This is a genomic window from Kitasatospora sp. SolWspMP-SS2h, from assembly GCF_003259315.1.
GTDB classification, from domain to species: domain Bacteria; phylum Actinomycetota; class Actinomycetes; order Streptomycetales; family Streptomycetaceae; genus Kitasatospora; species Kitasatospora fiedleri.
Map to the genome: position 1 here is coordinate 113037 of NZ_QLLT01000014.1, position 93347 is coordinate 206383.

Here is a 93347-nt window from a genome sequence, read left to right on the forward strand (position 1 = left end):
CAGCTCGCGCGCCGGCCCGATGGCGTGCTCGACGTACAGCTCCCGGTACCGCGCCACCACCGCGTCCAGCCGCTCCGGCGGGTACCAGTTGGCCAACTCCCGCACCAGCGGCGGACCGAGCCGGCTCACCACCAGGTCGGAGTCGATGACCGTCCCGGTCTCGGCCGCCAGCACGTCGTAGGTGGCCTTGATGCCGGGCCTGGTGTCGAGGAGCGTCATGTCGAGGTCGAAACCGACGGTGAGAGCCATGCGGCCAGCCTAACCAGCACCCCGCGGGCCTCGTCGTGGGGCTGCGCGGCGGGGCCCCGCGGTGGGGCCCCCGTGGCGGGGCCGGGGCCACCCGGGCGGGGTAGTGGCGGGGTTTCCGGCCGCAAAAGCCGGGGGGAGGGCCGCATCGCGGACATACTGGCTGGCATCCGACCGTGCCGCCGGAGGAGGTCCCAGGTGCCACCCCCGCTGTCCCGCCGGGCCGCCCTCACCGGGCTCGGTGCCGCCCTGCTCGCCGGTTGCGGCCCGCACGTCCTCCCTACCGCCCCGCCGCTGCCCACCGCCGACGACGACGGGGCCCGCACGGGTTCGCCGACGCCGACACCGGTGCCGCCCAGCCCCGTCCCGCGCCCCGACGTCACCGTGGACGCCGCGGACGGGCCGGTCACCGTGCCCGGCGGGGCGCGCCGGGTGGTCGCCCTGGACACCGCCGAGCTGGACTCCGCGATGACGCTCGGCATCACCCCGGTCGGCACCGCCAAGGCCCCGCTGGACACCGGGCCGCCCGGCTACTGGCCCGCCTCCCGGCTCGCCGGGGTCGCCGTGGTCGGCGGCATCGGGGCCGCCCCCGACACCGCCGCGATCACCGCCCTGCGACCGCAGCTGATCCTCACCAACCTGGCCCGCGACACCGACCACCTCCCGGCGCTGCGGGCGATCGCCCCGACCGTCGCCACCCGGACCACCGGCGCCCCCTGGAAGGAGAACTTCCAGCTGCACGCCACCGCCCTGGACCGCCGCGAGCAGGCCGCCGCCGTGGTCGCCGCGTACGACCGGCACGTCGACCAGGCGAAGGCCGCGCTCGCCGCGGCCGGGGCCGCCGGACAGCGGATCAGCCTGGTCCGGTTCGTCGAGGGCTCCCCCGCCGTCCGGCTGTACGCCCGGCAGAACTTCCCCGGCAGCGTCCTGGCCGACCTCGGCCTGCCCCGCCCCGCCCCGCAGGACGCCGACCGCTTCGACACCGAGGCCGCCCCCGACCAGCTCGCCCCGGCCGACGGCGACCTGCTGCTGTACGCGGGCTACGGCGACCCCGCCCGCAACGGCCTGGCCACCGCCCTCGCCTCCCCCGCCTGGCGGGCCCTGGGCGCCGTCCGCGCCCACCGCGCCTTCCGGGTCGACGACCAGCTGTGGTTCCAGGGCATCGGCTACACCGGCGCACACTTCCTGATCGCCGAGCTGCTGCACGTCCTCGGCGCGAACTGACCCGGCACGGCGGGCGGGGCCGGGAGGCGGGGAGCGGCCCGGGGCGCACCCGACCCGCCGTCACCGACCCGGCCCCGTGCTGCTATCCGCCCCGGCGCTCCCGTCCGCCCCGGCGCCACTCCTTGCGGCGGCGCTACCCCTTGCGGCGGCGCAGCGTCACCGCCAGCACGAACAGCGCCGACAGCACCGCCGCGGCCCGCAGGACGGTCGGCGCGGCGGCCCAGGTGGTGGCGCCCGCGTCGCTGCCCGGGGCCAGCGCGCTGCCCCAACGCCCCTTCTCCCGGCCCCAGTTCCACACCGTCAGGCCGGTCACCGTGATCAGCGGGATGCCGAGCACGGCGAACTTCTTCATCAGGTCGGTCCAGCCCTTCGACAGGTACGCCGCCGCCCAGCCGAGCAGCATCACCAGCAGTTGGCCGGTCACCGCCCCGGCCAGCAGCAGCCCCGCGCCGAGCAGCAGCAGCGGCGCGGGCTTGCGGGCGCCCGCCGCACCCGCCGCGACCGCCGCGACCGCCGGGGCGGGCGGGGCCTCGGGCGGGGCCGGGGGCCGGCCGAACAGCGCGCCCAGCAGGAGGCGTCCCAGGCCGGGGCGGGGGCGTCCGGGCTCCGGCGCGGACGGCTCGGCTTCGGGGTCCGCCTCGGGTTCGGGCTCGGGCTCGGGGTCCGGTCCGGGCTCGGGTTCCGCCAGGTCGAAGTACTGCGCGGTCCAGCCGGGCTGCCCGATCCCGAAGTCCGGGGCGTCCGGGTCCTCCGAGTACGCGAAGGCCCGCTCGGCCTCGGACGGCGACGAGGTCCCGGCCCGGAACGCCCCGCCGGACCCGCCGGACCCGCCGGACCCGCCCGCCCCGGTCGGCGGCTTCGGCTTGTCCGGTCCGACGGGCGCGGCGGGCGCCGGGGCGGGTGCGGGCGCCGGTGCGTGGGCGGGTGCGGGCACCGGTGCCCGCGTCGGTTTCGGCGGCGCCTGGGCCGGCACCGCCGGAGGAACGGCCGGAGCCGGAGGGACGGGCGGCGTGGGCGCCGCCGGCCGGGGCAGGTACACGCTCCCCCCGCCCTCCGAGCCGTCCGCCGATCCGCCCTCGCGCCACCACGAGCCGTCCGCCATCGCCCCGCCACCCGCCCTCACGTCCACGTGCCCGCCGCCCACCGAGACGGTACCCACCCCGGACCGCCGGAAGCGAGCCCCGCCCGGTCCCGTCCGCCCCTGCCGCCCGGCCCGCCGGACCCCGGACGTCCGGGCCCGGTGCGGCCCGCACCGCCGGGCGGGGACCGGTTCAGCCCGAGTTCCACCACCGTTCTGGGCCGCGACGGGGGGCGTTGACTAGTCTGGACCGGATGACCGCACCGCAGAGCGCGCCGCGTGGCACCCGCGCCGCCGCACCCCGCACCCTGGCCGAGGAACTCCGCGGCCGGGAGGACGGGGCCGTCGCCGCGCTGCTCCGGGCCCGCCCCGACCTGCTGAACCCGGTGCCGACCGACCTCACCCAGCTGTCCGCGCGGCTCTCCAGCCGGGCGTCCGTGCTGCGCGCCCTGGAGCGGCTCGACCGGTTCACCCTGCAGGTCGCCGAGGCGCTGGCCGCCGCCCCCGAGGGCGCGTCCGAGGCCACCGTGCGGAACCTGCTGACCGGGCCCGCCCGGGTCAAGCCGCACCCCGGCGCCGCACCCGTCGACCGGGCCGCCGTCACCGCCGCGCTGCCCGCCGCGCTCGCCCGGCTGCGCGAACAGGCCCTGCTGTGGGGCCCGGACTCCGCGCTGCGCCTGGTCCTCGCCGTCCGCGAGGCGCTCGCCCCCAGCGCCCTCAACCCGGGCCGCACCGGCCTCGGCCCGACCTTCGCCGACGCCACCGCCGGCATGTCGCCCGCCCGCCTCCAGCAGCTGCTGGCCGGCACCGGCCTGCCGCCCACCCCCGACCCGGTCACCGCCGTCGCCGCGCTCACCGCCCTGCTCGGCGACCGCAAGCGGCTGGGCGCGCTGCTCGACCAGGCCCCGCCCGCCGCCCCCGGCCTGCTCGAACGGCTGGTCTGGGGCCCGCCCACCGGCACCGTCCCGGACGCCGCCCGGCAGGTCACCGCCGAGGACGCCCGCGGCCCCGTCGAGTGGCTGCTCGCCCGCGGCCTGCTGCTGCCCTCCAGCCCCGGCTCCGTCGTGCTGCCCCGCGAGCTCGCCCTGCACCTGCGCGGCGGACGCACCCACCGCGGCGTCGACCCGGCCCCGCCCGCCGTCGCCCCCGTCGTCGAGCGCGACCCGGCCACCGCCGACCGCACCGCCGCCGGGCAGGCCGGCACCGCCGTCCGCCTGGTCGAGGAACTCCTCGAAGCCTGGAGCCTCACCCCGCCGCCCACCCTGCGGGCCGGCGGCCTGGGCGTGCGCGACCTCAAGCGGGCCGCCGCCCTGCTGGAGAGCTCCGAGCCGGACGCCGCGTTCTGGATCGAACTCGCCCACACCGCAGGCCTGGTGGCCCCCGACGGCGAGGCGGACGAGGTCTGGGCTCCGACCCCCGGGTACGACGCCTGGCTCCAGCAGGACACCGCCGAACGCTGGACCGTGCTCGCCCGCGCCTGGCTCGCCGCCACCCGGGTCGGACGCCTCACCGGCACCCCCGACGGCAAGGGCCGCCCGCGCGCCGCCCTCGGCCCCGAACTCGACCGCACCCTCGCCCCGTCGGTGCGCCGCGCCGTCCTGACCCGGCTCGCCGAACTCCCGCCCGGCACCGCCGCCGGCGCCGACGCCCTGCTGCCCGCCCTGCGCTGGCACCGCCCGCTGCGCGGCGGCCCGGTCGGCGCGGACGGCCGCGACCTGCGCGACCAGCTCGCCGAGTGGACCCTGCACGAGGCTGAACTGCTCGGCGCCACCGGCCGCGGCGCCCTCGCCGCCCACACCCGCGCCCTGCTCGCCGGCACCGACCCGGCACCCGTCCTCGCCCCGCTGCTGCCCGAACCGCTCGACCACGTCATCCTGCAGCCCGACCTCACCGCGATCGCCCCCGGCCCGCTGCTCACCCCGCTCGCCCAGGCCCTCGCGCTGGCCGCCGACATCGAGTCCAAGGGCGGCGCGACCGTCTACCGCTTCACCCCCGACTCGGTCCGCCGCGCCCTCGACGCCGGACGCACCGCCGCCGACCTGCGGGCGTTCCTGGCCCAGCACTCCCGCACGCCCGTCCCGCAGCCGCTCGCCTACCTGATCGACGACGTGGCCCGCCGGCACGGCATCCTCCGGGTCGGCGCCGCCTCCTCCTACCTGCGGTGCGACGACCCCCGGCTGCTCGACGAGGTCCTCGCCGACCGGCGCGCCGCCGAACTGCGCCTGCGGCTGCTCGCCCCCACCGTGCTCGCCGCCCAGGCCGGGCCGGAGACCCTGCTCTCCGTCCTGCGCACCATGGGCTACGCGCCCGCCGCGGAGTCCGCCGAGGGCGACGTCGTGATCACCCGCCCCGACAGCCGCCGCACCCCGCCGCGCACCCCGCCCCTGCCCGTCCCGGACGGCCCCGCCCGCCCCGACGACGCCCTGCTCACCGCCGCCGTCCGCGCCATCCGGGCCGGCGACCGGGCCGCGACCGCCGTCCGCAAGGACGCCGTGGCCGGCCCCGCGGCGAGCGCGGCCGTCCCGCGCACCGCCGCCGCCGACACCCTCGCCGCCCTGCAGACCGCCGTCCTGCTCGGCGAACGCATGTGGATCGGCTACATCAACGCCGAGGGACTCTCCTCCCAGCGCGTCATCGACCCCGTCAAGGTCGAGGGCGGCTTCGTCACCGCCTACGACCACCTCTCCGACGAGGTCCGCACCTTCGCCCTGCACCGGATCACCGGCGTCGCCGAGGTCGAGGAGTAGCCCGCGCCGCGCCCGCCTACTTGCCGGCGGCCTGCTTCGCGTCCTCCTCCGCCTTCTGCTTCTTCGCCTCGTCCACGATCGCGTGCGGGTCCGGCATCTTCGGCTCGACGCCCGTCAGCAGGCCGGTGCCGGTGAAGGCGACGGTGCCGATCAGACCACCGGGCTGACCGATGTCGGCGACCTGGTCGAGGGCCATGGCCTCGGTGTCCGCGGCGTGGGCGGGCGCCGCCCCGAGGGCGGTGGCGAGGGCCGCGCCGGAGAGCGCCAGGCCGGCCAGGAATCGGTTGGGCTTGATCATGCCCTGCCCAACGAGCGAACCCCCCGCAGGTCACTCCCCCGCCCGGCCCGTCCGCCCGGCTCCCGGAGTCCGTGCGGTCAGACGATGTTCAGGGTGTGGACCGCGCCCAGGCTGCTGACGCTGCCGGCCCCCAGGGTGCAGGCGGTGATCTGGGTGGAGGGGGAGGTCATGGTCTCCACGACGGCGTGGCCGGCGAGCAGGCCGCTGGTGACGGTGCCGGTGAAGGTGTTGGTGAACACCGCCCCGGCGAGGTTGGAGACGCGCTGGGTGGTGACGGTGCTCTGCTGCCCGTCGCTCCAGTGGATCGTCCAGGACACCTGGGCGGTCGCGAGCAGTTGCAGGCAGGAGCGCTGGGTGACGTTGCTGTCGTCGTGGGTGCCGCCGGTGACGGCCGCGGCGGTGCCGGTGCCCACGCACGGCCCGTACACCTGGTGGATGGTGCGCGTGGTGGTGGTCGGGCTCAGGGTGATCGGGGGGTCGTAGGTGGTGGTGGAGGACGAGGCGCAGGTCAGGGTGGAGAGCGGGGCCGCGTGCGCGGGGCCGAGCTGTCCGACCGGCAGCAGGACCGCGGCGCCGGCCAGCGCGGTGAGCGTTCGCCTCAGGTGCGTGCGCATGGTGGAGCGCTCCTTCCCGGTGGGGGCGGAGGCGCCCCGTTGGCGTTTCCGCCCCTCTCCGGGCATCGTTCCCGCCGGTCACCGGTCGGGACAGCCGTCCGGCTGCCGGTGGGGCGGGTGACGTCCCCTGGGAGCGGAGGGGCGAAGCAGGCGCACACCGGGAGCGCGTGCCGAACCGTCCACGCCCTCCCCGTCCGCCCGCCCGGGCGAAGGACCGTCCGCGACGCGTGTGTGGGGCCCACCCGACGGCCGGGTGGGCCCCACACACGCGTCGCGGACGGCCGCGGTCAGTCCTTGAACGCGTCCTTGACGTGCTCGCCGGCCTGCTTGAGGTCGCCCTTGGCCTTGTCGGCCTTGCCCTCGGCCTCCAGCCGCTCGTTGCCGACGGCCTTGCCGGTGGTCTCCTTGACGGCGCCCTTGGCCTTGTCCGCCATGTTCTCGATCTTGTCACCCGTGCTCATCGCGTCCTCCTCGTCGCTGCTCGCCTACCCCGGTGCCCCCACCGTGGTGTCGGACCCAGCGCATGCCCGCCCGGACGGTTCTGATTCATGTGAATATTCGGCCGACTCAGGGGCATCCGGCGCTCCGACAACGACTGCGTGGAGGTCACCATGGTTCCCCTTCTTCTCGTCCTGCTGCTGGCCCTGATCCTGTTCGGCGCCGGCTTCGCGCTCAAGGCCCTGTGGTGGGTCGCGATCATCGTGCTGGTGGTCTGGGTGGTCGGCTTCGTCGCCCGCGGCACCAACGCCGGCGGCAGCCGCGGCCGCTGGTACCGCTGGTAACCGAACACCACACCGGCACCAGGACGACCAGGCATCCGGCGGGGCCCGCGCACCAGCGCGGGCCCCGCTCCCGTACGCCCACCCGCCCCGCCGCGACCGACCACCGGACCGCGACCCCGCGCCGACCGGCCGAACGGGGCCCGCAGGCATGCGACGGCGATCCACGGGTTAGGCGTCCTCGCGGCGGGGCGGGGCCGTCTCCGCGTCCTGAACCAGCGCGACCTCCGGGCCCCGCCCCGCCGACTCCGCACCGACGACCGCCACCGACCGGTTCCACCGCCGGGCCCCTGCGCGCCCACGACCGGACGGCGGCCCCTGAGTGCCCCGCCGATGCGGCACACTGGAGGTTTGGCCCGCGCGGAAGGGGATGCACAGCGTGGACGGACCGCTGATCGTGCAGAGCGACAAGACGCTGCTGTTGGAGGTCGATCACTCGCAGGCGGCGGAGTGCCGGCGGGCGATCGCGCCGTTCGCCGAGCTGGAGCGGGCGCCGGAGCACGTGCACACGTACCGGGTGACGCCGCTGGGGCTGTGGAACGCGCGGGCGGCGGGGCACGACGCGGAGCAGGTGGTGGACGCGCTGGTGAAGTACTCGCGCTACCCGGTGCCGCACGCCCTGCTGGTGGACGTCGCGGACACCATGGCGCGCTATGGGCGGCTGCAGTTGCAGAAGCACCCGGTGCACGGGCTGGTGCTGACCACCACCGACCGGCCGGTGCTGGAGGAGGTGCTGCGCTCGAAGAAGATCGTGCCGCTGGTGGGGGCCCGGGTCGATCCGGACACCGTGCTGGTGCACCCCTCGGAGCGCGGGCAGGTCAAGCAGGTGCTGCTGAAGCTGGGCTGGCCGGCCGAGGACCACGCCGGGTACGTGGACGGCGAGGCGCACCCGATCGAGCTGCGGGAGGACGGCTGGCAGCTGCGCCCGTACCAGCGGCACGCGGTGGACGGGTTCTGGCACGGCGGCTCCGGCGTGGTCGTGCTGCCGTGCGGCGCGGGCAAGACGCTGGTGGGCGCGGCGGCGATGGCGGAGGCCAAGTCGACCACGCTGATCCTGGTGACCAACACCGTCTCGGCCCGGCAGTGGAAGCACGAGCTGGTGAAGCGGACCTCGCTGACCGAGGACGAGATCGGCGAGTACAGCGGCACCCGCAAGGAGATCCGCCCGGTCACCATCGCCACCTACCAGGTGATGACGACCAAGCGGAAGGGCGTGTACGCGCACCTGGAGCTGTTCGACGCCCGCAACTGGGGCCTGGTGGTGTACGACGAGGTGCACCTGCTGCCCGCGCCGGTGTTCAAGTTCACCGCCGACCTGCAGGCCCGCCGCCGGCTCGGCCTGACCGCGACGCTGGTGCGCGAGGACGGCCGGGAGGGCGACGTGTTCTCGCTGATCGGCCCGAAGCGGTTCGACGCCCCGTGGAAGGAGATCGAGGCGCAGGGCTACATCGCGCCCGCCGACTGCTGCGAGGTGCGGGTGACGCTGACCGACTCCGAGCGCCTGGCGTACGCGACGGCCGAGCCGGAGGAGAAGTACCGGTTCTGCTCGACCACGGCGACCAAGCGCCGGGTGGTGGAGCGGCTGGTGAAGAAGCACGCGGGCGACCAGACCCTGGTGATCGGCCAGTACATCGACCAGCTGGACGAGCTGGGCGAGGCGCTGGACGCCCCGGTGATCAAGGGCGAGACCTCGAACGCCCAGCGGGAGAAGCTGTTCGAGGCGTTCCGGTCGAAGGAGATCGGCGTGCTGGTGGTCTCGAAGGTCGCGAACTTCTCGATCGACCTGCCGGAGGCCACCGTCGCGATCCAGGTGTCGGGGACGTTCGGCTCCCGCCAGGAGGAGGCCCAGCGGCTGGGCCGGGTGCTGCGCCCGAAGGCGGACGGGCACGCGGCGCACTTCTACTCGGTGGTCGCCCGGGACACCGTCGACCAGGACTTCGCGGCGCACCGCCAGCGCTTCCTGGCCGAGCAGGGCTACGCGTACCGGATCGTCGACGCGGACGACCTGTAGCCTCCGGCCGGCTCGTCGGCCCGCAGCTGGTCGGCTGGTCGGCCGGCCGGCTCGACGGATCGTCGGCCTTCGGTCAGAGCCTGACGCCGTCGCGCCCGAGGAAGAGCACGCGCGCGGCGGTGTCGAGCACGATGCCGACGTTGCGGACGGCGTTGGCCACCGGGTGGCGGCGGCGCTCCGCGGCGGGATGGGCGCCGTGGACGCCGTTGAGCTGGGGGTTCACTCGTTCGGTCCTCATGTCTCCACGGTAGGTTCACGAACGGGGCCGGCGCATCGGCCCAAAGGCCCGAGCCCGCGGTGGCGCGTCTCGTCCCCGGGGTGTACGTCCCCCTACCCCGGTACCGGGGGGCTCCCCCAGGGGACGGGCCCGGAAAAGGATTCGCACCCGGTGGGCTCCGGGTCTAAGATCGTCCGTCTGCCCCTCCCGAACCGTGGTGCCAGCGTCTCCGGCAGCCGTGGGAGTGCCGGCCGCTCGGGAACCGGCCGGTGTCCTTTCACCGTGAGCCCAGACGAGTCCGCCGCCCCCCTTCTGCCGGGCGGCCGGGAAGGTCCGCCGTGCACTCCCCCACCCCCACCGACACGCTCGCCGCCGACACCGATCCGCTCGGCCGCGAACGCTCCCACCTGGCCGCCTCCCGGGCCGCGCTGAAGGCGATGCGCGAGGACGTCGAGGCGCTCGACCTGCGCGACGTGGCGGGCACCTGGGTCTCCGCCCAGGTGCTGCAGCGGCAGGTCGACGAGCGGATCAAGGCGCTGGCCGACCTCGCGCACACCCCGCTGTTCTTCGGCCGCCTCGACTACCTGCACGCGATCAGCACGTCCGAGTCCGAGGGCGGCGGCGGCGAGCGCTTCTACATCGGCCGCCGGCACGTGCACGACGCCGGCGGCGACCCGATGGTGATCGACTGGCGCGCCCCGGTCTCCCAGCCGTTCTACCGGGCCAGCCGCACCGAGCCGATGGACGTCGCCAAGCGCCGCCGGTTCGGCTACACCGGCGGCGAGCTGACCGCCTACGAGGACGAGAACCTCTCCGACCCAGACGAGGCCGACACCCGCTCCGCCCTGCTCGCCGCCGAGATCGAGAAGCCCCGCGTCGGCCCGATGCGCGACATCGTCGCCACCATCCAGCCCGAGCAGGACGAGATCGTCCGCGCCGACGTCACCGGCACCATCTGCGTCCAGGGCGCCCCCGGCACCGGGAAGACCGCCGTCGGCCTGCACCGCGTCGCCTACCTGCTGTACGCGCACCGCGAGCGCCTGGCCCGCACCGGCACCCTGGTGGTCGGCCCGAACCGCTCCTTCCTCCAGTACATCGAGCAGGTGCTGCCCGCCCTCGGCGAGCTGGACGTCGCCCAGGCCACCGTGCAGGAGCTGGTCGGCCACGTCGAGGTCCGCGGCACCGACGGCGCCGGCACCGCCCGGATCAAGGGCGACGCCCGGATGGCCCGCGTCCTGCGCAACGCGGTACGGGCCGGCATCACGCTGCCCACCGAGCCCTGCGTGGTCGTCCGCGGCTCCCGCCGCTGGCGGGTGCCCGCGTACGAACTGGAGGAGATCGTAAGGGAGTTGATGGACCGGGAGATCCGCTACGGAGCCGCCCTGGAGGCGCTGCCGCAGCGGATCGCGCACGCCGTGCTGGTGAAGATGGAGCAGGGCGGCGAGGCCCCGGACGACCGGGTGCAGGACGCCGTCGCCCGCAACGCGGCGGTCAAGGCCACCGTCAAAGCGTGCTGGCCCGCCGTCGACCCGGTCAAGCTGGTGCACCGGCTGCTCAGCGACGCCGACTTCCTGGCCGGAGCGGCGGACGGCGTGCTGGACGCCGACGAGCAGGCCGCCCTGCTCTGGGCCAAGCCCCCGCGCTCCGCCCGCACCGCGCCCTGGTCCGCCGCCGACGCCGTGCTGATCGACGAGGCCGCCGACCTGGTGCACCGCACCCCCTCGCTCGGCCACGTGGTCGTCGACGAGGCCCAGGACCTCTCCCCCATGCAGTACCGGGCGGTCGGCCGCCGCTGCACCACCGGCTCGGCGACCGTCCTCGGCGACCTCGCCCAGGGCACCACCCCGTGGGCCACCGGCAGCTGGCCGGAGGCCCTGCACCACCTCGGCAAGGACGGCGCGCACGTCGAGGAGCTGACCCAGGGCTTCCGCGTCCCCGGCGAGGTGATCGCCTACGCCTCCCGGCTGCTCCCCGCGATCGCCCCCGGCCTGGCCCCCGCCACCTCGGTCCGCGACCTGCCCGGCTCGCTCGTCCTCCGGCACGTCCCGGAGGGGCCGGAGGGGCCGGACGGGCTGGACGCGGCCGTCCTGGCCGCCTGCCGCGCGGCGCTCGGCCACGAGGGCTCGGTCGGCCTGATCGCCGCGGACGGCCGCGTCCCGGCGCTCACCGCGGCGCTCACCGCCGCGGGGCTGCCCTTCCTCGACCCCGGCACCGAGACCACCGCCGAGGCCCGCCTCACCCTCGTCCCGGCCTCGCTCGCCAAGGGCCTCGAGTACGACCACGTGGTCCTCGACGAACCCGCCGCGATCGTCGCGGGCGAGCCCGACCACCGCACCGGCCTGCGCCGCCTCTACGTCTCGCTGACCCGCGCGGTCTCCGGCCTGACGGTGCTGCACGCGCAGCCGCTGCCGGCCGAACTGGCCTAGCGTTCAGGGGCGCGGGGAGAACCGCCGCACCCGCCGCAGCGCGTTCAGGGGCGCGGGCTCCCCCGCGCCCCTACCGGCTCAGGTGCCGATGAGCTCGCGCCACTGCGCGACCTTCGCCGGGTCGACCGCGCCCGCCCAGCCGCCCTCGCGGACCGCGCCGCCGATGTGGAAGGCGTCGAAGCCCGCGGCGCGCAGCTCGGGGACGTGCTCGGCGCGCAGGCCGCCGCCGACCAGGATCCGCGGACGGTAGCCGGGCTCGCCGGACTTGGCGAGTTCGCCGAGCAGGACCTCGCGGCCCGCGTCGACGCCGCCGGCCGCGCCGGAGGTGAGGAAGGTGTCGAGGCCGGGGAGGTCGGCGACGGCGGCGCGGACCTCGGAGCGGTCGGCGCTGTGGTCGATCGCCCGGTGGAAGGTCCAGCGGCAGCCGGAGACGGCCTCGGCGACGGCCCGGGTCGCGGCGAGGTCGACCGCGCCCTCGGGGGTGAGGAAGCCGAGCACGAACTCCTCGGCGCCCTCGGCCCGCAGCGCGGCGGTGCGGGCGAGCAGGTCGTCGAGGTCGCCGGGGGTGAAGCCGTCGCGGATGCGGAGCATGACCCGCAGCGGGAGGTCGACGGCGGCGCGGATCGCGGCGAAGTCCCTGGTGGTGGGGGTGAGCCCGTCGGCGGCCATGTCGGTGACCAGTTCGAGGCGGTCGGCGCCGCCCGACTCGGCGGCCCGGGCGTCCTGGGGGGTCAGCGCGATGACTTCGAACATTGGTCTAGACATATCGGATAGCCTGCCACATCGGCAGGCGGCGGGCGAGCCCCCGCCGCCGTTCGGCCCCGCTTCTCCCGCCGATCGCGTACCGGCCGCGCCCCGTTGGCGCACCGTTCGTCCGGCGCACCGTTCGTCCCACTAGGAGAGTTCCGCCAGCCCCTCGGAACCGTCCAGACCGTCCAGACCGTCCGGGCCGTCCGGGCCGTTCCGTTCCTCCCGGGCCTCCTGGCCGGCCGACAGCGCCTGTCCGGTGAGCAGCAGCCCGAGCGCGCCGGCCGCCGCCAGCGGCGCCAGCCGCCACATCCCGCCGACCTGCTCCCAGAGGCTGAACAGGCCGAACCAGGCGGTCAGCGGCAGGACAGCCAGGCCGATCGCCGCGGGCAGCAGCCGCTCGCGGGCGGCGCACAGGAGCAGCAGCAGCGGGGCGAGCAGGAGCAGCAGCGGCATCCACCCCTCCATCAGGTTCCAGGTGTCGTAGCCGCCCTGAGCCCTCGTCCGGGGGAGCACAATGGCCGCCATGACCGCACCGCTGTCCGCGCGCTGGCACGACCTGCTCACCCGCTGCGGAGCCACCGCCGATCCCGAGCCCTACGCCCGCGACCTGCTCGCCCGCTGGGCCGAGCCGCAGCGCCGCTACCACACCACCACCCACCTGGAGGCCGTCCTCGACCGCGTCGACGAACTCGCCGCCCGCGCCGACGACCCCGACGCCGTCCGCCTCGCCGCCTGGTTCCACGACGCCGTCTACCGCCCCGACCGCTCCGAGAACGAGGAACGCAGCGCCGCCCTCGCCCGCCGCGCCCTGCGCGAGGCCGGCCTGCCCGAACCCCTGGTCCACGAGGTCGACCGCCTGGTCCGGCTCACCGCCGACCACCACCCCGCCCCCGGCGACCGCAACGGCGAAGTCCTCTGCGACGCCGACCTCGCCGTCCTCGGCGGCCCGCCCGAGGCGTACGCCGCCTACGCCGCCGCCGTCCGCGACGAGTACTCCTTCGTTCCCCCGGACGCCTTCCGCGCGGGCCGCGCCGCGATCCTGCGCGGGCTCCTCGCCCTCCCCGCCCTCTACCGCACCCCCGAGGCCCGCGCCCGCTACGACGCCCCGGCCCGCCGCAACCTGCACGCGGAACTCGCCGGCCTCGAACGCTGACCCGCCCCGCACCGCTGCGGTCCCGGACGCCGGCCGCACGCCTGCCGCACCGGCGGCCCCGCCGCCGTCAGCCGGGCCGCTCCGGCGGGTCGACCAGGATCACACCAGCCCCCCGACCGGAGCCACCACCACGCCGCGCTTGCCGCACACCCAGTGCGGGTCCGGCCCCAGCTCGGGCTCGACCCCGAGCGCGTGCGGGTCGTCCTCCTCCACCGCGCACGCGGTGCACAGCGGCCATCGCCCGTACGACTCCAACAGCGCGTCCTGCACGTCCTGCGCGATCAGCCCGAGCACGAACTCCCGTCCGTCCGGCCACTGTTCGAGCCACCAGCGGCGGTGCGTCACGGCGTCCTCCACCAGCGAGACGATCGGCGCGTCGGCGACGTCCCGGGCGGTGAGGTCGGCGAGGATCAGCGCCCGCGCGTTGTGCAGGGCGGTTTCGAGGTCGGGGCTACTGGCCATCCGCCCATTGTCCCGCACCCGGCTACGGCACCGGGAAGCCCGACGTGTCCAGCTCGATCCCGAACGGCTCGGGCAGCTCGACCGGCTTGCCGAACGGCACCCGCACGCTCTGCCCGTACGCGCCGTCGGAGGGTTCGGAGTAGAGCGTCACCGTCGGCCCCGGCTGGTCGAAGCGGTCGATCAGCAGGTAGAGCGGGACGGGCGCGTGCGCGTAGCCCCAGAGCTTCTTCGTCCGGTCCTGCCGGGCCGTGCTACGCGAGGTGATCTCGACGGCCAGCAGGATGTCCGACGCGTCGATCGGCGCGTTGTCCTCCCCGGCGAGGAGCGTCTCGTCCACCACGACCAGGTCGGGGATGTACAGCTTCTCCAGCCTGGCGATCTGTGTTCCGAGGGTCTGGTAGACGCCGACCTCGTCGGACAGGTGCCGCACGAGGGCCCGGTGGATCTTCTCGGCGATGCGGTTGTGCTGATTGTCCGGCGGTGGCACCAACTGGATCCGGCCTCCCTCGATCTCGGTGCGCCAGCCCTCGGGGGCGTCCAGCTCCCGCCAGGTGTCCAGCAGGTAGGACCACTGCTGGTCCGACTCGACCGCCATGACCGCCATCGTCGGCCTCCCCTCTTCCTCATGACGCTGTTCGCCCTCAAGGTAGTCGGGCCCGAGGCCGCCGAAACCGTCCATGGCCCCAGCGTCCCACGAAGGGGTGACCCCGGCGAGAACGCCGTGAGGGCGGCCTCCCGAAGGAGGCCGCCCTCACGGCGTGAGACTGACCGATCCGGGCCGGTGGGAACCGGCGGGCGGATCAGAAGTCCATGTCACCGCCCGGCATGCCGCCGCCGGCGGCCGCGGCGGCCTTCTCCGGCTTGTCGGCGATGACGGCCTCGGTGGTGAGGAAGAGCGCCGCGATGGAGGCGGCGTTCTGCAGGGCGGAGCGGGTGACCTTGGCGGGGTCGATGATGCCGGAGGCGACCAGGTCGACGTACTCGTTGGTCGCGGCGTTCAGGCCGTGGCCGGCGGGCAGGTTGCGGACCTTCTCGACCACGACGCCGCCCTCGAGGCCGGCGTTGGTGGCGATCTGCTTGATCGGGGCCTCCAGGGCCACGCGGACGATGTTGGCACCGGTGGCCTCGTCGCCCTCCAGCTCCAGCTTCTCGAACGCGACACCGGCCTGGAGCAGGGCGACGCCGCCACCGGCGACGATGCCCTCCTCGACGGCGGCCTTGGCGTTGCGCACCGCGTCCTCGATGCGGTGCTTGCGCTCCTTGAGCTCGACCTCGGTCGCGGCGCCGGCCTTGATGACGGCCACGCCGCCCGCGAGCTTCGCCAGGCGCTCCTGGAGCTTCTCGCGGTCGTAGTCCGAGTCGGAGTTCTCGATCTCGGCGCGGATCTGGTTGACCCGGCCGGCGACCTGGTCGCTGTCGCCGCCGCCGTCGACGATGGTGGTCTCGTCCTTGGTGATGACGACCTTGCGGGCGGTGCCCAGCAGGTCCAGGCCGGCGTTCTCCAGCTTGAGGCCGACCTCCTCGGAGATCACGGTGCCGCCGGTCAGGATGGCGATGTCGCCGAGCATGGCCTTGCGGCGGTCGCCGAAGCCCGGGGCCTTGACGGCGACGGACTTGAAGGTGCCGCGGATCTTGTTCACGACCAGGGTGGAGAGGGCCTCGCCCTCGACGTCCTCGGCGATGATGACGAGCGGCTTGCCGCTCTGCATGACCTTCTCCAGCAGCGGGAGGAGGTCCTTGACCGAGGAGATCTTGGAGTTGGCGATGAGGATGTACGGGTCCTCGAAGCTCGCCTCCATGCGCTCCAGGTCGGTGGCGAAGTAGGCGGAGATGTAGCCCTTGTCGAAGCGCATGCCCTCGGTGAGCTCGAGCTCCAGGCCGAAGGTGTTGCTCTCCTCGACGGTGATGACGCCTTCCTTGCCGACCTTGTCCATGGCCTCGGCGATGAGCTCGCCGATCTGGGTGTCGGCGGCCGAGATGGAGGCGGTGGAGGCGATCTGCTCCTTGGTCTCCACGTCCTTGGCCTGGGCCAGCAGCTGGTCGGAGACGGCGGCGACGGCCTTCTCGATGCCGCGCTTGAGGGCCATCGGGTTGGCGCCGGCGGCGACGTTGCGCAGACCCTCGCGGACGAGCGCCTGGGCCAGCACGGTGGCGGTGGTGGTGCCGTCACCCGCGACGTCGTCGGTCTTCTTGGCGACCTCCTTGACCAGCTCGGCGCCGATCTTCTCGTACGGGTCCTCGAGCTCGATCTCCTTGGCGATGGAGACACCGTCGTTGGTGATCGTGGGGGCGCCCCACTTCTTCTCCAGGACGACGTTGCGACCCTTGGGGCCGAGCGTGACCTTCACGGCGTCGGCAAGCTGGTTCATGCCACGCTCAAGGCCGCGGCGGGCTTCCTCGTCAAAGGCGATGATCTTGGCCATCAGAAGTGGTCCTCCGGGACACGGTCGACTGCTCGGACCAAGGGGTGCCCGCGACGGACGGCCCAGGAGAGCGGGGGTCCCTTCCCCTACCGCTTCCGGGGCCTCACCGGCCCGGTCCGTTTGTCACTCTCACGCTGTGAGTGCTAACGCCAATGATTAGCACTCTGGGGTGGCGAGTGCAAGCCCATTCGGCCCCGCCGACCGCCCCGCCGGGAAACCCGCGGGCGGTCCGGGCGGCCCCGGAAAGCCCGCGGGCCCGCCCCGGACGCGTCGCGTCGGGGGCGGGCCCGCGGTTTCGGTGCGTGCGGGTCTGCCGGGGCCGTCAGGCGCCGGCGGCGCGGACCATGTCGGCCTGCGGACCCTTCTGACCCTGCGAGATCTCGAACTCGACCCGCTGGCCCTCTTCCAGGGTGCGGTAGCCGTCCATCTGGATCGCGCTGTAGTGGACGAACACGTCCGCTCCACCGTCGACCGCGATGAAGCCGTAGCCCTTCTCGGCGTTGAACCACTTGACGGTGCCCTGAGCCATTCCGAACTCCCCTTGTGCTGTGCTGGGCCCTTCAGAGATCCGCAGGACGCGGACCCGGAGGTCTGGAAGACCGGCCTGGGGACTCCCCCCCGTACGGCGCAGCCTCTGTCGCGGCTGAATGTATCCGGATATGCGCCCTCTGCAACAGGCCCAATTTCCGGGGAAACCCGCCGCCCGGCGGGGGATGTCCCGGGCGAAAGGCGCATCCGCCGACAATTGCGGCGGGACATAACGGACGCGGCACCGCAAAACGCCGGAACAATTCTGACGGCGGCCTGACAGAAGGCGGGGAAAGCCGCCCGGCGCACGTCCCGGGGCGCAGGACGGGAGGCGGCCCGGCCGAGCGGGGCGCGGTGCGGTGCGGTGCGGTGCGGTGCGGTAATCGAGGATTGAACCGGGCCGGGGAGGGGAACGGCCCTGCCCGGCACTCTACTCCCCGGGCCCCGGCGGAATTCCGGCGGCCCGCCGGACGGGAGAACCGCAGGTGCGCGGCCCATTGGCCGCAGTGCGCACGGAGCCGCCGCCCGGTTTACGCACGAAACCGCCGTCCGGTCCGGTAATTGAATTCCGGACCGGGCGGCGGCTGCGGGAATGCGGGCCGGGTCAGCAGCCGCCGGCCACCGCCGGAATGATCGACACCGAGGCGCCGTCCTTGATCTCGGTCTCCAGGCCCTCGGCGAAGCGCACGTCGTCGTCGTTCACGTACACGTTGACGAAGCGGCGCAGCTTGCCGCCGTCGTCCAGCAGCCGGGCGGCGATGCCGGCGTGGTTCGCCTCCAGGTCCGCGATGACGGCGGCCAGGGTGGCGCCCTCGGCGGTCACCTCGGCGGCGCCGCCGGTGTAGGTGCGCAGGATGGTCGGGATGCGGACGGTGGCGCTCATGCGGTGCTCCTCGGGGCGTGGGGTGTCCTGCGGCTGGGGTGTCCTGCGGCTGGGGGTCAGGCGGTGGCGAGGCCGGCGGCGCGGAAGGACTCCAGCGTCGGGCGGATCACGGCGGTCATGCCGGCGTCGGCGACCGCGTCGAGGGTCTTGAGGCCGTCGCCGGTGTTGATCGCGACGGTCTCCTTGGACGGGTCGAGCAGGCCGTTCTCGACCAGCTTCTTCAGCACGCCGACGGTGACGCCGCCCGCGGTCTCGGCGAAGATCCCCTCGGTGCGGGCGAGCAGCTTGATCGCCTCGACCACCTCGGCGTCGGTGACGTCCTCGACCGCGCCGCCGGTGCGGCGGGCGATGTCCAGCACGTACGGGCCGTCGGCCGGGTTGCCGATCGCCAGCGACTTGGCGATGGTGTTCGGCTTGACCGGCTTGATCACGTCGCGGCCGGCCTTGAAGGCGGCGGAGACCGGGGAGCACCCCTCGGCCTGGGCGCCGAAGATCCTGTAGGGCTTGTCCTCGACCAGGCCGAGCTTGATCAGCTCCTGCAGGCCCTTGTCGATCTTGGTGAGCTGGGAGCCGGAGGCGATCGGGATGACGATCTGGTCGGGCAGCCGCCAGCCGAGCTGCTCGCAGATCTCGAACGCCAGGGTCTTGGAGCCCTCGCCGTAGTACGGGCGCAGGTTGACGTTCACGAAGCCCCAGCCCTCGCCGGCCGGATCGCCGATCAGCTCGGAGCAGAAGCGGTTCACGTCGTCGTAGTTGCCGTCGATGCCGACCAGCTCGCCGCCGTACACCCCGGCCATCACGACCTTGCCCTGCTCCAGGTCGTGCGGGATGAACACGCAGGACTTGAAGCCGGCCCGGGCGGCCGCGGCGCCCACCGCGCCGGCCAGGTTGCCGGTGGAGGAGCAGGAGAGCGTGGTGAACTCGAAGGCCCGGGCGGCCTCGATCGCGCAGGCCACCACCCGGTCCTTGAAGGAGTGGGTCGGGTTGCCCGAGTCGTCCTTGACGTGCAGCTGCGCGGTGAAGCCCAGCTCGCGGCCCAGGTTGTCGGCCTTGACCAGCGGGGTCCAGCCCGGGTTCAGGTTCGGCTTGCCGGCCACGTCGGCCGGGACGGGCAGCAGCGGGGCGTAGCGCCAGATCGACGCCGGGCCGGCCTCGATCCGCTTGCGCAGCTCCTCGGCGTCGTAGCCCGTGTAGTCGTAGGCGATCTCCAGCGGGCCGAAACACTCCGGACAGGCGAAGTCCGGGCCGAGCGGGGAGCGCGCGCCGCACTCGCGGCAGGACAGCGCGGTCGCCGGACCGAGGTCGACGGTGCCGGGTGCGGCGGCGGTGGGTGCGGCGGTGTCAACAGCCATGGTGGCGAGGCCCTTTCTCCTCATCTTCCCCGGATCGCGGTCGCGTCCGGGACGGAATTGGCACCTGTCCCGCCGGGCCTGCGGGCCGCGCGGGAGGGTTGCCGGGACTTCAACGGGCCGTTCCCTCAGTCCCTCTGGATGAGCTCTGTGAAGTTGTGGTCGTACGCTGCGAGCGACCCCCGGGTGCGAAGGCGCGATCGCGATACCAAGACTGTATCCGAAGGCCCGCCCGGACCGACCCCCGCGTCCGACACCCGAGACGGGCCGAGACGAACCGAGACAGGGAGCGAGACGTGCCGGAGCAGCCCGAGCCCGGGGTACTGCCGGAGGTGGCCGACTGGCTGCGCCGCCGTTCGTGGACGGCCGCCGACCGGCCGCTCGACCTGCTGCTGGCCGCCAAGCGCGCCGCCGGGGCGGCCGGCACGGTGAGCGTGGTGCTGCCCGCGCTGGACGAGGAGTCCACCGTCGGCGGGATCGTCGCCGCGATCCGGGCCGAGCTGGTCGAGCGCGTCCCCCTGGTGGACGAGCTGGTGGTGGTCGACTCCGGCTCGCGGGACGGCACCGCCGCCGTGGCGGCCGCGGCCGGCGCCCGGGTGGTGCACCGCGACGCGCTGCTGCCCCGGCTGCCCGCCGAGCCCGGCAAGGGCGAGGTGCTGTGGCGCTCGCTGCTCGCCACCAGCGGCGCGATCGTCTGCTTCGTCGACGCCGACCTGCGCGAGTTCGACCCGGCGTTCGTCTCCGGCATCATCGGCCCGCTGCTCACCGATCCCGACCTGCACCTGGTCAAGGCCATGTACGACCGGCCGTTCGAGGCCGACGGCGCCGTCGTACCGGCCGGCGGCGGCCGGGTCACCGAACTGGTCGCCCGCCCGCTGCTCAGCCTGCACTGGCCGCAGCTCGCGGGCTTCGTCCAGCCGCTCGGCGGCGAGTACGCGGCCCGCCGCGGCCTGCTGGAGCGGCTGCCCTTCCCGACCGGCTACGGCGTCGAGCTCGGCCTGCTGGTGGACGCCCTGGAGCTGGCCGGGCTGGACGCGCTGGCCCAGGTCGACGTGGGCGTGCGGCACCACCGGCACCAGGACGGCCAGGCCCTCGGCCGGATGGCCGCCACCATCTACCGCACCGCCCTGGAGCGGCTGGACCGCGCCCACCGCCTCAAGGCCGACCCCGACCTGGTCCGCCCGCTGCTCACCCAGTACACCCGCACCCCGGCCGGTTTCGCCCCCCGCACCCACCCCGTCCCGGCCACCGAACGCCCCCCGATGGCGACCGTCCCCGAGTACCGCGACCGCTGACCGCCCGGCCCGGTCGGCGCGGTCCGCAGGCCCCGTCCCCCACTGTTCACCTGCCACGGGCCGCGCCGAGTGGTTTGGTCCGGTGATCGCACGGCAAGGTTGGCTGTATGGCCGATCACGTGTCCGAACGCTCCCAGCAGTCCGGAGCCGCCCCGATCCTGGTGGCCTCCAACCGCGGCCCGGTGTCCTTCCGCACGGAGGACGACGGCGCGCTGACCCTCCGCAGAGGCGGCGGCGGCCTGGTCTCCGGGCTCTCCGCCATCGACGACCCGAACGCGGTCTGGGTCTGCGCCGCGCTCTCCGACGCCGACCGCACCGCCGCCCGGCAGGCCCCCGACGGGCGCCTCGACCGGGCCGGCCACGACGTCGGCGGACAGGCCGTCCGGATGCTGGACATCGATCCGGAGACCTTCGCCCGCGCCTACAACGGCGTCGCGAACTCCACCCTCTGGTTCGTCCACCACCTGCTCTACCAGACGCCCGTGCAGCCCGCCTTCGACGCCGACTTCCGCACCGAGTGGGACGCCTACCGGGCGTACAACACCGCCTTCGCCGAGGCCCTCGCCGCCGAGGCCGCCCCCGGCGCGGCCGTCCTGGTGCAGGACTACCACCTCTCGCTGGCCCCCGCGCTGCTCCGGGAACTCCGCCCCGACCTGCGGATCGGCCACTTCTCGCACACCCCCTGGGCCCCGCCGGACTACTACCGGCTGCTGCCCGACGACGTCGCCGCCGCCGTCCTCGAAGGCATCCTCGGCGCCGACCGGGCCGCCTTCCTCACCCGCCGCTGGGCGCTCGCCTTCGCCGACTGCTGCGAGGCCCTGCTCGGCGCGCGCGTCGACCGCGAGGCGCTGACCGTCACGCACGCCGGCCGCACCACCCGGCTGGGCGTGCACGGCCTCGGCGCCGACGGCGAGTTCCTGCGCGAACGCGCCCACCGGCCCGACGTCGACGAGCGCCTCGCCGCCCTGCGCGCGGCCGTCGGCGACCGGCGCACCATCGTCCGGGTCGACCGCACCGAACTCAGCAAGAACATCGTCCGCGGCCTGCTCGCCTACCGGCACCTGCTGCGCACCCGCCCCGAGTGGCTCGGCAACGTCGTCCACATCGCCTTCGCCTACCCCTCGCGCACCGACCTCGCCGAGTACCGCGACTACACCGCCGCCGTGCGGCGCGTCGCCGAGGAGGTCAACGCCGAGTTCGGCACCGACGACTGGCAGCCGGTCCTGCTGCACGTCGACGACGACTTCCCGCGCTCGCTGGCCGCCTACCGGCTCGCCGACGTCGCCCTGGTCAACCCGATCCGCGACGGCATGAACCTGGTCGCCAAGGAGGTCCCGGTCGTCTCCGACCGGGGCTGCGCCCTCGTGCTGTCCCGCGAGGCCGGTGCCCACGCGGAGCTCGCCGAGGACGCGATCACCGTCAACCCCTTCGACGTGGTCGCCACCGCCGACGCCCTCGCCGAGGCGCTCGCGATGCCCGCCGCCGAACGCGCCGACCGCAGCAAGCGCCTCGCCGCCGCGGCCACCACCCTGCCGCCCCAGCAGTGGTTCCTGGACCAGCTCAAGGCCCTCTGAACGCACGACCCGGACGCACGGCGTACGCGAAAACGCACGTGAACGCACGGCGTACGCGAAACCGGGGGCGCGGGCGGGAGAGCCCGCCGCGCCCCCGCCGGTGCGCGCCCCCTGCTACCGCAGCAGCTCGGTGAGCCCGTTCAGCAGGTCGACGATCCCGGCCGGCCCCGCCACCACCAGGTCGGCGCGCTCGGCGAGTTCGGCGACCGGCGGCTCGCCGGTGACGGGCCCGCTGCACACCAGCAGGCCGGGACGGCCGGCCGCCCGGCGGGCGGCGACCTCCGCGTAGGCGGCGAGGTCGCCGAGGTCGTCGCCGGCGAAGAGGACCGGGCCCGCGTCCCGCTCGGCCAGGAAGTCGCGCAGGGCGACCCCCTTGTCGATCCCCGGCGGGCGCAGTTCGACGACCATCCGGCCGGGCTCGACGACCAGCCCGTGCCGCCGCGCCAGCTCGCCGAGCGGGCCGCGCAGCCGCTCCAGCAGCGCGTCCGGCTCGGGGGCGCGCCGGGTGTGGACGGCCAGCGCGCGCTCCTTGTCCTCCACGAAGGTGCCCTCGGGCGCGCCCAGCTCCCGCAGCAGCGCGGGGAGTTCGTGCCGGACGGCGGCCACCCCGGGCGGGGGCGGGGCGGCGGTGACGGCGTCGGTGCGGGCGTCCCAGCGTTCGGCGCCGTAGTGGCCGAGGACGGTGAGGTGCTCCAGGCCGGGGGCGCCGGCGAAGCCGCCGTAGGCGGCGGCGGTCGCGGCCGGGCGCCCGGTGACCACGACGACCGCGCCGATCAGCGGGGCGAGCGCGGAGAGGGCGGGTACGACGCCCGGATGGGCGCGGGCCCGCTCGGGGTCGGCGACGATCGGGGCGAGCGTGCCGTCGAAGTCGAGCCCCACCACGGCGGACTTCGGGTCGGCGAGCAGGCCCGCCAGTCCGGTCCGCCCTGCCTCGGTCGTGATCTGTTCGGCGATTCCCATGCCCCGACGCTACCCGCCGACGGGGGTGGGCAGCCCTCCCGAGGGCTCACGGCCGGGCGTCGCGCCGGGGCTCACTGCCGGGCGTCGCGCCGCGCCTGCCGGACCCGGCGCAGCCGGTTGACCAGGACCGGGTCGTGGGCGAGCGCCTCGGTCCGGTCGAGCAGGGCGTTGAGCAGCTGGTAGTAGCGGGTGGCGGAGATGCCGAGCTCCTGCCGGATCGCCTGCTCCTTGGCGCCCGCGGTCCGCCACGCGCGGGCTTCCAGGGCGAGCACCGCCCGGTCGCGTTCGGTCAGTTCGGCCATGTGTCCAGGCTATGCCCCGGAACCGTCAGCCCCGCCCCCGCGCCGCCGGCCCCGTCCGTCAGCCCTGGCGGGCCTTGGCGGCCTCCGCGACGGCGGCGGTCTGGAGGTCGCCGAGCACCTGCTCGCCGCCGGACTTCACGGCCTTGCCCATCTGCTGCTTGATCATGCTGCTGACCTTGTCCCAGGACGGGTCGCCGTAGGGGTAGAAGCTGGCGGTGGGCAGGTTCTGCAGGAACTGCGCGAGGTCCTGGTGGGCGGGGTTGGCGGACATGTCGTCGAGGGTGTCCTGGGTGACCGGGAGCAGGTTGTACTCCTCGTCGAAGGCCAGGGTGTTCTGCTTGGAGAGGGTGAAGTTCAGGAACTTCTTGATCTCCGCCCGGTGCCCGTTGGCCTTAAAGGCCATCAGCCAGTCGGCCACGCCGAAGGCGACCTCCTTGACCTCCTTGCTCCGGCGCGGGACCGCGGCGGTGCCGTACTGGACGCCGGCGTCGGTCGCGGCCTTGATCAGCCCGGGGTGGCCGTTGAGCATGGCGACCTGGCCCTTGGCGAAGGCGGCGAAGGCGTCCTTCCGGTTGACCTGGCCGGGGTCGTCGTAGGTCAGGCCCCGGTCGACCAGGTTGGTGCGCAGCCACTTGAAGGTGTCGCGGTTCTGCTGGCTGTCGATGGTGTAGTTGCCGACGCTGTCGGAGAGTTCGCCGCCGCCGCTCATCGTCCAGATCATCGACTCGGCCTGGGCCTCCTCGGGTCCGAGCGGCAGCGCGTAGGGGGTGACGCCCGGGACCTTGCTCTTGATCAGGTCGGCGTCCTTGCGCAGGTCGTCCCAGGTGACGGGCGGGGCGGTGATGCCGGCCTTCTCGAAGATGGTCTTGTTGTAGACGAACACCCGGCTGGAGGAGATGAACGGGATGCCGTACTGGCTGCCGAGCACCTGGCCGGCCTTGCTGAACGAGCTCAGCAGGTTGGCCTGCGCCTCCATGGAGAGCACGTCGCCGACGGGGTAGAGCCGGTCGGCGGCGACCTGGTCGGCGAAGCCGCCGGTCTGCACGATGTCGGGGGTCCTGCCCTTGGCGATCAGGTCGCCGACGTGCTTGTCGATGTCGTCCCAGGAGACCACGTCGACGCGCACCTTGACGCCGGAGTTGGCCGCCTCGAAGTCCCGGGCCACCTTGTTCCAGTAGACGCTGCCGCTGTTGGAGGCGTCGGTGCCGTAGTCGGCCGCGACCAGGTCGAGCGTCACGTCGCCCCCGCCGGACAGGACGCCGCAGCCGGCCAGCAGCAGGCATCCGACGAGGGGCAGGGGGAGCAGCGCTGATCGCTTCACGGGGGTACCGCCTTCAGGAGGGTGACAGCGGCGACCCTGGCAGCTACCGCGCGCAGTGGTCCAGACCTGTAGGGACGGAAGTTATCGAAGTGTCAGATCCCGTTGCGCCCCGCGCAACGCCGGTGCCTCCCGCGTCCGGTATCCGGACGGCGGGGTCGCCGACGTGCGTGGGCCGCCCGGGCGTTCAGGCCGTCAGGACGGCGATCCCGGCGTCGGCGAAGGCGTCCGCCAGCTCCTGCGGCACCTGGCTGTCGGTGACCAGGGTGTCGACCGCCTCCAGGCCGCAGATCCGGGCGAAGGCGCGGTGGCCCAGCTTGGAGGAGTCGGCGGCCACCACCACCCGCCGGGCCCGCTCGGCGAGCAGCCGGTTGACCGCCGCCTCGCCCTCGTGGTGGGCGGTCGCGCCGTGCTCGGTGTCGAGCCCGTCCACGCCCAGCACCGCGGTGTCCAGGGCGAGTTCGCCGAGCACCTGGGCCGCCAGCGGGCCGATCAGCTCGTACGACTGGGGGCGGGCGACGCCGCCGGTGACCACGATCTTCACCTGCGGACGGACCGTCAGCTCGTTGGCGATGTTGAGCGCGTTGGTGACCACGGTGAGGCTCTGGCCGCCCTCGGGGTGCTCGGCCAGGTCGGACCGGACGGCCAGCGCCCGGGCCACCTCGGTGGTGGTGGTGCCGCCATTGAGGCCGACCACCTCGCCGGGGGCGATCAGGCCGGCCACCAGGGAGCCGATCCGCTGCTTGGCGTCGGCGTTGCGGGCGGTCTTGTAGCGCAGCGGCAGGTCGTAGGAGACGCTGTGGGCCACCGCGCCGCCGCGGGTGCGGGTGAGCATCTGCTGGCGGGCCAGCTGGTCGAGGTCGCGGCGGATGGTCGCGGCCGAGACGTCCAGCGCGTCGGCCGCCTCCTCGACGTCCAGCTTGCCGTGCTCGGCCAGCAACTCCAGTAGCGCGTTCCACCGTTCGTACCTCGACACCGTCCGCTCCTCCCGCACTCGCCCGTACGCTCCGCGCCCGGTCGGGAAAGCTTTGCACACCTCTCCCCCCTCCCACTCATTGCGCAATGATGCTTGAAACGGCTATAAATCAATCAGCTTTGCGCACTCAATGCGCAGTCCAGCCGGCCGCCGAAGGAGTCCGCACCCATGTCGCAGCACCTGTCCCTGACCGACGAGGAGATCGCCACCCAGCCCGGGAACTGGCGCGCCGCCGCGGCGCTGGCGGCGAGCGGCCCGGCCGGCCTGCCGCGGCGCGGCGAGCGGGTGGCCGTGGTGGGCTGCGGCACCTCCTGGTTCATGGCCCAGGCGTACGCCGCCCTGCGCGAGGCCGGCGGCCACGGCGAGACCGACGCCTTCGCCGCCTCCGAGTTCCCGCACCGGCGCCGCTACGACCGGGTGCTGGCGATCACCCGCTCCGGCACCACCACCGAGGTGCTGCGGCTGCTGGCCGCCACCGGCCTGCCGAGCACCGCGATCACCGCCTGCGTGGACCAGCCGGTGGCGGCGACCGCCGACCACCTGGTCGACCTGGGCTTCGCCGACGAGCGCTCGGTGGTGCAGACCCGCTTCGCCACCACCGCGCTGGCCCTGCTCCGGGCCCACCTGGAGTGCGAGGACGCCCTCCCGGCCGGGGTCGCCCCCGTCGACCGGGCCGCCGCGGACGCCGAGCGGGCGGTGGCCTGGCAGGTGCCGCGGGAGCTGGTGGAGCTGGAGCAGATCTCCTTCCTCGGCGCGGGCTGGACCAACGGCCTGGCCCAGGAGGCCGGGCTGAAGATGCGCGAGGCCGCGCTCGCCTGGACCGAGGCGTACCCGGCGATGGAGTACCGGCACGGGCCGATCTCGATCACCGCCCCGGGCCGGGCCGCCTGGATGTTCGGCGCGCTGCCCGCGGGCCTGGCGGACGAGGTCGGCGCGGTCGGCGGCCGGCTGGTGGCCGACTCCGGAGCGGACGGCCTGGACCCGCTGGCCGACCTGGTCCGGGTGCACCGGCTGGCGGTCGCGCTGGCCGGGCACCGCGGCCTGAACCCGGACGAGCCGCGCAACCTGACCCGCTCGATCGTGCTCGGCTGACCCCGGCACACCCCCGTCCGGGGCCCCACCGGCCGCACCGCGGGTCACGGCCCCGCCACGCAAACCCCCCAGGAGACGGCAAAGAGCGATAAACCTCACCTCTCAGGACCAGAGCAATCGAGCAACTGGACTAGACCTCTTAGACCCGGCCAAGGGAAACTGTCCCCCGTGAAGCACGTCATCGCACTCGATGTAGGCGGCACCGGCATGAAGGCCGCGCTGGTCGCCCAGGACGGCTCCGTGCTGTTCGAAGCACGCCGACCGACCGGGCGGGAGCACGGCCCCGACGCCGTCGTCGCCACCATCCTCGACTTCGCCGCCGACCTGGCGCGGGAGGGCCGCACCCGGTTCGGTGCCGCCCCCCTCGCGGCGGGCGTCGCCGTGCCGGGGACGATCGACGAGGGGAACGGGATCGCGGTCTTCTCCGCCAACCTCGGCTGGCGGGACCTGCCGATGCGCAAGCTGCTCGGCGAGCGCCTCGGCGGCATCCCGGTCGCCCTCGGCCACGACGTCCGCTCCGGCGGGCTCGCCGAGGGCCGGATCGGCGCCGGGCGGGGGGTCGACCGCTTCCTGTTCATCGCGCTGGGCACCGGCATCGCCGGGGCGATCGGCATCCACGGCTCCATCGAGGCCGGCGCCCACGGCTACGGCGGCGAGATCGGCCACGTGGTGGTCCGCCCCGGCGGCCCGCTGTGCGGCTGCGGCGCCCGCGGCTGCCTGGAGACCCTGGCCTCGGCCTCTGCGGTCTCCCGGGCCTGGGCCGCCGCCAGCGGCGACCCGGAGGCCGACGCCGCCGCCTGCGCGAGCGCCGTCGACGCCGGCGACCCGCGGGCGGCCGAGGTCTGGCAGGAGGCGGTGGACGCGCTCGCCGACGGCATCGCGCTGGCCCAGAGCCTGCTCGACCCGTCCACGGTGATCGTCGGCGGCGGGCTGGCCGAGGCGGGCGACACGCTCTTCACGCCGCTGCGCGCCGCGGTGACCGGGCGCCTGACCTTCCAGATGCCCCCGGAGGTCGTTCCGGCCATGCTCAAAGACACCGCCGCGTCCCTGGGCGCCGGCTTGCTCGCCTGGGATCTGCTCTCCATGGAGGTGACCGCGTGACCGCGGACCGTACTGCACTGGCCGGAGCCCGACTGGTCCTGCCCGGCGGCGTGATCGACGCCGGCCGGCTCTCCGTCGAGGGCACCCGCATCGCGGGCCTCGGCGGCGAGGCGGAACCGGACGACCTCGACCTCACCGGGTACACCGTCGTCCCCGGCTTCGTCGACCTGCACGTGCACGGCGGCGGCGGCGCGTCGTACACCTCCGGGATCGCCGAGGAGGCGCTCACCGCCGCCCGCGCGCACCTGGAGCACGGCACCACCACGACGATGGCCTCCACCGTCACCGGCGAGATCGACGAGGTCTGCCGCCAGGCGGCGGTGCTCTCCGAACTCGTCGAGGACGGCGTCCTGGCCGGCATCCACTTCGAGGGCCCGTTCATCTCGCACAACCGGTGCGGCGCCCACCGCCCCGACCTGCTGCGCAACCCGGACCCGGCGCTGGTACGCAAGCTCGCCGACGCGGGCCGCGGCCACACGAAGATGTTCACCCTGGCCCCGGAGCTGCCCGGCGGCCTGGAGTCGGTGCGGATGCTGTCCGACCTCGGCATCATCGCCGCCGTCGGCCACACCGACTCCGACTACGAGGTCACCCTGCGGGCGATCGACGCCGGCGCCACCGTCGCCACCCACCTGTTCAACGCGATGCCGGGCATCCAGCACCGCGCCCCCGGCCCGATCGTCGCCCTGCTGGAGGACGAGCGGGTCACCGTCGAGCTGGTCAACGACGGCATCCACCTGCACCCCTCGGTGGTCGAGCTGGCCTACGGCACGGCCGGCGCCGACCGCGTCGCGCTGATCACCGACGCGATGGCCGCGGCCGGCATGGGCGACGGCCTGTACCCGCTCGGGCCGCTCCAGGTCCGGGTCGAGGACGGCGTGGCCCGGCTGGTCGAGGGCGGCTCCATCGCGGGCTCCACCCTCACCCTGGACGTCGCCTTCCGGCGCGCCGTCACCGTCCTCGGCCTGTCCCTGAACCAGGCCGTCACCTCGCTGTCCACCGTCCCCGCCCGGCTGCTCGGCCTGGGCGACACCATCGGCACCCTGGAGGCCGGAAAGCACGCCGACCTGGTCGTCCTCGACTCCGACAGCCACGAACTCGTCGCGGTGATGCGCCGCGGCGAGTGGATCGTCGGCGCGGACCGCTTCGCCCGGGCCGGCAACCCGGCCTGACCCGGCGCCGCCCCTCCGGCGGCCCCGGCCCTCCCGGCCACGGGGGTGAGCAGCGGAACCTGCGCCTCGCTACTCACCCCACCGGGAGCACCCCTTGCCGCTCGCCCGCACCTCCGACCTGCTCGCCGCCGCCGTCGCCGACCGGCGCGGCCTGCCCGCCTTCAACGTGATCACCCTGGAGCACGCCGAGGCCATCGCCGCCGGCGCCGAGGCCGCGGCCACGCCCGTGGTCCTCCAGCTCAGCCAGAACGCCGTCGCCCACCGCGGCGGCCGGCTGCTGCCGATCGCCCGCGCCTGCGCCGAGGTGGCCGCCGCCGCCCGCGTCCCCGTCTCGCTCCACCTCGACCACGTCGAGGACGCCGACCTGCTGCGCGCGGCCCCCGCCGCCGGGTTCTCCTCCGCGATGTTCGACGCCTCCGCGCTGCCGCACGACGAGAACGTCAAGGCCACCGCCGAGGCCACCGCCTGGGCGCACCGCCACGGGCTGCACGTGGAGGCCGAACTCGGCCGGGTCGGCGGCAAGGACGGCGAGCCCCCGCTCGGCGCGCACGCCCCCGGTGCCCGCACCGACCCGGACGAGGCCGCCCGCTACGTGGCCGAGACCGGCGTCGACGCGCTGGCCGTCGCGGTCGGCTCCTCGCACGCGATGACCTCCCGGACCGCCGCCCTGGACCACGCGCTGATCCGCGCCCTGGCCGCCGCCGTCCCCGTCCCGCTGGTGCTGCACGGCAGTTCCGGGGTGCCCGACGACGCCCTGGCCGAGGCGGTCGCCGCCGGCATGGTGAAGATCAACATCGGGACGGCGCTCAACCTCGCCTACACCCCGGCCGTCCGCGCCCACCTGGCCGCCCACCCCCGGGCCACCGACCCCCGGCCCGGCCTGGCCGCCGCCCGCGACGCGATGGCCCGGACCGTCGAGCAGCTGGCCCGGGTGGTCACCGGCCGCTGACCGCGCACCGTCCCGGCCGGACGCCCCGCGCCCGGCCGGGACGGGCTACCAGCCCTGGACCTTCGAGGTGCCGTTCGGGGTGACCGCGATCTGGTCGAGCAGGAAGCCGCACTGGTTGTCGGCCTGGCAGGTCACCGAGATGGTGTGCGGGCCGGGCTGGGCCACGGTGCCGCTGACCCAGGAGGAGTACCAGGAGCTCTCCGGCGGCAGGCCGGGGCTGTAGTTGTTGAGCTTTATCGGGGTGTAGGTCGGCTTGCCGTCCACCGCGACGGTGGCGGTGGCGTTCGGGCCGCTGTTGTTGAAGCGCAGCCAGATCTGGAAGGTGCCGGCGGCGGGCACGTTCACGTCCCAGGAGACCGAGGCGCCCACCGTGCCGAGGCCGTCGACGTACTTGCCGCCGGCCGCCTTCGCGCCCGCGACCTGCCCGGCGACCGTGCTGCCGCCGCCGAGCTTCATGCCGGCGGCGTCGGCGACGTCCGTCCCGCCGGAGAGCGCGGTGGTGCTGGGCGAGGAGTCGGCCGAGGGGCCGGCGCTGCCGGTGGCGCTGCCCGCGGCGCCCGTGACGCCGCCGGACGGGGCGGCGGGCGCGGACTGGGCGGCGGCACCGGTCTTGGGCTTGCCGTCCGGGTCGCCGGTGGAGAGCGCGACGCCCGCGCCGACGGCGACCGCGGCGACCACCGCGACGGCGCCGATGATCGCGGCCCTGCCGCGGCCCGCGGGCTTCTCCTCGCCGGGCCGGGGCCGGGAGCGCTCGGCGTAGCGGGACTGCGGGGGCAGCGCGGAGGTGGGCTCCGACCCGGGGAACCGGTCGGCGGGCTGCCCGGGGGCCTGGCCGTACCCGGCGGGGCCGGCCTGCGGGTGGACGGGGCGCTCGCCGTAGCTGGCGCGGCCGACCTCCATCGGGCGGCTGTAGCCGCTGCGGGGCCGCTCCGCGACGGGCTGCTCGCCCTCCGCCGGGCGGTAGAGGTACGCGAAGGGGTCGTCCTGGACCGCGTCTTCGGGCGGTGCGCCGTTGTCACCGGGCGTGGTCACGGTCGACTCCCCTGGAGCTGGATGGTCTCTGTACCCAGGGCACCCTACCTGGCCCGGTTGAGCGGGGGCCAAGCGGTTCAGCCCGCCCGGCGGTGCGAGCGCTCGCCGCGCGAGCCGCGGGCGGCGCCGCCGCGGGTGCGCTTCTCGTCGTACATCCGCTCGTCCGCGGAGTGCAGCACCTCGTCGATGCTCATGCCGCAGCCGGCCCAGCCGATGCCCAGGCTGACGCCGACCCGCACCGCCCGGTTGTCGATCCGCATCGGCGGCAGGATCGCCCCGCGCAGCCGCCCGGCCAGCTCCTTGGCCTCCTCGCGGCCGATGTTGTCGGCCAGGACGACGAACTCGTCGCCGCTCATCCGGGCCACCGTGTCGCCCTCCCGGACGACCTGCTGGAGGCGGCGGGCGATCTCGATCAGGACGGCGTCGCCGGTGTTGTGCCCGTGCCGGTCGTTGACCAGCTTGAACCCGTCGAGGTCGCAGTAGAGGACGGCCAGGCCGCGCTCGCCGGCGGGGGCGCCGCGGCGGTGGCCGTGCCACAGGTCGCCGGCGGGCGGCTCGGCGGGGACCACCGCGTGCACGTGGTGGGCGGGGGCGCCGGGGTAGGGCGGCCGGTCGTCGGGGAAGGCGGCCGGGTCGCGCTCCAGGGGCCCGTCGGGGGCCGCGTAGCCGTGCGCGAGGGCGTCGGCCGCCCCGGGGGCCGGGCGGCCGTCCGCGGCGGCGTGGGAGGGCGGGTGGGGGGCGTCGGGGGGCGGTGCCTGGCCGGGTATCGCCGGGGCCGGGGCGGCCGGACAGAGCCGGCGGGCCAGCCGGGCCCGCAGCTCGGCGCCGTTCGGCAGGCCGGTGAGCGCGTCGTGGCTGGCCCGGTGGGCGAGCTGGAGCTCGTGGCGCTTGCGGTCCTCGATGTCCTCGACGTGGGTCAGCAGGAAGCTGGGGCCCTCGGCGGCGTCGGCGACCACCGAGTTGCGCAGGCAGACCCACTGGTAGCCGCCGTCCCGGCGGGCCAGCCGCAGTTCGGCGCGGCCGCCCTCGGCGCTGGTGCGCAGCAGCAGGTCGAGGTCGTCGGGGTGGACCAGGTCGACGAAGCGCTGCTGGCGCAGCGCGGCGCGGGGGCGGCCGAGCAGCCGGCACAGGGCGTCGTTGACCCGGCTGAGCTGGCCCATCGCGTCGCCGTGCAGCTCGGTGATGGCCATCCCGCTGGGGGCGTACTCGAAGGCCTGCCGGAAGGACTCCTCGCTGGCCCGCAGGGCCTGCTGCTCCTTCTCCAGCCGGGCCAGGGCGCGCTGCATCTCGGCCCGCAGCCGGGCGTTGCCGATGGCTATGGAGGCCTGCAGGGAGAACATCTCCAGCGCCTCGCGGGTCCAGGCGCCGGGGCGCTTGCCGCTGCGCGGGCGGTCCACCGAGAGGATGCCGAGCAGGTCGCCGCCGGCGCTGTACATCGGGGCGAGCAGCATGTCGGCGGGGTGCCAGTCGTTGCCGTAGACGGGCATCGGTCCGTCGCCGGTCCAGGTGGGGACGTCGGTGGCGATCGCCCAGCCGCGGTCGTGCGGCAGGAAGCGCAGGGTGCCCCAGTGGTCGGCGACCTGGAGCATCCGCTCCCAGGACTCGCGGGAGCCGACCTGGCCGAGCAGGACGGTGGGGCCGCCGAAGGCGTTCTCCTCGATCTCCCAGACGGCGGCGACCACGAGGTCGCCGTCGGGGCGCACCAGGCTGACCGCGGCGGCGTCGAACCCGAGCCCGTGGACCGCGCCCTCGACGACCGCCTGCAGGGTTCCCGCCAGGCTCCGGGCAGCGTTGAGGTCCGCCACGACCCGGTGCAAGGTGCGGAGGGTCGCGAGGCGGACGTAGGGCTCCGACTCGGCTTCCATGCGGGGGCTCCCCGGCTGCTTCGGATGGTTCTTGAAAGGTTGTCGTCCGATTGCCAGAAGAACTGAATCACAGCGAGCACTGCGATAGGCACGCTCGGTCAGCAATAGCCGGTGACTGTGACTCAAATCACACAATGATCAAGGAGTCGGCGACCAAAGGCCGAGCGGACCTACGACCACGGCCCGATACCGGCACGCCCGACCGGCGACTACCGTGCGGTACGTGTACAGCTCTCCGCAGTCCCCCGCCGCCCCCGCGGCCCCCGCCCCCGCGGCGGCCGGCGCCACCCCCGAGGAGTTCCGGGCCGCCCTCGGCCAACTCGCCGCGGGCGTCTCGCTGCTGACCGTGCACGACCCCGAGGACGACGAGGACGCGGGGATGACCGCGACCTCGTTCCTGTCGGTGTCGCTGGAGCCGCCGCTGGTGCTGGTCTCGCTCCGCACCGACTCCCGGATGGACGAGCTGCTGGCCCGGGCCGAGACCTGGGCGGTGTCGCTGCTCGGCGAGGAGCACCGCGCGCTCGCCTCCCGGTTCGCCATGAAGGGGCGGCTCAGCGACCGGCTGCTGTTCGCGGACGCCGCCTGGCACCGCGGCCCGCACGCGGGCGCCCCGCTGGTCGACGGCGCGCTGGCCACCGTGGAGTGCCGCACCGAGCAGCGGATCGCGGCCGGCGACCACACCCTCGTCCTCGGCCGCGTCCTGGCCGCCGAGGCGCCGGCCCCGGCCGGACGGCCGCTGCTGTACCTGCGCGGCGGCTACCGGCAGCTGGGCTGACGGCCCGTCACTCCGGGCGGATCCGGCCCCGGCCCTGCTTGAGCCCCGAGCGGTGCCGCTTGGTCTCCAGCCGCCGCTCGACCATGCCCCGGCTGGGCTTGGTGGCCCGCCGGGCCTTCGGCGGCGGCGCGGTGGCCTCCCCCAGCAGCGCGGCCAGCCGGGCCGCGGCCACCTCCCGGTTGCGCCACTGCGAGCGGTGCTCGGAGGCCCGGACCACCAGCACCCCGTCCACCAGCCGGGAGGCCAGCCGCTCCAGGGCGCGCTCCTTCCACACCGCCGGCAGCGCGTCGGAGGAGGCGAGGTCCCAGCGCAGCTCGACCCGGGAGTCGGAGGTGTTCACGTGCTGTCCGCCGGGGCCGGAGGACCGCGAGAAGCGCCAGACGAGCTCGGCGTCGGGGACGACCACCGAGCCCCGTACGCGCACGGGCTCAGTCATGCGCCCATCATCCCGCCCGCCCCCGGCCCCCGTCACCTGGTTAAGCGGGCACAATGGCGGGCGTGATCGAGCTCGGCTACTCGCTGTCCACCCGCCTCCCCGACCCCCCGCAGACCGACTACCGCACCGCGTCGGTCCGCTCGCTGCGGCACGACCTGTTCGCGGGCGACGTGTACCTGGAGACGGACGAGGGCGCCGGGCTGGAGACCCGCTGGGGCTGGGTGCCGGTGCTGGACTTCGCCTGGGCGGTGTGCGACATCGCCGAGCGGCTCGACCAGGACCCGCGGGGCAGCCGGGAGGCCAGGGTGCGCACCGAGGACCTGGACTTCACCCAGAACACCGAACTGCTGCGCTTCGCCCGCCGGTTCGGCTGGGTGGAGATCACCGCGACCTGGCGCCCCGAGGACGAGCCGCTGGTGGTCCGGCACGCCGAACTGCGCCGCGAGGCCCGGGACTTCCTGCAGGACGTGCTGGCCGACCTGACCGAGCTGCACGAGGGGCTCGCCGACAACCCGAACGTCTGGACCGTACAGGGCCGTTACCCGAGAATCTGATCACGGCCCGAGCGCCGCCCGGGGGAGAACCGTCCGTCCACCAACCGGTGGAACCAATCGCGGCCCGTCCGGCGTTCTCTGGGCAAAACCGACCGAAGGGACACCACAGACCATGCCCGTGAGCCTCTCCAAGGGTGGCAACGTCTCGCTGACCAAGGAGGCCCCCGGCCTGACCGCGGTCACCGTCGGCCTCGGCTGGGACGTGCGCACCACCACCGGCGCCGAGTTCGACCTGGACGCCAGCGCGATCGTCCTGAACGGCGAAGGCAAGGTCTACTCGGACCGGCACTTCGTGTTCTTCAACAACACCAGCACCCCGGACAGCAGCGTCGTGCACACCGGCGACAACCGCACCGGCGAGGGCTCGGGCGACGACGAGTCGATCAACGTCAACCTGGCCGCACTGCCCGCCGACGTCACCAAGATCGTCTTCCCGGCGACCATCTACGACGGCATCAACCGCGGCCAGAGCTTCGGCCAGGTCCGCAACGCCTACATCCGGGTGGTCAACCAGGCCGGCGGCGGCGAGATCGCCCGCTACGACCTCTCCGAGGACGCCGCCACCGAGACCGCGATGATCTTCGGCGAGCTGTACCGCAACGGCGACGAGTGGAAGTTCCGCGCCATCGGCCAGGGCTACGCCTCCGGCCTGGTCGGCATCGCCCAGGACTTCGGCGTCAACGTCTGACCCGGCGCCACCGCGCGGACGGCCCCCGGAGGATTCCGGGGGCCGTCCGCGTACCGGGTCCGGTCAGGAGCGGCCGGCCCTCAGCTCGGGCAGCTCCAGCAGCTCGGTCTCGTCGTGCGCGGTCAGGTCGACCACCTCGGACTCGGTGTCCGACTCGGCGTGCTGGTGGCTCGGCGGCTGCTCCACCGCCTGGTGCGGCGGCTGCGCGGCGTCCACCGGGTCGCCGGCCGTCACCGCGTAGCGCTCGCTGTCGGCCAGCGCCTCGTCGCCCACCACGTCCGCCAGGTCGCCGACCGCGGGGGCCGCGGCGCCGGAGCGCAGCGCGGCCCGGGCCGCGCCGGGGCGGCCGAAGAAGCTGAACGCCGTGGCCCGCGGGCGCTGCGGCGCGGGGACGGCCGGGCGCCGCTCCGGCCCGGGCAGCGCCGGGCCGACCGGGCGCAGCGCGGCGGCCGCGGCCGCCGGCACCGGCTCCGGCATCTTCGGGCGCAGCTCGACCTGGGCCCGCTCGTCCACCGCGCGGCGCGCCTCGGCGACCGCCGCCTGCCGCTCCAGGTGCCGCAGCGCGGCCTGCGCGCGGACGTAGGAGGCGGGCGTGACGGGGTGCTTGGGGCGGGCGGCCTCCACGGCCTCGCGGGCCGCCTCGGCCTCCTTCAGGGCCTGCTCGGCGACCATCACGGCGCGCTCGCGCAGCAGCCGGGCGATCTCGGTCTCGGCCTTGGCCAGCCGGGACTTCTCCGCGGTCAGCCGCCGCCCGAACCGGGTGGCGCGCTCCTCGGCGACCTCGGCCGCGTACTCGGCTTCGGCGATCTGCTCCTCGTAGCGCTCCTCGGCCCGCATCCGGCGCACCACGGCCAGCTGGGCGGAGGTCCGGGCGGCCCGGTCGCGCTGGCGCAGCACCAGGGCCAGGCCGAGCACCGCGACGACCGCGGCGACGCCCACCGAGCGGGCCACCACCTGGTCCGGACTGGCCACCAGCGCGGCCAGCGCCGCGACCACGAGCACACCGGAGGCGACCGGCGGCAGCAGCCGGCCGAGGACGGAGGAATGACGGTGGCGTCCGCGAGACATGGCTAGAAACTAGCGTGCGAATCACGGCGCTGTCAGCCTCGCCCCCCATTCGGGCCTTGACAGTCCGCGAGAACCACGGACGGCGACGGCCCGGTGACGGTCCGTCAGCGCGGGGAGGCGGCCGTCCCGCGCGGGTGCTCGGGGTCGTCGTGGTCGTCGGGCAGCCTGCAGATGTGCTGCAGCCACAGCGCCACCGCGACCACCGCCGCCCCGGCGAGTACCGCGAACAGCGCGGTGGCCGCCTGCGTCCGGCGGGCCGCGATGTCCAGCGAGCCGAGCAGGAACACCCCGACGCCCGCGTAGACCCCGGTCACCACCGCCGACACCAGCGCGCTGGCCTGCCCCAGCACCAGCGCCCGGGCCGCGTGCAGCGGGTCGACGCCCTTGGCGCCGGGCTGCCGCTCGCGCACCGCCCTGAGCCGCGAGCGCAGCGAGAGCGCCGCGGCCAGCAGCACCACGGCGACCGCCGCCAGCACGTACGGCGCGTAGGCGGGCACCCCGGGCAGCGTGTCCAGCGAGTCCCACAGCCGGGCGCCCCCCCAGGACAGCAGCCCGGTGATCGCGGCGATGCCGAGCAGCAGACGGAGACGGAGCGGCTTCACGCGGACGGGCTTCCTTCCAGTGGGACGACGGCGGGGTCGCGACCAGGCCACCGTACCGGCCCGGCCGCACCCGCAGGGAGCTACGCCCGCGGGCGCCCGGAAGTTCCCGGGCGCCGACCGGGCTACTCGGGCAGCCGCAGCTGCAGGTCGGCGCGGAGCCGCACGCCCTGCGCCCCGGCCCCGCCCAGGCCCGCCAGCAGCTCGGCGACCGGGCCGCGGCCCGGTACCTCGGCCGCCGGGTCGGCGTCCTGCCAGGGCGCCAGCACGAACGCCCGCTCGTGCGCCCGCGGGTGGGGCAGCGTCAGGTGCGGGTCGTCGCTGGTGACGCCCTCGTAGGCGAGCACGTCGACGTCCAGGGTGCGCGGGCCCCAGTGGACGGTGCGGACCCGGCCGAACGCGTCCTCCACCGCGTTGGCCCGCTCCAGCAGGTCCCGCGGGGGCAGCGAGGTGCGCAGCACGGCGACGGCGTTGAAGTAGCTCGGCTGGTCCTCGGGGCCGCCGACGGCGTCCGTCTCGTACACCGCGGACAGCGCGGTCACCCGCACCCCCGGGGTGTCCGCCAGCGCGTCGACGGCGCCCTGGAGGGTCTCCAGGCGGTTGCCCAGGTTGCTGCCGAGGGCGACGGCGGCGGTGCGGGAGTCGTGCAGGGTGGACTCCACGCGGTCCACCCTGCCCTGCAGGTCGAACGTGGTCGGCGTGGCGGTCGGGTCGGTCGTGGCCAATGGAGTTCCCTCTGCTCGGGCTCCACCGGGCGCGGTCAGGCGCGGCCCCGGCGGATCGTGATGGTGACGTCGTCGAACGGGACGGTGATCGGGGCGTCCGGCTTGTGCACGGTGACCTCGACCTCCTCGACCGCCTCGTGGCGCAGGCACCGGTCGGCGATCCGCTGGGCCAGCGTCTCGATCAGGTCGACCGGGTCGCCCGCGATCACCGCGGTGACCTCCTCCGCGATCACGCCGTAGTGGGCGGTGCGGGTCAGGTCGTCGCCCGCGGCGGCCGGCCGGGTGTCGAGGAACAGCGTCAGGTCGACCACGAAGGTCTGCCCCTCGACCCGCTCCCGTTCGAAGACGCCGTGGTGGCCCCGGGCACGGAGCCCTCGCAGGGTGACGCGGTCCGGCAAAAGAATCACTGCTCCCAGCTGACGGCCCCGCCGGGGCGGGGAACGGCGGGCACCGTCGCCCGCCGCCCCTCGAATCTACCTTCGAGCACCGACCGCCCGGGACCGCCTCCCCGTCCGCCCACCCGATCGGACCGGCCGCCGCGGCCCTTGACGCCGCCGCGCTACTCGTCCTCGTCGTCCTCGTCGTCCCCGCTGGTGAGCACCGGCGACCCGTGGTGCGACCACAGCTTCCAGCCCGCCGGCGTCCGCCGGAACAGGTTCGTCGACACCACCTTGCCGCCGACCAGCGGCCCCAGCTCGCCCTCCTCCTCCGGCTCGCCGCCGGACAGGATGTTCTCCGTGCAGGTCACCAGGGCCACGTCGCCCTGCACGTCCACCTCGACGTCGGTCAGGAAGAACTGGATGTACTCGGTGTTCGCCATGATCAGCATGTACGAGCGGGTCACCTGGGCCCGGCCGGTCAGCGCCGGCCACCCCGGGTGGACGCAGAACACCCCGCCCTTGTCGTCCGCGTCGTCCGGCCCCAGCCAGATCGTCTCGACGGCCTCCAGGTCGCCGTTCTCCAGCGCCTCGTACAGCGCCTGGTTGACCGCGAGCACCGCTTCCTCGTCGGGCTCCAGCGCCGCCGCCCGGTCGTTGCCGCTCACTGCTTCCGCCACGTCTACCCCCTCTGCGCCGCCTGCTGCCAGGCCGCGACGACTCGTACGGCGTCAGCCGTGCCGGACACGTCATGCACCCGCACCGCCCAGGCGCCCGCCCTCGCCGCCAGCACCGAGACCGCCGCCGTGGCGTCGTCCCGCTGCCGCGCCGGGCGCAGCTCCCCGGTTTCCGGGTTGGCCAGCAGCGTACCCAGGAAGCGCTTGCGCGAAGCCGCCACCAGCACCGGCCGTCCCAGCGCCGTCAGCGCGTCCAGCCGGCCCAGCAGGGCCCAGTTGTGCGCGCCGGTCTTGGCGAACCCCAGGCCCGGGTCGAGGATCAGCTGCTCCTCCTTCACCCCCGCGGCCAGCAGTGCCTCCACTCGGGCGGTCAGCTCGCGCACCACGTCCGCGACCACGTCGCCGTACACCGCGCGGGCGTCCATGTCCGCGGACTGGCCGCGCCAGTGCATCACCACGAACGGCGCCCCGGTGCCGGCCACCACCCCGGCCATCTCCGGGTCGGCCAGCCCGCCGGACACGTCGTTGACCAGCCGGGCGCCCGCCGCGAGGGCCGCCGCGGCGACGCCCGCCCGCATGGTGTCCACCGAGACCACCGCCCCGGCCCGGGCCAGCTCGGTGACCACCGGCACCACCCGGCGCAGCTCCTCCGCCTCGGTCACCCGCACCGCACCCGGCCGGGTCGACTCCCCGCCGACGTCCACCAGGTCCGCCCCGCGCGCCACCAGGTCCAGCCCGTGCGCCACCGCCCGCGCCGGGTCCAGCCACAGCCCCCCGTCCGAGAACGAGTCCGGCGTGACGTTGACCACCCCCATCACCGCGCAGCGCTCAAGGACGGGCAGACCGGGGACGTTCTCGCTCATGCGTCCCATTATCGACGCACCGGGTGGGACGACTCCCCCGGACGGGGCCGACGGGGGCGCGGGCGACCGCGCGACCGGCCCGGCACCCGCCGCGGGGCCGCGGGGCCGCGAGGAGACGGCCCCCCGTCCACCCCGCGACCCCGCCGCGCGCCTACGCGGCCCGGCCCAGCTGCGCCGCGGGCTCCGCCGTCAGGCTCTGGCGCTGCCGCTTGCGGCCGAAGCGGGGCATGCCGAGGGTGATGAACGCCTCCGCCTGCATCGCGGCGAAGCCGATCCGCGGCAGGTCCCGGGTGTGCGGGTAGACCAGGAAGCGCGGCTCCCAGCTCGGCTGGAACTTCGCGTTGAACTTGTACAGCGACTCGATCTGGAACCAGCGCGAGAGGAACACCAGCAGCCCGCGCCAGGCCCGCAGCACCGGGCCCGCCCCGATCCGCTCGCCGCGGGCGAGCGCCGAGCGGAACATCGCGAAGTTCAGCGAGACCCGCCGCACGCCCATCGCCCCGACCTCCTGGAGGGCGGCGACGATCAGCAGCTCGTTGAGGCCGGGGTCGGCCTCCCGGTCGCGGCGCATCAGCTCCAGCGAGATGCCGTCCTCGCCCCACGGGACGAAGTGCAGCACCGCCTTCAGGTCGTCGGCGGCGTCGGCGCCCGCCTCGCCCTCCTCGGGGGCCTTGTGCGCGGTGACGACCACGCAGTCGTCGTCCCCGGCGTCGCCGAACCGGCCGAGCGCCATGGAGAAGCCGCGCTCGGTGTCGGTGCCGCGCCAGCGGGCCGCCGCGTCGCCGATCCGCCGCTTCTCGTCGAGGGTGAGGTCGCCGACCCGGCGGACCTGGCAGGAGTAGCCGTTGCGCTCGATCCGCTTGACCATCTGGCGGACGTTGCGCATCGCGCGGCCGGAGAGCGAGAAGGAGGCGGTGTCGACGATCGCCTCGTCGCCGAGTTCGAGCGCGTCCAGCCCGGCCTCCCGGGTCCACACCTCGCCGCCGACCTCGGAGCAGCCCATCACGGCGGGCACCCAGGCGTGCTCGCGGGCGGTCGTCATGAAGACCTTGATCGCGCCGGGCCACGCCTCGACGTCGCCGACCGGGTCGCCGGAGGCCAGCATCACGCCGGAGACCACCCGGTAGGAGATCGCGGCCTTGCCGGTCGGCGAGAACAGCACGCTCTTGTCGCGGCGCAGCGCGAAGTAGCCGAGCGAGTCGCGCCGGCCGTGCCGGGCCAGCAGCTCCCGGACCCGCAGCTCGTCCTCGGGGGTGAGCTCGGGCTCGGGCTTCTCCGGGCGCAGCGCCAGGTACGCGGTGGTGAGTGCGGTGACCAGGCCGAGCGCGCCGAGCGAGTAGCCGACCAGGTCGGCGATCCGGTCGGAGGTGTAGTGGATCGGGCCGCCGAAGCCGAACAGGCCGTAGCCGACCTGCTCCAGCCGCTGGAACAGCGACGGGTCGCCGACCTCCGCCTTCCAGCGGACCGAGACCACGACCAGGCCGAGCAGCACCGAGACGACGGCGAGCACGGCGAAGTTGAGCACCGCGCGCCAGCGGGTGCGCGGGTCGGCCTTGGCGTAGAACTCGCGCCGGTGCACCAGCATCACCGCGAGCAGCGCCAGCGAGATCGCGGCCTGCCCGAACTGGTGCCAGCGCAGCAGGTGCAGCGCCGCGCCGACCGGCAGCAGCACGCACACCGCCCGCCAGGCCCGCGCCTTGCGGCGGCGCAGCGCGTGCGCCAGCAGCACCAGCAGCACGCCGACCATCAGGGTGCCGGCGGCGGCCAGCGTGGTGGTGCCGCCGGGCAGCTGGCCGACCACGGTGTGCACCCTGGTGAACCGCAGCCTGGGGGAGACCGCGCAGGCGATGTCGATCAGGCCGATGGCCAGGCAGGCGTACCCGACCGCCCCCGGCAGCCAGGCCCGCGGCACCGCGGCGGCCTGGTGGCGGAGCGCCCGCAGACCGCGCGGGCGGGGTGCGTCGGGGGTCGTCTCAGCGGACACGGGAGCGCTCATGGAAACTCAGCCTAGAGGCACCGGGGCGCTGGGCGCGCACTCCGGGAACCGGGGCGTGATGGACTCTCATGACTGTTCCTTTTTCTGGCAATCCGCACGTCAAGCGCGGTCCACGGGAGGTTCGGGTCCGCTCGCCGGGGGCCCGGTTCGAACGGTTGCGCTCATCGGTCCGGGGGACACGGCGCCCCGGCCCGACCGCACCCGTGACCGCCTGTCCGGCGGTTCGGCGCGTCCGGCATCCCGATGGACGCCGCGGCCCAGTGCGGCGGTTCCCCCACCCGCGGCACGTATTCGCACGGGCTTCCGACGCCCGGTCAGCGTACCCCGAATCGCTTCCGACGGTCCGTCAGATGACGATGGCGGGGCGGGAGTCGAGGAGGGACCGGAAGGCATGGAGCTGACCAGCCGGACGTTGGTGTACGCGCTGACCGCGGCGGCCGCGGCCGCCCTGCTCGGCACCCTGTGGCTGTGGCCCCGGCTGGCCCGGCAGCGCCCGCTGCCGGTGCTCGGCCGGCTCGCCCTGCTGACGGTCACCCAACTGGCCGTCCTGGGGGTGCTGCTGCTGTCGGTGAACAACGCCTACGGCTTCTACAGCTCCTGGAACGACCTGCTGCACCCCGGCGCCGCGGCGCTCGCGCCGGTCGCCGCGCAGGTGCCCGGCGCCGCGCCGGAGACCGGGCAGCTGGTGCGGCCCACCGACGAGGGCGGGCTGGAGACCGTCAAGGAGGTGCTGCCCGCCGGGCCGCCGGAGGAGGTCGGCCGGGTCGACTCGGTGCGGATCACCGGCCCCGCCTCCGGCCTGTCCGACCAGGTCTTCGTCTACCTGCCGCCGGAGTACTTCAACCCGCGCTACGTCCGCGAGCGCTTCCCGGTGCTGCTCGCCCTGGCCGGCTACCCCGGGCCCTCGCTGCACCTGGTCGAGGGGCTGCGGCTGCCGCGGACCGCCGCCGAACTGCAGCGGGCCGGGAAGCTGGCGCCGACCGTGATCGTGATGGCCCGCCCGACCGTGGCCCCGCCGCGCAACACCGAGTGCGTGGACGTCCCGGGCGGGCCGAAGGCGGAGACCTGGTTCGCCGAGGACGTCCCGGCGGCGGTCCGCTCCGCGTACCGGGTCAGCCGCTCGGCGGACTCCTGGGGCGTGTTCGGCTACTCCACCGGCGGGTCCTGCGCGCTGCGGCTGGCGATGCGGCACCCCGGCACGTTCCGGACCGCGGCCGGGATGCACGCCGACTACACCGTCCCGAACGACCGCTGGACGGACGGCGACCTGTTCCGCGGCGACCAGGACGCCGCCCGGCGGTCCGACCTGACCTGGCGGCTGAGGAACCTGCCCGCGCCGCGGGCCGACCTGCTGCTGGTCTCCACCCGGGCCGAGGCCGACTTCGCGGCCACCGAGCGGTTCCTGGCCGCGGCCCGGCAGGTGTCCGCGGCCCACCCCGAGCTGAAGGTGGACTCGATCTTCCTGCCCGACGGCGGGCACTCCTTCGAGACCTGGCGGCGCGAGCTGCCCGCCACCCTGGAGTGGCTGGGCGACCACCTCGCCCCGCCGCCGGACCGCGAGCCGCACTCCTGAGCCCCCGCCCCGGAGACGCACCGGGGCGCCACCCCTGCGGGTGGCGCCCCGGTCAGCGGGCCGACGGCGTGTCAGCGACCGCCGATGATCAGGCTCATCGCCTCGTTGCGGGTGGCCGGGTCGCGCAGCTGGCCGCGGACGGCGGAGGTGAGCGTCTTGGCGCCGGGCTTGCGGATGCCGCGCATCGACATGCACATGTGCTCGCACTCGAACACCACGATCGCGCCGCGCGGCTCCAGGATGCGCATCAGCGCGTCGGCGACCTGGCTGGTCAGCCGCTCCTGCACCTGCGGCCGGCGGGCGTACACGTCGACCAGCCGGGCCAGCTTGGACAGGCCGGTGATCTTGCCGCTGGTGGACGGGATGTAGCCGACGTGCGCGACGCCGCGGAACGGCACCAGGTGGTGCTCGCAGGTGGAGTACACCTCGATGTCCTTGACCAGCACCATCTCGTCGTGGCCGAGGTCGAAGGTGGTGGTCAGCACGTCCTCCGGCTGCTGCCACAGGCCGGCGAATATCTCCCGGTAGGCGCGGGCCACCCGGGCCGGGGTCTCCAGCAGGCCCTCGCGGTCCGGGTCCTCCCCGACGGCGAGGAGCAGCTCGCGGACGGCGTTCTCGGCCCGCTTCTGGTCGAACTCGCGGACGGGGGACTCACCGTCGAGCGTCACCGGATCGATCATGCGTGCCTCGCTGCTCGTCAGTCGGGAAATCTCGGTCAAGGGGGTGGAGAGGGTCGGCGCAGCACGAATGCCGCGCCTCCAGGGTACAAACCCCGGAAACGCGGCATCCATTCCGAACTGGTGGTCGGCCCGGTCAGCTCTCGACCTGGCCGCCGTCGACCGGCGGGAGCTTCACGATGTCGACCGGGTCCACGGTCGGCGCGGCGCCGTTGGTCAGCGCCAGCTCCTTCGGCGACTGCACCGGCGGCCGGGTGGACGGGGTGCGGCGGGCCGACCCGGTCCAGGCCGGACGCGGGGGACGCTTGATCACCGGAGTGAAGATCTCGGCGATCTGCTCCTTGTTCAGCGTCTCCTTCTCCAGCAGTTCGAGCACCAGGTTGTCCAGCACGTCCCGGTTCTCGACCAGGATCTCCCAGGCGTCGTTGTGCGCGGTCTCGATCAGCTTCTTGACCTCCTCGTCCACCAGCCCGGCGACCTCTTCCGAGTAGTCGCGCTGGTGGCCCATCTCACGGCCGAGGAACGGCTCGGAGTCGGAGGTGCCGAACTTGATCGCGCCCAGGCGCTCGCTCATGCCGTACTGGGTGACCATGGCCCGCGCGGTGGCGGTGGCCTTCTCGATGTCGTTCGAGGCGCCGGTGGTCGGGTCGTGGAAGACCAGCTCCTCCGCCGCCCGGCCGCCCAGCATGTAGGACAGCTGGTCGAGCATCTCGTTGCGGGTGGTCGAGTACTTGTCCTCGTCCGGCAGCACCATCGTGTAGCCCAGGGCGCGGCCCCGGGACAGGATGGTGATCTTGTGCACCGGGTCGGAGTAGTTGCAGGCCGCCGCGACCAGGGCGTGGCCGCCCTCGTGGTACGCGGTGATCTTCTTCTCCTTCTCGGACATGATCCGCGAGCGCTTCTGCGGACCGGCCACGACGCGGTCGATCGCCTCGTCCAGCGTCTGGTTGTCGATCAGCTTCTTCTCGGAGCGCGCGGTGAGCAGCGCCGCCTCGTTCAGCACGTTCGACAGGTCGGCGCCGGTGAAGCCGGGGGTGCGCTTGGCGACGGCCGAGAGGTCGACGTCCGGCGCGATCGGCTTGCCCTTCTGGTGCACCTTGAGGATGTCCAGTCGGCCCTGGAGGTCCGGGCGGTCGACGGCGATCTGCCGGTCGAAGCGGCCGGGGCGCAGCAGCGCCGGGTCCAGGATGTCGGGGCGGTTGGTGGCGGCGATCAGGATGACGCCGCCCTTGACGTCGAAGCCGTCCATCTCGACCAGCAGCTGGTTGAGGGTCTGCTCGCGCTCGTCGTGGCCGCCGCCGAGGCCCGCGCCGCGGTGCCGGCCGACGGCGTCGATCTCGTCGACGAAGATGATCGCCGGGGCGTTCGCCTTGGCCTGCTCGAACAGGTCGCGGACCCGGCTGGCGCCGACGCCGACGAACATCTCGACGAAGTCGGAGCCCGAGATCGAGTAGAACGGCACGCCCGCCTCGCCCGCGACGGCGCGGGCCAGCAGGGTCTTGCCGGTGCCGGGCGGGCCGTACAGCAGCACGCCCTTGGGGATCTTGGCGCCGACCGCCTGGAACTTGGCCGGCTCCTGGAGGAACTCCTTGATCTCGTGGAGCTCCTCGACCGCCTCGTCGGCGCCCGCGACGTCCGCGAAGGTGGTCTTCGGGGTGTCCTTGGTGAGCAGTTTGGCCTTGGACTTGCCGAACTGCATGACCCGGGAGCCGCCGCCCTGCATCTGGTTCATCAGGAACAGGAAGACCAGGACGATGATCACGATCGGGAGCATCGAGAAGAGCAGGCTGACGATCGTCGACTGCTTCTCGGGGCTGACCGTGTAGCCGTCGGCGATCTGCCCGCCGGCGTACTTGTCCTGGAGGGTCTTGGCCAGATCGGCGGCCTGCTGCTCGCCGGTGTAGGAGGCCTGGAAGCGGGTGCCGGACGGCGACTTGCCGTTCGAGCCGGCCTTCAGCTTCTGGCCGTCCTGCAGCTGGATCTTGATGAGGTTCGAGTCACCGGTGGTGAGCTGCGCCGACTTCACCTGGTTGTTGTCGATGGCGCTGACGATCTGCCCGGTGTCCGCAGTTTTGTAGCCGCTCGAATCCGAGACGAGCTCCATCAACGCGAACACGGCGAGGGCGGCCAGCACGACCCACATGATCGGCGCACGGAAGTATCGCTTGACGTCCATCCATGCGGGGCGTCACCGCCCCGTCCCTCCTGCCAGTTCAACGGGCGCTGCTCGGCTGTGGGGCCTCGGCGCATCCGATATGTGCTCGTAAGACGAGCGTTTGATTGGACCGTACCGCAGCGACCCCCGGTCCCGGCGGGATCGCACCACGGTGCGGTCTATTTTCCTACCCCCGCACAACGGGTGGGAACGGGGCACTGTTCCCACCCGTCGCCCGAACGGTTCAGCCGCCGTACACGTGGGGCGCGAGCGTGCCGATGAACGGCAGGTTGCGCAGCTTCTCCGCGTAGTCCAGGCCGTAGCCGACCACGAACTCGTTGGGGATGTCGAACCCGACGTACTCGACGTCGATCTCCACCTTGGCCGCGTCCGGCTTGCGCAGCAGGGTGCAGACCTTGAGCGAGGCCGGGCCGCGCGAACCCAGATTGCCGAGCAGCCAGGACAGCGTCAGACCGGAGTCGATGATGTCCTCGACGATCAGCACGTCCTTGCCGGCGATGTCGGTGTCCAGGTCCTTGAGGATCCGCACCACGCCGGAGGACTTGGTGCCCATCCCGTACGAGGAGACGGCCATCCAGTCCATGGTGACCTGGCTGTGCAGCGTCCGGGCCAGGTCGGCCATCACCATCACGGCGCCCTTGAGGACGCCCACCAGCAGGAGGTCCCTACCCGCGTAGTCCTGGTCGATCCGCGCGGCCAGCTCCACCAGCTTGGCGTCGATCTCGTCCTTGCTGATGAGCACCTTCGCGAGGTCTGCGCCCATGTCGTTCTGGTCCACCGGGGATACGTCCTCAAACGTTCGGGGTCGGGGTTCGGCGGCGGCGGTACGACCTGTTCGTGCTCAGTCGCCCTGCCGCCGAAACACCAGCGTGCCACACCGGCGCACGGCTTCGACGCCCCCGGGTAGGTGCAGCGGGCCCTGGCCGCGCCAGCCGGTGACCAGCAGGTCCACGCTCTCCAGGTGCCGGGCGAACAGGTCGCCGGCCGGGCAGCCCGCGCGCAGCGCGGCCCGGCGCAGCACCCGGCGGCGGACCGCGGGGGGCAGTTCGGCGAGCTTGCCCACGTCCAGGGCGCCCTCCGGGGAGCGCAGGTCGCGCTCGGCGAGGGCGGCCCACTGGTCGAGGGCGTCGGCGTCGTCGCGGAACAGCCGGGCGGTGCGGGCCAGCGCCTCCACCACGCCGCCGCCCAGGTGCTTCTCCAGCACCGGCAGCACCTCGTGCCGGACCCGGGAGCGGGTGTACGCCGGGTCGGTGTTGTGCGGGTCGTCCCAGACCGGGATGGACTGCGCGGCGCAGGCCCGCCGGGTGGCGGCCCGGTCCAGCTCCAGCAGCGGGCGGCGGTAGCGGCCCTTCTGGGCGGGCATCCCGGCCAGCGAGCGGGCCCCGGAGCCGCGGGCCAGGCCCAGCAGCACGGTCTCCGCCTGGTCGTCGCGGGTGTGGCCGAGCAGGACGGCGAGCGCGCCGTGCCGCTCGGCGGCCAGGTCGAGCGCGGCGTAGCGGGCGTCCCGGGCGGCGTTCTCCGGGCCGCCCTCGCGGCCCACCCGGACGGCGACCGCCTCCACCGGGTCCAGGCCGAGCTCGCGCAGCCGGGCGGCGACCTGCTCGGCCCGCTCGGCCGAACCGGCCTGCAGGCCGTGGTCGACGGTGACCGCGCCGACCCGCAGGCCGAGCTTGGGGGCCTCGAAGGCGGTGGCGGTGGCCAGCGCCATCGAGTCGGCGCCGCCGGAGACCGCCACCAGCACCAGCGGGGAGCCTGGTGCGGCGGGCGTGCGGGGCAGGCCGGAGGGGTGCCGGCGGGCGTTGCCGATCAGCGTGCCGGGCACCGTCGCAGTGCCGGCCAGCGCGGGCACCGGCACGGGCGCGGGCGTCCGCGGGCGGGCCTGCCCGCCGGGGACGACACCCGCCTCCGCGGCGAGTTCGGCGAGGGTACGGCGGACGGCGAGGCGTATCGCCGCGACAGCGGGGTGTGGGCCCATGGTTGGCACTCCTTGGCGGAGGGAGGGTGGTGTCGGCCGCCTGTCAGCTCTCGGTCACCAGGCGCTCACAGATGGTCGCAGAATCCGGCCACCGCCCACGCCACCCGCGCCAACGGCGGATTCACCGTCCCACGTACGGGTGAATGGAGAAACGTTACGGCTGCCTCAGGTGTACGACTCACCGGACGGAGGGACCGGTCGGGACCGGGCCCGGCCGGTCCGGACGGACCCGGCCGGTCAGCCGGTGGCCCGGTCGGCCGGTCAGCCGGTGACCCGGGCCACCCAGGACGCCGGGTCGTGGATCTCCTCCTTGGTGGGCAGCGTGTTCGGCGAGGTCCAGACCCGGTTGAAGCCGTCCATCCCGACCCGCTCCACCACGCCCCGGACGAACACCGCGCCGTCCTGGTACTGCCGCAGCTTGGCGTCCATCCCGAGCAGCCGGCGCAGCGCCAGGTCGAGCCGGCCGCTGCCGCGGTCGCGGCGGCGCTGGAACTTCTCCCGGATCTCCGCCACCGAGGGCACCACCGCGGGCCCCACCCCGTCCATCACCACGTCCGCGTGGCCCTCCAGCAGCGACATCACCGCCGTCAGCCGGGACAGGATCTCCCGCTGCGCGGGCGTCTGCACCAGGTCGGTCACGCTGGGCGCGCCCTCCCGGCCCGCGCGGTCCCCGCGCCGGCCGCCCAGGCCCGGGAGCGGCAGGCCGCCGAGCGCCTCGCGCAGCCGCTCCAGGAAGGCCGCCGGGTCGACGTCGGTCTGCGCCAGGAACTCCTGCACCTCGGACTGGATGTGGTCGCGCAGCCACGGCACCGCGGTGAACTGGGTCCGGTGGGTCTCCTCGTGCAGGCACACCCAGAGCCGGAAGTCGCGTGGGGCGACGTCGAGTTCGCGCTCCACCTGGACGATGTTCGGCGCCACCAGCAGCAGCCGCCCGGGCGGGGCGGCCAGACCGCGCCGGGGCTGGTCGAACAGGCCCTCCGGGCTGTCCGGGGCGCTCGGCAGCTCGGCCGGGGCGAAGGTCTCGTACTGGCCGAGCACCTTCGCCGACAGGAAGGCCAGCACCACGCCGACCTCCACCCCGGTGGCCTTCGCCCCCGCCGAACCGGCCGCCGCCGCACCCCGGCCGCCGCCCTCCCGGCGGGCCGCCAGCTTCTCGGTCAGCGGGCGCACCACCGTCCGGAAGCCCGCCACGTTGGCCCGCACCCAGCCCGGCCGGTCCACCACCAGCACCGGCGTGCCCGCCACCCCGGTCGACCCCATCCGGGTGTACTCGCGCACGTGCCGCTCGGCCTCCGCCGCGTGCCGGCGCAACTCGGCGACGGCCGCCCGGGCCTCGTCCCGCCCGATCCGCGGCCCCGGCCGGGCGAGCCGCACCGCGGTCGCCACGGCGAGATTCCAGTCGACCATCTCCGCACTGCCGCTCGCGCTCGTCATGCCTTCACCGTACGTGCTCACCCCCGCCCGGGGGAGGCGCGCACCCTCGCCGCTCCGTGCCGTGACACCCCGTCAACGCTCCGCCGCCGGACACCGGGAGCACCCCGGCCCCGGCCCACCCGCCGCACAGCGGCCCGCGGGGCGGTGCGCCCGCGCCGGGGCGGCTGCCTCCCCGGGCGGCCGGGTCACCCCGGCACCGCCCGGACCACGCGAGGCCGCGGCGACCGGTCCTCGCGCCGCCGTCCGCGGGACACCGCGCCCGCCCGGGGAGGCAGCCGCCCCGGCACCGCCCCGGAGCCGCTGTGCGGCGTGTGGGCCGGCGGGGTCAGCAGCCGCAGGCGGCGATCCTGGCGACGATGCGGTCGACGGCGGCGCGGGCCGCGGTGGGGTCGGCGTCGGTGCGGGTCATCAGGGCGAAGGCCAGGACGCGGCCGTCGGCGTCGACCACGGTGCCCGCCAGGGTGTTGACGCCCTGGAGGGTGCCGGTCTTGGCGCGGACGATGCCGGCGGCCTCCGCCGCGCCAGACTTCGCGCCGAAACGGTTCACCAGGGTGCCGGAGAATCCGGCGACCGGGAGGCCGGTGATCACCGGGCGCAGCTCCGGGTGGGCGGGGGCGGCGGCCGCGGCGAGCAGCTTGACCAGGGTGATCGGCGGGATCAGGTTGGCCTTGGCCAGGCCGCTGCCGTCGGTGAGCACCACGCCGTCCAACGGGACTCCGAGCCCGGCCAGTTCGGTGCTGACCGCCTTCGCCGCGCCCTCGAAGCTGGCGGGCTGCTGCGCGGCGATCGCGGCCTGCCGGGCGACCGCCTCGGCCAGCGTGTTGTCGGAGGTGGTGAGCATCCGCTCGACCAGCCGCCCGATCGTCGGCGACTCCACCCGGGCCAGTTCGGTCGCGGCGGCCGTACCCGTGGCCGTGCCCGCGGCCATGCCGGCGGGCGCGGTGGCGGGCGCGGTGGCCGCGGCGGGCTTGCCCTGCACGGTGACGCCCTCCGCCCCGAGGAAGCCGGCGAAGGAGTCGGCGGCCTGCCCGGCGGGGTCGAACACCCGGGCCGGGGCCTCGTCAGGCGAGCGCGGGTCGATCCGGCCCTCGTCGACCATCAGCGGGGTGACCGCGGCGATGTTCATCGCGTCGTGGTCCTTGTGCAGCAGCGGGCCGGTGTAGAGCGAGGTGTCGTACGAGAGCCGCACCTCGGTGGTGCCGGCGGCCCTGAGCGCGGTGGCGGTGCGGTGGGCCAGCTCGGCCATCGAGGCGGGGGCGCTGTCCGGGTCGACGGGCAGGCCGCCGATCCGGACCTGGTCGGCGGGCAGGGCGGTCAGGGTGGGGTCGCCGCCGCCGACCAGGGTGATCTCGCCCGGGGCGGCGCCCCGGACCACGGTGGTGGCGATCCGGCGCTCGGCGGGCAGCAGGGCCAGGGCGGCGACCGCGGTGGCGAGCTTGGTGGTGGAGGCGGGCGTGGCCGGGGCGGTCTCCTGCGCGCCGAACAGGAACTCCCCGGTGGCGGCGTCGGCGACCGCGAAGTTCAGGGTGCCCAGCGCCTTGTCCTGGACGGTGCCGCCGAGCGCGGTGCGCAGCCCGTCGCCGGTCGGGGCCCTGCTGTCGGCGGCGTCGCCCTCGGCCAGCACCGGGCCCTTGACCGGGACGGCCCGGTGCCGGTCGTCCCGGTGCTGCCGGCCGTCGCCCTTGCCGCCGTCGCCGCCGCCGTGGTCGCCACCGTCGCCGTGGTCGCCGCCGTCGCCGCCCTGCCGGTCCTCGCTCCGGCCGTGGCCGTCCTCGGCGGGCCGACTCGTCCCGGCACCCGCCGTGGGCTGGGCCGGTGCCGGGTCGGCGGCCAGGGTCCCGGCGGCCAGCACCACCCCCAGCGCGGCTGCCAGGGCGGCTCTGCGCCCGCGTCCCGCCCCTGTCCCTGCTCTCACCGACCGGCCCCTTTCCCGAGCACACCCCGCCGTAGGAGACACTTGATTCTGTCAGTCCCAACCCTTGGAGGAACCGTTGGAGTTCGACGTCCTGATCGAGATCCCGAAGGGCTCGCGCAACAAGTACGAGGTCGACCATGAGACCGGTCGGCTCCGGCTGGACCGCATGCTCTTCACCTCGACCCGCTACCCGGCCGACTACGGCTACGTCGAGGGCACCCTCGCGGACGACGGCGACCCGCTGGACGCGCTGGTCATCCTGGAGGAGCCGACCTTCCCGGGCTGCCTGATCAAGTGCCGCGCCATCGGCATGTTCCACATGACCGACGAGGCCGGCGGCGACGACAAGCTGCTGTGCGTCCCGGCGACCGACCCGCGCTGGTCGCACCTCCAGGACCTCCAGGACGTGTCGGAGTTCGACCGCCTGGAGATCCAGCACTTCTTCGAGGTCTACAAGGACCTGGAGCCGGGCAAGTCCGTCCAGGGCGCCGACTGGGTCGGCCGCGCCGAGGCCGAGGCCGAGATCACGGCCTCGATCAAGCGCCTGGAGGAGCAGGGCGGCCACTGAGCCGTGACACCCCCCGGGGTGGCCCGCACCGCACGCGCAGGGGCGGGAGTCCGGAGTTCCGGGCTCCCGCCCCTGCTGCTTCCCGGTGGCGCTCCCGGGGTGTTCCCGCCGCGCTCCCGCTGCGTTCCCGCTGCGCCCGGACGGTCCTCAGGCGCCGTCGTTGTCGTCGAGCCGGAAGCCGACCTTGAGGCCGACCTGGTAGTGCTCGACCTCGCCGTCCTTGAGGTGGCCGCGGACCTGGACCACCTCGAACCAGTCCAGGTTGCGCAGCGTCCGGTTCGCCCGGGCGAGGCCGTTGCGGATCGCGACGTCCACGCCCTCGTGCGAGGACCCGACGATCTCGGTGACCCGGTAGGTGTGGTCAGTCATGGCGGTCTCTCCCTGTGCGGCGACGGGTGGCTCCCCCGCCGTCCACCGTGCACCGAAGCGCCGCCCCGGGCATCCCGGCTTCCGCCGACGGGGCGTCGGCCGCGGCGCCGGCGGGGCCCCGACCCGGGGCTCGACCGGGGCTCGACCCGGGCGCCGACGGACGCTCAGAACGCCGCGCGGACCTCGCCGACCACGTTCCCGCCGCCGTGCAGCGGGGCGGCGGCGATCCGGTCCAGCACCGGGTCCTGGACGCCCAGCCGGCGCAGCGCGGCGGCCAGCACCGGGCCGCGGGCGCGCTCCGCGCCGTCCTCGACCTTGAAGGCGAGGGCCCGGCCGTCGGCCAGCGCCACCACCTGGACGGCCTCGGCGCCCATCTTGGACAGCGCCCCGGGCACCGCCCGCATCAGCCAGGTGTCGGCCCGGCGGGTGCCGGCCACGTACTCGGGGTGGGCGCGCATCGCGTCGGCGACCCGGCGCCGCTCGGTGCCGGGGTCGGCCAGCAGCAGGGCGCGGTAGCCGCGGGCCAGGCCGGTGAGCGAGACGGCCAGCAGCGGGGCGCCGCAGCCGTCGGTGCCCAGGTGGGCGGCCGGTTCGCCGGTGGCCTGCTCCAGGGCGGTGCGGGCCAGCACCTGGATCGGGTGGGACGGGTCGAGGTAGGTCGGCAGGTCCCAGCCGTTGGCGGCGGAGGCGGCCAGCCAGGCGGCGTGCTTGCCGGAGCAGTCCATCAGGATCGGGGCGCGCTCCCCGCCGGAGCGCAGCAGTTCCTCGGCCTCCACCGGGTCCAGCGGGAGGTCGGCGGGCAGCCGCAGGGCGGACTCGGTGAGGCCGGCGTCGGCCAGCACCCGGCGGACGGCGGCGCGGTGGAAGGGCTCGGCGGAGTGGCTGGAGGCGGCCAGCGCGAGCTGTTCGCCGCGCAGGTCGAGGCCGGCCCGGAGGGTGGCCACCGCCTGGAAGGGCTTGGCGGTGGAGCGCGGGTAGACCGGCAGCTCGGGGGTGCCGAGCGCGTACTCGACGGCGCCGTCGGCGTCGAGCAGGACCAGCGAACCGCGGTGGCGGCCCTCGGTGAAGCCGGAGCGTATGACCTCGGCGAGGGCGGGCAGGGCGGGCTGCGACACGGGTGGTTCTCCAGGGCGGGTGCGGTGAGGGTGGGTGGACCCCGGCCGCGTCCGCCCCGCTCAGCGCTCGCCGAGCAGGTCGTCGACCCGGGCCTCCCCCTCACGGTACCTGCGGGTGATCTCCGCCCCGCAGTCGTCCGCGGTGCGCTGGAGCGCGTGGCGGCGGCCGGAGACCTCGCGCTGGTGCACGTCGAGCCGCTCGATCGCGGCCAGCAGGTCGGCGGTGGCGTGCGCGGACAGGTCGGCCAGCTGGACGTCGCCCATCAGGGCGTCCGCCTCCCGCCGGTAGCGCTCGCCGCGCGGCGGGCCGAGGGTGAGGTGCCGGGCCGGGCGGCGGGTCGCGGACGGGGCGTCGGCGAGGATGGCCGGCAGCCGGTCCAGCAGCGCGCACTGGGCCTCGCTCGCGCCCGTCAGCGGGATCTCCCGGCGCTGGAGCTCGGCCCGCAGGATGTCCATCCGGCCGTGCAGCAGGCGGCGCAGGTAGGACAGGTCGGCCTCCTGCTCCAGCGCGTCCCGGCGGAGCACCCGCAGTTCCTCCAGGGCCAGGCCGGCCAGCCCGTCGACCGCGCTCACGTCCATCAATCCGACCACCTGCCGTAGTACCAGTGCCCGCCGGTAGCACGGGCCGCCCGTCCTCCAGGGTTCCCCCCGGCGGGCGCTGCCACTCGTGCGGGTGACGCGGTTCGCCGGGACGGCGGACGCCCCGGCGGGGACCGGGTGGCCCCGGACCGTCGCACAGCGTGCCACCCCGGGCCCCGGCGCCGCACGCCCGAGTACCCGAACGGCCCCCTGGCGAACACCCCTGGCTAGTACGAAGAATCCGCGCCACCGGCTCACCTGCACGAATCGGGGCGCACCATGCGCGACCCCGGCGCGCAACCGGAGGCCGTGCGCCCCCCGGGTGGGCGCACCGGCACAATGGCGGCATGCGAGCAGTGGTGCAGCGGGTCGCCCGGGCGGCCGTGACGGTGGACGGCGAGACGGTCGGCGCGATCGAGGGGCCGGGCCTGTGCGTCCTGGTCGGTGTCACCCACGAGGACACCCCCGGGCAGGCCGCCCGACTGGCCAGCAAGCTCTGGACGCTGCGGCTGTTCCCGGGCAGCCCCGAGCAGTCCTGTTCGGAGCTGGGCGCCCCGCTCCTGGTGATCAGCCAGTTCACCCTCTACGGCGACGCCCGCAAGGGCCGCCGCCCCACCTGGAACGCCGCCGCCCCCGGCCCGGTCGCCGAACCGCTGGTGGACGCCGTGGTGGCCGAACTGCGCGCGCTGGGCGCCGAGGTGGCGACCGGGCGGTTCGGCGCCGACATGCAGGTGTCGCTGGTGAACGACGGGCCGTTCACCGTCCTGCTGGAGACCTGATCCCCTCGCGGGAGCGAGAGCCTGTCGCAGGAGTGAGAGTCCATCGTGGAAGTGAGGGCACCTTCCGAGAGTGAGAGGGTGTCACACGAGCGAAGCCCCCTCGCGGAGGCGAGACGCCCTCACGGAGGCGAAGGCCCCTCAGGCCGGGACGATCACGTCCTGGGTGCCCGGCACGCCGTCGGCCAGCAGTACCGCGTCCACCGGGGTGTTGCGCTTGACCAGGGCCAGTGCGATCGGGCCGAGCTCGTGGTGCCGGGCCGAGGAGGTGACGAAGCCGACCGGCCGCTCCTGGCCCTGGACCCGGACCTCGGTGCCGTGCGCGGGCAGCTTCTCCTCGGTGCCGTCCAGGTGCAGGAACACCAGCCGGCGCGGCGGCCGGCCCAGGTTATGCACCCGGGCGACCGTCTCCTGGCCCCGGTAGCAGCCCTTCTGCAGGTGCACCGCGCTGTCCAGCCAGTCCACCTCGTGCGGGATGGTCCGGTGGTCGGTCTCGAAGCCCAGCCGCGGCCGGTGCCCCTCGACCCGCAGCGCCTCGTACGCCCAGACGCCCGCCGCCGGGCCGAACTCCTCGGCCGCCGCGGCCAGTTCGGCCCGCGGCAGGAACACGTCGCGGCCCCACGGCAGTTCGCGTACCGCGGCGGCGCGCTCGACCGGGGCGGTGGAGCCGGCCGGCAGGAAGACCACCGCGTACCGCTCGGTGGCGTCGGCGACCTCGACCCGGTTCCAGAACTTCATCGACTCCAGGTACTTCACCAGCGCGGGCGCGCCGCCGGGCTCGACGTGGATCCAGGTGGTCTCCCCGTCGTCGACCAGGTAGAGCGCGTGCTCCACGTGCCCGTTCGGGGAGAGCACCAGCGCCTCGGTGGCCCGCTGCGGCGGCAGTTCGCTGACGTGCTGGGTGAGCAGCAGGTGCAGCCAGCTCAGCCGGTCCGGGCCGGTCACGGTGATCACGCCGCGGTGCGACAGGTCGGCGAAGCCGCGTCCGGCGGCCAGCGCGCGCTGCTCGCGGAACAGGTCGCCGTAGTGGGCGGCGACCCCCTCGTCGGGACCTTCGGCCGGGACGGCGCCGGGCAGGGCAAGCAGCGGGCTCTTCATACCCGCCAGCCTAGACCGACCGGCGCGGGAGGACGGCGTCGCGGGAGGACGGCGTCGCGGGCCGAAGGCTTCTCGTCCCCGCGTGACGGCTCTCGTCCCACGTGCCGGCTCTCGGCCCACGTGCCGGTCGGCCCTACGGCTGCCCGTCCGCCAGCTTGGCGGTGCAGTCCGCGCAGCGGCCGAAGATGGCGAAGTGCTTGAGGTCGGTGTCGAAACCGTGCTCGGTGCGCAGGCTGTCGATCAGCGGGGCGGCGATCTCGGTGTCGGTCTCGGTGACCCGGTCGCAGTCCCGGCAGACCAGGTGCAGGTGGGTGTGCCGGCCGGCCAGGTGGTAGGTGGGGGCGCCGTGGCCGAGGTGCGCGTGCGAGACCAGGCCGAGTTCCTCGAGCAGCTCCAGCGTCCGGTAGACGGTGGAGATGTTGACGCCGCTGGCGGTCTTGCGGACCTGGCCCAGGATCTCGTCCGGGGTGGCGTGGTCGAGCACGTCGACGGCCTCCAGCACGAGCTGGCGCTGCGGGGTCAGCCGGTAGCCGCGCTCGCGCAGGTCGGACTTCCAGTCGGTGCTCTCGCTGTTCGCCACGTGTGTCCCTGCCCGGTGAGAGGTCGTGCCGACAAGTGTAGGGACCGGCCGCCCGGCCGGTCCCCGCTTCGTGCCCGGACGGCGGATCAGCGGAAGAACGCGATCCCGTCGTCCGGCAGGTCGTTGATGTCGTGGATCAGCTGCGCCGGGTTGAGCACCTTCTTCAGCTGCGCGGACATGTACGGCCGCAGCGGCACCTCGGGGGCGGCCTTCTCGCCGACCCAGAGCAGCTCGTCCTTGACCAGGCCGTAGAGCCGCTTGCCGCCGCTGTACGGGGCCGCGTCCTCGATCCGGGCGACCGCGTCGGTGGCCAGGTCGATCTGCGGCTTGCCGTCGTGCAGCTTGCCGTACCAGATCTCCACGGTGCCGTCGTCGCGGACCGAGGAGACCTCGATCTCGCGCTCGCCGCTGGTGCCGTGCTGGTTGCTGGTCACCCGCCAGAAGGAGTGCTCGGTCTCCAGCGGGCGGACCTTCTCCCCCTGCTCGTCCAGCACCCAGGTGCGGGAGCGGAACTCCAGGAAGGGACGGCCGTCGTGCCGGAAGACGATCTCCTGGCCGAAGTTGCACTTCTCGCTGCCGGGGAAGTCGTGGACGCCCGCGCCCTCCCAGGTGCCGAGGAGGAAGGCGAGCGGGACGACGTCGCGGTGGAGGTCGGAAGGAATCTCGATCATGGTCCTGGCTGGTGTCGTCGGACGGTTACCGGGTCAACCGTACGGCAGTCGTCAGCGCTGGCCCTGGTAGAGCTTCATGACGGAGAAGATGGCGAACCAGGTGATCAGCACGGCCATCAGAGCCAGCAGGCTGTCGAAGAAGATCTCAAGACCGGACACGGTGCGCTCCCAGGGGCGGGTTCGACGGGCTGTGGTACGGCGCGAGTCTATCCGGCGCCCCTCGCGCCCGTAGTCTCTGGGGCATGTCGAAGAAGCTGGTCATCAAGGTCACCGCCGGGGCGGACGCCCCCGAACGCTGCTCGCAGGCCTTCACGGTCGCCTCGGTCGCCGTCGCCAGCGGCGTGCCGGTCTCGCTCTGGCTGACCGGCGAGTCCGCCTGGTTCGCCCTGCCCGGGAGGGCCGCCGAGTTCGAGCTGCCGCACTCCGCGCCGCTGCCGGACCTGCTGGAGGCCGTCCTGGCGGCCGGGAGCGTCACCCTGTGCACCCAGTGCGCGGCGCGCCGGGACATCGCGCAGGCCGACGTGATCGAGGGCGTGCGGATCGCCGGCGCGCAGGTGTTCCTGTCCGAGGTGATGGCGGACGACGCCCGGGCGCTGGTCTACTGACGCTCCTCCGGGGGCTCGCGGTCCGGCGCGTCCCGGTCGTGGCCGCGCCGCTCCCAGCGCGGGTCGTCCCAGCGCGGGTCGTTCCACCAGTCGTCGTCGCGGTCGCGCCGGTTGGCGAGGACGGCGGCCACCGGCGGGATCACCATGGCGACCGCGCACATGCCGATGGCGGCGCCGACCGACCAGAAGCGCACCACGCCCCAGGCGAGGACGAACAGGGTCAGGCAGACGCCCATCATCACGAAGTAGCGCACGTGCCGTCGATGTGCCTGCACCCCTCCAGGGTAGGCCGCGGGGCCCCGGCCGTTGAAGACGGCCGGGGCCCCGCGGTGCACCGCCTAGTGCGGTCGTCTCAGACCGCGATCGCGACCTCGGTGAACTCGCCCTGGGTGGCGACCACCTGGCGGTCCACGGTGGCGCCGGGCACCAGGGCCCGCAGCGTCCACTTGCCCGGGCGGGCGAAGAACCGGAACTGGCCGGTCGCCGAGGTCGGGACCTCGGCCGTGAACTCGCCGTTCTCGTCGAGCAGCCGCACGTAGCCGTTGACCGGCTCGTCGTTGCGGGTCACGGAACCCTGGATGATCGTCTCGTTGGCCACGTCAACTCCTGCCAGGTCCGGGCCGCCGGCCTTCGCACCGCACATGTCTGTCTCCCTCGTCCTTGCCGTCGTGCGAGCCGGAGCTCAGTTGCCGAGCTCGATCGGCACGCCGACCAGGCTGCCGTACTCGGTCCACGAACCGTCGTAGTTCTTGACGTTCTCCTGGCCGAGCAGCTCGTGCAGCACGAACCAGGTGAGCGCGGAGCGCTCGCCGATCCGGCAGTACGCGATGGTGTCGGTGGCCAGGTCGACGCCCTCGGCCTCGTAGAGCGCCTTGAGCTCGTCGTCGCTCTTGAAGGTGCCGTCGTCGTTGGCGTTCTTCGCCCACGGGATGTTCTTGGCGGACGGGACGTGGCCCGGGCGCTGCGACTGCTCCTGCGGGAGGTGGGCCGGGGCGAGCAGCTTGCCGGAGAACTCGTCGGGCGAGCGGACGTCGACCAGGTTCAGGCTGCCGATCGCGTTGACCACGTCGTCGCGGAAGGCGCGGATCGAGGAGTCGGCCGGCTGCGCGGTGTACTGGGTGGCGGCCCGCTCGGGCTGCTCGACGACCAGCTCGCGGGAGTCGAGCTCCCACTTCTTGCGGCCGCCGTCCAGCAGGCGGACGTCGCCGTGGCCGTACAGCTTGAAGTACCAGTAGGCGTAGGACGCGAACCAGTTGTTGTTGCCGCCGTAGAGGACCACGGTGTCGTCGTTGGCGATGCCCTTGGCGGACAGCAGCGCCTCGAAGCCGGCCTGGTCGATGAAGTCGCGGCGGACCGGGTCCTGGAGGTCCTTCTTCCAGTCGATCCGGACCGCGTTGCGGATGTGGTTCTTGTCGTAGGCGGCCGTGTCCTCGTCGACCTCGACGATGACGACCTTCGGGTCGTCCAGGTGGGCCTGGACCCAGTCGGCGTCGACCAGGACGTCGCTGCGGCTCATGTGGGTTCTCCATCCGGGGGCGGTTGGCGGAAGGCTTCGGGAGTGCTCCGGGCCGTGCGCGTCCGCACGTCCGTCCGCATGCTGGGACGGAGGTGGGTGCGGCTTCGGCCGGGGTGGATCGGTGGGGTTCTCGCCGCTCCGGACGCACCGGTGCCCGTGGCTACCGGTTCGCGGCGTCGGAGCGGGGCGGACGTGCCGGGAGTACGGGGCGCGACCGCCGGGTCAGCGCATTCGACACAGGCAGCTCGACACGCGGCAGTGGTCTACCGCCCGCCGCTTCGTGAGGTCCGCCTGTCGCTTCATGACCACGATGCTAGGGACTCGGAGGGGGCGCTGTCATCATTGTGTCGAATGTTGAGACCGGATCATCCGCATGGTGGGATTTACCGATTTCCGCCCTCGGCCGGAGCGGCCCGGGCCCGGTGCGGGGACCGGGCGGACGGGTGATTCGGGGCGTTCCGACGGCCGGCCTGGACAGCCCGTCTCGCCCAGCGGACGCTAGTGGCCGAGCGTGGTGCCGGGGGCGAGGGTGAAGCGCAGCCGGACGCCGTCCTGCTCCGGGGTGGCCTCGGCCAGGGCGAGGCCGGTCGGCAGGCCGGTCAGGGCGAACCGCTGGGGCTTCAGCAGGTCGCCGGCCAGGCCGTTCAACTTGGAGGCCGCGCCGGTGAGTTGGAGGTTGTCCACGATCACCTGGTTGCCCTCGCTGCGCAGTCGGCCCTCGACCGAGCCGCCCGGCACCTCGGCCTTCACCTTGCCCGGGCCCGCGTACGCCAGGGTGAGCCGGCCGCCGCCCACCATGAACTTCGACAGGTCCCGGTAGTCGATCACGCCCCGGCCGTCGCCGTGCCCGACGGTGACGCCCCGGTAGGAGTCGGTGAACTTCACGTCCGACAGGTCGGCCCGGAAGGCGTGCACGGTCACCGTCTCGCGGCCGTCGGTCACGGTCATCCCGTCCGAGCTCATCGTGACCTTGTCCAGCTCGCCCGCCAGCGCGCTGGTCAAGAACGGGAAGTCGTCGATGCTGACGTCCGGCTTGGTGGTCATCCAGCCCGAGGAGACGGCCGCGTCCGCCGCCTGGTCCTCCGCGACCCCGACGGCTATCCGGTCGGCGCCGACCAGCAGCCCGGCCACCACCCCCAGGCCGATCAGCAACTTCACCGAGCCGTGCATCGCACTCCCCCAGCAGACGGTCGATCCGACGTCCGTTCGGAGACGAACGGCATTCGGGCTACGGACATAGGGACGATCGCACGCATGCCCCAGTTCCGGAACGGCAGCCGGGGAACCGGTGATCAGCCTCCGGCGAACGGCGGCAGCACCTCGACCGTCCAGCCCGCGGACAGCGGCACCCCGGCGTGGTCCCGGCCGCCGGTCTGCTCGCCGTCCAGCAGGAACGAGCACACCCCCAGCAGCCGCAGCAGCTCCGGCCGGTCGGCGTGCGCGGCGCGCACCGCGGCCAGCGCCCCGGCCAGCGTCGCGGCCTCGATGGCCTCCTCGGCCCGGCCGGCCGCGGACTTGGCGGCGGCCCAGTAGCGCACCGTCCCGCTCACTCGTCCGGGTGAGCCGGCGGCGGCGGGTTCCCCGGCGGCGGTGCGTGCTTCGGCGGTCGCGGTCACGGCAACCCCTCTCGACGGTCCTCGCCCGGTACGGCGGCCGGCCCGGTGCCGGCCGGCCCACCCGTGGAATCGGGGTACACGTACGGTGCGGCCGGTGCGGCCCCCATCATCGCGCGCTCCCCCCACCCGGAGGCAAACCCCCCGGGCCGCGCCGCCCCGCCGGAGCGGCGCGCCCCACGGCCCGGAGCGCCGATCGCTGCCGCGCGCCCCGCCCGCGCCTCTCCCCAGGCCGCAGCCGGTCGGCTATCCTCGAACCCGATGAGGGATCCGGGCAGAGTCGCCCCCGGGTCCTTTCGTGCTTTCAGGACGCCATACGGACGTTCTTGCGAACGGTGCCCCACCCGCACCCGCCGCCGGAACACCACCGCCGCGGGCCGCACGACGAGGTGCGCACCCCGGGACGGGACCAGACCGGAGGGTACGCCGATGGACGGGGCACCAGCGGGACGCCAGGGGTTGCGGGACCCCGGGCGAGCCACCGCCGCGCCGCCCGCCGACGCCCCCGCCGACCCGGTCGGCGTTCCCCCCACCCTGTACCGCGGCCACCGCTCTCCCCGGCGGCCGCGACCGCGACGACCCGGAAAGGGGACTAACCGGGTATGAGTTCTCTGCTCCTGCTGACGAACGCCCTGCAACCCTCCGCCGAGGTGCTGCCCGCCCTCGGGCTGCTGCTGCACAGCGTCCGGGTGGCCCCCGCCGAGGGGTCCGCCCTGGTCGACACCCCGAGCGCCGACGTGATCCTGGTGGACGGCCGGCGCGACCTGCCGCAGATCCGCAGCCTGTGCCAGCTGCTGCGCTCCACCGGCATCGGCAGCCCGCTGATCCTGGTGGTCACCGAGGGCGGCCTCGCCGCCGTCACCGCCGAGTGGGGCATCGACGACGTGCTGCTCGACACCGCCGGACCGGCCGAGGTCGAGGCCCGGCTGCGGCTGGCCCTCGGGCGGCTGAACGCGGCCACCGACGACAGCCCGATGGAGATCCGCAACGGCGACCTCTCGGTCGACGAGGCCACCTACTCCGCCAAGCTCAAGGGCCGCGTCCTCGACCTCACCTTCAAGGAGTTCGAGCTGCTCAAGTACCTGGCCCAGCACCCCGGCCGGGTCTTCACCCGGGCCCAGCTGCTCCAGGAGGTGTGGGGCTACGACTACTTCGGCGGCACCCGCACCGTGGACGTCCACGTCCGCCGGCTGCGGGCCAAGCTCGGGGTCGAGAACGAGCAGCTGATCGGCACCGTCCGCAACGTCGGCTACCGGTTCGTGGTGCCCGAGCGGCCCGAGAAGGGGCCGGAGCGGGCCGAGCCGAACCGCACCGGCGCCGCCCGCGAGCACTGACGCACGGCCGGGCGGGCCGCACCGCGGAAACACTCGCCCGGCTTTGCCCGGATCGCTCCCGAAACCGCCGTCCCACCAGGTGTCACCCCGGGCCGGACCGGCGAACCACCCGCGTAGACTCCCCCCGTGGCCAAGGTGACGCGCGACGACGTAGCCCGACTGGCTGGCACCTCGACCGCGGTCGTCAGCTATGTGATCAACAACGGTCCCCGGCCGGTCGCCCCGGCCACCAGGGAGAAGGTGCTCGCCGCGATCGAGCAGCTCGGGTACCGGCCGAACTCGGTCGCCCAGGCGATGGCCTCCCGGCGCACCAACCTGATCGGCATGGTCGTCCCCGACGCCCGGCAGCCGTTCTTCGCGGAGATGGCGCACGCCGTGGAACGCGCCGCCTCCGAGCGCGGCAAGCTGGTGCTGATCGGCAACTCCGACTACGTGGACGACCGCGAGGTGCACTACGTCCGGGCCTTCCTCGGGATGCGGGTCTCCGGCCTGATCCTGGTCAGCCAGGGCCCCTCGCAGCGCGCCGCCGAGGAGTTCGCCGCCATGGAGGGCGCCAAGGTGGTGCTGCTGCACCGCCGCCCCGAGGCGATCGACGACGTCGCCGTGGTCACCGACGACGTCGGCGGCTCCGAACTGGTCGTCCGCCACCTGCTGGAGGAGCACGGCCACCCGTACGTGGCCTGCTTCGGCGGCCCGGTCGAGTCCCCCGCCCCCGGCGACCCGGTGATCGACCACGTGGCCGGCTGGGAGCTGGCCATGACCGCGCACGGCCTGCCCACCGAGCCGTACCTGGTGGACGCCCCGTTCCACCGCTACGGCGCCTACCAGGTCGCGCTGGAGCTGCTCGGCTCCGACCGGCGCCCGCCGGCGATCTTCTGCTCCACCGACGACCAGGCGATCGGCGTGCTGCGGGCCGCCACCGAACTCGGCCTGCGCGTCCCCGAGGACCTCGCGGTGGCCGGCTTCGACGACATCCCCGAGGCCGCCTTCGCCTCCCCGCCGCTGACCACCGTCGCCTCCGACCGGGACGCGATGGCCCGGGCCGCCGTCGACCTGGTCCTCGACGACTCGCTGATGGTGCCCGGCAGCGACACCGAGCGGGTCCGCAAGTTCCCGTCGCGCCTGGTCGTGCGGCGTTCCTGCGGCTGCGCCGGCGACCGGGCCGGATCTCCCGCCTGACCAGGCTTTATGAGAAGCTGACGCGCTTCTCGGGGAACCTGTACCACCCTCTCATCCGGTCTTCATGAACCGCGCGGAACGTGGTCGTCATGAGCGACCAGCACCGCAACACCCAGGAGCCCCACCCCCAGGACGGCGGCGCGGGCCGGCTCGCGCCGCAGCCGCCCACCGTCCCCGCGCACCCGGCGGAGCAGCCGTACCCGCTCTATCAGGAGGCCGCCTACCCGGCGCTGCCGCCCGCGGCCCCCGCCGCCGGTGCCGGGGCCGCCGCCAGTGCCGGTGCCGGTGCCGACCAGCAGCCGCCCGCCGGGCACCGCGCCCGCCGCGGCCTGCTGCGCAGCCGGCTCGCCCTGGTCACCGCCGTCGCCGCGATCGCCGCCCTGGTCGGCGGCGTCAGCGGCGGCGCCCTGGTCGGCGACCGCTCCGGCACCACCGGCGCGAGCAGCACCCTGGTGCGCCCGGTCTCCGCGAACGCCGACGGCAGCGCCAACGTCTCGGCGATCGCCGCCGCGGTCTCCCCCGCCGTCGTGCAGATCACCGTCAAGACCAGCGGCGGCACCGCCACCGGCACCGGCGTGGTGCTCACCGCCGACGGCCAGATCCTCACCAACTACCACGTCGTCTCCGGCGCGGTGAGCGGCGGCGGCCAGACCACCGTCACCTTCCAGGACGGCTCCACCGCCCCCGCCACCGTCACCGGCACCGACAAGTCCCTGGACACCGCCGTCATCACCGCCTCCGGCGTCAGCGGCCTGACCACCGCCGTCCTCGGCGACTCCGACAGCACCGCCGTCGGCGACTCGGTGGTCGCCATCGGCAACCCCGAGGGGCTGACCGGCACCGTCACCTCGGGCATCGTCTCCGCCAAGAACCGGCAGGTCTCCGTCCAGGTCGACGAGAGCACCACCAGCAACAACGGCGGCTTCGGCTTCCCCGACCTGCCCGGCCGGCGCGGCTCCTCCGGCTCCGGCGGCTCGTCCGGTTCCTCCGCCGACACCGCCACCTACCAGGCCCTGCAGACCGACGCCGCGCTCAACCCCGGCAACTCCGGCGGCCCGCTGATCAACACCGCCGGCCAGGTCATCGGCCTCAACTCGGCGATGTACTCCGGCAGCGGCTCCGGCTCCGGCGGCAGCTCCGACGCCGGCAGCGTCGGGCTCGGCTTCGCCATCCCGATCAACAGCGTCAAGCAGGTGCTGTCCCAGATGCAGGCCGGCAGGACGGTCTGACCGCCTCCGCCGACCGCACCCCGCCGACCGACCCCCGCCGGCCGTCTCCCCCGATCCGTCCCACCCGACGGACAATGGCCAGGACCGCACCGGACTCAGAAAGGGCCCCGAGCCGATGACTCCCCCCGCCGACGACCGCACCCCCGCCGAGGCCCCGGGCGGCGGCGCCCGCGTCCTCGTGGTCGACGACGAACCCGCGCTGCGCGACGCGCTGGAATCCAGCCTCGCCTTCGAGGGCTACCAGGTCGCCACCGCCACCGACGGCTACGAGGCCCTGGCCGCCGTCGAACGCGACCGCCCCGACCTGGTGCTGCTGGACATCATGATGCCCCGGATGGACGGCCTCACCGCCGTCCGCCGGATGCGCTCCCGCGGCGACACCGTGCCCGTCCTGATGCTCACCGCCCGCGACGCCGTCGGCGACCGCGTCACCGGCCTCGACGTCGGCGCCGACGACTACCTCGCCAAGCCCTTCGAACTCGACGAGCTCCTCGCCCGGGTCCGCGCCCTGCTGCGCCGCAACGCGCTCGCCGCGGAGGCCGCCGCCCGCACCGCCGCCGACGAGGACGGCGGCGAGGTGCTGGCCTTCGGCGACCTGCGGATGAACACCGCCACCCGCGAGGTCACCCGGGACGGCACGCCCATCGAGCTCACCCGCACCGAGTTCATGCTGCTGGAGATGTTCCTCTCCCACCCGCGCCAGGTACTGACCCGGGAACAGATCCTCAAGGCCGTCTGGGGCTTCGACTTCGAGCCCTCCTCCAACTCCCTCGACGTCTACGTCATGTACCTGCGCCGCAAGACCGAGCAGCACGGCATGCCCCGGATCATCCAGACCGTCCGCGGCGTCGGCTACGCCCTGCGCGCCGCGACCGGCGCCGCGGCGTGAAGCCGATCGGCCGGCTCACGGGGTGGTTCCGCGGCAAGCCGCTGCGGAGCAGGCTGGCCGTGCTCACGGCCGCCGCGGTGGCGGTGGCGATCGCGGTCGCGGCGGCGGCGTGCTGGTTCCTGGTCCGCGACACGCTCTACCAGCAGGTCAGGACCAACCTGGCGGACGCACCGCAGCCGGTGCCGCCGGGGCGCGACCAACCCGGGCAGTTCGAGCCCCGCGCTTACTGCGGGACCACCGCCGACGAGGCCCTGGCAATGGTCCCGGCTTCCACCGACCGGTATCACCAGAACAAGTGGGACACCCAGGTGATGACCTCCGCCCAGGTCTGCTTCCCGCTCGGCTCGACCCGGGCGCTCGACAGCAAGCCCTCCGACCTGGACAATCCGGGCACGCTCAGCCATCCGGGCTACCGGGAGGGAGAGTACACCGACGGCACGCCGGCGATGATCCGGCTGCTCCCCGCCACCGTGGACGGCAAGCGGGCGGTCCTGCTGACCGCCACCCCGATCAAGAACGTCCAGGACTCGCTGAACTCCCTCGCCCTGCTGATGGCCGGTGTCGCCGGGCTCGGCGTGGTCGGGGCCGGGATCGCCGGCCGGGTCGTCGCCCGCTCCGCGCTCAAGCCGGTCGACCAGCTCACCGACGTGGTCGAGCACATCGCCCGGACCGAGGAGGTCGGCACCACCATCCCGGTCAACGGGAAGGACGAGATCGCCCGGCTGGCCACCTCGTTCAACTCGATGTCGACCGCGCTCGCCAACTCCCGCGAGCGGCAGACCCGGCTGATCGCCGACGCCGGGCACGAGCTGCGCACGCCGCTCACCTCGCTGCGGACCAACGTCGACCTGCTGATCCGGTCGGACGCGCAGGGGCGGGCGCTGCCCGCCGAGACGCGGGCCCGGATGCTGGGGAACATGAAGGCGCAGATGCAGGAGCTGACCGTGCTGATCGGGGACCTGCTGCAGCTGTCCCGGCCGGACACGCCGAACCCGGAGGCGGTGCGGACGGTGGTGCCGTTCCACGAGACGGTGGGGCGGGCGCTGGAGCGGGGGCGGCTGCGCGGGCCGTCGCTGACCTTCGAGACGGACGTGCGGCCCTGGTACGTGCACGGGGACCCGGCGGCGCTGGAGCGGGCGGTGATCAACCTGCTGGACAACGCGGTGAAGTACTCGCCGCCCGCCGGGACGATCGAAGTGTCGTTGCGGGACGGGCGGTTGACGGTCCGGGACCACGGGCCCGGCATCCCGGCGGAGGAACTGCCGTACGTGTTCGACCGGTTCTGGCGGTCGCCGTCCTCGCGTCAGCTGCCGGGTTCGGGGCTGGGGCTGTCGATCGTGGCGCAGACCGTGCGGGACACCGGCGGGCAGGTCTCGCTGGGTCCGGCCCCGCACGGCGGGCCGGGGGCGCAGGCGGTGGTGGTGCTGCCGGGGGAGCCGGCCGAGCCGCGCTGAGGACGGGCTGAGGACGGACCGGGGACGCACGGGGGGCGGGACACCGCCGGTGCCCCGCCCCGTCACCGCGCCGGGGTCAGCTGTTGTCCTCGCCGACGCCGACGACCTTGATCCGGTCGGCGGCCGGCGGGGCGATCGGCGCGCCCGCCGAGCTGTGGCCGGTCAGGTAGGCGTTGAACAGGTCCAGGTCGGAGGCGCCGACGAGCTTGTCGGTGCCGGCGGTGAAGGCCGGGAAGCCGTCGCCGCCGCCGGCCAGGAACTCGTTGGCGGCGACCCGGTAGCTCGCGTTCGGGTCGAGCGGCGCGCCGTTCAGGCGGATCGAGTCGACGACCACCCGGGCCGCGCCGGCCTGGTTCAGGTCGAGGGTGTAGTGCAGGTTCGAGGAGATCTGCAGCACCTTCGGGGCGGCCTCGTTGGCGCCGGAGACCTGCTGCTGGAGGACCTGCACCAGCTGGGCGCCGGTCAGCGTCTTGACCTGCATCATGTTGGTGAACGGCTGGACGGCGAACGCCTCGCCGTAGGTCACCACGCCGTCGCCCTCGCCGCCGGTGGCCTTGTACACCAGGTCGGCGCGGATGCCGCCGGGGTTCATGAACGCCACCTGCGCGCCGCCCTTGTCGGCGGGCGAGAGGCCGGCCAGCTGGGCGTCGGCGATCAGGTCACCGAGCGGCTTCTCCAGCGCGGTGGAGCCGCGGCCGTTGATGTCGGCGGTGATGTAGCCGGTGGCCCGGTTGGCGATCGGCGCGGCCAGCTTGGTGTACCGGTCGAGCAGCGCGGTCAGGTCCGGCGCCTTCGGCACGTCGCGGCGCACGACGTGGTTGGCGGCGGTGACCGTCGGGCGGACGATGCCACCGCTGCGCTTGTCCAGCTTGAGGTCGATCTCGGTGTACAGGCGGCCGAACGAGGCGGCGCTGGTGACCGAGCGGGGCACGCCGTTCGGGTCCGGGATCATGCAGGCGTACGAGTTGTGGGTGTGGCCGGTGACGATCGCCCCGACGGCCGGGTCGATGTTCCGGGCGATGTCCACGATCGGGCCGGAGACGCCCGCGCCGGCCGGGCCGCAGTCGTAGTTGTACACGTTGCTGGCGGGCAGGCCGCCCTCGTGGATCAGCGCGACGATCGAGTTGACGCCCTGCCGCTTCAGCTCGGCGGCGTACTTGTTGACGGTGGCGACCTCGTTGCCGAACTTGAGGCCCTGCACGCCGGCGGCGGTGACGATGTTCGGGGTGCCCTCCAGGGTCACGCCGATGAAGCCGACCTTGACGCCGTGGACGTTCGTCACCCAGTACGGCTTGAGCAGCGTCCGGCCGGTCTTCTCGCTGGTGACGTTCGCCGCCAGGTACGGGAAGTCCGCGCCCTTGAACTTGCGGCCCTTCTCGTAGCAGCCGTCGGTCGGGTGGCAGCCGCCGTTCTGCATCCGCAGCAGCTCGGCCGAGCCCTCGTCGAACTCGTGGTTGCCCACCGAGGTGACGTCGAGGCCGATCTTGTTCATCGCCTCGATGGTCGGCTCGTCGTGGAACAGGCCGGAGACCAGCGGGCTGGCGCCGATGATGTCGCCGGCCGCGACGGTGAGGCTGTTGCGGTGGCCCTTGCGGGCGTCGCGCAGCGCGGTGGCCAGGTACTCGACGCCGCCGGCCGGGGTGGCGACGGTCTTGCCGGTGGCCGGGTCGATCTCGTTGACCGTGCCCGAGGAGCCGGCCGGGGGCTCCAGGTTGCCGTGGAAGTCGTTGATGGCGAGGAGCTGGAGGTCCTCGTACTTGGGCTTGTCGTGGCCCCGGCCGTGGGCCTCGGCGGTGGCCGGGAGGGCCATCGTGCCGAAGAGGGCGGCGGCCGCGGCGACCGCGAGGGCGGTCGAGCGGCGGCCGGTGGAACCGGAAATGGGCATGGCTGTCCCCTGGACCGTCGGGGCCGCACCAGCGCGGCCTGGCGTTGTCTGGGTGCAGCCTAGGGTCAACGCGCGTAGCTGTCAGGAACCCGGAAGTAACGAGCTGGTTTCCGCGAGCTGACGGTCACCCCCCGCGACGGCCCGTCAGATCCGCGGCTGCGCCGCCAGCTGCTGGTCCGCGCGGTCCCGCTCGGCCACCGCGTCCTCGGTCATCGCCCGGTCGGTGTACACCAGCGGCTTCTCGGCCTCGGTGATGATGTGCTTCACCACCTGCACGTTGCCGTTGACGTCCCACACCGCGATGCCCGGCGACAGGGTCGGGATGATCTCCACCGCCCAGCGCGGCAGGCCCAGCACTCGGCCGGTGGCCCTCGCCTCCTCCGCCTTCTGCATGTAGATCGTCCGGGTCGAGGCCATCTTCAGGATCGCCGACGCCTCCTTCGCGGCCGCCCCGTCCACCACGTCCGACAGGTGGTGCACCACCGCGACGAAGGACAGGCCCAGCCGCCGGCCGAACTTCAGCAGCCGCTGGAACAGCTGCGCCACGAACGGGCTGTTGATGATGTGCCAGGCCTCCTCCACCAGGAAGATCCGCTTCACCCGGTCCGGCCGCAGCCAGGTGTGCTCCAGCCACACCCCGACGATCGCCATCAGGATCGGCATCGCGATCGAGTTCCGGTCGATGTGCGACAGGTCGAAGACGATCAGCGGCGCGTCCAGGTCGATGCCCGCCGAGGTCGGGCCGTCGAACATGCCCCGCAGGTCGCCGTCGACCAGCCGGTCCAGCACCAGCGCCACGTCCAGGCCCCAGGACTGCACCTCGCCGACCTCCACGCCCAGCGACTCCACCGCCGACAGGTCGGGGCTGCGCAGCGTGTCGATGATGTCGTTCAGCACCGGCTGGCGGTCCGTCACCGTGGCCAGCACGTACGCGTGCGCGGCCTTCAGCGCGAACCCGGCCCGCTCCTCCAGGCCGCGGCCCATCGCCACCTCGATGATGGTGCGCAGCAGCGACAGCTGGCCGCTGGTGGTGATCGCCGGGTCCAGCGGGTTCAGCTTCACGCCGCCGCCCAGGGCCGCCTGCGGGTCCAGCCGGATGGACTTTATCCCCAGCGCGTTCGCGATCAGGTTCCACTCGCCGACGCCGTCCTCGCCCTGCGCGTCCAGCACCACCACCTGGCGGTCGCGGAACCTCAACTGCCGCAGCACGTACGTCTTCTCCAGCGCCGACTTGCCGTTGCCGGACTCCCCCAGCACCAGCCAGTGCGGGGCCGGCAGCTGCTGGCCGTACAGCTGGAACGGGTCGTAGACGTAGCCCTTGCCGCTGTAGACCTCGCGCCCGATGATCACCCCGGAGTCGCCCAGGCCGGGCGCCGCGGTCGGCAGGTACACCGCCTGCGCCTGGCCGCTGGAGGTGCGCACCGGCAGCCGGGTGGTCTCCACCCGGCCGAACAGGGTGCTGGTGAAGGAATCGGTGAGCTTGCCGAGCATCGACGGGCCTCCGGGGGTCAGCGGCGGATGCCGGTGGCGAACGGCAGGGTGTTGGCGAACGCCCGGTGGTGCTCGCGGTCGCACCACTCCAGCTTCAGGTAGCTCTTGCCCGCCGACGCCCGGATGGTGCGCTTGTCCCGGGCCAGCGCCTCCGGGCTGCGCGCGGAGACCGTCAGGTAGCCGACCAGGTTCACCCCGGCCGCGCCCGAGGCCAGGTCGTCGCCGCGCTGGTCCACCCGGCCGGTGTGCGCCAGGTCGCGCGGGTCGACCGTGCGGTTCATCTTCGCCGCCCGGCTGGCCTCCGCCTCGTCGTTGGTCTTCTCGGTCAGCATCCGCTCGATCGCCACGTCGGTCGGCTCCAGGTCCATGGTCACCGCGACCGTCCGGATCACGTCCGGCGTGTGCACCAGCAGCGGCGCCAGGAAGTTCACCCCGACCGGGGTCAGCGGCCACTCCTTGATCCACGCGGTGGCGTGGCACCACGGCTCCCGGGTCGCCGCCTCGCGGGTCTTCGCCTGCAGGTACTGCGGGTGGGTGGCGTCCAGCTCGGCCGGCCAGGCGTTGCGCCTGCTCATCGCCTGGATGTGGTCGATCGGGTGGTCCGGGTCGTACATCGAGTGGATCAGCGAGGCCAGCCGGGCCTGCCCCAGCGGCTGCCGCACCCGGATGTCCGCCTCCGCCAACCGGGCGCAGATGTCGGTCAGTTCACGCGCCATCACGGTCGCCAGGCCGTCGTCGTCGCGGGCCCGCTTCTCGCCCCGCCCGTACGCCGTGCGCCCCATCGCGTGCGCCTCGGCCGCCAGGTCCCGGCTGTAGTGCATGCACGCCACCAGGTACGCCCGGTGCTGCTCCGAGGAGGTCGACACCATCGACTGCAGCTGGTCGTAGCTCTCCTGGAGCCAGCGCGGCGCGTTGTGGTCGCCGCGCCGCGCCACGTCCTTGGCGTGCGCGTCCGGGTCGGCCGGCAGCGTCCGGGCCAGGATCTGCAGCCGGGTCACGAAGCCGTCTCCGTTGGCCACGTGCTTGAGCAGCGTCCCGAACCGGTCGACCAGCGCCTCCTGGTCCTCGGAGTCGCGCAGGCCCACGCCCGGGCCCTCGATCTCGATCGCCGCGGTCACCGTCCGCCGCTCCAGGTGCATCAGCACCGCGACCTCGTCCGGCCCGAACGGCGCGGTCAGCCAGCGCAGCCGCCCCACCCCCGGCGGCGGGCCGACCTCCACCTCGCGCCCGTCCAGCCTGGTCCCGGCCTCGTGCACGTCCGGCTTCCAGACCGCCCGGCCGCTGCGGACCGTCCGCCGGAAGGTCCGGTTGATCTCCACCCACTTGTAGAACGTCCGCCGCCGGTACGGCACGTACACCGCCATGATCGCCAGCAGCGGGAAGCCCACCAGGCCGGCGATCCGCAGCGGCAGCAGGCTCGGGACCAGCCCCCACACCATGCCCAGGCCGGCGCCGGCGATGATCAGCACGATCTCGCCGTTCTCCCGGTTGCGCCCGATCGGCGCGTTCGGCCGCGCCTTGCCGATCAGGTAACTGCGGCGCTGATGGGCGTACTGGGTGCCGTACTGGCCGAGCTGTTCGGTGCTCATCTCCCCGTCACCCTCCCTTCGGGTTGTTGACCGGAGCCTGGGCCTGTGCGGGCGGCGCCGCCGGGCGCGGCGGGTTCGCGGGCCGGGAGGCGTGCGCCGCGATGCCCGCGCCCGCCCCGCCACCGCCGGTCGGGGAGCCGGAACCGCCGCCCCCGCCCTCCGCGCCGCCGCGCGAACCGTGCGTGGAGATGCCCTGCTTCACGAAGTTCGCCGGGCCGTTGATCATCGCGCTGCCGGCCTGCACCGCGCCCGCCCGGGCCCGCCGCATCGCCATCAGCTCGTCGCCGAAGCCCGGCACGAACCGGTACACCGCCGCGCTCGCGAAGATCGACAGGAACAGGATCGCCAGCCCCGCCAGCACCCGGCCGAAGTCGTCGTCCGCCCCCGCACCGGTCGCCACCGCGCCCGCCAGCCCCAGGATGATCACCACGATCGGCTTCGCCAGGTCCACCGCCAGCATCATCGCCGCCCACCGGCGCACGTGCTTCCACATCTGCTTGTCCACCAGGCCCGCGTACACCGCCGTCCCCAGCAGCGCGCCCACGTACAGCATCGCCGCCCGGATCACCAGCTCCACCCAGAGCACCGCCGCGGCCAGCACCGCCACCAGCGACACCAGGATCAGGATCAGCGGACCGCCGCCGATGCTCCCCTTCTCCAGGGTGTCCGCGAACCCGCCCAGGTAGGTGCCCGTGTCGGACTTCGTGCCCGCCGAGATCGCGTCCGTCAGCCCGTCGGTGACGGTCACCACCGTGTACAGGATCAGCGGCGTGAACGCCGAGGCGATCACCGTCAGCCACAGGAACCCGACCGCCTCCGCGAACGCCTGCCCCAGCGCCGCGCCGCGCACCGCCCGCTTGGTCACCGCCAGCAGCCACAGCACCAGCGTGATCACCGTCGAGACCGCGAACACCACCGCGTACTGCTGCAGGAACGCCGCGTTGGTGAAGTCGACCTTCGTCGTCCCGTCGATCGCCCCCGACAACTGCCGCACCACCCAGGCCGCCGCCTGCGCGCAGCCCTTCGCCAGCGACCCGAGCGGATCGGTGACGCCGGAGACGGCGCCCGTCCCGGGGATCACGGTGGCCCCGGGCGGGGCGCACTGGCTCCCCGCCCCGGGCAGCGGGACGTTCTGGGCGGCGCAGGTGGACGAGGGACTCGGTGTCGGATCGGCGGCCGCGACCCCCTGCAGGGCCAGCAGCGCGGTGAGTTGGAGGGCGCTCAGCGCGGCGCCGAGCGTCCCGGCCCGGCGCAGGAGGCGCAGTCTGGACGCGTCAGCGGGCATAGCGGAACCCTCCGAACTGCTGGACGGCATCGGCGATCTCTTTCGCGGTGGCCGCCTGCTGGTCGCCCGGCAGGGGGGCGGGGCCCGCGGCGCGGGAGTAGTCGGTGAGCTTCCAGTCGCTGCCGGTCCAGCGCATGGTGACGGTCAGGGTGTACCAGTCCTGGGTGACCGGGATGACGGAGCCCTCGCCGGTCAGGCCGTACAGGCCGGTGCACCAGACGTCGACCCGGGTGGCGGTGTCGGCCGCGTTGGTGGCGCGGGTGCCGACCGGGACGACCCGGTTGACGAAGGTCTGCCCCTTGGGCGGGCGGCCCTGCGCGTCCAGCCCGTAGCGCGCGTTCGTCTCCGGCGTGAACGCCTGATCGAGGCGGGCCCGGAGGGACTGGACGGCGGTGGGGTCGCCGATGGTGGCCAGGACGGTGCCGCGGCTGTCGGTGCGGAACATGTCGGTGGAGCCCAGGGCGACCGCGTAGTTGGCGGCGGCGGACTGCGCGCCCTGGTCGGTGTGCGGGTAGCCGGTGCCGACGCCGTTGGAGGTGGTGGTGACCGGCTGCTGGCCGCTGGCGGCGGTGCGGTCGGGGGAGGCGGCGGCCCCGGGGGCGCGGTCGCCGGAGGTGCCGGTGCCGGCGCGGCCGACCGGGGGCTTGTCCCGGTTGGCGACGGCGACGGCGACCACCAGCAGGGTGACGACGGCGAGGACGGTCAGGAGGGTGCGCAGCGGCCGGGCCTGACGGCCGGTCGCGGGGGCGGTCTGTTCGGCGACCGGTAGCCGCGTACGGGTGTGCGGCTGGTCGTCGGACAACGGCACGGGGCCCTCCTGGTGGGGCGCCGCCGCGCGGGGCGCGCGGCGGCGTGACGGGTTGCTCGGCGGGGAAGTGCGGGGGCCGGGGTGCGGCGGACCGGATCAGTGCTGGTCGGAGGGGAGTTGTCCGCCCGTCAGATGGCCATGCCGTACACAATGGTGAACAGGGTGCCGAGCGAACCGATGATGAACACGCCGGTCAGGCCCGCGACGATCAGCCCCTTGCCCTGTTCGGCGCTGAAGGTGTCGCGCATCGCGGTGGCGCCGATCCGCTGCTTGGCCGCGCCCCAGATGGCGATGGCGAGGCAGACCAAGATCGCCACCGCCATCACGACCTGGACCATGACCCGGGCCGAGGAGCCGAGGGTGGCGAACGGGCCCCAGTCCGGGGCGATCCCGCCGATGATGGTGTCGATGTCGGCCTTCTTGGGCGGGTCCTCCGCCAGGTACCGGATCACTGTGCTGTCCACGTTCAGGTCCATCCCATCTCACCGCCCGATCAGGAAAATTCAAGGCCCCGGACCACGGCCGAGCGAAGGGGCAGGGCCTGTTCTTGGCCAGATATGACGTCGACTTGGCTGCTTCTCGCGGATTGACCGTGGCTGGCCCGGACGTTCCGCCAGGATGTCCGGTGGTTCGAGGATACTGCCCGCCCTTGGTATCTGTGATGATTGCACCGGGCAATTGCGTAACAGGACATGGCCGCTGACGTTCCATCGGGATGGTGCTGGGATGGTGCTCCGGAAGGCTCGGCTGGCGGGTGCCGCGACGGTGGTGCTCGCGATCGGTTTCGTGGGTGTGGTGACCCTCGGGACGTACGCGGCCAGCGGGGTGCCGGAGCGCTCCTCGGCGTCCCTCGGGCTGTCCGGCGGGACGGTGCCGGCCGCGTACCGGTCGCAGATCCAGCGGTGGGGCGCGCTCTGCCCGGAGATCTCAGCGCCGATGCTGGCCGCCCAGCTCTACCAGGAGAGCGGTTTCGACCCGTCGGCGAAGAGCCCGGTCGGGGCCGCCGGCATGGCCCAGTTCATGCCGGGCAGCTGGGATGCCTTCAGCGTCGACGGCGACGGCGACGGCAAGCGGGACGTCTGGAACCCGCTCGACGCGATCGCCTCCGCCGCCAGCTACGACTGCCTGCTGGCCAAGCAGGTCTCCAACGTCCCCGGTGACCGGCAGGCGAACATGCTGGCGGCCTACAACGCGGGCCCCGGCGCGGTCTCCCAGTACCGGGGCGTCCCGCCGTACAAGGAGACCCAGGGCTACGTCCGCAGCATCCAGGCGCTGGCGACGTCCTTCACCGCCCCGGCCGACCCCGGCGCGCAGCTGGCGCTGTCCAGGGAGGCGGCGGGCGCGATCTGGTTCGCGCAGAGCAAGCTGGGCACCGACTACCTGTGGGGCGGCACCGGGCAGAGCTGGGAGGACGGCCGGTTCGACTGCTCGGGCCTGACGCAGGCGGCGTTCCAGGCCGTCGGGATCGAGCTGCCCCGGGTGGCGAACGACCAGTGGTACGCCGGGCCGCACCCGTCCCGGGACCAACTCCGCCCCGGTGACCTGGTGTTCTTCGCCAACGACCTGGAGGACCCGCGCACCATCCACCACGTGGGCCTCTACGTCGGCGGCGGCTACATGATCGACGCGCCGCACACCGGGGCCAAGGTCCGCTACGACACCATCGCGCAGAAGGACTACATCGGGGCGACCCGGGTCACCCCGGACGGCGCCGCCGCGCTGCCCGACCGGAACCCGAACGACGGCACCATCACCAGGGGCGGCGGGCCGGGCGGCGCCGCGAGCTGACCGGCCTCGGCATGTGCATGCGCGGTGGACGGTGAGTCAAGTTTGGGTAACGGTGCGTTTGGGGGGAAACCGCGGCGGCCTTGATCGCGTTGACTGAGGAGGCTACCGGTCGTCCGCACCCGGAAGCACCACGATCTGGGACCACTGCGGAGAGCGGACAGGGAGGTGCGGCGTGCCGACGCTGCTCGCCGACGCCGGAGCCGGTTCGGGCGACCCCGACCTCGGCCTGCTCAAGGCCGTCAACGGCCTGGCCGCGGACGCCCCGGGCTGGCTGGACTCGCTGGTCGCCTGGACGGCCGAGTACGGCATCCTGTTCGGCCTGGCCGCGATCGGCCTGGTCGCCTGGCTGGGCGCCCGCCGCCGCCCGGACGCCCCGGTCGCGGTGGCCGGTGTGCTGTGGGCGCCGCTCGCCGTGGCCGTCTCCGAGCTGGCCAACCTGCCGATCTCGCAGCTCGTCGACCGGCCCCGCCCGTTCGTCACCCACCCCGAGCTGGACGTGCTGGTGCCCGGCAAGGAGGACACCCTCTCCTTCGTCAGCGATCACTCGGCGATGTCGATGGGCGTCGCGGTCGCGCTGTTCCTGGTCAACCGCCGGCTCGGCCTGGCGGCCGGGGCGCTGGCCCTGCTCCAGGGCTTCTGCCGGCTGTTCGTCGGCGTGCACTACCCGACCGACGTGCTCGGCGGCTACGCGCTGGCCACCGCCGTGGTGCTGCTGCTGGCCCCGCTGGCGATGGCGGTGCTGGTGCCGCTGTGCCACGCGCTGTCCCGCGGCGCGCTGCGCCCGCTGGTGGTGGCCCGCGCCGCCGCCGCGGACTCCGGCCGCCGCCGCCAGGCCGCGCCCGCCGCCCGCCGGTCGGGCCGCCGGGCCGGGCGGGACCGGAGCCCCGAGCCGGAGCGCGGGTCCGGGTCCGACCTCGCCGCCTGACCCGCACCGGCCGGGTCCGTCCGGCTGCTCATGGCCCGTCCCGCCCGGCCGGGCGCTCAGCCGTCGCCGTCCGGGTCCGCGAGGTGCTCCGCGGCGTCGCGCCGGGACTTGTCCCGGGAGCGCCGCCCGGGGGCGAACCAGCCGCAGGCGCAGTGGGCGAAGCTGAACGAGCCGCGTTCCGTCACCTCCACCCGGTGCTCGTCCGGGTGGTCGGTCCGCGTCGTCCCGCCGGGCGCTCCGGGGCGCTGATCTGCCACGTCCTTCACGGTATCCCGCCCGGGCGGCCCGGCCTCCCGTCCGACCGGTGAACGGCGGCGTAACCTTCCGCGCCCCAACTCGTTTGCCGGGCAAGCGCTCTGCCCATCCGGGGCGGTTGCTTGCCGGGTCATCCGGGGCCCGAGGGGGTTGTCGAAGAAGTGAAGAAGCTCAACCGCGCCGCGGCCGCGGCCCTGCTCGTCACGGTGCTGTCGGCCTGTAGCGGCGGCGGCCAGGACCGGTCGGGCTCCGCCGACCGGCTCTCCGCCGACCCGCTGACGGCGGTCCGCTCGGCCGCCGACATCACCGGCCGCACCGGCTCGGTGACCGCGACCACCGAGCTGACCACCGAGTCCGCCGACAAGAAGGCGGTGTTCAGCGGCACCGGCGGCTACGACTACGTGAAGCGGATCGGCCGGCTGGAGATCGACGTGCCGCCGGGCGCCGCCACCACCGGGAAGATCACCGAGGTGGTGCTGCCCGGCACGGTGTACCTGCAGAACAGCGGCGCGAAGATCCCCGAGGGCAAGTGGGTCAGGCTGGACGTGCGCCAGCTCCCCGACGGCAACCTGGTGAGCTCCGGCGCCACCGACCCGGCCACCGCGGCGGGCGCGCTGCGCGGCGCGCAGAGCGCCGAGCTGGTCGGCACCGAGGCGGCGGACGGCGGGGAGCTCAAGCACTACCGGGGCACCCTGGACCTGGCGAAGGCCGCCGACGCGACCGGCGGGCGCGGGGCGGACGGCCTGCGGATGGCCGCCCAGACCTTCACGGTGAAGGAGATCCCGTACGAGGTCTGGCTGGACGGCCAGGGCCGGCTGCATAAGGTGGTGGAGAACTTCACCTTCGCCGGGGTGGCCGGCTCCACCGCGGCCAAGGACCAGGTCAAGGTGGTCTCCACGCTGTCGCTGGCCGACTTCGGCACGCCGGTGGAGGCCGCCGAGCCCGCCGCCGGGGACATCTACTCGATGCAGGCCAGCCCCTCGCCGAAGTGACCGGCCGCCGCCCGGGCCCACCCGTTTCGGGCGGCAGAGATGGCCCGTCCGTGCCATGTGGCCCGGCCCGCGGCTCCCTACGCTGGTACGGGGCGGGCAGAGCGGTGCGGCGGACGGGGCGCGGAAGGGGTGGAGGCCATGGCATCCGGGGAGAACGGCACCGGCGGCCACGACAGAACCGCACTGGACGAGATCGACCTGACCGGTGAGCTGATGATCGCCGCTTCGGCCAGCCGCGCGGAACGGCTGGCCGCCGAGCAGATCGACGAGGTGCTGCTGGCCCCCCGCGGCGGACCGGACCGGCCGGAGCCGCGGACACCGGAACCGCGGACACCGCAGCAGCGGGCACCGGAGCCGCGGACGCCGCAGCAGCGGGCGCCGGAACGGGGCCGTTGACCGGTCGTCAGCCCGCCGCGGCGGCCGCGGCGGCCCCGCTCAGGTGCGCAGCAGCCGGGCGATGGCCGCGCTGGCCTCGGCGACCTTGGCGTCCAGTTCCTCGCCGCCGTCCTCCGCGGCGGCCGCGGCGGCCACGCAGTGCCGCAGGTGCTCCTCCAGCAGGGAGAGCGCGAAGGACTGCAGCGCCTTGGTGGAGGCGGACACCTGGGTGAGGATGTCGATGCAGTAGACGTCCTCGTCGACCATCCGCTGGAGGCCGCGGATCTGACCCTCGATCCGGCGCAGCCGCTTGAGGTGCGCCTCCTTCTCGCCGCTGTACCCGTGCGGGCCGCCGGGCGCGGGGTGGCAGGCCGCCGGGGCGGCGTCGGTGCTCGGGGTGTCGATGGTGGTCATCCGATCCGCCCTCTTGGTCTCGGTGCTCGGCCCGCCCCCGGTCTTCGGCCGGGAGGTACCCCATCCTCCAACACGCGGCACCGTCGGGGTGTTCCGCCGTCCGGGCGTCAGCACAGAGATCCCCCTGCAGAGCGGGAGCAAACCGGCGTGTCGTGGGACACACTTAGGGCGCGCGTCGGCATCCCCGTGTCCACGAGCGGGGCGCGTGCGCCTAGCATCGTCAAGTACCGACCCCGCACATCGGAGATTTCCGTGCGTTTTAGCCTGACCCCGAAGGAGACGAGCTTCTACGACATGTTCGCCGCCGCCGCGGAGAACCTCGTCGTCGGATCGAAGCTCCTGCTGGAACTACTGGGCTCGGACGTGTCAGCCCGCGCGGAGATCGTCGAGCGCATGCGCGCCGCCGAGCACGCCGGGGACGACACCACCCATGCGATCTTCCACCAGTTGAACTCCTCGTTCATCACCCCGTTCGACCGGGAGGACATCTACAACCTGGCCTCCTCGCTCGACGACATCATGGACTTCATGGAGGAGGCCGTCGACCTGGTCGTGCTGTACGACATCGAGACCCTCCCGAAGGGCATCGAGCAGCAGATCGAGGTGCTGGCCCGGGCCGCCGAGCTGACCGCGGAGGCGATGCCCAACCTGCGGTCGATGTCGAACCTCACCGAGTACTGGATCGAGGTCAACCGGCTGGAGAACCAGGCGGACCAGATCCACCGCAAGCTGCTGGCCCACCTGTTCTCCGGCCAGTACGAGGCGATCGAGGTGCTGAAGCTCAAGCAGGTCGTGGACGTCCTCGAAGAGGCCGCCGACGCGTTCGAGCACGTGGCCAACACGGTGGAGACCATCGCCGTCAAGGAGTCCTGACCTCCGTGGACATGGCAGCACTGATCGTCGTCATCGGCGTCGCTTTCTTCTTCACGTACACGAACGGCTTCCACGACTCCGCCAACGCGATCGCCACCTCGGTCTCCACCCGGGCGCTGACCCCCCGGGCGGCGCTGGCGATGGCCGCGGTGATGAACCTGGCGGGCGCCTTCCTCGGCAGCGGGGTGGCGAAGACCGTCTCCGAGGGGATCATCGAGACCCCGACCGGCAGCAAGGGCATGGCGATCCTGTTCGCGGCCCTGGTCGGGGCGATCACCTGGAACCTGGTCACCTGGTACTTCGGCCTGCCGTCCTCCTCCTCGCACGCGCTGTTCGGCGGCATGGTGGGCGCGGCGCTGGCCGGCGGGATCGGGGTGGTCTGGCACGGCGTGATCGACAAGATCATCGTCCCGATGATCGTCTCGCCGGTGGTCGGCCTGGTCGGCGGCTTCCTGGTGATGCTGGCGATCCTGTGGATCTTCCGGAAGGCCAACCCGCACAAGGCCAAGCGCAACTTCCGGGTGGCGCAGACCGCCTCGGCGGCGGCGATGGCGCTGGCGCACGGCCTGCAGGACGCCCAGAAGACCATGGGCATCGTGGTGATGGCACTGACCATCTCCGGCCACCAGTCCGGCAACGGCATCCCGATCTGGGTGAAGCTCTCCTGCGCCACGATGCTCTCGCTGGGCACCTACGCGGGCGGCTGGCGGATCATGCGCACCCTCGGCCGGAAGATCATCGAGCTGGACCCGCCGCAGGGCTTCGCCGCCGAGGCCACCGCCTCCGCGGTCATGTACGTCACCTCGTTCGTCTACGCGGCGCCGATCTCCACCACCCACGTGATCACCTCGGCGATCATGGGCGTGGGCGCCACCAAGCGGGTCCGCGCGGTCCGCTGGGGGGTGGCGAAGAACATCGTGATGGGCTGGTTCATCACCATGCCGGCGGCGGCGATCGTGGCCGCCGCGGTGTACGGGGTCGTGAACCTGCTGGTCCTGTGACCCCCGCCGCGCCGTAGAGCCGGCCGCGGACGGAGAGGGCCCGCCCCCACAGCACGGGGGCGGGCCCTTCCCGCTGGCTCCGCGGCGGCACCGCCATGCAGCGCCGCGGAGCAGTTCGTGCGGCCTCGCGCGGACGGCGCGCGGGGCCGGTCAGCCGAAGCGGCCGGAGATGTAGTCCTCGGTGGCCTGGACCGACGGGTTGGAGAAGATCCGCTGGGTGTCGTCCAGCTCGACCAGCTTGCCGGGCTGGCCGACGCCGGCCAGGTTGAAGAAGGCGGTGCGGTCCGAGACGCGGGCCGCCTGCTGCATGTTGTGGGTCACGATCACGATGGTGAACTGCGACTTCAGCTCGCCGATCAGGTCCTCGATGGCGAGGGTGGAGATCGGGTCGAGGGCCGAGCAGGGCTCGTCCATCAGCAGCACCTCGGGCTCGACCGCGATCGCCCGGGCGATGCACAGGCGCTGCTGCTGGCCGCCGGACAGGCCCGCGCCGGGCTTGTTGAGGCGGTCCTTGACCTCGTTCCACAGGTTGGCGCCGCGCAGGGACTTCTCCACCACGCCGTCCAGCACGGACTTCTTCTTCACCCCGGCCAGCTTGAGGCCGGCCACCACGTTGTCGTAGATCGACATGGTGGGGAACGGGTTGGGACGCTGGAACACCATGCCGACCGAGCGGCGGACGGCGACCGGGTCGACGTTGGCGCCGTACAGGTTCTCGTCGTCCAGCATCACCTTGCCCTCGACCCGGGCGCCGGGGATCACCTCGTGCATCCGGTTGAGGGTGCGCAGGAAGGTGGACTTGCCGCAGCCCGAGGGGCCGATGAAGGCGGTCACCGAGCGGGGCTCGATGGTCATCGAGATGTCCTCGATGGCGCGGGTGGAGCCGTAGTAGGCGGACAGTCCGCTGACGTCGATGCGCTTGGCCATGGTCTTTCGTCTTCTCTCGTCTGTTCGTACGTCAGTCGGTGTCAGTGCCCGCCCTTGGGCGAGCGCCAGCGCGCGATGCCCCGGGCGACGAGGTTGAGACCCATCACGAAGGCGATCAGCACCAGGGCCGCGCCCCAGGCGCGTTGGTAGCCGTAGTCGTTGTTGATCTGCGAGTACTGCTGCCAGATGTAGAGCGGCAGCGACTGCTGCGGACCGTGGAACGGGTCGCTGTTGATGAAGTCGGCGCCGAACACCAGCATCATCACGGGGGCGGTCTCACCGGTGATGCGGGCGACCGCCAGCATCACACCGGTGGTGATCCCGCCCACGGCGGTGGGGAGGACGATCCGCAGGATGGTCTTCCAGCGCGGCACACCGAGCGCGTACGAGGCTTCGCGCAGCTCGTTCGGAACGAGCTTGAGCATCTCCTCGGTGGAGCGGACCACGACCGGCATCATCAGGATCGCCAGCGCGAGGCTGCCCGAGAAGCCGGAGTACTCGAAGCCCAGGGCGATGTTCCAGAGCGAGAGGACGAACAGGCCGGCGACGACCGACGGGATGCCGGTCATGACGTCGACGAAGAAGGTGACCGCCTTGGCGAGCCGGCCGCGGCCGTACTCCACCAGGTAGACGGCGGTGAGCAGGCCGATCGGTGCGGCGATCAGGGTCGCCAGCAGGACCTGCTCGACGGTGCCGATGATGGCGTGGTAGATGCCGCCGTCCGGGCTGAGGGTGGCGACGACGCCCTTCATCGAGTGGCTGAGGAAGTTGCCGTCGATCGCGCCGATGCCCTGCTGGACGGTGTAGAACGTCAGCGCGACCAGCGGGACCACGGCGCAGATGAAGGAGACCCAGATCAGCGAGGTGGCGAACCGGTCCCTGGCCTGGCGGCGGCCCTCGACCGAGGCCGAGACGGCGTAGCTGACCAGCAGGAACAGCAGGGCGGAGATCAGGCCCCACTGGATGTGGCTCTTCAGCCCGGCGACGGCGCCGAGGGCGCAGCCGACCGCGATCGAGGCGGCGGCGACGCCGGCCGGCGCCCAGCGGGGCAGCCGGGCCGCGGTCAGCCGGCGGCTGAGCTGCGGGGCGGCGTCGGTGACGGTCGAAATCGCGCTCACGCGGCGGCCCCCGAGTACTCCTTGCGACGGGCGATGATCATGCGGGCCGAGCCGTTCACCAGCAGGGTGATGACGAACAGCACCAGGCCGGAGGCCATCAGGGCGTCACGGCCCAGCGGCTGGGCCTCGTTGAACTTGAGCGCGATGTTCTGCGCGAAGGTGCCGCCGCCCGGGTCGAGTAGGTGCAGCGACAGCCGGCTGTTGGTGGAGAGCACGGTGGCGACCGCGATGGTCTCGCCGAGCGCGCGGCCCAGGCCGAGCATCGACGCGGAGATGATGCCGGGGCGGCCGAACGGCAGCACCGCGGTGCGGACCATCTCCCAGCGGGTCGCGCCGAGCGCGAGCGCCGCCTCCTCGTGCATCCGCGGGACCTGCCGGAACACCTCGCGGGTGACCGCGGTGATGATCGGCAGCACCATGATCGCCAGCAGGATGCCGACGGTGAACAGGTTGCGCGGCGGGACGCCCGCGGTGGACTGCCCGAAGAGGTACGTCCAGCCCAGGTACTGGTCCATCCAGCTGGTCAGGCCGTCCATGTGCGGGACCAGGAACAGCACGCCCCACAGGCCGTAGACGATGGAGGGGACGGCGGCCAGCAGGTCCACCAGGTAGGCGAACGGCTGGGCGATCCGGCGCGGCGCGTAGTGCGAGATGAACAGCGCGATGCCGACCGAGACCGGGACCGCGATGACCATCGCGATCAGCGCGCTGACCAGGGTGCCGAAGGTGAGGACGGCGATGCCGAAGACCGGCTTCACGGCGTCCGGGGTCCACTCGAAGGTGGTGAGGAAGTTGCCGTCGTTCTTGCCCAGCGCGAGGGCCGAGCGGTAGGCGAGGAAGCCCGCGATGGCGGCCATGATGACCAGCAGCAGGATGCCCGAGCCCCGGGAGAGGTTGAAGAACACGCTGTCACCGCGGCGGCTGTCGCCCCGGCTCCGTCGAGTCCGTCCCCGCGCGTCGGCGGGGGGTGCAGAAGTCATGGTCGTTTACTCCGGTCTGGCGGCGCTGCCCCGCGGAGGGCGGCACCATGGCGGCGGTGCCCCGGACGTTCTCGTGGTGGTGGTGCGTGGTGCGGGCCGACGGGGACCCCGGCCGGACGGCCCCTCCCCCTCCTTCGGGGGCCGCCCGGCCGGGTCGTCGCTGTGCCCGGGCTCAGGCCAGGGCGTCGATCTGGGTCTTGACCTTGGCGGCGAGCTCGGCCGGCAGCGGCACGTAGCCGACCGCGCCGATGGCCTGCTGGCCGCCGTCGCTGACGGTGTAGTTCAGGAAGGACTTCAGGATCGGCAGGCTGTCGGCCTTGTTGCCCTTGTCGCAAACGATCTCGTAGGTGACCAGGGTCAGCGGGTAGTTGCCCTCGGCCTTGGTCGCGTAGTCGATGTCCAGCGCCAGGTCGGCACCGGTGCCGACGACCTTGGCGGCGGCCAGGGTGGCGGCGGCGTTGGCGGCGGTGGCCTCGACCGGCTTGGCGGCACCGGTGTTGATCAGCGCGCTGGTCAGCTTGTTGGTCTGGGCGTAGGAGAGCTCGACGTAGGAGATCGAGTTCTTGACCTGCTTCACCTGGGCCGCGACGCCGGCGGAGCCGTTCGCGGACTGGCCGCCCTGGCCCGCCCAGGTCTTGGCGGCCGGGTACTTCCAGGCGCCGCCGCCGGCCTTGGCCAGGTAGCCGGTCAGGTTGGCGGTGGTGCCGGAGTCGTCCGAGCGGTGGATCGCCTGGATCGCGGCGTCCGGCAGGGTGACGCCCGGGTTCAGGGCGGCGATCGCCGGGTCGTTCCACTTGGTGATCTGCGAGTCGAAGATCTTCGCCAGGGTCGGGCCGTCCAGGACCAGCTTGTCGGCGCCGTCCACGTTGTAGACGATCGAGATCAGGCCGCCGACCATCGGCAGGTCGATCGCCTGGCCGCCGGTGCAGACCTGCTTCGAGGCGTCGACCTCGGCCGGCTTCAGGGCGGAGTCGGAGCCCGCGAAGGCGATCTTGCCCTGGTTGAACTGGGTCACACCGGCACCGGAACCGCCGCCGCCGTAGGTCAGGGTGGCGCTGGAGCAGGCGGCGCTGTAGGCGGCCTTCCAGACGTCGACGGCCGGGGTCTGCGCGGTCGAACCCGCGGCCAGCAGCTGGCCGCCCTTGTCGGCACAGGCGATCTTGGCCGCGGCCGCCGTCGAGCCACCGGCGGACGAGGAGGCGCCCGAGGTGGTGTTCGAGGTGTTGTCGTCCGTACCGCACGCCGAGAGCGACAGCGTGGAGACGAGCGCGACGGCACCGATGGCGAGGGCCTTGGAGCGGCCGTTCCGCAGGTTCACTGGGTGTCCCTTTCTGAGGCAATGCCGGTCTCGGAACGACCGGTTTTGCTGTGGTCCGGGGCCCTTTCGGCCCTCCGGTAACCCAGAAGTTAGGCAGGACAGGTGACGCGTCAGCCGGTCACACATGAACGGGGAGTGAACCTCGAAGGGACGTCAGGAAACTGCGGCAGGTAGTAACGGTTTCGTCACGGCGGGGGCGCGGCCGGATCACCCCGACGGTCCGCCCGGACGGCCGCGGCCCCGCTCAGCCGAGCAGCAGCTCCAGCAGCGCGTCCACCAGCACCCGGTCGCGCGGGTGCGTCAGCCGCTCCCGGGCCCGCCGCGGCGGCAGCCACTCCAGCCGGTCCACCTCCCGGTTGGGCCGGAACGAGCCGCCCGCCGGCACCGCCGACCAGTACCGGACCTCCTTCGGCCGGCCCTGCACCAGGTAGTGCTGGGCCGGCAGCTCCGGCCCCAGCACGCAGCGCATCCCGGTCTCCTCCCGCACCTCGCGCAGCGCCGCCGCCAGCCAGCCCTCCCCCGGCTCCAGCTTCCCCTTCGGCAGGCTCCAGTCGTCGTACTTCGGCCGGTGCACCAGCGCGATCCGCGGCTTCTTGCGCCCCTTGCCGCCCTTCTTCGGCGGCCCCGGCACCCAGAGCACCGCCCCCGCCGCCAGCACCGTCGAACGGGGACCCGCCGCCGGACGGCGGTCGGTGCGGGAACCGCCCGACCGGGCCGGGGCACGGTCGGGCGCCGAGGGGCGGTCGGGCATCTGCGGCACGCGGTCCATCCGGGCGGGGAACGGGGGCGGGGAACAGGGGGCGGGGGAACGGGGGCTCAGTCCGACGGCACCGCCGCCGGACCGGCCAGCCCGGGCACCACCCCCGGCCACCGGCGCCCGAAAGCGTACCGGGCCGACTCCACCTCCAGACGCTGGTCGGCGTGCACCACCCCCAGCACGTACGCCGTCGCCGGGGTGATCCGCGGCGTGCGGGCCGCCGCCGCCACCGTCGCCGCCGCGTCCGACGCCTCCTGGTGGCGCGCCAGCACCCCGTCCAGCTCCGCCAGCCCCCCGCCCGGCGCCCCGCACACCTCCAGCGCGTACCTGGCCCGCTTCACCAGGACCCGGGCCCGCAGCCACGGCGCGTCGTCCGCCGCCAGCGCCGCGTCCGCGTCCGCCGGGGCCCGCGCCGCCGGCACCGCGCCCGGCGCCGCTTCCCGCACCGGCCCCAGCCGGTGCAGCCCCGCCCCGCCGTACGCCCGCGCCGCCCGCTGCCACGGCAGCCGCTCGCCCGCCCCCAGCAGCGCCGCCAGCGCCGTCCCGGTCGCCGGCAGCAGCGCCGCCGCCGGCTCGGCCGCCGCCGGGGCCACCAGCGGCACCTCCCCGGCCAGCAGCGTCATCCGGTCCGCCAGCGCGTGCAGCCGGGCCGAGCGCAGCTCCTGCAGCAGCGCGGTGTGCGCCCGGCTCCGGGCCAGCGTCAGCTGCCGCTCCAGCAGCGCCCGGGCCTTGGGCGCGCCCGCGTGCCCGGCCAGCATTCCCGCCCCCTCCGGGGAGGTGTCGGCCAGCGAGTCCAGCGCCTCCAGCAGCCGGGTCGCCCGCCGCTGGCAGCCCGGCTCCTGGTCCAGCAGGTCGAGCAGCCAGCGCAGCTCGGTGCGCGACTCCCGCGCCCACTGCGCCTCGAACGCCGCCGCGAAGGTGTGCAGCGCCCCGCCGATCCGGCGCACCGCCCGCAGCAGGTCGGCCGCCGCCTGCGCCGACGCCGGCAGCGCCGCCGGTCTGGACCCCGCCTCGCCGACCGCCTGCGGCAGGGCGCGCAGGAACGCGCCCGCCTGGGCGGTCAGGTAGCCGGCAAGGACCTCCCCGGCGGTCGCGGCGCGCGCCACCGGGGCCGTCGTCGGCGCATCGGTCATGGCTGTGGCTCTCCCCGATTCCCTCCCCGGGCCTGCCCCGGGGGTCCCCGGGCGTGCCCCGGGGCGTGCAGTCCGCCCGCGCCGGGACGCTCCCGGCGCGGGCGGGGTGCCGCTCAGCGCGCGGCGGCGGAGCCGCGGTTGCGGCGGCGCGAGTCGATCAGCAGGTCCTGGACGTGGCGCAGCGGCCGGCCCTCGGCGTCCTGCGCGTGCCGGGTCCAGGTGCCGTCGGCACCCAGGTGCCAGGAGTCGGTCTCCTCGGAGACGCCCAGGTCCAGCAGCCCGTTCAGCTCGGCCCGGTGCGCCGGGTCGGTGACCCGCACCAGCGCCTCGATCCGGCGGTCCAGGTTGCGGTGCATCATGTCGGCGCTGCCGATCCACACCTCCGGGTCGCCGCCGTTGCCGAACACGAAGACCCGCGAGTGCTCCAGGAACCGCCCGAGTATCGACCGCACCCGGACGTTCTCGCTCAGCCCCGGCACGCCCGGCCGGATCGCGCAGATGCCGCGCACCCACACGTCCACCGGCACCCCGGCCTGCGAGGCCCGGTACAGCGCGTCGATCACCACCTCGTCGACGATCGAGTTGACCTTGATCCGGACGAAGGCCGGCCGCCCGGCCCGGTGGTGCGCGATCTCCCCGTTGATCCGCGCCACCAGGCCGTCGCGCAGCCCGCGCGGCGCGGTGAGCAGCCGCCGGTACGACTCGCGCCGCGAGTACCCCGACAGCCGGTTGAACAGGTCCGACAGGTCCGCGCCGACCTGCGGGTCCGCCGTCAGCAGGCCCAGGTCCTCGTACAGCCGGGCCGTCTTCGGGTGGTAGTTGCCGGTGCCGACGTGCGAGTACCGGCGCAGCGTGTCGCCCTCCTGGCGGACCACCAGCGACAGCTTGCAGTGCGTCTTCAGCCCGACCAGGCCGTACACCACGTGGCAGCCGGACTCCTCCAGCTTCCGGGCCCACTTGATGTTCGCCTGCTCGTCGAAGCGCGCCTTGATCTCCACCAGCACCAGCACCTGCTTGCCGGACTCCGCCGCGTCGATCAGCGCGTCCACGATCGGCGAGTCGCCGGAGGTCCGGTACAGCGTCTGCTTGATCGCCAGCACGTGCGGGTCGGCCGCGGCCTGCTCCAGGAACGCCTGCACCGAGGTGGAGAACGAGTCGTACGGGTGGTGCAGCAGCACGTCCCGCTCGCGCATCGCCCCGAAGATGTCCGGCAGCGTCGCCGACTCCACGTCGGTCAGCCCGCGCGCCGTGCCCGCCACGAACTTCGGGTACCGCAGCTCCGGCCGGTCCAGGTCGGCGATCCCGAACAGCCCGGTCAGGTCCAGCGGCCCGGGCAGCGGGAAGACCTCCGCCTCGGTGATGTTCAGCTCCCGCACCAGCAGGTCCAGGATGTACGGGTCGATCGACTCCTCGACCTCCAGGCGCACCGGCGGCCCGAACCGGCGCCGCATCAGCTCCTTCTCCAGCGCCTTCAGGATGTTCTCGGTGTCGTCCTCCTCCACCTCCAGGTCCTCGTTGCGGGTGACCCGGAACGCGTGGTGGGCGAGCACCTCCATCCCCGGGAACAGCTCCTCCAGGTGCGCCCCCATCACGTCCTCCAGCGGCACGTACCGCTGCGGCGACGCCTCCAGGAAGCGGGACAGCGACTGCGGCACCTTCACCCGGGCGAAGTGCTTGTGCCCCGACACCGGGTTGCGCACCACCACCGCCAGGTTCAGCGACAGCCCCGATATGTACGGGAACGGGTGCGCCGGGTCGACCGCCAGCGGCGTCAGCACGGGGAAGATCTGCTGCCGGAACAGCGTGTGCAGCCGGGCCTGCTCGGCCTCCGCCAGGTCCGGCCAGCGCACCAGCTCGATGCCCTCGGCCGCCAGGTCCGGCAGCACCTCCTGCTGAAAGGTCGCCGCGTGACGCGCCATCAGCTCGCGCGAACGGCGCCAGATCAGGTCCAGCACCTCGCGCGGCTGGTGCCCCGACGCCGAGCGCTGCGCCACGCCGGTGGCGATCCGGCGCTTGAGGCCGGCCACCCGCACCATGAAGAACTCGTCCAGGTTGGACGCGAAGATCGCCAGGAACTTGGCCCGCTCCAGCAGCGGGATGCTCGGGTCCTCCGCGAGCTCCAGCACCCGCTCGTTGAACGCCAGCCAGCTGCGCTCGCGGTCCAGGAACCGGCCCTGCGGCAGCTCCGCCTCCTCCGGGCCCCGCCCGTCGGCCGCGGCGTTCGCGGTGCCCGCGGTGCCCGCGACGCTTGCGGTGCCCGCCGGGAAGGCCGCCGAGACCGCCGTGGGCAGCGCCGTGGGCAGCGCCGTCGCGGCCCGCACCGGCTCCGCCGGCACCGCGGGGGACGCCTCGGCCGGGGCCTTGGCCTCCACCGCCTTGGCACCGGCCGCCCTGGTCCTGCCGCGCGCCGACGCCGGGCGCGGCTTCGCCTCCTTGGCGTCCTTGGCCTCCTTGGCGGACTCCCTACCGCCGGTGTCCTTGCCGGCGGCGGCTCTGCCGCCACCGGCCCCGGTACCGGACCCGGACCTCACACCCGACCGCACGGCCGGCTTCTGCTCACTGCTGCGCTCGGCCGGATCGGCCGAGTCGGAGACGGGGCGGGGGATGCTCATGGGTTCCAGCTCCTCCTGCAGGACGCGGCCCCGGTGGGGCGAAGGGCATGACTCCGCAGGCTGCTCGTCCTCGTCGACCCACGTCCACCCGCCCGGGGACGCCGGAACCCGCCCGGACGGGCGGGGGGTGGAGCGGTGACGCGGACGCGGCAATACGGACGACATTCTGTGATCTTCGCGGCGCCAATTGAATCCACGGTAAACACCGCATGGCTGGGAGGAAAGCTGAGTCGGTCGCCCCCGTGGCCGCCGGCGGTTCCTCCCTCCCGTCCGCGTCCGCCCAGCTCAGCGCGGACCGGACGGCGCCCACCGGTACATCAGGTCGACCTCGTGGACGTCGAACCCGAGCCGCTCGTACACCCGGACAGCCGCCGCGTTGTCCGCGTCCACGTACAGCATCACCGTCGGCAGGCCGCGCTCCAGGATCAGGTGCCGCAGGCCCACCGCCGTCAACGCCCTCCCCAGGCCATTACCCTGCTCCGCCGGATCCGCCCCCACGACGTACACCTCGCCCAGCCCGTCCGGCTGGGTCTTCGTCCAGTGGAAGCCCACCAGCCGGCCGTCCCGCTCCGCCAGGAAGAAGCCCTTCGGGTCGAACCACGGCTCGGCGATCCGCTCCGCCAGGTCGCGCTCCGTCCACGCGCCCTGCTCAGGGTGGTGCGCGAACGCCAGCGCGTTCAGCGCCAGCCAGGCGGCCTCGTCCCGGCCCGGCTCGAAGGTCCGCAGCTCGACGCCCGCGGGCAGCGGCACCGCGTCCGGGGCCGCCGCGGTGCGCCGCATCTGCCGCAGCTCGCGCACCAGCACCGCCCCGTGCGCCTCGGCCAGGTGCCGGGCGGCGGGCAGGCCGCCGTGCGCCCAGAAGTCCAGCCCGCCGTCGGCCCCGGCCAGCACCTCGCGCACCAGCGCGCCGCCCAGGCCCCGGCCGCGCTCGGCCGGGGCCACCGTCAGCTCCACCGTCCCCGGCCGCTCGCCCTCGACCTGCGCGTAGCCGACCACCGCCCCGCCGGCCGACTGCACCAGGTGCCGCACGCCCGCACGCGGGCTGTCCGGCCTGATCCGCAGCCGGCCGGCCTCCGAGACCGCCTCCCGCCCGTCCGCCCCGGCCGCCGCCGCGAGCAGCTCGCGCACCGCCCCGGCCTGCCCCTCCGTCAGCGCCTCGACCCGTTCGACCCGGCCCTCGCCTGACGTGTTCTCAGAAGTCTGCATACCGGCGAGCCTACGTTCTCCGCCCCGCGTTCAACGGGGAGTCCGGGGCGGCGGACGCCGGTGCCGGGGCCTGGCGCCGGGGCCCCGGCTCAGCGCGGCTGCTCGGCGTGCAGCACCTCGATGCCGGCCGTGACGATGGCGAGGCCGCGCTCGAAGCGGCGCTCGTAGTCGGTGAACAGGTCCGCGCCGGCGGCGGACAGCGGCCGGTCCGGCCCGATCCGCTCGGCGCGGTCGGCCGGGTCGTAGCCGGGCGTCCGCTCGCCCGGCATCGGGTGCACGGCCTGTTCCTCGATCACGAAGCCGACGGTGAAGATGTACGCGGTGAAGTACGCCTCGACCGCCTCGGAGAGGGTGAACCCGGCCCGGACGAAGGACCCGAGCTGTCCCTCGAAGCGGTCGGTGTGCCCGAAGTCCGTCAGCCGGGTGCCGCTGAACACCTTGGCGCCGTCCCGGTGGGTCAGCAGCGTGCGGCGCAGGGTGCGGCAGGTCAGGGCGAGTTGCCGCTGCCACGGGGTCTCGGCGGCGGGCGGCTCGCTGTCCGCGACCATGCGCCGGATCATCTCGGTGGCGAGTTCGTCCAGCAGCGCCTGCTTATTGGCGAAGTGCCAGTACAACGCCGGTGCCTTGCAGTCGAGTTCGGTGGCGATCCGGCGCAGGGTCAGGCCCTCCAGGCCGACCTCGTCGAGCAGCCGCAGGGCGGTGTCGACCACCTGGGCGCGATCCAGTTTCGGTGCCATGTCCTGCCTTCCGGGTTCTCGGCGCTTGACAACTTAACACCGTTAAGGACAGGCTCGGGACCGCCCTGGCTTAACACCGTTAAGGAGAGTCCGATGCACCCGGACGTCCTGATCACCGGCGCCGGCCCGACCGGCCTCACGCTCGCCTGCGAACTCGCCCGCCGGGGCGTCCCGGCCCTGCTGGTCGAGCGGGCCCCCGCGCTGTTCCCCGGCTCCCGGGGCAAGGGACTGCAACCCCGGACCCTGGAGATATTCGAGGACCTCGGCGTGCTCGCCGAGATCCGGGCCGCGGGCCGGCGCTACCCCGCGATGCTGCCCTGGACCGACGGACGGCCCGGGGAACCGTTCGCCCTGACCCCGACCGCCACCCCGACCGAGCAGGTGCCGCACCCCGAGACCTGGATGGTCCCGCAGTGGCGCACCCAGGAGATCCTGTACGACCGGCTCCGGGAACTCGGCGGCGACGTGCGGTTCGGCGCCGAGCTGACCGGCTTCACCCAGGACGACACCGGCGTGACCGCCGAGATCACCGGAATCGGCACCGTCACCGCCCGCTACCTGGTGGCCGCGGACGGCGGCCGGTCGACCGTCCGCCGGACCCTGGGCATCCCGATGATCGGCGAGACCGTCGACCCCCGGCCCTCCCTCGTCGCGGACCTCCGCCTCACCGGACTCGACCGCGAGCACTGGCACGTCTTCCCGCAGGCCCCCGGCGGCCCCCTCGCCCTGTGCCCGATGCCCGGCACCGACGACTTCCAGCTCTACGCCCAGTACGAGGACGGCGAACCCGACACCAGCCCGGACGGCATCCGGGCCGTCGTCGCCGCCCGCACCCACCTCGGCCCGGACGCCGTCACCGAGATCCGCTGGGCCTCCGACTTCCGGCCCCGGGCCGCACTCGCCGAACGCTTCCGGACCGGCCGGGTCCTGCTCGCCGGCGACGCCGCGCACGTCCACTCCCCCGCCGGCGGCCAGGGGCTCAACACCAGCGTCCAGGACGCGTACAACCTCGGCTGGAAGCTCGCCCACCTGCTGCGTCACGGCGGCGACGCCGAACTCCTGCTCGACAGCTACCAGGCCGAACGGCTGCCCGTCGCCGCCGACGTCCTCGACATCAGCACCTCGATCCACCGGGCCGGCCCGCTCGCCGGACAGCCCGGCACCGACCGCCGACGCGCCCAGCGCGGCAAGGACACCGACCAGCTCGCCGTCGGCTACCGCGGCGGCCCGCTCAGCGTCGACCACCGCGAGCCCGTCCGCGAGGACGCCCTCCAGGCCGGCGACCGCGCCCCCGACGCCCGTCTCCCCGACGGCACCCGCCTGTTCGACGCCCTGCGCGGCACCCACGCCACCCTCGTCACCACCGCCACCCAACCCCCCGCCGCCCCCGCAGGCGTCCGCGCCCTCCGCCACGACGCCTACGGCCCCGCCACCGGCCACCCGACCCTGTACCTGATCCGCCCCGACGGCTACCTCGGCCTCGTCACCCGGAACGCCGCCGACCTCGCTCCTTACCTGGCCATCCTCGGGCTCTCCGACTGATACCGGGGCCGAGGCCAATTCCGTTCTATCCCTGAAATGCAGAAAGGGCCCCAGCCGTGAGGCTGGAGCCCTTTCTTTCAAAGATTGTTCGGCGGCGTCCTACTCTCCCACAGGGTCCCCCCTGCAGTACCATCGGCGCTGTGAGGCTTAGCTTCCGGGTTCGGAATGTAACCGGGCGTTTCCCTCACGCTATGACCACCGAAACACGGTGAAACTGTGCACCGCCCACCCGTGGCAGGGCGGGGGTCGTTGTTTCAGAACAACACAGTGGACGCGAGCAACTGAGGACAAGCCCTCGGCCTATTAGTACCGGTCAACTCCACCCCTCACAGGGCTTCCATATCCGGCCTATCAACCCAGTCGTCTACTGGGAGCCTTACCCTCTCAAGGAGGTGGGAGTGCTCATCTCGAAGCAGGCTTCCCGCTTAG

93 protein-coding genes, 2 rRNA genes and 1 riboswitch (1 of these 96 only partly in view) are annotated in these 93347 nt (G+C 74.0%); of the genes, 31 read left to right on the forward strand and 64 right to left on the reverse strand.

All coding sequences use genetic code 11. The annotated features are described in order from the left end of the window. Positions 1-249, reverse strand: the start of a protein-coding gene (locus K353_RS18895; RefSeq protein ID WP_111554781.1) for an HAD family hydrolase. It extends 378 nt beyond the left edge of the window; the window shows 249 of its 627 coding nt (coding positions 1-249); it begins with the start codon at positions 247-249; its stop codon lies off the left edge, out of view. Between the two features lie 195 nt (positions 250-444). On the opposite strand from K353_RS18895, the gene K353_RS18900 reads away from it, so the two are divergent. Next, positions 445-1470 carry an ABC transporter substrate-binding protein gene (locus K353_RS18900; protein WP_111554782.1) on the forward strand — a complete coding sequence of 342 codons (1026 nt, stop codon included), beginning with the start codon at positions 445-447 and terminating at the stop codon, positions 1468-1470. A 133-nt stretch (positions 1471-1603) separates the two neighbouring features. Here K353_RS18900 and K353_RS33870 read toward each other — a convergent pair whose 3' ends face one another. Next, on the reverse strand, positions 1604-2404 hold the full coding sequence (locus K353_RS33870; protein ID WP_146616508.1) for a hypothetical protein: 801 nt from the start codon (positions 2402-2404) through the stop codon (positions 1604-1606). Between the two features lie 398 nt (positions 2405-2802). Here K353_RS33870 and K353_RS18915 point away from each other — a divergent pair, with 398 nt between their 5' ends. After that, on the forward strand, positions 2803-5295 hold the full coding sequence (locus K353_RS18915; protein ID WP_111554784.1) for a helicase-associated domain-containing protein: 2493 nt from the start codon (positions 2803-2805) through the stop codon (positions 5293-5295). 16 nt (positions 5296-5311) lie between these two features. Here K353_RS18915 and K353_RS34405 read toward each other — a convergent pair whose 3' ends face one another. From K353_RS34405 to K353_RS18930, 3 genes are all read right to left on the reverse strand, one after another. Beyond that, the gene (locus K353_RS34405; protein WP_033250540.1) at positions 5312-5593 is read right to left on the reverse strand and encodes a hypothetical protein; all 282 of its coding nucleotides are present in this window, start codon (positions 5591-5593) and stop codon (positions 5312-5314) included. A gap of 77 nt (positions 5594-5670) precedes the next feature. After that, on the reverse strand, positions 5671-6207 hold the full coding sequence (locus K353_RS18925; protein WP_111554785.1) for a hypothetical protein: 537 nt from the start codon (positions 6205-6207) through the stop codon (positions 5671-5673). Positions 6208-6494: 287 nt separating this feature from the next. Beyond that, on the reverse strand, positions 6495-6668 hold the full coding sequence (locus K353_RS18930) for a CsbD family protein (protein WP_111554786.1): 174 nt from the start codon (positions 6666-6668) through the stop codon (positions 6495-6497). Positions 6669-6818: 150 nt separating this feature from the next. Here K353_RS18930 and K353_RS18935 point away from each other — a divergent pair, with 150 nt between their 5' ends. Further along, the gene (locus tag K353_RS18935; RefSeq protein ID WP_100835002.1) at positions 6819-6989 is read left to right on the forward strand and encodes a hydrophobic protein; all 171 of its coding nucleotides are present in this window, start codon (positions 6819-6821) and stop codon (positions 6987-6989) included. 376 nt (positions 6990-7365) lie between these two features. Beyond that, on the forward strand, positions 7366-8997 hold the full coding sequence (locus tag K353_RS18940) for a DNA repair helicase XPB (RefSeq protein WP_111554855.1): 1632 nt from the start codon (positions 7366-7368) through the stop codon (positions 8995-8997). A gap of 73 nt (positions 8998-9070) precedes the next feature. On the opposite strand, the gene K353_RS34410 is transcribed toward K353_RS18940, so the two are convergent. Next, complete coding sequence (locus K353_RS34410; protein ID WP_158585433.1) at positions 9071-9235, reverse strand: hypothetical protein; 165 nt, start codon at positions 9233-9235, stop codon at positions 9071-9073. Between the two features lie 317 nt (positions 9236-9552). Here K353_RS34410 and K353_RS18945 point away from each other — a divergent pair, with 317 nt between their 5' ends. Continuing rightward, positions 9553-11640: an AAA family ATPase gene (locus K353_RS18945; protein WP_111554787.1), complete on the forward strand. Its 2088-nt coding sequence runs from the start codon at positions 9553-9555 to the stop codon at positions 11638-11640. 78 nt (positions 11641-11718) lie between these two features. Here K353_RS18945 and K353_RS18950 read toward each other — a convergent pair whose 3' ends face one another. Then, positions 11719-12405 carry a copper homeostasis protein CutC gene (locus tag K353_RS18950; protein WP_111554788.1) on the reverse strand — a complete coding sequence of 229 codons (687 nt, stop codon included), beginning with the start codon at positions 12403-12405 and terminating at the stop codon, positions 11719-11721. Positions 12406-12534: 129 nt separating this feature from the next. Further along, positions 12535-12915 (reverse strand): hypothetical protein, encoded by a 381-nt coding sequence (locus tag K353_RS18955; RefSeq protein ID WP_146616509.1) that lies wholly within the window; start codon positions 12913-12915, stop codon positions 12535-12537. On the opposite strand from K353_RS18955, the gene K353_RS18960 reads away from it, so the two are divergent. Continuing rightward, on the forward strand, positions 12914-13543 hold the full coding sequence (locus K353_RS18960) for a hypothetical protein (protein WP_111554856.1): 630 nt from the start codon (positions 12914-12916) through the stop codon (positions 13541-13543). The two genes, K353_RS18955 and K353_RS18960, sit on opposite strands and share 2 nt — an antisense overlap. Positions 13544-13642: 99 nt before the next feature. Here K353_RS18960 and K353_RS18965 read toward each other — a convergent pair whose 3' ends face one another. The 6 genes from K353_RS18965 to thrC form a co-directional block, all read right to left on the reverse strand. Next, positions 13643-14005, reverse strand: coding sequence for a hypothetical protein (locus K353_RS18965; protein WP_111554790.1), 363 nt, complete (start codon positions 14003-14005; stop codon positions 13643-13645). A 22-nt stretch (positions 14006-14027) separates the two neighbouring features. Then, positions 14028-14609 carry a Uma2 family endonuclease gene (locus tag K353_RS18970; RefSeq protein ID WP_370447622.1) on the reverse strand — a complete coding sequence of 194 codons (582 nt, stop codon included), beginning with the start codon at positions 14607-14609 and terminating at the stop codon, positions 14028-14030. Positions 14610-14805: 196 nt separating this feature from the next. Beyond that, positions 14806-16428: a chaperonin GroEL gene (groL, locus tag K353_RS18975; protein ID WP_111554792.1), complete on the reverse strand. Its 1623-nt coding sequence runs from the start codon at positions 16426-16428 to the stop codon at positions 14806-14808. Between the two features lie 322 nt (positions 16429-16750). After that, a complete protein-coding gene (locus tag K353_RS18980; protein WP_014137493.1) occupies positions 16751-16957 on the reverse strand; it encodes a cold-shock protein in 207 nt (68 codons plus the stop codon). 603 nt (positions 16958-17560) lie between these two features. Continuing rightward, positions 17561-17839, reverse strand: coding sequence for a MoaD/ThiS family protein (locus tag K353_RS18985; RefSeq protein ID WP_111554793.1), 279 nt, complete (start codon positions 17837-17839; stop codon positions 17561-17563). 56 nt (positions 17840-17895) lie between these two features. Further along, a complete protein-coding gene (thrC, locus tag K353_RS18990) occupies positions 17896-19191 on the reverse strand; it encodes a threonine synthase (protein ID WP_111554794.1) in 1296 nt (431 codons plus the stop codon). A gap of 17 nt (positions 19192-19208) precedes the next feature. Continuing rightward, positions 19209-19336, reverse strand: a riboswitch (SAM riboswitch). A 148-nt stretch (positions 19337-19484) separates the two neighbouring features. On the opposite strand from thrC, the gene K353_RS18995 reads away from it, so the two are divergent. Both K353_RS18995 and K353_RS19000 read left to right on the forward strand, forming a co-directional pair. After that, positions 19485-20483: a glucosyl-3-phosphoglycerate synthase gene (locus K353_RS18995; RefSeq protein ID WP_111554795.1), complete on the forward strand. Its 999-nt coding sequence runs from the start codon at positions 19485-19487 to the stop codon at positions 20481-20483. A gap of 107 nt (positions 20484-20590) precedes the next feature. Next, positions 20591-22057 carry a trehalose-6-phosphate synthase gene (locus K353_RS19000; RefSeq protein ID WP_111554796.1) on the forward strand — a complete coding sequence of 489 codons (1467 nt, stop codon included), beginning with the start codon at positions 20591-20593 and terminating at the stop codon, positions 22055-22057. A 114-nt stretch (positions 22058-22171) separates the two neighbouring features. Here the strand turns inward: K353_RS19000 and otsB are convergent, their stop codons facing one another. The 4 genes from otsB to K353_RS19020 form a co-directional block, all read right to left on the reverse strand. Continuing rightward, positions 22172-23017, reverse strand: a complete 846-nt coding sequence (gene otsB / locus K353_RS19005) for a trehalose-phosphatase (protein ID WP_111554797.1) — start codon at positions 23015-23017, stop codon at positions 22172-22174. Between the two features lie 71 nt (positions 23018-23088). Next, entirely contained in the window at positions 23089-23319 is a 231-nt protein-coding gene (locus K353_RS19010; protein ID WP_111554798.1) for a DUF3263 domain-containing protein, read from the reverse strand. A 58-nt stretch (positions 23320-23377) separates the two neighbouring features. Then, positions 23378-24640: an extracellular solute-binding protein gene (locus K353_RS19015; protein ID WP_233533678.1), complete on the reverse strand. Its 1263-nt coding sequence runs from the start codon at positions 24638-24640 to the stop codon at positions 23378-23380. A gap of 184 nt (positions 24641-24824) precedes the next feature. Beyond that, positions 24825-25613, reverse strand: a complete 789-nt coding sequence (locus K353_RS19020; RefSeq protein ID WP_111554799.1) for a DeoR/GlpR family DNA-binding transcription regulator — start codon at positions 25611-25613, stop codon at positions 24825-24827. 168 nt (positions 25614-25781) lie between these two features. On the opposite strand from K353_RS19020, the gene K353_RS19025 reads away from it, so the two are divergent. The 4 genes from K353_RS19025 (at position 25782) to K353_RS19040 (ending at position 29927) form a co-directional block, all read left to right on the forward strand. Further along, entirely contained in the window at positions 25782-26705 is a 924-nt protein-coding gene (locus K353_RS19025; protein WP_111554800.1) for an SIS domain-containing protein, read from the forward strand. A 168-nt stretch (positions 26706-26873) separates the two neighbouring features. Beyond that, positions 26874-27806, forward strand: a complete 933-nt coding sequence (locus K353_RS19030; protein WP_111554801.1) for an ROK family protein — start codon at positions 26874-26876, stop codon at positions 27804-27806. Further along, complete coding sequence (gene nagA / locus K353_RS19035; protein ID WP_111554802.1) at positions 27803-28978, forward strand: N-acetylglucosamine-6-phosphate deacetylase; 1176 nt, start codon at positions 27803-27805, stop codon at positions 28976-28978. The genes K353_RS19030 and nagA overlap by 4 nt, the downstream gene beginning before the upstream one ends. 94 nt (positions 28979-29072) lie before the next feature. After that, positions 29073-29927 (forward strand): class II fructose-bisphosphate aldolase, encoded by an 855-nt coding sequence (locus K353_RS19040; protein ID WP_111554803.1) that lies wholly within the window; start codon positions 29073-29075, stop codon positions 29925-29927. A gap of 45 nt (positions 29928-29972) precedes the next feature. On the opposite strand, the gene K353_RS34415 is transcribed toward K353_RS19040, so the two are convergent. Both K353_RS34415 and K353_RS19050 read right to left on the reverse strand, forming a co-directional pair. Then, the gene (locus K353_RS34415; RefSeq protein ID WP_158585434.1) at positions 29973-30959 is read right to left on the reverse strand and encodes a hypothetical protein; all 987 of its coding nucleotides are present in this window, start codon (positions 30957-30959) and stop codon (positions 29973-29975) included. 77 nt (positions 30960-31036) lie between these two features. After that, positions 31037-32824, reverse strand: a complete 1788-nt coding sequence (locus K353_RS19050) for a diguanylate cyclase (RefSeq protein WP_111554804.1) — start codon at positions 32822-32824, stop codon at positions 31037-31039. Positions 32825-33047: 223 nt separating this feature from the next. On the opposite strand from K353_RS19050, the gene K353_RS19055 reads away from it, so the two are divergent. Beyond that, complete coding sequence (locus K353_RS19055) at positions 33048-33599, forward strand: flavin reductase family protein (protein WP_111554858.1); 552 nt, start codon at positions 33048-33050, stop codon at positions 33597-33599. A 7-nt stretch (positions 33600-33606) separates the two neighbouring features. Here K353_RS19055 and arfB read toward each other — a convergent pair whose 3' ends face one another. Beyond that, a complete protein-coding gene (arfB, locus tag K353_RS19060) occupies positions 33607-34035 on the reverse strand; it encodes an alternative ribosome rescue aminoacyl-tRNA hydrolase ArfB (protein WP_100836825.1) in 429 nt (142 codons plus the stop codon). Between the two features lie 62 nt (positions 34036-34097). Here arfB and K353_RS19065 point away from each other — a divergent pair, with 62 nt between their 5' ends. Both K353_RS19065 and K353_RS19070 read left to right on the forward strand, forming a co-directional pair. Beyond that, positions 34098-34589, forward strand: coding sequence for a hypothetical protein (locus K353_RS19065; protein WP_100838541.1), 492 nt, complete (start codon positions 34098-34100; stop codon positions 34587-34589). A gap of 112 nt (positions 34590-34701) precedes the next feature. Next, positions 34702-35277, forward strand: coding sequence for a TerD family protein (locus tag K353_RS19070; RefSeq protein WP_111554805.1), 576 nt, complete (start codon positions 34702-34704; stop codon positions 35275-35277). A 63-nt stretch (positions 35278-35340) separates the two neighbouring features. Here the strand turns inward: K353_RS19070 and K353_RS19075 are convergent, their stop codons facing one another. The 7 genes from K353_RS19075 to K353_RS19105 all read right to left on the reverse strand — a co-directional run bounded on the left by K353_RS19075 (position 35341) and on the right by K353_RS19105 (position 41582). Continuing rightward, a complete protein-coding gene (locus tag K353_RS19075) occupies positions 35341-36345 on the reverse strand; it encodes a hypothetical protein (RefSeq protein WP_146616510.1) in 1005 nt (334 codons plus the stop codon). A 104-nt stretch (positions 36346-36449) separates the two neighbouring features. Further along, positions 36450-36947 (reverse strand): DUF3180 domain-containing protein, encoded by a 498-nt coding sequence (locus tag K353_RS19080; RefSeq protein ID WP_111554807.1) that lies wholly within the window; start codon positions 36945-36947, stop codon positions 36450-36452. A 122-nt stretch (positions 36948-37069) separates the two neighbouring features. Beyond that, the gene (gene folK, locus K353_RS19085) at positions 37070-37669 is read right to left on the reverse strand and encodes a 2-amino-4-hydroxy-6-hydroxymethyldihydropteridine diphosphokinase (protein WP_111554808.1); all 600 of its coding nucleotides are present in this window, start codon (positions 37667-37669) and stop codon (positions 37070-37072) included. 35 nt (positions 37670-37704) lie between these two features. Continuing rightward, positions 37705-38067, reverse strand: coding sequence for a dihydroneopterin aldolase (gene folB, locus K353_RS19090; protein WP_111554809.1), 363 nt, complete (start codon positions 38065-38067; stop codon positions 37705-37707). Positions 38068-38228: 161 nt separating this feature from the next. Then, positions 38229-38726, reverse strand: a complete 498-nt coding sequence (locus K353_RS19095; protein WP_111554810.1) for a nuclear transport factor 2 family protein — start codon at positions 38724-38726, stop codon at positions 38229-38231. 2 nt (positions 38727-38728) lie between these two features. After that, positions 38729-39595 carry a dihydropteroate synthase gene (folP, locus tag K353_RS19100; RefSeq protein ID WP_111554811.1) on the reverse strand — a complete coding sequence of 289 codons (867 nt, stop codon included), beginning with the start codon at positions 39593-39595 and terminating at the stop codon, positions 38729-38731. A 142-nt stretch (positions 39596-39737) separates the two neighbouring features. Further along, entirely contained in the window at positions 39738-41582 is a 1845-nt protein-coding gene (locus tag K353_RS19105; RefSeq protein WP_233533679.1) for a phosphatidylglycerol lysyltransferase domain-containing protein, read from the reverse strand. Positions 41583-41973: 391 nt separating this feature from the next. On the opposite strand from K353_RS19105, the gene K353_RS19110 reads away from it, so the two are divergent. Next, a complete protein-coding gene (locus K353_RS19110; protein ID WP_111554813.1) occupies positions 41974-43155 on the forward strand; it encodes an alpha/beta hydrolase family protein in 1182 nt (393 codons plus the stop codon). A 71-nt stretch (positions 43156-43226) separates the two neighbouring features. Here the strand turns inward: K353_RS19110 and folE are convergent, their stop codons facing one another. From folE to dacB, 6 genes are all read right to left on the reverse strand, one after another. After that, positions 43227-43835, reverse strand: coding sequence for a GTP cyclohydrolase I FolE (gene folE, locus K353_RS19115; RefSeq protein ID WP_111554814.1), 609 nt, complete (start codon positions 43833-43835; stop codon positions 43227-43229). A 133-nt stretch (positions 43836-43968) separates the two neighbouring features. Next, entirely contained in the window at positions 43969-46008 is a 2040-nt protein-coding gene (gene ftsH / locus K353_RS19120; RefSeq protein WP_111554815.1) for an ATP-dependent zinc metalloprotease FtsH, read from the reverse strand. A 223-nt stretch (positions 46009-46231) separates the two neighbouring features. Then, complete coding sequence (hpt, locus tag K353_RS19125; protein WP_100838543.1) at positions 46232-46771, reverse strand: hypoxanthine phosphoribosyltransferase; 540 nt, start codon at positions 46769-46771, stop codon at positions 46232-46234. A 78-nt stretch (positions 46772-46849) separates the two neighbouring features. Beyond that, positions 46850-47983 (reverse strand): tRNA lysidine(34) synthetase TilS, encoded by a 1134-nt coding sequence (gene tilS / locus K353_RS19130; protein WP_111554816.1) that lies wholly within the window; start codon positions 47981-47983, stop codon positions 46850-46852. 261 nt (positions 47984-48244) lie between these two features. Then, positions 48245-49417, reverse strand: a complete 1173-nt coding sequence (locus tag K353_RS19135; protein WP_111554817.1) for a zinc-dependent metalloprotease — start codon at positions 49415-49417, stop codon at positions 48245-48247. Between the two features lie 325 nt (positions 49418-49742). Then, positions 49743-51332, reverse strand: coding sequence for a D-alanyl-D-alanine carboxypeptidase/D-alanyl-D-alanine-endopeptidase (dacB, locus tag K353_RS19140; RefSeq protein ID WP_146616511.1), 1590 nt, complete (start codon positions 51330-51332; stop codon positions 49743-49745). Positions 51333-51408: 76 nt separating this feature from the next. On the opposite strand from dacB, the gene K353_RS19145 reads away from it, so the two are divergent. Further along, positions 51409-51900: an inorganic diphosphatase gene (locus tag K353_RS19145; RefSeq protein ID WP_030458155.1), complete on the forward strand. Its 492-nt coding sequence runs from the start codon at positions 51409-51411 to the stop codon at positions 51898-51900. Between the two features lie 147 nt (positions 51901-52047). Here the strand turns inward: K353_RS19145 and K353_RS19150 are convergent, their stop codons facing one another. From K353_RS19150 to K353_RS19160, 3 genes are all read right to left on the reverse strand, one after another. Then, positions 52048-52269 (reverse strand): dodecin, encoded by a 222-nt coding sequence (locus tag K353_RS19150; protein ID WP_111554819.1) that lies wholly within the window; start codon positions 52267-52269, stop codon positions 52048-52050. A 164-nt stretch (positions 52270-52433) separates the two neighbouring features. Then, positions 52434-53384 (reverse strand): asparaginase, encoded by a 951-nt coding sequence (locus K353_RS19155; protein WP_111554820.1) that lies wholly within the window; start codon positions 53382-53384, stop codon positions 52434-52436. 60 nt (positions 53385-53444) lie between these two features. Beyond that, complete coding sequence (locus K353_RS19160) at positions 53445-53963, reverse strand: ABC transporter substrate-binding protein (protein ID WP_199528164.1); 519 nt, start codon at positions 53961-53963, stop codon at positions 53445-53447. 347 nt (positions 53964-54310) lie between these two features. On the opposite strand from K353_RS19160, the gene dtd reads away from it, so the two are divergent. Further along, positions 54311-54742, forward strand: coding sequence for a D-aminoacyl-tRNA deacylase (gene dtd / locus K353_RS19165; RefSeq protein ID WP_111554821.1), 432 nt, complete (start codon positions 54311-54313; stop codon positions 54740-54742). Between the two features lie 138 nt (positions 54743-54880). On the opposite strand, the gene K353_RS19170 is transcribed toward dtd, so the two are convergent. The 3 genes from K353_RS19170 to K353_RS19180 form a co-directional block, all read right to left on the reverse strand. Then, complete coding sequence (locus K353_RS19170) at positions 54881-55837, reverse strand: folate-binding protein YgfZ (protein ID WP_111554822.1); 957 nt, start codon at positions 55835-55837, stop codon at positions 54881-54883. A gap of 133 nt (positions 55838-55970) precedes the next feature. Beyond that, positions 55971-56417, reverse strand: a complete 447-nt coding sequence (locus tag K353_RS19175) for a Fur family transcriptional regulator (protein WP_111554823.1) — start codon at positions 56415-56417, stop codon at positions 55971-55973. Between the two features lie 86 nt (positions 56418-56503). After that, positions 56504-57088, reverse strand: a complete 585-nt coding sequence (locus tag K353_RS19180) for an FABP family protein (protein WP_100836844.1) — start codon at positions 57086-57088, stop codon at positions 56504-56506. Positions 57089-57330: 242 nt separating this feature from the next. On the opposite strand from K353_RS19180, the gene K353_RS19185 reads away from it, so the two are divergent. Beyond that, on the forward strand, positions 57331-57693 hold the full coding sequence (locus K353_RS19185; protein ID WP_100836845.1) for a DsrE family protein: 363 nt from the start codon (positions 57331-57333) through the stop codon (positions 57691-57693). Here K353_RS19185 and K353_RS19190 read toward each other — a convergent pair. The 5 genes from K353_RS19190 to K353_RS19210 all read right to left on the reverse strand — a co-directional run bounded on the left by K353_RS19190 (position 57687) and on the right by K353_RS19210 (position 60747). Then, the gene (locus tag K353_RS19190; protein ID WP_111554824.1) at positions 57687-57968 is read right to left on the reverse strand and encodes a DUF3099 domain-containing protein; all 282 of its coding nucleotides are present in this window, start codon (positions 57966-57968) and stop codon (positions 57687-57689) included. The genes K353_RS19185 and K353_RS19190 overlap by 7 nt on opposite strands. A 77-nt stretch (positions 57969-58045) precedes the next feature. Further along, positions 58046-58336 carry a DUF1416 domain-containing protein gene (locus K353_RS19195; protein WP_014137449.1) on the reverse strand — a complete coding sequence of 97 codons (291 nt, stop codon included), beginning with the start codon at positions 58334-58336 and terminating at the stop codon, positions 58046-58048. Between the two features lie 39 nt (positions 58337-58375). After that, entirely contained in the window at positions 58376-59209 is an 834-nt protein-coding gene (locus tag K353_RS19200; RefSeq protein ID WP_100836847.1) for a sulfurtransferase, read from the reverse strand. 498 nt (positions 59210-59707) lie between these two features. Beyond that, the gene (locus tag K353_RS19205) at positions 59708-60379 is read right to left on the reverse strand and encodes a DUF2993 domain-containing protein (protein ID WP_111554825.1); all 672 of its coding nucleotides are present in this window, start codon (positions 60377-60379) and stop codon (positions 59708-59710) included. A 122-nt stretch (positions 60380-60501) separates the two neighbouring features. Further along, positions 60502-60747, reverse strand: a complete 246-nt coding sequence (locus K353_RS19210) for a MoaD/ThiS family protein (protein WP_111554859.1) — start codon at positions 60745-60747, stop codon at positions 60502-60504. Positions 60748-61424: 677 nt separating this feature from the next. Here K353_RS19210 and K353_RS19215 point away from each other — a divergent pair. The 5 genes from K353_RS19215 to K353_RS19235 all read left to right on the forward strand — a co-directional run bounded on the left by K353_RS19215 (position 61425) and on the right by K353_RS19235 (position 66907). Then, the gene (locus tag K353_RS19215) at positions 61425-62156 is read left to right on the forward strand and encodes a response regulator transcription factor (RefSeq protein ID WP_111554826.1); all 732 of its coding nucleotides are present in this window, start codon (positions 61425-61427) and stop codon (positions 62154-62156) included. Between the two features lie 126 nt (positions 62157-62282). Continuing rightward, the gene (locus K353_RS19220; RefSeq protein ID WP_100836850.1) at positions 62283-63335 is read left to right on the forward strand and encodes a LacI family DNA-binding transcriptional regulator; all 1053 of its coding nucleotides are present in this window, start codon (positions 62283-62285) and stop codon (positions 63333-63335) included. Between the two features lie 89 nt (positions 63336-63424). Then, positions 63425-64564: a S1C family serine protease gene (locus tag K353_RS19225; RefSeq protein WP_305000315.1), complete on the forward strand. Its 1140-nt coding sequence runs from the start codon at positions 63425-63427 to the stop codon at positions 64562-64564. Positions 64565-64679: 115 nt separating this feature from the next. Beyond that, entirely contained in the window at positions 64680-65453 is a 774-nt protein-coding gene (locus tag K353_RS19230) for a response regulator transcription factor (RefSeq protein WP_111554828.1), read from the forward strand. Continuing rightward, positions 65450-66907, forward strand: a complete 1458-nt coding sequence (locus K353_RS19235) for a cell wall metabolism sensor histidine kinase WalK (protein ID WP_111554829.1) — start codon at positions 65450-65452, stop codon at positions 66905-66907. Before K353_RS19230 ends, K353_RS19235 begins: the two co-directional genes overlap by 4 nt. A 76-nt stretch (positions 66908-66983) precedes the next feature. Here K353_RS19235 and K353_RS19240 read toward each other — a convergent pair whose 3' ends face one another. The 6 genes from K353_RS19240 to K353_RS19265 all read right to left on the reverse strand — a co-directional run bounded on the left by K353_RS19240 (position 66984) and on the right by K353_RS19265 (position 74441). Beyond that, the gene (locus K353_RS19240) at positions 66984-68792 is read right to left on the reverse strand and encodes a bifunctional UDP-sugar hydrolase/5'-nucleotidase (RefSeq protein WP_199528165.1); all 1809 of its coding nucleotides are present in this window, start codon (positions 68790-68792) and stop codon (positions 66984-66986) included. A 144-nt stretch (positions 68793-68936) separates the two neighbouring features. Beyond that, positions 68937-70283 carry an ATP-binding protein gene (locus tag K353_RS19245; RefSeq protein WP_100836853.1) on the reverse strand — a complete coding sequence of 449 codons (1347 nt, stop codon included), beginning with the start codon at positions 70281-70283 and terminating at the stop codon, positions 68937-68939. A 17-nt stretch (positions 70284-70300) separates the two neighbouring features. Further along, positions 70301-71872, reverse strand: a complete 1572-nt coding sequence (locus tag K353_RS19250) for an SCO6880 family protein (protein WP_111554830.1) — start codon at positions 71870-71872, stop codon at positions 70301-70303. Between the two features lie 7 nt (positions 71873-71879). Next, positions 71880-73157, reverse strand: coding sequence for a hypothetical protein (locus K353_RS19255; RefSeq protein ID WP_111554831.1), 1278 nt, complete (start codon positions 73155-73157; stop codon positions 71880-71882). Beyond that, complete coding sequence (locus tag K353_RS34420; RefSeq protein WP_158585435.1) at positions 73147-73965, reverse strand: hypothetical protein; 819 nt, start codon at positions 73963-73965, stop codon at positions 73147-73149. Before K353_RS34420 ends, K353_RS19255 begins: the two co-directional genes overlap by 11 nt. A gap of 128 nt (positions 73966-74093) precedes the next feature. Then, entirely contained in the window at positions 74094-74441 is a 348-nt protein-coding gene (locus K353_RS19265) for a hypothetical protein (protein WP_014137435.1), read from the reverse strand. 250 nt (positions 74442-74691) lie between these two features. Between K353_RS19265 and K353_RS19270 the strand changes: the two genes are divergently transcribed. Both K353_RS19270 and K353_RS19275 read left to right on the forward strand, forming a co-directional pair. Continuing rightward, entirely contained in the window at positions 74692-75753 is a 1062-nt protein-coding gene (locus tag K353_RS19270; protein ID WP_111554833.1) for a bifunctional lytic transglycosylase/C40 family peptidase, read from the forward strand. A gap of 172 nt (positions 75754-75925) precedes the next feature. Next, positions 75926-76678 carry a phosphatase PAP2 family protein gene (locus K353_RS19275; RefSeq protein ID WP_111554834.1) on the forward strand — a complete coding sequence of 251 codons (753 nt, stop codon included), beginning with the start codon at positions 75926-75928 and terminating at the stop codon, positions 76676-76678. 56 nt (positions 76679-76734) lie between these two features. Here the strand turns inward: K353_RS19275 and K353_RS33875 are convergent, their stop codons facing one another. Beyond that, positions 76735-76935, reverse strand: a complete 201-nt coding sequence (locus tag K353_RS33875; RefSeq protein ID WP_146616512.1) for a hypothetical protein — start codon at positions 76933-76935, stop codon at positions 76735-76737. A gap of 159 nt (positions 76936-77094) precedes the next feature. Here K353_RS33875 and K353_RS19280 point away from each other — a divergent pair, with 159 nt between their 5' ends. Both K353_RS19280 and K353_RS19285 read left to right on the forward strand, forming a co-directional pair. Beyond that, on the forward strand, positions 77095-77925 hold the full coding sequence (locus tag K353_RS19280) for a hypothetical protein (RefSeq protein ID WP_111554835.1): 831 nt from the start codon (positions 77095-77097) through the stop codon (positions 77923-77925). A 138-nt stretch (positions 77926-78063) separates the two neighbouring features. After that, positions 78064-78321 (forward strand): hypothetical protein, encoded by a 258-nt coding sequence (locus K353_RS19285; protein WP_146616513.1) that lies wholly within the window; start codon positions 78064-78066, stop codon positions 78319-78321. Positions 78322-78360: 39 nt separating this feature from the next. On the opposite strand, the gene K353_RS19290 is transcribed toward K353_RS19285, so the two are convergent. Next, entirely contained in the window at positions 78361-78714 is a 354-nt protein-coding gene (locus K353_RS19290) for a metal-sensitive transcriptional regulator (protein ID WP_199528166.1), read from the reverse strand. 252 nt (positions 78715-78966) lie between these two features. On the opposite strand from K353_RS19290, the gene K353_RS19295 reads away from it, so the two are divergent. Both K353_RS19295 and K353_RS19300 read left to right on the forward strand, forming a co-directional pair. Continuing rightward, complete coding sequence (locus tag K353_RS19295) at positions 78967-79587, forward strand: DUF47 domain-containing protein (protein WP_014137429.1); 621 nt, start codon at positions 78967-78969, stop codon at positions 79585-79587. Positions 79588-79592: 5 nt separating this feature from the next. Continuing rightward, positions 79593-80588 carry an inorganic phosphate transporter gene (locus K353_RS19300; RefSeq protein WP_111554837.1) on the forward strand — a complete coding sequence of 332 codons (996 nt, stop codon included), beginning with the start codon at positions 79593-79595 and terminating at the stop codon, positions 80586-80588. 150 nt (positions 80589-80738) lie between these two features. Here K353_RS19300 and pstB read toward each other — a convergent pair whose 3' ends face one another. The 9 genes from pstB to K353_RS19345 all read right to left on the reverse strand — a co-directional run bounded on the left by pstB (position 80739) and on the right by K353_RS19345 (position 91376). After that, entirely contained in the window at positions 80739-81515 is a 777-nt protein-coding gene (gene pstB, locus K353_RS19305) for a phosphate ABC transporter ATP-binding protein PstB (protein WP_111554838.1), read from the reverse strand. 41 nt (positions 81516-81556) lie between these two features. Next, positions 81557-82633: a phosphate ABC transporter permease PstA gene (pstA, locus tag K353_RS19310; protein ID WP_370447623.1), complete on the reverse strand. Its 1077-nt coding sequence runs from the start codon at positions 82631-82633 to the stop codon at positions 81557-81559. Further along, positions 82630-83613 (reverse strand): phosphate ABC transporter permease subunit PstC, encoded by a 984-nt coding sequence (gene pstC / locus K353_RS19315; RefSeq protein WP_111554839.1) that lies wholly within the window; start codon positions 83611-83613, stop codon positions 82630-82632. Before pstC ends, pstA begins: the two co-directional genes overlap by 4 nt. Before the next feature lie 172 nt (positions 83614-83785). Continuing rightward, a complete protein-coding gene (gene pstS / locus K353_RS19320) occupies positions 83786-84931 on the reverse strand; it encodes a phosphate ABC transporter substrate-binding protein PstS (protein WP_111554840.1) in 1146 nt (381 codons plus the stop codon). Between the two features lie 244 nt (positions 84932-85175). After that, a complete protein-coding gene (locus K353_RS19325; protein WP_111554863.1) occupies positions 85176-85682 on the reverse strand; it encodes an NUDIX hydrolase in 507 nt (168 codons plus the stop codon). Positions 85683-85747: 65 nt separating this feature from the next. Further along, positions 85748-86821 (reverse strand): CHAD domain-containing protein, encoded by a 1074-nt coding sequence (locus K353_RS19330; protein ID WP_111554841.1) that lies wholly within the window; start codon positions 86819-86821, stop codon positions 85748-85750. Between the two features lie 113 nt (positions 86822-86934). Beyond that, positions 86935-89433 carry an RNA degradosome polyphosphate kinase gene (locus tag K353_RS19335; protein WP_233533680.1) on the reverse strand — a complete coding sequence of 833 codons (2499 nt, stop codon included), beginning with the start codon at positions 89431-89433 and terminating at the stop codon, positions 86935-86937. A gap of 285 nt (positions 89434-89718) precedes the next feature. Further along, positions 89719-90639 (reverse strand): mycothiol synthase, encoded by a 921-nt coding sequence (mshD, locus tag K353_RS19340; RefSeq protein ID WP_111554842.1) that lies wholly within the window; start codon positions 90637-90639, stop codon positions 89719-89721. A gap of 89 nt (positions 90640-90728) precedes the next feature. Next, positions 90729-91376: a TetR/AcrR family transcriptional regulator C-terminal domain-containing protein gene (locus K353_RS19345; RefSeq protein ID WP_111554843.1), complete on the reverse strand. Its 648-nt coding sequence runs from the start codon at positions 91374-91376 to the stop codon at positions 90729-90731. 93 nt (positions 91377-91469) lie between these two features. Here K353_RS19345 and K353_RS19350 point away from each other — a divergent pair, with 93 nt between their 5' ends. Beyond that, the gene (locus tag K353_RS19350) at positions 91470-92918 is read left to right on the forward strand and encodes an FAD-dependent monooxygenase (RefSeq protein ID WP_111554844.1); all 1449 of its coding nucleotides are present in this window, start codon (positions 91470-91472) and stop codon (positions 92916-92918) included. 86 nt (positions 92919-93004) lie between these two features. Here K353_RS19350 and rrf read toward each other — a convergent pair. Further along, positions 93005-93121: ribosomal RNA gene (rrf, locus tag K353_RS19355) — 5S ribosomal RNA — on the reverse strand. 80 nt (positions 93122-93201) lie between these two features. Next, positions 93202-93347 (reverse strand): 23S ribosomal RNA (locus tag K353_RS19360); the annotation flags it as partial.

Bases quoted from the DNA above. Each gene is read 5' to 3' on its own strand.
- K353_RS19290 (WP_199528166.1), bottom strand. From the start codon at position 78,714: ATGACCACCATCGACACCCCGAGCACCGACGCCGCCCCGGCGGCCTGC.
- mshD (WP_111554842.1), bottom strand. From the start codon at position 90,639: ATGCAGACTTCTGAGAACACGTCAGGCGAGGGCCGGGTCGAACGGGTC.
- K353_RS19230 (WP_111554828.1), top strand. From the start codon at position 64,680: ATGACTCCCCCCGCCGACGACCGCACCCCCGCCGAGGCCCCGGGCGGC.
- pstC (WP_111554839.1), bottom strand. From the start codon at position 83,613: ATGACTTCTGCACCCCCCGCCGACGCGCGGGGACGGACTCGACGGAGC.
- tilS (WP_111554816.1), bottom strand. From the start codon at position 47,983: ATGGGCCCACACCCCGCTGTCGCGGCGATACGCCTCGCCGTCCGCCGT.
- hpt (WP_100838543.1), bottom strand. From the start codon at position 46,771: ATGGGCGCAGACCTCGCGAAGGTGCTCATCAGCAAGGACGAGATCGAC.
- K353_RS19255 (WP_111554831.1), bottom strand. From the start codon at position 73,157: ATGCCCGCTGACGCGTCCAGACTGCGCCTCCTGCGCCGGGCCGGGACG.
- K353_RS19215 (WP_111554826.1), top strand. From the start codon at position 61,425: ATGAGTTCTCTGCTCCTGCTGACGAACGCCCTGCAACCCTCCGCCGAG.
- K353_RS19325 (WP_111554863.1), bottom strand. From the start codon at position 85,682: ATGCCCGACCGCCCCTCGGCGCCCGACCGTGCCCCGGCCCGGTCGGGC.
- K353_RS19010 (WP_111554798.1), bottom strand. From the start codon at position 23,319: ATGGCCGAACTGACCGAACGCGACCGGGCGGTGCTCGCCCTGGAAGCC.
- K353_RS19070 (WP_111554805.1), top strand. From the start codon at position 34,702: ATGCCCGTGAGCCTCTCCAAGGGTGGCAACGTCTCGCTGACCAAGGAG.
- folP (WP_111554811.1), bottom strand. From the start codon at position 39,595: ATGGGACGCATGAGCGAGAACGTCCCCGGTCTGCCCGTCCTTGAGCGC.
- K353_RS19180 (WP_100836844.1), bottom strand. From the start codon at position 57,088: ATGATCGAGATTCCTTCCGACCTCCACCGCGACGTCGTCCCGCTCGCC.
- K353_RS18955 (WP_146616509.1), bottom strand. From the start codon at position 12,915: ATGGCGGCCATTGTGCTCCCCCGGACGAGGGCTCAGGGCGGCTACGAC.
- K353_RS19225 (WP_305000315.1), top strand. From the start codon at position 63,425: ATGAGCGACCAGCACCGCAACACCCAGGAGCCCCACCCCCAGGACGGC.
- K353_RS19050 (WP_111554804.1), bottom strand. From the start codon at position 32,824: ATGGAAGCCGAGTCGGAGCCCTACGTCCGCCTCGCGACCCTCCGCACC.
- thrC (WP_111554794.1), bottom strand. From the start codon at position 19,191: ATGGCTGTTGACACCGCCGCACCCACCGCCGCCGCACCCGGCACCGTC.
- K353_RS19185 (WP_100836845.1), top strand. From the start codon at position 57,331: ATGTCGAAGAAGCTGGTCATCAAGGTCACCGCCGGGGCGGACGCCCCC.
- K353_RS18980 (WP_014137493.1), bottom strand. From the start codon at position 16,957: ATGGCTCAGGGCACCGTCAAGTGGTTCAACGCCGAGAAGGGCTACGGC.
- K353_RS18915 (WP_111554784.1), top strand. From the start codon at position 2,803: ATGACCGCACCGCAGAGCGCGCCGCGTGGCACCCGCGCCGCCGCACCC.
- K353_RS19025 (WP_111554800.1), top strand. From the start codon at position 25,782: ATGTCGCAGCACCTGTCCCTGACCGACGAGGAGATCGCCACCCAGCCC.
- K353_RS19285 (WP_146616513.1), top strand. From the start codon at position 78,064: ATGGCATCCGGGGAGAACGGCACCGGCGGCCACGACAGAACCGCACTG.
- K353_RS19150 (WP_111554819.1), bottom strand. From the start codon at position 52,269: ATGACTGACCACACCTACCGGGTCACCGAGATCGTCGGGTCCTCGCAC.
- K353_RS19000 (WP_111554796.1), top strand. From the start codon at position 20,591: ATGGCCGATCACGTGTCCGAACGCTCCCAGCAGTCCGGAGCCGCCCCG.
- folE (WP_111554814.1), bottom strand. From the start codon at position 43,835: ATGATCGATCCGGTGACGCTCGACGGTGAGTCCCCCGTCCGCGAGTTC.
- K353_RS18950 (WP_111554788.1), bottom strand. From the start codon at position 12,405: ATGTCTAGACCAATGTTCGAAGTCATCGCGCTGACCCCCCAGGACGCC.
- groL (WP_111554792.1), bottom strand. From the start codon at position 16,428: ATGGCCAAGATCATCGCCTTTGACGAGGAAGCCCGCCGCGGCCTTGAG.
- K353_RS18965 (WP_111554790.1), bottom strand. From the start codon at position 14,005: ATGGCCAGTAGCCCCGACCTCGAAACCGCCCTGCACAACGCGCGGGCG.
- K353_RS19160 (WP_199528164.1), bottom strand. From the start codon at position 53,963: ATGGACGTGAGCGCGGTCGACGGGCTGGCCGGCCTGGCCCTGGAGGAA.
- pstB (WP_111554838.1), bottom strand. From the start codon at position 81,515: ATGGCCAAGCGCATCGACGTCAGCGGACTGTCCGCCTACTACGGCTCC.
- ftsH (WP_111554815.1), bottom strand. From the start codon at position 46,008: ATGGACGTCAAGCGATACTTCCGTGCGCCGATCATGTGGGTCGTGCTG.
- K353_RS34405 (WP_033250540.1), bottom strand. From the start codon at position 5,593: ATGATCAAGCCCAACCGATTCCTGGCCGGCCTGGCGCTCTCCGGCGCG.
- otsB (WP_111554797.1), bottom strand. From the start codon at position 23,017: ATGGGAATCGCCGAACAGATCACGACCGAGGCAGGGCGGACCGGACTG.
- K353_RS19110 (WP_111554813.1), top strand. From the start codon at position 41,974: ATGGAGCTGACCAGCCGGACGTTGGTGTACGCGCTGACCGCGGCGGCC.
- K353_RS19200 (WP_100836847.1), bottom strand. From the start codon at position 59,209: ATGAGCCGCAGCGACGTCCTGGTCGACGCCGACTGGGTCCAGGCCCAC.
- K353_RS19245 (WP_100836853.1), bottom strand. From the start codon at position 70,283: ATGCTCGGCAAGCTCACCGATTCCTTCACCAGCACCCTGTTCGGCCGG.
- K353_RS18935 (WP_100835002.1), top strand. From the start codon at position 6,819: ATGGTTCCCCTTCTTCTCGTCCTGCTGCTGGCCCTGATCCTGTTCGGC.
- K353_RS19345 (WP_111554843.1), bottom strand. From the start codon at position 91,376: ATGGCACCGAAACTGGATCGCGCCCAGGTGGTCGACACCGCCCTGCGG.
- K353_RS19250 (WP_111554830.1), bottom strand. From the start codon at position 71,872: ATGAGCACCGAACAGCTCGGCCAGTACGGCACCCAGTACGCCCATCAG.
- K353_RS34410 (WP_158585433.1), bottom strand. From the start codon at position 9,235: ATGAGGACCGAACGAGTGAACCCCCAGCTCAACGGCGTCCACGGCGCC.
- K353_RS19195 (WP_014137449.1), bottom strand. From the start codon at position 58,336: ATGTGCGGTGCGAAGGCCGGCGGCCCGGACCTGGCAGGAGTTGACGTG.
- K353_RS18960 (WP_111554856.1), top strand. From the start codon at position 12,914: ATGACCGCACCGCTGTCCGCGCGCTGGCACGACCTGCTCACCCGCTGC.
- K353_RS18925 (WP_111554785.1), bottom strand. From the start codon at position 6,207: ATGCGCACGCACCTGAGGCGAACGCTCACCGCGCTGGCCGGCGCCGCG.
- K353_RS19265 (WP_014137435.1), bottom strand. From the start codon at position 74,441: ATGGACCTGAACGTGGACAGCACAGTGATCCGGTACCTGGCGGAGGAC.
- dtd (WP_111554821.1), top strand. From the start codon at position 54,311: ATGCGAGCAGTGGTGCAGCGGGTCGCCCGGGCGGCCGTGACGGTGGAC.
- K353_RS19330 (WP_111554841.1), bottom strand. From the start codon at position 86,821: ATGACCGATGCGCCGACGACGGCCCCGGTGGCGCGCGCCGCGACCGCC.
- arfB (WP_100836825.1), bottom strand. From the start codon at position 34,035: ATGACTGAGCCCGTGCGCGTACGGGGCTCGGTGGTCGTCCCCGACGCC.
- K353_RS19350 (WP_111554844.1), top strand. From the start codon at position 91,470: ATGCACCCGGACGTCCTGATCACCGGCGCCGGCCCGACCGGCCTCACG.
- K353_RS18985 (WP_111554793.1), bottom strand. From the start codon at position 17,839: ATGAGCGCCACCGTCCGCATCCCGACCATCCTGCGCACCTACACCGGC.
- K353_RS18930 (WP_111554786.1), bottom strand. From the start codon at position 6,668: ATGAGCACGGGTGACAAGATCGAGAACATGGCGGACAAGGCCAAGGGC.
- K353_RS19240 (WP_199528165.1), bottom strand. From the start codon at position 68,792: ATGCCCATTTCCGGTTCCACCGGCCGCCGCTCGACCGCCCTCGCGGTC.
- K353_RS19170 (WP_111554822.1), bottom strand. From the start codon at position 55,837: ATGAAGAGCCCGCTGCTTGCCCTGCCCGGCGCCGTCCCGGCCGAAGGT.
- K353_RS19205 (WP_111554825.1), bottom strand. From the start codon at position 60,379: ATGCACGGCTCGGTGAAGTTGCTGATCGGCCTGGGGGTGGTGGCCGGG.
- K353_RS19105 (WP_233533679.1), bottom strand. From the start codon at position 41,582: ATGAGCGCTCCCGTGTCCGCTGAGACGACCCCCGACGCACCCCGCCCG.
- K353_RS19135 (WP_111554817.1), bottom strand. From the start codon at position 49,417: ATGACGAGCGCGAGCGGCAGTGCGGAGATGGTCGACTGGAATCTCGCC.
- K353_RS19075 (WP_146616510.1), bottom strand. From the start codon at position 36,345: ATGTCTCGCGGACGCCACCGTCATTCCTCCGTCCTCGGCCGGCTGCTG.
- K353_RS19335 (WP_233533680.1), bottom strand. From the start codon at position 89,433: ATGAGCATCCCCCGCCCCGTCTCCGACTCGGCCGATCCGGCCGAGCGC.
- K353_RS19270 (WP_111554833.1), top strand. From the start codon at position 74,692: ATGGTGCTCCGGAAGGCTCGGCTGGCGGGTGCCGCGACGGTGGTGCTC.
- K353_RS18970 (WP_370447622.1), bottom strand. From the start codon at position 14,609: ATGGCGGTCATGGCGGTCGAGTCGGACCAGCAGTGGTCCTACCTGCTG.